This is a genomic window from Streptosporangium sp. NPDC020072, from assembly GCF_040631445.1.
Classification (GTDB): Bacteria; Actinomycetota; Actinomycetes; order Streptosporangiales; family Streptosporangiaceae; genus Streptosporangium.
Map to the genome: position 1 here is coordinate 112913 of NZ_JBEYAB010000014.1, position 112775 is coordinate 225687.

The window sequence follows — 112775 nt, forward strand, 5'->3', positions numbered from 1 at the left end:
TGGCGACCTCCGGCACCTGCGCCCCGGGGTGGGACATCAGGTACGGCACCAGCGCCAGCAGCCTGGGCAACCGGTCGGCCGTGCTCATACTGCGCTCCCCCTGCTCGTTCGTGTGTCCCCGCCCGTCACGCCAGGGCTCCCTTCAGGCGGCGGATCACGGCCTCCCTGGCGTCCGGCGGACCGGTCACCTCGGCGTCCGCGGCGAAGCCCGCCACCCACCCGGCGAGCCGCTCGGTGTCGGTGAACTCGACGTCCAGCTCGTCCCACCCGCCGGTGCCCTGCCGTACGGCCTTGGCCACCTGGCGCAGCCCCTGGCAGGTGCCCTCGCGGACCCGGATGAGGGCGGTGCGCTCCCTGACCGTCATCTCGTCGCGGTAGCCGACCATCGAGGTGATGTCGACGCCCTCGGGGACCACGACGGCGCCGGGGCGGCCGACCGGTACGACGGGGCCGTTGATCCGGCTGAGCCGGAACACCCGTGCCGCGTCACGGTCGCGGTCGTGGCCGACGACGTACCAGCGGCCACGGCGGCTGACCACTCCCCACGGCTCGACCGTCCTGGTCAGCACGCTCTCGCTGGCCGCGGCCCGATAGGGGAAGCGGACCGCGCGCCGGTCGCGCACGGCCTCCCACAGCGCGGGGAAGGCCGGGTCCCGTGTGTCGACGCGCAGTTCGAGCGCCCCGCCGAGCATCCCGTCCGCCTCGTCGGTCTCCACTCCCCCCGCGCGCAGCTTCAGCAGCGCGCCGCTGGCGGCCTCGGCCAGGCTCGCGCGCTGCCACACCTGGGCGGCCAGACCGACCACGGCGGCCTCGTCGGGTTCGAGGGTGATCTCGGGCAGTTCGTAGGACTCCCTGACGATCCGGTAGCCGGGGTCCTCCTCCCAGGGGTCCTTCTGGACCTCGATCGGGATGCCGATCTCCCGCAGCTCGTTCTTGTCCCGCTCGAACATCCGCTGGAAGGCCTCGTCGTTGGCGGCGTCGTAGCCCGGCACCGCCTGGCGGATGTGCTCGGCGCTGAGCGGCCGCCTCGTGGCCAGCAGGCAGATCACAAGGTTCAGCAACCGCTCGGTCTTCCGGCGCGACATCCGGCCTCCTTCCCTGTTCACATGACTCTACGTCCAGGTGGCGCTACTCTTCCCCGGTGATCAGATGGCGCAGGGGCGAGGTCGCGCGTGTCCGGCGAGAGTGGTCGGGGGCGATGGAGATCGAGGTCTCCACCGAGGAGGGGGTCGTCCGCGCGCTGGCCTATCCCGCCCTGGTCGGGCGTCCTGAGCCGGGCGACACGGTCCTCCTCAACACGACCGCGCTCGCGATGGGTCTCGGTACGGGAGGTTACGCCATGGTGGTGGCTCTCCCGAACAGATTGCCGAAAGATCCACAGGGTCCCGGCCACCTGGTGAAGGCACGCTACACCCCCTTGCAGGCCACCGTGCTCGGCGCGGACGAGCAGGACTCGCCCTTCCACGAGGCGCTCCGCGAGGCCGACTCGCTGGACGGCATGCCGGTCGTGGTCGCCGACCTGCACTCGGCGCTGCCCGCGATCCTCTGCGGCCTCTACGGTTCCCGCCCCGGCGGGGCCCGGGTCGCCTACGTGATGCTCGACGGCGGCGCGCTGCCCGCCTGGTTCTCCATGTCCTGCGCCAGGCTCAGAGAGATCGGCTGGCTCGACGGGGTGGTCACGGTCGGCCAGGCGTTCGGCGGCGACGTGGAGGCCGTGACGCTGCACACGGGCCTGCTCGCGGCCCGCCACGTCATGGGCGCCGACGTGGCGGTCGTCACCCAGGGCCCCGGCAACCTGGGCACCGGCACCCGCTGGGGCTTCTCCGGCGTCTCGGCGGGCGAGGCGGTCAACGCGGCCTCCGTGCTGGACGGCAGGCCGGTCGCGGCGCTGCGGGTCAGCGAGGGCGACCTGCGTAAGCGCCACATCGGGGTCTCCCACCACTCACTGACCGCCTACGGCAGGGTCGCCCTCGCCCCCGCCCAGGTGGTGGTGCCCGAGTTGCCCGGCGACTTCGGCAGCCGGGTCGCCGAGCAGTGCGCGCCGCTGGCCGTACGGCACGAACTGGTCGGGGTCTCGGTCGAGGGGCTTTACGAGGCCCTCGCGGACTGCCCGGTCAGGCTGTCGACGATGGGCCGCGGGCTTGACGAGGACCTGGCCTACTTCCTGACCTCGGCGGCGGCGGGACGCCACGCGGCCTCGCTGCTCTCGTAGAACTGCTTGAAGGTGAAGGCCTCCGGCGTGGGGCCCTGCGCCTTGAGCAGGTCGAGGCGTTCCATGCCCTCCTCCAGCGTGGGCACGTGCCCGCGCGGAATCCACCACATCACCGAGTACGGCTCCGCGACGCGCTGGAACCACTCTCTGCGTCGCTGCAGGAAGCCCAGGTGGGCGCTGCGGTAGACGAAGTCCCACAGGCTGTCCCTGTCTTCCCACACGGAGAAGTTGATCAGCAGGTGGTCACCGTAGTCGTGATGGACGACGTCCTGAGGCCCGTCTCCTCCCTTGAGCCGCCACACATAGCCGGGGGCCTCCTCTGCGAGACGGTTGACGGGGTCGAGGGCCGCGACGAAGTCGGCGATCTCGGGGGATTCGAGGGGCGCGCGCAGATGACCGACGTTGAGCTGGGCGAGATGCATGCTCGTCAGCAAACCATCCACCGCCCTTCTATGTCAATCTTCATTGTTTTTAGAAAAGGCGACGCAGCACTCCCCAGGACGGGGGTCCAGCCTGGCCGTACGGTCCTCCTCTCCCAGGGCGTCGAGCAGCCCCCGGCACAGCGCCAGGTTCATCGAGCACACCAGCAGCGGCTGCTCCTGCGACAACACGTGGAAGGGACAGTTGCGCAACCGCAGCGCGCCGTTCTCCTCGTAGGGTTCGTATCCTCGTCCGCGCAGCGCCCCGGTCAGGTCCTCGCCCCGTTCCGCCAGCTCCGCGCCCGCCCGCCGCGCGACCTCGTCGGCCACCTCGTCCCCGCCGAGGCGGTCGACCGCCTCGGCCAGCATCGACGCCATGGAGCGGTAGTCCCTGGCCGGGACGCTGACCTGCCACTCCCCTCGCGCCCTGCGGTAGACCTTCGCCGGACGGCCGCTTCCCGGCCCCGTCCTGTCGGTCAGGCGCTTGAAACCCGCCTCCAGCAGGCCGGCCTCGACCAGCTTGTCGAGGTGGAAGGCCGCCAGGGTCCGTTGCACCCCGACCGCCTCCGCGGTCTCGTTGCGCCCCGCCTCACGCCCCAGGGAGGCCACATACTCGTAGACGGCCCGCCTCACGGGATCGTGCAGGGCCGCGACCGTGCCGAGGTCATCGCTGCTCACAGCCGGGATTCTAGGCGGTGTTCCTTTTGCGCCGCCTGGCGGCGTCGCGGGGCTTGGGCGCCGGCACTCCTCACGCACGGCACCGGTACCAGTGACGCGAAGGACCCGGCCACGCGGGTGCGTGACCGGGTCCCTTGAGCGCTCAAGCGGGTCAGTAGGCCTTGAGGACGTCCACCAGGAAGACCAGCGTGTCGGTCCCCTTGATCTTGTCGCCGGAGCCCTCCTTGCCGTAACCCAGGTCCGGCGGGATGCTCAGCAGCACCCGGCTGCCGACCGGGACGCCGACCAGGCCCTGGTCCCAGCCCTTGATGACCCGGCCGGTGCCGATCTGGAACATGATCGGCGCGCCACCGCGCGACCAACTGCTGTCGAACTCCAGATCGGAACCCCAGATCTTGCCGACGTACTGGACCAGGATCGACTGGCCCGACTTGACCTCGGGACCGGTGCCCTTGATCACGGTCTTGGCGACCAGTTCCTTGGGGGCCTTCTCGTCGGTCTTGGTGGTCAGCTTGGGCGCGGCCTCCCCACCGGGGTTCTCGACCTTGATCCCCTTGAGGGTGGGGTCGGTCGCCTCGCCCTGGGCGGCCTTGCCCGCGGGGACGTCGATCACGTCGACCACGAAGACCTGCGACTGGCCCGCGGGCGCCTGGGCCTGCTGTTCCTTGGGCAGCGCGTCCTTGCCGACGACCGACAGGAACCTGCCTCCGCCCTTGGTCTCGGCGAAGCCCTTGCGCAGGATCTCAGGGATCTGCTCGTTGAGGGTGATCAGCTGCGGACCACCCTCGTCGTAGGTCGAGCCGACCAGCTTGTTCTGCTTGCCGTCCCAGGTGAAGACGGTGAGGTTGGCCACCACGCTGGCACCGTCCTTCGCGGGGGTGCCGACGGTTCCGGGCGTGAGCACCCGGTAGGAGGAGGCCTCCGTGACCTTCGCCGGGAACTCGACGGTCGGTTTGGTGTTCACCGCCCCGGTGACCTTCAGCTCGGGCGCCGTCCCGGCGGAGGTGGTGGCCTGTGCCCCCGACCCCCCTTCGGAGCCACAGGCGGCGGCGAACAACAGTGGCACTGCGGCCAGTACGGCCAGGCTGCGGCGGCGCATGAATATCCTTCTGAAAGACGTCAGGTTTGCGTCACACTACCCGTCAACACATACGGGCGTGCTAAGACCGCCGATGACCTTACCGAAGCATGACCGTCACATGCCCGCGATCAACTTGTCCACCCTTTCGTCCACGCTACGGAAGGGGTCCTTGCACAGCACCGTGCGCTGTGCCTGGTCGTTGAGCTTCAGGTGGACCCAGTCGACGGTGAAGTCGCGCCGCTTCTCCTGCGCCCTGCGGATGAACTCCCCGCGCAGCTTCGCCCTGGTGGTCTGCGGCGGCACCGACTTGGCCTCGAAGATCTTCAGGTCGGAGGCGACCCGTTCGACCGCGCCGCGCTTCTGCAGCAGGTAGAACAGGCCCCGGCGCCGGTGCACGTCGTGGTAGGCGAGGTCGAGCTGGGCGACCCTGGGGCTGGACAGCGGCAGGTCGTACTTCCTGCGGTAGCGCTCGATCAGCTGGTACTTGGTGACCCAGTCGATCTCCCTGGAGACCAGGTCCAGGTTTCCCGTCTCGACCGCGGTGAGCGTCCGCTCCCACAGCTCCAGCACCCGCTCGCTGATCTTGTCACCGCCCCTGCGGTCGACGAAGTCACGCGCCTTGGCGAGGTACTCCTGCTGGATCTCCAGCGAGGACGCCTCCCTGCCGTTGGCCAGGCGCACCCGCCGCCGCCCGGTCATGTCGTGGGAGACCTCCCTGATGGCCCGGATCGGGTTCTCCAGCGAAAGGTCGCGCATCACGGTGCCCGCCTCGATCATGCGCAGCACCAGGTCGGTCGCGCCGACCTTGAGCAGCATCGTCGTCTCGCTCATGTTGGAGTCGCCGACGATGACGTGCAGGCGGCGGAAGCGCTCGGCGTCCGCGTGCGGCTCGTCACGGGTGTTGATGATCGGCCGGGAACGGGTCGTCGCGCTGGAGACGCCCTCCCAGATGTGCTCGGCCCGCTGGGAGACGCAGTAGACCGCGCCACGCGGGGTCTGCAGCACCTTGCCCGCGCCGCAGATGATCTGCCGGGTGACCAGGAAGGGAATGAGCACGTCCGCCAGGCGGCCGAACTCCCCGTGCCTGCCGACCAGGTAGTTCTCGTGGCAGCCGTAGGAGTTGCCGGCCGAGTCGGTGTTGTTCTTGAACAGGTAGATGTCCCCGGCGATGCCCTCCTCGCGCAGCCGCTTCTCCGCGTCGACGAGCAGGCCCTCCAGGATGCGCTCACCCGCCTTGTCGTGGGTGACGAGCTCCACGACGTTGTCGCACTCGGGGGTTGCGTACTCCGGGTGGCTGCCGACATCGAGGTAGAGGCGCGCGCCGTTGCGCAGGAAGACGTTGCTCGACCGGCCCCAGGAGACGACTCTGCGGAATAGGTAACGCGCGACCTCGTCGGGCGACAGCCGCCGCTGTCCCCTGAACGTGCAGGTGACGCCGTACTCGTTCTCAAGCCCGAAGATGCGACGGTCCATTGCCTCACACTATTCGCCGAACCCCTCCTGCGGGAGGGATCAGTGGGGTTTTCGGTCGTATGGCTTATGCCCCCGGCGGGGATCGGCTAAGCGTGAGCGGGGCTCACGCCCGGTGAGGCGGGCGCGAGCCGTACGGAGATGATGGGGGCGCCGGTGCGGAGGGCCGCCCCGCACCCGGCTCAGGGGGTGTAGATCTCCTGGACCTTGACGATCTGTCCCCGGTACACGGTGATCAGCGAGGGGCGGGTGCTCTTCGCCCTGGTCAGCAGGGCCTTCCTGGAGCACCGCTTGGCGCCCAGGCCCCCCTTGTCGACGGTGGTCCCGGTCATCTTCGCCGAGCAGCCGAAGGCGCTCAGGAAGACGACGTTTTTGGCGACAGGTGAGGCGTAGGCGGTCACATCCCCCTCGGGCGGACCGACGAAGTATCCCTCGGTGTACTTGTCCCTCTTCCACTTGATCGGCTTGTACTCCACCTGGGTACGTCCGACGTGGGTGATCCAGCCGCGCAGGATGCCGTCCTTACGGGAGCTGATGTGCTTGGTGAAGTCGTGGCCCGGATCGCTCTGGAAGGTGGTCCCGAAGATCTTCGGCTTGGGGAAGTTCGGAATCGCCGCGGCCTCGGCGGGGATCGCGCCGCCCAGGGCGACGGAGAGGGCGGCGGCCACGGCCAGCATGGAGCGTTTCATGCCCGTTACGACGACCACCGTGTGGGCCGGGTTCGCCGGGCGGACAGTGATCCACATCACAGCGGAGCGCCGTGCCCCACACGGGACACGGCGCTCTCACCACAGCCGGGACGGCCCGTCAGCCGTTGGAGCCGGTGTCGATGTCGCCCTCGGGCGCGGTCGGCGGCAGATTGGAGGCCTGCGCCGTACCGGACTCCGCCTCGGACGCGGCGTCCTGGGGCCCTCCCTCGGCGAGCGCCTGCTCCAGACGCGGACCGTTCAGGCGCAGGAACTTGCGGTGCGGCCGGTTGCGGTCGAGCACCGCGACCTCGAGCTGACCGGCCGGAGGACGCTCGCCGCCCGGCTCGGTGAGCGCGAACAGCGCCGCCTCAAGGGCCTCGGCCAGCGGCATGCCCTCGCGGTAGCGCTCCTTGAGCCTGCCCGCGACCGCCTCCGCCTGGCCGCCCATCGCCACCAGGCCGGTCTCGTCGAAGACCGAGCCGTCGAAGGTGAGGCGGTAGATGTGGTCCTCCTCCGCGCTGTCACCGACCTCGGCGACCACGATCTCGACCTCGAAGGGCTTGGGCGACTCGGTGAAGATCTGGCCGAGGTTCTGCGCGTAGAGGTTGGCCAGTCCGCGCGCGGTGACGTCGTCCCTGGCGTAGTTGTAGCCGTTGATGTCGGCGTAACGGATGCCGCCGAGGCGCAGAGCCTCGAACTCGTTGTAGCGGCCGACCGCGGCGAACCCGATCTTGTCGTAGATCTCGCTGATCTTGTGCAGGGCCCGGGAGGGGTTGGGGGCGACGAACAGGATGCCGTGCTCGTACTGCAGGACGACGACGCTGCGGCCTCGCGCGATCCCCTTACGCGCGTAGTCCGCCTTGTCCCGCATCTGCTGCTCGGGCGAGACATATCCAAAGGGTATGGACACCTGGGGTGATCCTCTCGTGTTAGCGCAGCGGGGCGACGGGGCCGTCGGGGGAGCTCATGCGCCCTTCGAGGACTGTCTGGACGTGGGCGCCGACCTCCTCGTCGGACAGACGGCGGAAGCCGTCGGCGGTGATCTGCGCTACGACGGGCCAGATCTTGCGGGTGACGTCGGGGCCGCCGGTCGCCGAGTCGTCGTCGGCCGCGTCGTACAGCGCGTTGACGAGCGCCCGCACGACCTCCTCCGGCGAGGAGTTCTCCCGGTAGAGCTTCTTCAGCGAACCACGCGCGAAGATCGATCCCGAGCCGATCGCGTGGTGCTGGTGCTGCTCGTACGGCCCGCCGCCGACGTCGTATCCGAAGATCCGTCCGCCGTCGATCTCCGGGTCGTAGGCGGCGAACAACGGCACGACGGCCAGGCCCTGCATCGCCATGCCGAGGTTGCCGCGGATCATCGTGGCCAGGCGGTTGGCCTTCCCGGCGACGGAGAGCGTCCTGCCCTCCATCTTCTCGTAGTGCTCCAGCTCGACCCGGTAGAGGCGGGCCATCTCAAGGCCGGTGCTGGCCGCCCCGGCGATGCCCATGCACGAGAAGTCGTCGGTGCGGAACACCTTCTCCATGTCCCGCTGGGAGATGATGTTCCCCGAGGTCGCCCTGCGGTCACCGGCCATCACCACACCGCCCGCGCAGGTCGCGGCGACGATCGTGGTCGCATGCGGGACGTGGTCTCCTACCGGGGCCGCCAGGGTCTCGTTTCTGCCGGGCAACAAGTCCGGCGCGTAGGAGCCGACGAACTCGGTGAACGAGGAAATGCCGCTGTTCGTGAAGATGTGATTCACCATGCCGGCGGGCAGGTCCCTGTGCGATCCCACGCGACTCCCTCCAAAGGTGCGGTCCTATAAGGCCCGACCTTACTCATCTTGTCGTGCTGCATGCACTTCCCTGGATCAGCTCAGCGCGAACCCTCTCCGGGAGCGTCTTCGAATCTTTACATCCGCGCGGGCGCCGCGCTCCGCGCCCACGCGCGGGGGTCTCCTGCCCGGCTCTCCGCACGGACGGCAGGGCCCTTCGGGCGGCCGGAGAACCCAGAAAAAAGGGGACGGGTGGCTGTTTCGTCTCACCCGTCCGCCCGCGCCGGTCCGCGCCGTCAGGGCGCGGCGGGACCGGCGACGGCCGATCGGCCTGTCGTCGCGCGGCCCGGCCGTACCCTGAGCCGGTCCGCCTCTCGTCTTCCCACGTTCACCAACGCCGTCGAACCACCCGGGGGGCCGGTGCCGCCGCGCGCGGCCTCACCCCGCTCTGCCCCGGGCCCGTCTGACTTCCCCTCTCGTCTCCGGACGCTCACCCCGGAGGCGCCGATCCCGGGCTCTCACCCGCGAAGCCGCCGCCTCCGGACTTCCGCCTCCGGACCGCGGACGCGGACGACCGGCTACTGGCCGCCCTTCTGGACGTAGGACCTGACGAACTCCTCCGCGTTCTCCTCAAGCACCTCGTCGATCTCGTCGAGAATGGCGTCGACGTCGTCGGAGAGCTTCTCGTGGCGGTCCTGGACGTCGGTGGAGTCGGCCTGCGCGGTCTCCTCGACCTCCTTGTCGGTCCGCCCGGTCTGCTTCTGGCCTCCGGTGTCCTTGCTAGCCATCTGTGGCACCTCCACATGGGGGACGTCGTTGTCCCATATCTTCCCCGAACCGGCGGACATTTCGCGTGGATCGTCCTCGATCTTTACGAGGACCGCGAACTCCCCGGACTCGCCCCAAGACAACCCTCCCGAAGCCTCCGGCGGCAAATCCCACTTGACTAGATAGCTACTCTATCCAATGATGGGCCGACATCGGCCTTCCAGAAGGAGCCCAATGCCCCCCGAGACGCTGAGCACCGCCGGAGTGCTCCTGATCACCGTGCCCACCATCGCCTTCGGCGGGCTCATGCTGCTGACGCACATCATGCGCAACGTCCCCGGCTACCTCGACAACCCCGTACGGCAGAACCTGTGGCGAGCCGGGCACGCCCACGCCGGCGTCCTGGTCCTGTTCTCGCTCGTCGCGCTGTTCTACATCGACCAGACCCACTGGGGAGAGGGCCTCCAGAGGCTGACCAGGCTCCTGATCGTCTCGTCACCGATCCTGATGCCGCTCGGCTTCTTCCTGTCGGTCGTACGCCCGTCGGACACCAAGCCGAACAAGCTGATCTGGCTCACGGTCCTCGGCGGCGTGTTCCTCGCCGCGGGCACGTTGCTGCTCGGCATCGGCCTGATCTGAGGCCGCTCCGGCGAGTCAGGACCGTTCCGAGTAGGCCAACCCGGTGTAAAACTGCGATCATTGGACCGTGAGCACCATCGTCGCCAGCCGTTACAAGCTTCACTCCCCCGTAGGCCGGGGTGCGACGGGCGTGGTATGGCGCGCCTACGACCTGTTACTCGAACGGAAGGTGGCGCTCAAGGAGATCGCCCTGCCACCGGGTCCGGCCGCGGCCGAGCAGCGGCGGCGGGTGGTGCGCGAGGCCCGGATGGCCGCCAGGCTCAGCCATCGGGGCATCGTGACGGTCCACAACCTGGCCGAGGAGGCCGAACGGCTCTGGATCGTCATGGAGTTCCTCGAAGCCCTCACCCTGCACGACACGCTCGTCCAGGCGGGGCCGCTCCCGGTCGACCTGGTGGCGGGGATGGGCCGCAGGCTGCTCGACGCGCTGCGGCACGCGCACGACGGCGGCGTGATCCACCGTGACATCAAGCCCGCCAACATCATGCTGACGGGCGATCGGGTGGTGCTCGCGGACTTCGGCTTCGCCGCCCCCGAGGGCACCGCGGGCAACTCGATGCGCGGCACTCCGGCCTTCATCGCCCCGGAGACCCTGCACGGCCGGGGCGGCACCCGCGAGGCGGACATGTGGTCCTTCGGGGCGACCCTCTACATGGCCGTCGAGGGCAGGACCCCGTTCAGGACGGTCAACTCGATGCCCGCGCTGGTCGAGGCGCTGCGCGAGCCCGCGCGGGCCCCGCAGCGGGCGGGCGCGCTCGAACCCGTCCTGCGCGGGCTGCTGCGCAAGGACCCCAGGGCGCGCCTGAGCGCCGAGCAGACCTCGGCCATGCTGGCCAAGGTCCGCTGCTTCAGCGCCGCCTGAACCGTTTTCCGTCGTCCGCCATGGGACCCGCCCTGCGCGGGTCCCATGGCGTCGTGCTTTCCGGAGCCGACGCCTTTACTATGTAGATCAGATACAGGCCTCGACGAACCGGGTGGCCAGCCGGGGGGTGCCCGCCCAGTGCAGGTGGAGATAGGAGGCCACGACCGGGCCGGAGGCGAACCCGTCCGCCCCTCCCCTCCAGCGGAACAGCGGCCTTCCCGGCGCGGGGTCGACGGCGGTGCGGTGGAACTCGTGCCCCCGGTAGCGCTCCCCCGCCCGGGTCAGCACCGAGTCCTCGACCGCGACCGCGTCGCGGTAGCCCAGGGTGAGGGTCCCCGTCATCCTGGCCTCCAGGTCGAAGACCCCGCACATGGGTCTGCCGTCCAGCCGCCTGGCGAGATACAGCAGGCCGGCGCACTCGGCGGAGATCGGCCCGCCGAACGCGGCGACCTCCCTGCGCAGCGGCTCGTTCGCCGACAGCTCGGCGGCGTAGACCTCGGGGAAGCCCCCTCCGATGACGACGCCGCCCGTCCCCTCGGGCAGGGCCTCGTCCGCCAGCGGGTCGAAGGGGACGACCTCGGCCCCCGCCGCCGCCAGCAGCTCCGCCTGCTCGGTGTACCCGAAGGTGAACGCCTGCCCTGCGGCGACCGCGACTCTCTTGGTCGCCGGTACGGCGGGCCCCGGGCTCCACGGCCGCGCGGACAGGGCGGGGGCGGTGCGGGCGAGCCGCAGCAGTTCCTCCAGGTCGCACGAGGCGGCGACCAGGTCGGCGACGGCGTCCATGGCACCGGCCGCCTGCGTGGCGCGTTCGGCCGCGGGGACCAGGCCGAGATGGCGGGAGGGGGTGGTCACGAGGTCGCTGCGGTGGATCGCGCCGAGCACCGGGACGCCGCTCTCGGCCAGGACCGCGCGGCACAACTCCTCGTGCCTGGCGGAGCCGACCCGGTTGAGGATCACCCCGCCGAGGCGAATCCGGGTGTCGTAGGAGGCGAAACCGTGCACGAGCGCCGCGACCGACCGGCTCTGCCTGGCCGCGTCGACCACCAGGACGACCGGGGCCTGCAGCAGCCTGGCGACGTGCGCGGTCGAGGCGAACTCGCTCGTGCCCGCCCCGTCGTACAGGCCCATCACCCCCTCGACCACCGCCAGGTCGGCCCCGGCGGCGCCGTGCAGGAACAGCGGGGCGATCAGTTCCTCACCGACGAGCCACGGGTCGAGGTTGCGTCCGGGACGGCCGGTGGCCAGGGCGTGGTAGCCCGGGTCGATGTAGTCGGGCCCCACCTTGTGCGGGGAGACCCGGGTGCCTCTCCGGGTGAGCGCGGCCATCAGCCCGGTCGCGACCGTGGTCTTCCCCGCACCGGACGCGGGGGCCGCGATCACCAGCCGGGCTACCATTCGATGCCCTTCTGCCCCTTCTGCCCGGCGTCCATGGGGTGCTTGACCTTGCCCATCTCCGTCACCAGATCGGCGGCGGCGACCAGGCGGGGGTCGGCGTCCCGCCCGGTGACGACGACGTGCTGGCCGTCGGGGCGGGAGGTGAGCGTGGCGACGACCTCGTCGACGTCGATCCAGCCCCACTTCATCGGATAGGTGAACTCGTCGAGGACGTACAGCCGGAAGGTCCGCGCGGCCAGGTCACGCTTGATCTGCTCCCAGCCCTCCCTGGCGTCCGCGGCGTGGTCCTCCTCGGCGCCCGGCCGCTGGATCCAGGACCACCCCTCCCCCATCTTGTGCCAGGACACCGTGCCGCCCTCACCGGACTCACCCAGCACCCGTAGCGCCCGCTCCTCGCCGATGCGCCACTTGGCGGACTTGACGAACTGGAACACGCCGATCGGCCAGCCCTGGTTCCAGGCCCGCAACGCCAGGCCGAAGGCCGCGGTCGACTTGCCCTTGCCCGGCCCGGTGTGGACGATCAGCAACGGCCGGGTGCGGCGCTGCCTGGTGGTCAGCCCGTCGTCGGGCACGCTGACCGGTTTCCCCTGGGGCATCGTCATCAGCCTTTCGTTCTCGTACGGCTCGCGGGAGCGGTTCTCACGCGGCGGCCCGCCTGTCACGGACCACTCCGGCGAGGTCGGTGAGGTCGTCGAGGCGCACGGCCCGCGCGCCCATCCGCCGGGCCAGGGACGCGGCCAGCCCGAGGCGGATGTGCCCCGTCTCGCAGTCGACCACGACCGTGGCGACCCCGGCCAGCAGCGCCGCCGCCCTGTGGGCCTCCTCGACGGTGCCGGAGGTCGCCCGCCCGTCGGTCACCAGGACCAGCAGCGGGCGCCGGGACGGGTCACGCAGGCGCTCGACCCGCAGGACCTCGGCCGCGCGCAGCAGCCCCGCCGCCAGCGGGGTTCGCCCACCGGTCGGCAGCTCGCGCAGCCGGGCGGCCCCCGCCTCGACCGAGGAGGTCGGCGGCAGCACCAAGTCGGCGCGGGTGCCCCGGAAGGTGACCAGGCCTACCTTGTCACGGCGCTGGTAGGCGTCGAGAAGCAGGCCGAGCACGGCGCCCTTGACCGCGCGCATGCGCCGCCTGGCCGCCATGGATCCGCTGGCGTCCACGACGAACAGCACCAGGTTGCCCTCCCTGCCCTCGCGCGCGGCCTCTCTGAGGTCCTCGCGCCGCAGCAGCAGGCCGGGCCCGCTCCTGCCCCGTCCCACCTGGTACGGCGCGGCGGCCTCGACGGTCGCCCGCAGGTGCAGTGAGGCGGGCCGTCCCCCCGGGACCCTGGCCCCGGTCACCCTGCCCAGCGGGGTCGCGGCCCTGGACCTGCGGCCTGGGGCCCCGGCGCCGAGACCGGGCACGGTGAACAGCCTGGCGCGCCTCGCGGGGTCGGCCTCGGCGACCCGGTCGTCTCCCGTCCGCCCGGTCGCGGCGTCTCCCCCGGCGGGCGCGGGGACGCCCTCCCGGCTCGCCGGCTCCGTCCCCGGGACGTCCTCGCCGGAACCGCCGGGGCCGCTCCCCGGGTTGTCCGGGCCTCCTCCTGGACCGCCCTCGGGACCGCCCTCGGGGCCGTCGCCGGGGTCGTCCGGCTCCTCCGGGTCCTCGGGCGTCTGGTCGAGGAGTTCGTCCAGCCTGGCCTCGTCCAGGCCCGGCGCGTCGAAGGGGTCGCGGCGGCGGCGGTGCGGGAGGGCGAGTCTGGCGGCCTCGCGGACGTCCTCGGCCGTCACGGTCGTCCCGCCCCGCCACGCGGCGTGCGCGATGGCCGCCCGCGCGGTGACCAGGTCGGCCCGCAGGCCGTCGACCTCGAAGGCGGCGCAGACCGTGGCGATGCTCCGCAGCGCGGAGTCCGGCAGGGTGACCTCGGCGACCCTGGCCCTGGCTTCGGCGACACGCGTGGCCAGCTCCCGTTCCCGCGCCTGCCACGAGGCGGCGAAGACGACCGGGTCGGCCTCGAAGGCCAGGCGCCGCCGGACCACCTCGGCCCGCTGGGACACCTCCCGCGACGCCCTGACCTCCACGGTCAGCCCGAACCTGTCGAGGAGCTGGGGGCGTAGCTCCCCCTCCTCCGGGTTCATGGTCCCCACCAGCAGGAACCTGGCGGCGTGCCGTACCGAGACGCCCTCGCGTTCGACGTAACAGGTGCCGAGCGCGGCGGCGTCGAGCAGCAGGTCCACCAGGTGGTCGTGCAGGAGGTTGACCTCGTCGACGTAGAGGACGCCCCGGTGCGCGTCGGCGAGCAGTCCGGGCTCGAAGGCCTTCACCCCCTCGGTGAGCGCCCGTTCCAGGTCAAGCGAGCCCGCGAGGCGATCCTCTGAGGCGCCGACCGGCAGCTCGACGAGCCTGGCGGGCCGTACGGTGCCGGGGGCGGCCTCGTGCGGGCCGTCCGGGCAGCCGGGGTCCGGGGCGGCGGGGTCACAGGAGAAGCGGCAGCCACGCACCACCTCGACGGGCGGGAGCAGCGCCGCGAGCGCCCGCACGATCGTGGACTTGGCCGTGCCCTTCTCCCCTCTGACCAGGACTCCGCCGACACCGGGGGAGACGGCGTTCAGGATCAGGGCGAGCTTGAGGTCCTCCGACCCCACGATCGCGGTGAAGGGATAGCGCGGGTCGCGCACCTTGACTGCCTCCTCGGCTCTCGTCATACGGGGTAACTCAGCCGCCAGCGTCCGCCCCGCCCGGTGAGCGTCACCAGGGCGAGGGGCGCGACGTCGACGCGCCAGAAGGCATGGGCCGGGGCGCCGAGGGCGTGCACGACCGCGGCCCTGACCACCGGGGCGTGGGTGACGGCGACCGTCCGCCCCGGGCCGAGGACCGCGAGCCAGGCCGCGACCCGGCCGACGAGTCCGGTGATCGGCTCCCCGCCGTGGGGGGCCGCCGCCGGGTCGGTGAGCCAGGCCGCGAGTCCTTCGGGATCGGCCGCCTCGACCTCGGCCAGCGTCATGCCGCGCCAGCGCCCGTAGTCGCAGTCGGCGAGCGACGGCTCCGGCCCGGCACGCAGGCCGAGCGCCTCGGCCGTCTGCGCGCAACGCAGCTCGGCTCCGCGGACGGCCCGGCCCGGACCGATCCGCGGGGCCAGCGCCCGGGCGCGGCGCAGGCCGTTCCCGTCGAGCGGCTCGTCTCCGGGAAAGGCCGCCCGTGCCGTCGCCCGTGTCGAGGCGTGACAGACCAGCAGCAGGCGCGCGACCCCCGAGGGGGCCGTCACGCCGGGCTGCGCCTGCGCGCGGCGAAGGCGAACAGGGCTCCTACGCCCAGCCAGAACACCGCCTGTGTCCCGAGGGAGGCCAGACGGAAGTCCCACAGGAGACCGGCGGGGAACCCCTCGGGCACCTCGTCGATCCCGGGCAGCAGGGTCCAGGCCGCCGCGACCGGCACCAGCAGCGCCGCGCCGCCCGCGAGCCAGCGCGGCCACGCCTCCTCGGAGGAGACGTAGCGGTGCGCGGCCGCCGCGGCGCCGACGGAGAGGATGCCGATGGCGACGGCGACCAGGTAGAGCACCGTGCGCTGGTTGATCGTCTCCGGGTCACCGACGGCCGGTGGGTTGGCGGGATATTTCACGAAAGGGATAAGGACGATCGCGACAAACGCCGCCGCCGCGAGGGAGACCGCCAGCAGCGGTTCCGATCTCGGGCCGACCCGGCCGCGCACCCCCGCGTACACGAGGGCGAACAGGCCCCCGAGAGCCAGGCCGTACAGGGCCAGGGCGAGGAAGAGGCCGAAGCGCTGGCCGTTCCTGCTGACCGGCGCCTCCTCCCCGTGGGAGTGGGCGGGCTCGGCCGCCTCGTGACTGTGGGCACCGGTGCCGGAGGAGGCCGCCGCGGCCTCCTCCAGCGCGATGGCCCGCTCGACGCGGGGCTCGCCCACGGTGTAGGCGAACACCCCGGCGAGCAGTCCTGCGAGAAGGCCGACGAGCATGCCTCTGACGATGAGTTTGGTGATCACGTGTGGCTCGGTGCGCTCAGTGGCAGGGAACACCGAGCAGGTGACGCCCGTCGTGCATGAGTTCGTGCAGGTAGTTACCGGCCTGCGAGATCGCGCCCTGGTCGAAGGCGACCAGGTAGGCGAGGAGCAGCAGCACCGGTACGGCGAGAAGCCAGCGGGTGAGCGAACCGAGCGGGATGGGCTTGACCGGCGGAGCAGAGATCTGGCTCACGGCCACCTCCTTCAGGGGATTGACGCGCCCCTTTTCGTAGGTCGGTGGCGGCCGAGTGACCTGGCTCCCCGCCCTCTCGGGCCGGTTACAGTGGCGCGACCGCACCGGAATCTCACCGGATTTCCCTCGCACCGCCACAAAACACCCGGAATGTATACCGGTTCACAGCGTCCGTCAATCCATGCGATAGCGGACACAAAGCTATAAACCGTGCGGGCGGGAGCACCCGCCCGCACGGGAGGTCACTGATCGCCGGTGAGAGCGGTGACCAGGTCGGCGGCGGTGCGACAGCGGTCGAACAGCTCTCCGACATGGGCCTTCGTACCGCGCAGCGGCTCCATGGTCGGAACGCGCTGCAGGGACTCCCTGCCCGGGATGTCGAAGATGACCGAGTCCCAGGACGCGGCGGCGACCGACTCGCTGAACTGGCTCAGGCAACGACCCCTGAAGTAGGCCCGCGTGTCGCTCGGCGGCGCCTCGATGGCCCGCCGTACCTCGTCCTCGGTCACCAGGCGCTGCATCCTGCCCCGGGCGACCAGCCGGTTGTACAGGCCGCGCTCGGGGCGGATGTCGGAGTACTGCAGGTCCACCAGCTGCAGTCGCGGGTGGGACCAGGCCAGGCCGTCACGGGTACGGTAGCCCTCCAGCAGTTCGAGCTTGGCCACCCAGTCGAGCTCCCGCGACAGCTGCATCGGGTCCTCGGCCAGACGGGTCAGGACGGACTCCCAGCGGTCGAGGACGTCCTTGGTGATCTCGTCGACGCCGTTCCCGCTGCGCTCCTCGGCGTACTTGCGGGCCAGCTCCAGATACTCCATCTGCAGCTGCACCGCGGTGAGCCTGCGGCCGTCGCGCATCGCGATCTCGTACTTCAGCGTGGGGTCGTGGGAGACCGCGCGCAGCGCCTGGACCGGGTTGTCGACCGCGAGGTCACGGGTGAAGTAGCCGTCCTCGATCATGGCGAGGACCAGCGCGGTCGAGCCCAGCTTCAGGTAGGTCGAGATCTCCGACATGTTGGCGTCGCCGATGATGACGTGCAGCCTGCGGTACTTCTCCGGGTCGGCGTGCGGCTCGTCCCTGGTGTTGATGATCGGCCGCTTGAGCGTGGTTTCCAGGCCGACCTCGACCTCGAAGAAGTCGGCCCGCTGACTGATCTGGAAGCCCTCGCCCCGGGAGTCCTGGCCGATGCCGACCCTGCCGGCACCGACGACGACCTGCCGGGAGACGAAGAACGGGGTCAGATACCTGACGATGTCGGCGAACGGCGTGGCGCGCCGCATCAGGTAGTTCTCGTGGCAGCCGTAGGAGGCGCCCTTGTTGTCGGTGTTGTTCTTGTAGAGCTGGATCGGAGCGTTGGCGGGGACGGCCGAGGCGCGCGTCGCGGCGTCGTGCATGACGCGCTCCCCCGCCTTGTCCCAGATCACCGCGGCTCGTGGATTGGTGCATTCGGGAGTCGAGTATTCGGGATGGGCGTGATCCACGTACAGCCGGGCCCCGTTGGTGAGGATCACGTTGGCCAGGCCCAGATCCTCGTCCGTGAGCTGGCTCTGGTCGGCCACCTCCCTGGACAGGTCGAAGCCCCGGGCGTCGCGCAGAGGGTTCTCCTCCTCGAAGTCCCAGCGTGCCCGCCTGGCCCTGGCCGCCGAGGCCGCCAGATAGGCGTTCACCACCTGGGAGGAGGTCACCATCGCGTTGGCCCCCGGCTGTCCGGGCACGGAGATGCCGTATTCGGTCTCGATGCCCATCACCCGCCGTACCGTCATGCGCACCCTCTGTTCATCCAGGACGACTACTCCGCCGTATATATCCCCGACCCTAGACCCTTCACTATCCCCGGTGACCAGACAGTTATGGCACAGAGGCCTTTTCTGAGGCGTTTTCTCCCGGGGCCCCCGGAGCGGGAACCGCTCCCCCGCCGGGACCGCGTCCGTGCCTCCCCTGTGGTACGGCCGCCCGCCGCCGCCTGGCCTTGACGAACTCCTGGATGGGCCGCTCGACGAGCCGGTGTACCAGGTAGGACAGCACCAGCGTGACCAGCACGGTGACCGCGACGGTCAGCCAGGGCGCGAGCGTGTCGCGCAGGACGGGCACGAGCACGGCGGCGACCGTCGAGTGGAACAGGTAGAGGGGGTAGGTCAGCGCGCCGAGCACGACCAGCCCGCGCCAGCGCAGCCAGCCGAGGGCGCCCAGCGCCACCAGCGCCATGAGCACGTAGAAGATCACGACGGTCACGACGACCGCCCAGCCGGGCACCGGCATCGCGGCGTAGCCCACCGCGTCGATGCGGCCCTCGACCCTGGCCAGGGCCGCGTAGACCGCCAGCCCGCCGCTGAGCCCGGCCACGCACCACAGCACCGGCCTGGGGCCGTGCTTGGTCATGAGGAAGAAGGCCATGCCGCCGACGAAGTACGCCGCGTACTTCGGCATCACGATCAGCTGTACCCACTCGTTCTCGTTGCCGGTGAAGATCCCGGCCGCCAGCAGCCACACACCCATGAAGACCAGGCAGCGGGTGAATGTCACCCCGACGATCACCAGGATCGAGATCAGCAGGTAAAAGCGAAGCTCGGCCCAGAGCGACCAGTAGACGCCGTTGGCGTCGGTCAGGCCGAAGGCGCGCTGGAACATGGTCAGGTTGACCAGGTAGTCGCGCAGGCCGAGCTTGGGGTCCAGGGCGGTGGCCGCGCCCAGGCCGTAGACGGCCGCGACGACGCCCACGCTGATCCAGTAGGCGGGAAAGAGCCGCACCAGGCGTGACAGGGCGAAGGCGCCCAGCCCCCGCCCCCAGACGCTCATCAGGATCACGAAGCCGCTGATCATGAAGAACAGCTCGACGCCGAGGATGCCCAGGCCCGCCGGGGTGGCCGTCTCCGGGAACAACTTCGCCGGACGCTCCCCCCAGACCGAGGCGAAGGCGATGAGGTAGTGGAAGGCGACGACCCCGACGGCGGCGAGGAAACGCAGGAGGTCGAGTTCGGCGAGGCGGCCGGTTCCCTTTGCGGCCGTGCCGGTCATGTGCCCGCCGGGGCGAAGTGTTCACGCACGCCACTTGGACGGTGTTTCGATCAACCGGGTTCCCTCGGCCCGGATCTTGTTCCCGCTGTTTTCCGTGACCCGCCTTCCGGGCCTCGCGGCGGTTTTCCGAGGGCCCGTGGAGGGGACACGCGAAGGCGGCGCGCGCCCTCGGAGGGCACGCGCCGCCTTGGTCGTGCTTCTACAGGTACTGACCGGTGTTGGCGACCGTGTCGATGGACCGGCCCGCCTCGGTGCCCTGCTTGCCCGTCACGAGGGTGCGGATGTAGACGATCCGCTCGCCCTTCTTCCCGGAGATGCGGGCCCAGTCGTCGGGGTTGGTGGTGTTGGGCAGGTCCTCGTTCTCGGAGAACTCGTCCACGCAGGCCGCCAGCAGGTGCTGGATCCGCAGCCCCTTCTGCCCGGTGTCCAGGAACTGCTTGATGGCCATCTTCTTGCCGCGGTCCACGATGTTCTGGATCATCGCGCCGGAGTTGAAGTCCTTGAAGTACAGGACCTCCTTGTCACCGTTGGCGTAGGTCACCTCAAGGAAGCGGTTCTCCTCGCTCTCGGCGTACATCCGCTCGACCACCCGCTGGATCATCGCCGAGATCGTGCCGCCACGGCTTTCACCGTGCTCGGCAAGGTCGTCGGTGTGCAGCGGAAGGTCCTCGATGAGGTACTTCGAGAAGATGTCCCTGGCCGCCTCGGCGTCCGGCCGCTCGATCTTGATCTTGACGTCCAGACGGCCGGGCCGCAGGATCGCCGGGTCGATCATGTCCTCACGGTTGGAGGCGCCGATGACGATGACGTTCTCCAGGCCCTCGACACCGTCGATCTCGGACAGCAGCTGGGGAACGATGGTGTTCTCGACGTCGGAGGAGACGCCGGAGCCACGGGTCCTGAAGATCGAGTCCATCTCGTCGAAGAACACGATCACCGGGGTGCCCTCGGAGGCCTTCTCCCTGGCGCGCTGGAAGACCAGGCGGATGTGCCGCTCGGTCTCGCCGACGTACTTGTTGAGAAGCTCGGGACCCTTGATGTTGAGGAAGAAGCTCTTGCCCGACTGGCCGGTCTTCTCCGCGACCTGCTTGGCCAGGGAGTTGGCCACCGCCTTGGCGATGAGCGTCTTGCCGCATCCGGGCGGGCCGTACAGCAGCACGCCCTTCGGGGGACGGAGCTTGTGCTCGCGGAAGAGGTCGGCGTGCAGGTAGGGGAGCTCGATGGCGTCCCTGATCTGCTCGATCTGCCGCATGAGCCCGCCGATCTCCTCGTAGGAGATGTCGGGCACCTCCTCCAGGACGAGTTCCTCGACCTCGGACTTGGGAATGCGCTCGTAGACGTAACCGGAGCGCGGCTCAAGCAGCAGCGAGTCGCCCGCGCGGATCGGCTGGTCGAGCAGCGACTCGGCCAGTCTCACCACCCGCTCCTCGTCGGCGTGCGAGATCACCAGCGCGCGCTGGCCGTCCTCAAGGAGCTCCTTGAGCATGACGATCTCGCCGACCTCCTCGTATCCGAGGGCCTCGACGACGTTGAGCGCCTCGTTGAGCATGACCTCCTGGCCACGCTTCAGCGAGTCGACGTCCACCGCTGGACTGACGTTCACTCGAAGTTTGCGACCGCCGGTGAAGACCTCCACCGTGCCGTCTTCCCTGGACTCAAGGAACACGCCGAAGCCGGAGGGCGGCTGCGCCAACCGGTCGACTTCCTCCTTGAGCGCGACGATCTGGTCCCTGGCCTCCTTGAGGGTGGCCACGAGCCGCTCGTTCTGGCCGGTTACGGCCGCGAGGTTCGCCTGTGCTTCATGGAGACGCTCTTCGAGAATCCTGGCCTGCCGGGGAGACTCCGTCAGCTTCCGACGTAGCGTGGTGATCTCCTCCTGCAGGAAGGAGACCTGTGCTGTGAGGTCGGCGACCTCCCGTTCGCGCTGCGCGGCACGAGCCTCGGCGTCGTCGCGAGCTGCCACGGCGTCACCTCCTTCCCAGTCGAGACCGACTACTCAAAACCCTACCCATCTGGGGGCTGTCCCTTACCTGGCCGAGCAGTGTTCGTATGCCTACATTAAGTAGGCACTTAACAATCCCTTATGGTGCGTTTAGTCCTTGGAGCATAAGAACACGGAGTTCTGTTCCCGCGTCACTCTCCGGCGCACCCTCGTGGCTGAATCGTCATCAACTGGTGGAAGAGGTGGACTCTTCGCCATATGCCCCCTTTGCTGGACGCCTGCGACGCGGTGGTGGGGTCACCCCGTCCGCCATGCGACGCGCGGTGACGAGAAACCCGGTGTGCCCGACCATCCTGTGGTCCGGCCGTACGGCGAGGCCCTCGACATGCCAGTCGCGAACCAGGGTCTCCCACGCATGAGGCTCGGTGAAACTCCCGTGTTCGCGGAGAGTTTCCACCGTGCGGGACAATTGGGTGGTTGTCGCCACATAACAGCAGATGACACCACCCGGAGTGAGGGCCTTGGCCGCGGCGTCGACGCACTCCCACGGCGCGAGCATGTCCAGGATGATCCGGTCGACGTCGCTCTCGTCGAGCGCGTCCACGAAGTCACCGACGACCAGGCGCCACTGGTCCATCGGGCCGCCGTAGAACTTCTCCACGTTCTTGGTGGCGACCTCGGCGAAGTCCTCACGCCGCTCGTAGGAGGTGACCCGGCCCTCGGAGCCGACCGCGCGCAGCAGGAAGCAGGTCAGCGCGCCCGAGCCGACCCCCGCCTCGACGACACGCGCGCCGGGGAAGATGTCGGCCATGGCGACGATCTGCGCCGAGTCCTTGGGGTAGATGACCGCGGCGCCACGCGGCATGGACAGCGTGTAGTCCTGGAGCAGGTGCCGGAACGCGAGATACTGGGTGCCGCCGGACGAACGCACCACCGACCCCTCGGGCCGGCCGATCAGGTCGCTGTGCGGGATGCCGCCCTTGTGCGTGTGGAAGACCCCGTCTTCCTTCAGCGTCACCGTGTGACGCTTGTTCTTGGGATCGGTGAGCTGAACCTGATCCCCGGCCTGAAACGGCCCATGCCTGCGAAAACCCATGCCCGCAAGGTTATCGGCGCCCGGCCGCCACCCGTCCCGCCGGCGAGGACCCGATGAAGGCCCGATGAAGGCCTCGACGCACGCCGGAGAGCGTGATCGGACCGAAATGATTGGTCCCCCTTCATGGGGAACTGATAGCACTTGGGGATGCTCCCACAAGACGTGATCCTTTCCCGGGACGTCGTCCTGCGCCCACCGGCCGAGACCGACGTCGAGTCGATCGCCCGCGCCTGCGACGACCCCCGGATCAGCCGTTTCCTGCCGACCCTGCCGGTGCCGTACACCCGTGACGACGCGTTCGCCTACCTGAGGGCGGCCGAGCGGTCCTGGCGGGACGGCGGCGCCTCCTTCACCATCGCCGACACCGAGACGGACGAGTGGATGGGCAACATCGGCCTCAGGCCGCTCGACGCGCGCGGCAACGGCGAGGTGGGCTACCTGGTCGCTCCGTGGGCGCAGGGGCGGGGGGTCGCGACGGCGGCCACCAGGGCGCTCACCGAATGGGCCTTCGCCCTCGGGGTGCGGCGGCTCGAACTGCTGACCGATGTCGAGAACCTGGCCAGCCAGCGGGTCGCGCTCGCCGCGGGCTTCCAGCGCGAGGGCGTCAGGCGCTCGGCCGAGGCCCGCAGGGACGGCGGCAGGAGCGACCTGATCGCCTTCGCCCGCCTGTACGGCGAGTCCGGCGAACGCGTCCAGCCCTTCCTGCCCGCCCTGCCGGGCGGTTCCCTGTCCGACGGCGTGGTACGGCTGAGGCCCCTGGGCCCCCAGGATGTCGCCGACCACCACGCGCTGGAGAACCTGCCCGACGTCGTGCGCTACAGCGTCCCCCCGGAGGGGCCGGACATGGCCAGGGTCGAGAAACTGTGCCGGGAGGCGGGGGCGCACTGGCTGGCGGGCGAACGCGTCGAGCTGACCATCAGAGAGGCCGCGACGGACGCCTTCGCCGGGCACATCCAGCTGACCTCGATCGTCCCGGTGCTCGGCCAGGCGATGACCGGCTACAGCCTGCTGCCCGCCTTCCGCGGCAGGGGGTTCACCGCGCGGGCGGTGAACCTGCTCGTCGAGTGGGCCTTCGAGCACACCCCGCTGACCAGGGTCGTCGCGGGCACCGCCCCCGACAACCACGCCTCGCACCGGGTGCTTGAGCGCGCGGGCTTCACCAGGGAGGGCCTGGTGCACGGCCTGCTGCCCGGCCCTGACGGCACCCGCCTGGACGACCTGCAGTGGTACAGGCTGCGAGGGTAGGACCGGCCCCTTCAGTCGAGCAGCGCGTGCAGGCGGTCCGCGACCCCCCTGGCGGTCGGCCGCGCGGCCATGTCCCCGATGCAGGCCCGGACGAGGTCGGCCAGCTCCGGCTCCAGATCGCCGCTGACCGACGGCGGCGTCGTGCTGACCCTGCGCAGGGTCAGCAGCGGGTCGTGGACGGGCAGCTCGCCGTACAGGCCGGTGCGGGTCATCGACCAGTGCAGCGTTGCTCCGAGCGACCACACGTCTCCCTCGGGAGAGGGGTCACCGCCCCGCAGCAGCGCGGGGTCGGTGAACTCGGCCGACCCGATGCCGCCCATCCCGGTCACCGTCGCGCCGGGCGCGAACACCTGCGACAGGCCCAGGTCCGACAGCTTGCCCCCGGTCTCGGTGAGCAGCACGTTGCCCGGATGGACGTCCCGGTGCAGGATGCCCCCCTCGTGCAGCGCCTGGACGGCCTGGGCCGCGCACGCGACCGAACGCAGGACCCGCTCCCGCGAGGGCGTCCCGGCGGGCAGTCTCAGCGAGCCCTCGGGTAAGTACTCCATCGAGTAGTAGAAGACCCCACCCTGCTGCCCCGCGTCGTAGAGCGTCACGAGGTACGGCGAGCGCACCGTGGCGAAGGCCTTCAGCTCCCTGGTCGCCCGCCGGAAGGCGTCCTTGCCGGTGCCGCCGACCACCTTCACCGCCACCAGGTCGGCCTCGACCGGCAGCCGCCGTGGTCTCCTCGCCAGGTAGAACTCGCCATGGTTGCCCGTTCCCAGCGGGCGGACGAACTCGTAGTCGGCGATACCCTCCACCGGCGTTCCCTTCGACGTGCCCCGCGACGCTCGCGATGATCTATTAAGACGGTAACGTCGCCTTGGTCACTCTCGGGGCTTTTCATTACTTTCATTACTTACGGGGAAGCGTGTCCCAGTGTTCCACGTTGATTTGCTGCTGCTCGACCTCGTGATCGTCCTCATCTCCGCGCGATTATTGGGGGCCGTGGCCCGGCGGCTCGGCCAGCCACCGGTCGTCGGGGAGATCGTGGCCGGCATTCTTCTCGGCCCGACCCTGCTCGGGCCGCTTCTCGGCGACCGGCTGTTCGGCGACGGGATGATGCCCCCGCTGCGCGCCCTGGCCGACGTCGGGCTCGTGCTGTTCATGTTCGTCGTCGGCATGGAACTCGACCAGAAGCTGGTCAGGGGCCGGGGCAGGACCGCGGTGACCGTGGCGCTCGGCTCGACGCTCGTGCCGTTCGTGCTCGGCTGCGCGCTGGCGCTCGGCATCGCGGGCGACCACGTCGACGGGGCCAGGACGCTGCCGTTCGTGCTGTTCATGGGCGCGGCGATGTCGGCGACGGCCTTCCCCGTGCTGGCCAGGATCATCACCGACCGGGGGATGCAGCGCTCCACGGTCGGCGGCCTCTCGCTGGCCTCCGCCGCGGTGATCGACGTGCTCGCCTGGACCGCGCTCGCCGTCGTGGCGGGCCTCGCGGGCGCCGGCGGGAGCGCCGGTGGAGGCGTCAGCGAGGGCGCGGACCAGTGGCGGGTCGCGCTGGCCCTGCCGTACGGGCTGCTGATGTTCCTGGTCGTCCGGCCGCTGCTGGCCCGCCTGGTGCCCGCCAGGCAGCGGGCGGGCAGGCTGACCCCTGGGCTGCTCTCCCTGGTACTCATCGGCCTGCTGGCCTCCTCCTGGGCCACCGAGTGGATGCATGTGCACTTCATCTTCGGAGCGTTCGTCTTCGGCGCCGTGATGCCCCGTGAGGGCGCGGAACGGCTCAACCACGAGATCCTGGAGCGCCTCGAACAGCTCGCCGTGCTCCTGCTGCTGCCGATGTTCTTCGTCGTGGCGGGGCTCGACGTCAACCTCCGCACGCTCGACCTGTCCAGCCTGGGGACTCTGGCCGCGATCCTGGTGGTCGCGATCGGCGGCAAGCTGCTCGGCTCCTACGCCGCGGCCCGTACACGGCTTCCCGGACGGCAGGCGCTGGCGATCGCCACGCTTCTCAACACCCGTGGGCTCACCGAACTCGTCATCCTGTCCGTCGGGCTGCAGAAGGGCGTCCTCGACGAGGAGCTGTACTCGCTGATGGTGGTGATGGCGTTGCTGACCACGGCGATGACGGAGCCGCTGCTGCGCAGGGTCTACCCCGGGCGGCGGGTCGCGCGCGACATCGAGCAGGCCGGACGCGAGGCCCTCGGCACGCGCGCCGCCACCCGCGTGCTGGTCGTCGTACCCGGCTCCCCCGCCGAGCAGGTCCCGCTGGCGGAGCTGGCGGCCCTCCTGGCCCGCTCCGCCGCGCCCGCCGAGGTGATCCTCGCCCATCTGCGGCCCTATCCCGGCGGCCGGCTCGAACTCGGCGGGGGCCTGTCGTCGGAGCTGGCCGAGCTGACCGAGACGCTCCACGAGCTTGAGGTCCTCGCGGACGCCGTGCGCGCGCACGGCCCCGAGGTGAGGGTGGTGAGCCGCTTCAGCGCCTCCGTCGGCGCCGAGCTCGCCGAGCTGGCCGTGGAGGCCGCTCCGGGCCTCGTCGTGCTGCCCCGGGGAACCCCCGGGCACGCCGCGATCCGCGACGGGGTCGCCTGCCCCGTGGTGACGGTGGCCTCACCCGGTCCGCCGGGCCCGCCGCCCGCCGGGCCGGTCGCGGTGCCTCATGGGCAGGCCGGCGAGGACACCGTCCGCGTGGCGCTCACCCTGGCCTTGGCCTGCGGGCGCCCGCTGGTCGTCGAGGGCGGCGGCAGGGCCCCGGCCCTCGTCAGGCGGCTGGCCCGGCTCGGGGTCGAGGTGACCGGCGGCCCGGTGCCCGGGGACGCCCTGACCGTGGCCGGGGACGGCGCCGGGCAGGCCACGGGGCCGGCGGCGCATCTGCTGGTCCGGGCCGAGCGGGACGCCGACCCGGTGGACTGGCCCGCGCTCGTCTCCGCGCTGCGCCGGACCCCTGCGGAAAGCCCTGTCGAGGTCTCCGTACGGAGCTGAGCGCGGCCCGCGCCGGTCCTCAGCGGTTACGGTGCGACTCGTAACGCATCGTGCGTGAGACGCCGATCCGCACGGTCGTGCCCGGCAGGATGGCGACCGGCTCGTTCGGCGGGATGTCGTAGAAGTTGGGGTCGCCCGGCGGCTGGATCTGGGTGCCGTTGACCGAACCCAGATCGACCAGGTTGACGTCCCAGCCGTCCAGCGCGACCCGCAGGTGACGGCGCGAGACCGACCCGTCGGGGCTGGTGACCTTCGCGGGACGCACCGACCCGTCGGCGACCTCGGGGGCCCGCTCGGGGTCACGGCCGACCAGGTAGTCACTGTCGAGGCGGAGCGTCATGCCGTCGTCGAGCAGGAGCACGCCGAGCGGCGGGCGCGGTCCCTTGTAGGGGACGAGCGTGCGCTGGACCAGCGCGATGCCGCAGACCGCGCAGTACGGCACGCGCGGGTCGTTGAAGTGGTCGTTCTTGCAGTCGACCCCGTAGACCAGCGGGCGGGACTCGGCCTGCTGGTCCGCGGGCGCCGGGGAGAGCGGGGACTCCGCCGTGCCCTGGAGACCTCCCGGCGTCAGCAGCTCGTACTCGAAGGGCTGGTCGCGGATGTCGGGGACGGGCTCCGGCTCCTCGTGCTGGGCCATGGCGGGAATCTGCGGCCCCGGATCGGAGTGCCATCCCTGGGGAGCGGACTGGTGCGCGGGCGGGCCGGAGGCGTAGTGGTCCGGGGAGCCCATCGGATAGGGAGCGGGCGGCCCCGGGGGCATCGGGGACACCGCGGGCTCAGGGGAGGCGGGGGGCGGTGACGCCGCCTCGGGCACGGACCAGTCCACCGACGGCTGGGACCGCGCGGGCTCGGCCCACTCGGCGGGTGCCGGGACCGGCGGGGGCGCCGCCTGAGCTCCCGTTGAGGGCATCGGCTCCACGGCGGACGCGGCCCGCGGGAGGGCCTCGGCCACCGGCTCACGGCGCGGGACCCCTACGGGCTCCTGCCCGGGCTCGGCGGGGTCGCACAGGACGCCGCCCGCGGTGACCACACCGCTGTCCAGCCGGGTCAGCGGATGCGCCTGCCCCGCCTCGGGAAGGCGCAGCTCGACCCGGGTGACCGGGCCGGGCACCAGCCGGTCGGACCAGGTGAGGGCGTCGCGCCCGGCGAGCTGCACCTCACCGCCCTGACCGGTGACCGAGGCGAACGCCGGGCCGCTGACCAGCACGGCCACCCCGGAGGCCACCGGACCGGCGACGGCGCACGCCACGGGTTCGCCCATCACGACCGCGAGCACCTGGGCGACGCGGCGGGCCAGGGCCCGGCCGTCGCCGCCGGAGGCCGCCGTCTCCCTGAGCGCGCCCAGAAGGTCCTCGACGACGGGCTCAGCCGCGTCACACACCAGCAGCAGGCCCCCCACATGGGCGACCAGCCCGTTGCCTGGAAGTGGACGCACCACTCCGAAGCCCTCGTCGGTCACAGAACTCTCCCTCCCGGAAACGCCACCCGATGAACGGAACCCGCATCGGCCCGTCCGTCACCAGCCGCACCCAGCCCGGACGGTTGTGCGCGTCCGGAACACGGCAGGTGGGACCGGGTCAATCAAATCAACCGCATCGGACCGTAGCAAAAAGTACAGCAGAAGACCTTCAGGAACGAGGGCCGGCGAACCCGGACGGCGCCTCTCCCCCGGGAACCGCGGGACGGGCCCGTACCGTACCGTCTAGACCCCGCTGAACACACGGTTCACGTCGGAGGTCGCCAGCACCCCGAAGATCTCACCGCCGCGCTCGACCAGGAGGTACTCCCCGGCGGGGCTCTCACGCATGGCGTCGATCAGGGCCTCTCCCGTCAGGTCCGCGGCCAGCACCAGCGACGGTTCGAGGTTGCGCGCCAGCGAGCCCGCGCTCACCCAGGGGCGGCGGTTCTCCGGGGTCGCCTCGACCGCGACCTCGTTGACGATCCCGGTCGGGCGGCCGTCGTGGTCGACGACGACCATCGCCCCCGCCTGCGCCTCGGTGGCCCGGCGCAGCGCCTCGGCCAGCGGCACGTCCGCGGTCACCGGGATGGCGCGCCTGGCCAGGGCCCGGGCGTTGACCTGCGGGATGCGGGCGCGCACCCGGGCGCTGCGCAGCGACTGGGTGGCGCCGAGCCAGATGAAGGAGGCCAGCAGGATCGACCAGATGAGCATGCTGGTGTTCGGCGCCTGCCCGCTGATCAGCGCGAGGCCGACCGGCACCGCGACCAGGAGCACGGCCAGCGCCCGGCCGACCCAGGCGGCGGTCGCGGTACCCGAGCCTGAGCTCTTGGTGAGCTTCCACACCCCGGCGCGGAGCATGCGGCCGCCGTCCAGGGGCAGGCCGGGCAGGAGGTTGAACACCCCGACGATCAGGTTCGCCAGCCACAGCTGGAAGACCAGGACGCCCGCGACCGTGCCGGGGTCGATGACCCGGTAGGCCAGGAACCCGATGACCGCCAGGCCCAGGGACAGCAGCGGCCCGGCGAAGGCCACCATGAACTCCCTGCCGGGGGTCTCCGGCTCACGCTCGATCTCCGAGACGCCGCCGAGCAGGTAGAGGGTGATGCGGCGGACCGGCAGGCCGTACATCCTGGCGACCACGCAGTGGGCCAGCTCGTGCAGGAGCACCGAGACGTACAGCAGCACCGCGAAGACGAAGGAGACGACGTAGGTCATCGGGACGTCCAGCTCGGGCAGCTGGGCGCTCACCGACCCCTGGAAGGTGAAGGTGATGAACGCCGCGACGATGAACCAGGTCGGCGAGACGTAGACGGGGATGCCGAAGGGCCGTCCCATCCGCAGTCCTGGCTTGTCCTGGCGCGGGCTGTCGCTGCTCACCGCTGGCTCACCGTTCCTCGCTCACATCGTCTTCAGGCCTCGATGCTACGCGCCATCGGGCCACCCGCAGCCGCCCGCGGCCAACCTGGTCCTCCCGAGACCCCTCCGAGATCTCCCCGAGACCTCCCACCCGTGAGGCCCCCGGAAGGACCTGTGAGGTCCGCGTGGGGTTCCGCGAGCCGTCCCGAACTGTCGCCACCGTGACCTACAGTGCGGACATGCCACCGACCGAGCCCACGATCATCGGAGCGTTGTCGCCGTCCCGGGCGGGCGACTTCATGACATGTCCGTTGCTCTACCGTTTCCGGGTGATCGACCGGCTGCCCGAGCCGCCGTCACCCGCCGCGGTGCGCGGCACGATGGTCCACTCGGTGCTCGAACGCCTCTACGACCTGCCGGCCGCAGAACGCACCCGGGCCGCGGCGCTCGACCTGCTCGAACCGCAGTGGCGCAGGCTGCTGGCCGCCGAGCCGTCCTACGAGGACATGTTCACCGACGAGGCGGAGCTGGCCGCGTGGCTCTCCCAGGCGGCCGTCATGGTCGAGCGCTACTTCACCCTTGAGGACCCGACCCTCCTCGAACCCGCCGAGAGGGAGCTCTACATCGAGGCGACGCTGGACAACGGCCTGGTGCTACGGGGTTACATCGACAGGCTCGACGTCGCGCCGACCGGGGAGGTCCGGGTCGTCGACTACAAGACCGGCAGCGCGCCCGGCCCCGCCTTCGAGGCCAAGGCGCTGTTCCAGATGAGGTTCTACGCGCTGGCGCTGTGGCGGCTGCACGGCTCGGTGCCGCGCGTGCTGCAGCTGATGTACCTCGGCGGCCAGGGAGAGGTCCTGCGCTACGCCCCCGACGAGGCCGACCTGCTGGCGACGGAGCGCAAGGTGCGGGCGTTGTGGACGGCCATCGAGCGGGCCATGGAGACCGGCGAGTGGCCGCCGCGACCGAGCCGCCTGTGCGACTGGTGCAACTACCAGGAGCTGTGCCCGCAGTTCGGCGGCACTCCCCCGCCGCTGCCCGAGCGGCAGCCCGGCGACACCGTGCGCAGCACGAGAAGACGTCCTGCCAGGGCCGCGACCGACGAACTCTGAGCACCTCCGCAGCACCTCGGCAGCACCTCCGAGGCGTTCCGCGTCATCCGTGGGTATGAGTGCGATATCCACCCGCAGCAGGGCGGCGGCGGAGACTGGGCGCCTAAATTGATTGTGTGCGCAACCCCTCCGGCGTCCTGCGGGCCTGGCTCAACGACCGTCCACTGGTCCCCGACACGGCTCTCGCGGTGGCGCTCGCGGGGGTCGCCGTGCTCCTCCTGCGCGCCGTCCCGCCCCGCGAGGGGACGCAGGAGGGCCTCGTCGCCGCGCTGGCCGTGGCCTGGTGCCTGTCCCTGGTGCTGCGCCGCCGCGCGCCCTTCTCCATGCTGCTGACGACCTGCCTGGCGGGGATCGCCCTGGCGACGCTGGGCGTCGACGGGCTGCCGCTGTGGCCCGCGGTGCTGCTGCTGGTCTACACGGTCGCCGCCCACCGCGGCCTGGCGCTGAGCCTGTGCGCGCTGGTGTGGAGCCTGGTGTGCCACTTCGTCACGACGGTTCCCGGCGGCACGCTCGGCGACTGGGGCGTCCACCTGCCGGTCACGGTCCTCACCGTCACCATGTGGCTCACCGGCCGGAGCGTACGGCTGCGCAGGGCGTACCTGGAGGAGCTGCGCGACCGGGCCCGGCGCACCGAACGGGCCAGGGAGGCCGACACCAGGGCGGCCAGGGCGGAGGAACGCTCCCGCATCGCCAGGGAGCTGCACGACGTGGTCGCCCACCACGTCAGCGTGATGACCGTCCAGGCCTCCGCGGCGCGCCGGGTGCTGGCGACCAACCCGGAGGGGGCGCGGGAGGCCCTGTCCGCGATCGAGGAGATGGGCCGCACCGCGATGGCGGAGATGCGCAACATCGTGGGTGTGCTCAGGACCGACGCCTCCCCCGCCGAACGCAACCCGCAGCCCGGGGTCGCCGAGATCCCCGCGCTGGTCGACCAGATGCGGGAGGCGGGCCTGCGCGCGCAGCTGTGGGTCGAGGGCACCCCGGGGACGCTGCCGCCCGGGGTCGACCTGGCCGCCTACCGGCTGGTCCAGGAGGCGCTGACCAACAGCCTGCGGCACGCGGGTCCCACGGCCCGCGCCTGGGTGACGGTACGGCACGAGCACGGCCAGCTGGCCGTCGAGGTCGAGGACGACGGCCGGGGCCTCGACGGCGACGCCGTCCCCGGGGAGGGCAGCGGCCACGGCCTCGTCGGCATCCGTGAGCGTGTGGCCCTCTATGGTGGAGTCCTGAGGATCGGCCCGCGCCCAGAGGGCGGGTTCGAGGTCAATGCCCGGTTCCCCCTCAAGGACGTGTGATGACGATCAGAGTGCTGCTGGTGGACGACCAGCCACTGCTGCGCACCGGCTTCCGTCTCATCCTGGAGGCCGAGCCCGACGTCACCGTGGTCGGCGAGGCCGGGGACGGCAAGGCCGCCCAGGACCAGTCGCGGGCTCTGCTGCCCGACGTGGTGCTGATGGACATCAGGATGCCCGGGGTCGACGGCATCGAGGCGACCAGGAGGATCGTCCGGGAGGCGACCGGTGGGGCGCACGTTCCCAGGGTGCTGGTGCTGACGACCTTCGACCTCGACGAGTACATCGTGGAGGCGCTGCGCGCCGGGGCCAGCGGCTTCCTGCTCAAGGACGTCCCGCCCGACGAGCTGGTGCAGGCCATCCGGGTGGTCGCCGCGGGAGACGCCATCGTCGCGCCGAGCGTCACGCGCAGGCTGCTCGACCGTTTCGGAGCGCGGCTGCCCTCGGCCTACCAGCAGTCGACTCCGGCCCGTCTGGACCGGCTGACCGAGCGGGAGCTCGAAGTGCTGAAGCTCATCGCCAGAGGCATGTCGAACGCGGAGATCGCCGCCGAGCTGGTGGTCAGCGAGACCACGGTCAAGACCCACGTCGGCAACGTGCTCACCAAACTCGGCCTGCGCGACCGCGTCCAGGCCGTCGTCCTGGCCTACGAGACCGGCCTGATCACTCCGGGCGCCATTCCCTAGCCCCGAGTGCCCGCAGGACGCCGGCCAGCACAGGGCGGGTGTCCGCGCGCCGCCAGGCCAGGGCGGTGGCGCACCTGGGACCGCCGGTGAGGGGGACGAAGACCACTCCGGCACGGGCGTAGTGCTCGTCGGTCCCCTCAGAGAGCAGGGCGACGCCCCGTCCCGCCGCGACCAGCTCCAGGGTCTCCTCGATCGCGTCCGAGCCGACCTCCCCCGCCACGTCCGTCACCCCGACCGCCTCAGGACGGCGAAAGGCCCGCCAGACCTCGTCCCGGCTGCGCGGCACCACCCAGACGCGGCCCGCCAGCTCGGCCGGCCCCGCGGTGGCGAGCCCGGCGAGAGGGTCTCCGACGGGTACGGCCACGGCACGCCGGTCGGTGCCCAGGAGCAGGGTCTCCAGGGCGTCACCCGCCTCCAGCGGCGGCCACACCACGGCCAGGTCGCTGGCCCCGGTCAGCAGGCCACAGGACGGGTCGTCGAAGTCGAACCGGCGCAGCCGTACCTCTCCGCCGCGGGCGCGGCGCACGACGGCGAGCAGCCGGGAGGTCAGCGGGCCCGCCGCCTCACCCATGAAGCCGACCGTCAGCTCCGGGGTCTCCCCCGCCAGCAGCGCCTCGAAGTCGTCGGCGGCGCTCACCACGGCCACCGCGTGGGCCAGCAGCCGGTGGCCCAGCTCGGTCGGCCGTACGCCGTCGCGGTCACGGACCAGCAGCGGCCGTCCCACGGCGGTCTCCAGGCGTCTGACGGCGGCGCTCACCGTGGGCTGGCTGACGCCGAGCCGGGTGGCCGCCCCGCCGAACGAGCCCTCCCTGACGACGGCCACGAAGGCCCGTACCGCGGGCAGCGTAACCTCCATCCCGCAACGATAGCCTCCGGCTATGGGCATAGCCGGAGGCTGTTGAACAGGACGGGGGTCCTTCGCCGAGGATCGGCACATGAGACGACGAACGGGCACGCCCCCTCCCGGACGACGGGGCGGCCTCCGGGAGGACCTCGGGCTCGCGCTGGGCGCGGCGGGCGGGGCCGCCGTCTACTCGGCGGTGTTCGGCGCGGCGGCGGTCGAGCGAGGCTGGTCCGTCTGGGAGGCGGTGCTGGCCAGCGTGGCGGTGCACGCGGGCGGGAGCCAGATCGTCGGGCTGGCCGCGCTGGACGACGTGGGAACGCGGGCTCCGGCGGTCCCGGGAACCACGGCGGCCATCTCAGCGGCCGTTTCAGTGGGCGCCGCGGTGGCCACGGCGTCGCTGGTCAACCTGCGGCTGACCGCCTTCGGCCTGGCGCTCGGCGACGTCTTCCCGACCCGGTGGGGGCGCGCGCTCGCCGCGCACCTGGTCTCCGACGAGTCGGTGGCCGCGGCGGTGACGCGTGAGTCCCCCCGCGCGCGCAGGCGGACCTTCCTCGTCGTCGGGTCGGTGCTCTTCACGGGCTGGGTGGCCGGGACCGTCGTGGGCGCGACGCTGGGGGCCGCGCTGCCCGACGGGGCCCGGCAGGCCGTCGACGGCGCCGCGGTCGCGGCCTTCGCGGCGCTGCTGGCCCCGTTGCTGCGCACCCGTGCCGATCTGGCCGTCGCGGCGGGCGCCGCGGCGACGGCGCTGGTGTCCTCGTGGTGGCTGCCCGCGGGCCTGCCGGTCGCGCTCGCGGCGCTGGCCGTACTGCCGGGGGCGGTGAGACGGGCGTGAGCGTCGTGCTGTTCGTGACGGGGCTGGCGGTGACGACCTACCTGCTGCGGCTGGCCGGTGTGAGCGCGGCGGCCTCGGGACGCGTGGGCGGCCCGGGATTCGGCGCGGCGGCCGCGGCGCTGCCGGTGGCCCTGCTGGCCGCCGTGGTGACCGTCCAGGCGGCGCCCGGCGGCGCTCCCTCGGTCCGGTTGGCCGTCGCCGCCACGGTGGCCGGGCTGTGCGCCCGCCGTACCGGGTTCCTGCCCGCCGTGCTGCTGGGCACCCTCGCCGGGGCCCTGCTCCCCTGAACGCCGGCCGCCCCGTACGGCGGGGCCGTACGGGGCGGGAGGTCCGGATGCCTCGGCGCCCCGGCGCGTCGGCGCCTCAGGCGGAGACCGTCTCGGCCGGGGTCGCCCGGCCTGTCTCCGGGGCGTTCTCCGGGAAGTGGCAGGCCACCTGGTGCCGGGGGGCCAGCTCGACCAGCGGCGGCTCGACCGTCTTGCACACCTCCTGCGCCTTCCAGCAGCGGGTGTGGAAGCGGCAGGCGGGCGGCGGGTTGAGCGGGCTGGGCACGTCGCCCTGGAGCCGGATGCGCTCGCGGTCGTTACGCCTGGCCGGGTCGGGGATCGGCACCGCCGACATCAGGGCGTTGGTGTACGGGTGCATCGGCGTGTCGTACAGGGACTTGCGGTCGGCCAGCTCGACGATCTTGCCGAGGTACATGACCGCGACCCGGTCGCTGATGTGCCGGATGACCGACAGGTCGTGCGCGACGATGACGTAGGTCAGGTCCAGCTCGTCCTGCAGGTCCTCCAGGAGGTTGACCACCTGGGCCTGGATCGACACGTCCAGCGCGGAGACCGGCTCGTCGGCGATGATGAGCTTGGGCTTGAGCGCGAGTGTGCGGGCGATGCCGATGCGCTGGCGCTGGCCGCCGGAGAACTCGTGCGGATAGCGGTTGTAGTGCTCCGGGTTGAGGCCGACCAGTTCGAGGATGTCCTGGACCGCCTTCTTCGTACCCTGCTCGGTCTCGATCCCCTGGATGCGGAAGGGGGCGCCCACGATGGCGCCGACCGTGTGCCTGGGGTTGAGCGAGGAGTAGGGGTCCTGGAAGATCATCTGCATGTCCCGGCGGAGCGGGCGGATCCGCGACGCCGACATGTGGGTGATGTCGTGACCCTCGAAGTGGATCTTCCCACCGGTCGGTTCGAGCAGCCGGGTGATCAGCCTGCCGGTGGTGCTCTTGCCACAGCCGGACTCACCGACCAGGCCGAGCGTCTCCCCCTTGCGGACGTCGAAGGAGACCCCGTCGACGGCCTTGACCGCGCCGACCTGGCGGCGCAGCAGCCCCTTGGTCACCGGGAAGTGCTTCTGGAGCCCCTGGACGGACAGCAGGACCTCGGCCTCGTTCTTGTGGTCCTCGTGCGAGGTCACGCGCCCTCTCCCGTCACTCGCGGGCATACGGTGTGCCCACCGGCTCGCTGGCTACGCTCGCTCACGTGCTCTCCATCATCGGCTTGATCTCGTTGTCCCAGATGGACCGCCGCTCCGCGCGGGGCATGTGGCAGCGGACCAGGTGACCGCCCTCGGTCTCCAGCAGTTCGGGCACCTGTGTGGTGGACTTGCCCTCGGTACGGCCCGCGTAGGCGCACCGGGGGTTGAAGGCACAACCGCTCGGGACGTTGATCAGGGAGGGCGGCGTGCCCTTGATCGGGAGCAGGCGCTCGGTCCGGTCACGGTCCAGGCGGGGCATCGACCCCAGCAGGCCCCAGGTGTAGGGGTGCTCCGGCCGGTAGAAGATGTCCTCCGCGGAGCCGTACTCGACGCACTTGCCGCCGTACATCACCAGGATGTCGTCCGACAGCTCGGCCACCACGCCGAGGTCGTGGGTGATGATGATCAGCGCGGAGTTGAACTCGCGCTGCAGGTCGGTCATGAGGTCCAGGATCTGCGCCTGGACGGTCACGTCGAGGGCCGTGGTCGGCTCGTCGGCGATCAGCAGCTCGGGGTCGCAGGAGAGCGCCATGGCGATCATCGCGCGCTGGCGCATGCCACCGGAGAACTGGTGGGGAAAGTCGTCGACCCTCCTGTCGGGCTGCGGGATGCCCACCCGGCCGAGCATGTCGATCGCGTGCTTGCGCGCGACGGCCTTGCTGACCTTGTTGTGGATCCGGTAGGCCTCGACGATCTGGGCGCCGACGGAGTAGAAGGGATGCATCGACGACAGCGGATCCTGGAAGATCATCGCCATCTTCTTGCCGCGCAGCGTCCGCACGTGGTCGGCGCTGGCGCTGACGAGCTCCTCGCCGTCGAGCCAGATCTCACCGGAGATCTTCGCGCTGCCGCCCTTGTGCAGGCCGAGGATGCCCAGGCTCGTCACGCTCTTGCCTGAGCCGGACTCGCCCACGATGCCCAGGGTCTTGCCCCGGTCGAGCTTGTACGACAGGCCGTCGACGGACTTGACCAGGCCGTCCTCGGTCGGGAAGTGAATGCGCAGGTCGCGCAGTTCGAGGAAGGACTCGGGTGGCTGAGTCGTCATGAGAGCCTCACCCTCGGGTCGACCACCGCGTACAGGATGTCCACGATGAGGTTGGCCAGGACGATGAAGAACGCCGCGAACAGGGTCACCCCCAGCACGACCGGCAGGTCGTTGCCGCGGATCGCGTCGATCACCAGCTTGCCGACTCCCTGGATGGAGAAGGTGCTCTCGGTGAGCACCGCACCGCCCAGCAGCAGCCCGAGGTCGAGACCGAAGATGGTGAGGATGGGGGTCAGCGTGGCGCGCAGGGCGTGCTTGGTGACGACCGTGCGCTCCCTGAGCCCCTTGGCGCGGGCGGTGCGGATGTAGTCCTCACCCATCGTCTCCAGCATGCCCGCCCTGGTGAGCCGTGCGTACAGGGCGGCGTAGAGGAAGGCCAGGGTGATCCAGGGCAGCACGAGCGCCTGGAACCACATGACCGGGTCCTGGGTGATCGGGGTGTAGCTGCCGCCGCCGGGGAAGATCCCGAGCGTGTAGGCGAACACCGACAGGGAGACCAGGCCGGTGAAGTAGATCGGCAACGACACTCCGGCCAGGGCGATCGTCATGGCCGCTCTGTCCAGTGCGGTGCCGCGTTTCAGCGCGGAGATGACACCGATGCTGACACCGGTGACGAGCCACAGGACGGCGGCGCCGAGGGCCAGCGAGAGCGTCGCGGGCAACCGGTCGAGCAGCGTCGGCCAGACCGGCTGGTTGTTGTTGAACGAGAAGCCGAAGCAGGGCGCGGGGCACTCGGCCTTCTTGGGGCCGAGGGAGTAATCCTCACCGGCGACGATGCCCTTGACGAAACGCCCGTACTGCACGAGCAGCGGGTCGTCCAGGTGCAGCCGCTTGACGGCTCCCTGGATCGCCTCGGGTGTGGCGTCCCTTCCCACGTAACGCGACGCCATGCCCTCAGGGGTCTGTCCCAGGGCGCGCGGGATGAGGAAGAAGATCGCGAAAGTGGCCATGCTGACGACGGCGAGCATCAGCACGGCGGCGATCACGCGGCGGACGATGAAAGCGACCACGATCGTTCGGCCGGGATGCCCGGGAGGGTCACTCCCGGGCATCGTCAGGCCTTCACCTGCCTTTGGCTAGCTAGAGAAGGACTACTGCTTGACACCCAGCCACGTGTAGTCGTACATGCCCCAGGCGGGGTGCACGTACGCGTTGGTGAGGCTGGCGGGACGGAAGATCAGCGTCTTCTCGTAGACGAAGGACATGAACGCGGCCGACTCCATGACCTTCTGGTCGACCTGGGCCCAGATCTCGTTGCGGGCGGCGGCGTCGGAGGTCTGGACGCCCTTGTCGAGCAGCTCGTTGATCGACTTGTCGTCGAGCTCCATCATGTTGTAGTTGCCGGAGGGCTTGATGGCCCGGCCGTCGACGATCTGCGACAGGAAGCCGAAGCCGGACGGCCAGTCGGAGCCCCAGCCGGCGATCATGATGCCCAGGTTGTTCTTGTGCACGAAGTCCGGCTTGCCGGCGTACTGCGCGCTCCAGTCACCCGAGGGGTACTTCTTGATCGTGAGCTTGATGCCGACCCGGTCGAGGGAGGCCTGCATCGCCTCGGCGACCTGGACCTCCTTGGTCCGGTCACCGCGGACCGCGATGTTGGTCGAGAAGCCGTCCGGGTGACCGCAGGCCGCCAGGGCCTCCTTGGCCTTGGCCAGGTCGCCCTTGTGGTCGGCGCCGTTCGGGTAGAGGTCGAACGGCTTGTAGCCGACCGTGGTCGGGGTCATCGCGGTGGTGCCGATGTCACCGCCGAGCGGGCCACCCCACGGCGCCTGGGTGGCGACCTTGTCGGTGGCGTACTGCACGGCCTTGCGGCACTCGACGTTGTCGAACGGCGCGACCTTGGTGGACATCATCGCGTAGCGGTTGAAGGGCGTGAACGGGTTGTCCGTCGAGTCCTTCAGCTGCGGGTTGCTGACGACCTTCGCGCGGCCGGCGGGCTGCAGACCGGTGCCGCCCAGGTCGACCTGGATCTGCCCGGCGATCAGGCGGTTGTCGATGTCCTCGGCGTTCTGCTTGTACTGCACCTCGATGCGGTCAGGCAGCTGCTTGCGGGTGGTGTCGGTCGCCTGGTCCCAGTTCTCGTTCCTGACGAGGTTGAGCTGCTTGCCGACCTCGTAGCTCTCGAACTTGTAGGGACCGGTGGAGGCGACGGCCTTCTCGTAGTCGACACCGGTGTCCTTGGCCTGCGGCACCGGGGCGGACTGCGGGTTGGCGACCAGGAAGTCGAACTCGGAGAAGGGCGCCTTGAGCTTGAAGACGACCGTGTAGTCGTCGGGGGTCTCGATGCCCTTGAAGTCGTCGAGGTTCTTGTCCTTGTAGGGACCCTTGTAGTCGCCGGCGTCGAGGTACTGCGCGAAGTACTTCGGACCGTCGGTGAGCTCCGCGGTGAAGTTGCTGCGGGCGATGGCGTACTTGACGTCCGCGGCCTTGACCTCGGTGCCGTCGTCGTACTTGATGCCCTTCTTCAGCTTGTAGGTCCACGTCTTGCCGTCGGCGCTGACCTCGCCGGGGGCCTCGGCCAGGTCGGGGACCAGCTTCAGGCCCTCGGGACCGGGCTTGGCCGCGTAGGTCATCAGGGGGCGGGCGTAGAGCCGGGTGAAGTTCCAGTTCCAGGCGTAGTAGGTGTTGCCCGGGTCGGCGGAGTCCGGCTCGTCGGTCAGCGCGAACTTGAGCGTGCCGCCCTTGGCGTCCGACGGGTTGACGACCTTGGTGTAGCCGTCGTTGTGCTTGGCGGCCGAGGCGTTACCGGTGCCCGTCGAGCCGTTGTTCGCGGGGGACGTGTTGCCACCGCCACCGGCTGTGCCGCCACAGGCGGCGAGCCCCATCGTCAGCACGGTGCCCAGCGCCGCGAGCGCCAGGACGTTGGTCTTCCTCATCGTGGTGGTACACCCCTTGTCATGAGTGACAGTGATATGGAGAAACGGTCGTGTTCCGCTATCGGGCGCGCGGGTCGAGGGCGTCCCTGAGCCCGTCGCCCAGCAGGTTGAAGGCCATGACGGTGATGAAGATCGCGAGGCCCGGAACGATCATGAAGTGCGGGGCGATCTGGTAGTAGTCCACCGCCCGGGTGAGCATGCCGCCCCACGAGGCCTGCGGTTCGTTCACGCCCACTCCGAGGAAGGACAGCGCGGCCTCGAAGAGGATGTTCGTGGGGATGAGCAGCGTCGCGTACACCAGGATCGGCGCCACGAGGTTCGGCAGCATCTCGCGGAAGATGATGTAGCCGTTGCCCGCGCCGAGCGAACGCGCGGCGTCCACGAACTCCCGCTCACGCAGCGACAGCGTCTGACCACGCACGATACGCGCGATGTACGGCCAGCTGAAGAAACCGATGATGAACACGATCACGGCGATCCGCAGGCCGTTGCCGGTCAGGCCGAGCGCCGAGTCGGGCAGCGCGCCCACGATGGCGATGGCGAACAGCAGCAGCGGGAAGGCCAGGAAGATGTCCATCAGGCGGCTGATCAGCGTGTCGACCCAGCCCCCGAAGAAGCCGGCCAGCACACCCATCAGCGAGCCGATCACCACCGACATCAGGGTGGCGAGGAAGGCGACCAGCAGCGAGATCTGGGCACCCGACAGGACCCTGGCGAACAGGTCGCGCCCGTTGACCGGTTCGAGGCCGAACGGATGCTCCAGGCTGATGCCGCCCCAGGCGCCGCTGGGGGCGCTGGTGAGCGGGTCGATCAGGTCGTTGTTCGGAATGTTCGGGTTGTCACCGAACAGCGCGATCAGGCCCCCGAAGGGACGTTCGGCGAAGATGGCGACCAAGGTCAGGAAGGCCACGATGAAGGCGCCGATGATCGCCGCCTTGTCGCGCTTGAGGCGAATCCACGCGATCCGCCCGAGCGAACGGCCTTCGATGGCCTTTCCGCCCGCCCCTTCGAGAACGGCCTCGGGCTGGGCCTCCATGGCCTGCCCGGAGACATCGAGCGGTGCGGTCATACCAGTGGCCCCCTGGGTCCCAGACGACATTGTCCTATTACGCGTGCCCGGGTCGGGTAGCGCGCCTGAAGTCTATGGGCCGTTTGACGGTCCCGTGACGCAGAATCTATGGGCTGATCTGCGCTGACTAGTCCCCTGGCACACCATGTGGCTCAACTGTGATTCATGCGAAATTCATTTGTTTTGATCTTGAAGCGAATGTCCAGAAGCCGTTCGGCTTGTGTCTCAGATTTGTGACATTGCACCCAAGGGGTGACGCTGGGTCATCCGATCCCGCGGCGCTTGAGAATGGCCTCGATATCCGAGAAGTCGTCGTCGGCGGCGGGCGAGGCCCCCCGGGCGCCGGGCTTGGCACCGGTCTGGGCGCCCGGCTTCGCTCCGGCCTGGGGCTGGCGCCGCGGCAGGGGCTGGGTGGCCGGGGACCCGGCGGTGACCCCCGGCGCGGCGGGGGCGGCGGAGGCCGCGGGAGCCGCGGCCGCCTTGGGGGCGGCACGGCGGCGCAGCACGCCGGACACCAGGAACAGCAGCGCGGAAAGCCCCGTGACGGCGACCCCGGACCACACGATGGGGTTGAAGACCAGGCCGGTGAGGAAGCCGGCGATGGCCGTACCCGCCTGCCAGAGCGCGGGCAGCGCACCGGTGAGGTAGGCCGCCATGGGCAGCAGCGACCAGGCCGCCCCTCTCAGTCCCGCGGCCGCGCCTCTGCGGCGCAGCGCCAGGAAGCTCAGCACCAGCCCCACCCCGGTGACCCCGGCGCACAGCGGCAACCACGCGATCTGACCGTACGACAACATGCGGACCGCCCCTCAAAGTCGGCTTACCCGATCCATCCTGGCATGTCGTGCGAGGACCGTTCCTCCTCCCAGCGGAGGGAACGTCCCCTAGGGGGCCGCCGGGGCTCTCTCAGGGAAGAGTCCGGGTGGGTCACAGGCTCGCGGCGGACAGCTCCCGCAGCGTCTCGACGCCGACCTCGCGCAGCGAGCCGACGACCAGGCGCCCGGGGGCCTGCGGGACGGGCAGCACGCTGGGCACGGCCACGACCCGGCAGCCCGCCGCGGTGGCGGAGGTCACACCGTTCGGGGAGTCCTCAAGCACGACGCAGCGGGCCGGGCCGACCCCGAGCAGGCTCGCGGCCAGCAGGTAGGGCTCGGGGTCCGGCTTGGTCCTCGTCACGTCGTCCCCGGTGACGACCCGGTCGAAGTTGTGCCTGCCGATGCCGTCGAGACAGGCCTCGGCGATGGGCCTGAGCGAGGAGGTGACCAGCGCGGTCGGCAGCCCCGCCCGCCGTACGGCCGCCAGCAGCTCGGCGGCGCCCGGCATCATCTCGACCCCCTCGGCGAGCCTGGAGGTCATGCCCTCCAGCATCCAGGCCGCCACGTCCGCGGGGTCCGCGCCGGAGCCGGAGGCCTTCAGCATGTAGGCGACGGTCGAGGGCATCGAACCGCCGACCAGGTTCTCCTGGTCGGTCGGCCTCCAGTCGCCGCCGAGCCGTTCCATCACCTCGCTCTCGACCTGGAACCAGATCTTCTCGCTGTCGACGAGCAGACCGTCCATGTCGAAGAGAACCGCGTCCATACCCTGAAAACCCCTTACACGTCAGACGTTGAAATACTTGGCCTCAGGGTGGTGGACGACCAGCGCGGACGTCGACTGCTCCGGATGGAGCTGGAACTCCTCCGACAGGCTCACCCCGATCCTGGCCGGGTCGATCAGCTGGGTCAGCTGGACCTGGTCCTCCAGGTTGGGACAGGCTGGGTAGCCGAAGGAGTAACGGCACCCGGTGATGTTGACCTTCAGCATGTCCTCAAGCGACTCGTCACCACCGATGCCGAGCTCCGCGCGGACCCGGGCGTGCCAGTACTCGGCCAGCGCCTCGGTGAGCTGCACCGACAGGCCGTGCAGCTCCAGGTAGTCGCGGTAGGCGTCCTTGGCGAACAGCTCGGCCGTCGCCTCGGAGATCCGGCCGCCCATGGTGACGATCTGGAAGGCGACCACATCCGTCTCGCCGGACTCCCTGGACCTGAAGAAGTCCGACAGGCACAGGTGCCGGTCACGGCGCTGGCGCGGGAAGGTGAACCTGGTGCGCTCCCCGCCCGCCTCGTCCAGGACGATCAGCGCGTCCCCCTCGCTGACGCAGGGGAAGTAGCCGTAGGCGACGGCCGCCTCAAGCAGGCCCTCGGTCTGCATCCGCTCCAGCCACATGCGCAGGCGGGGCCTGCCCTCTGTCTCGACCAGTTCCTCGTAGGAGGGGCCCTCCCCGCCCCGCGCGGCCTTCAGGCCCCACTGGCCCATGAAGGTCGCGCGCTCGTCGAGGAAGGCGGCGTAGTCGGCGAGCGGGATGCCCTTGACGACGCGCTCACCGTGGAAGGGCGCCCTCGGCACGGGGTTGTCCGCGGCCACGTCCGAGCGGGCGGGCAGCTCCTCCTCCGGCGTCCTGACCAGTCTCGCCCCGGTCCTGACCCGCCGTTCGCGCAGCTCGGGCAGCCTGGCGCCCTCCTCACCGCGCTTGACCGCCATGAAGGCGTCCATCAGACGCAGCCCCTCGAAGGCGTCACGGGCGTAGCGGACCTCGCCCTGGAAGAGCTCGGCGAGATCCTGCTCGACGTAGGCGCGGGTGAGCGCGGCGCCGCCGAGCAGCACGGGATAGCGCTCGGCGATGCCCCTGGAGTTCATCTCCTCCAGGTTCTCCTTCATGACGACCGTGGACTTGACCAGCAGGCCGGACATGCCGATCACGTCGGCGCCCTTGTCCTCGGCCGCCTCAAGAATCACCGAGACCGGCTGTTTGATGCCGAGGTTGACGACCTCGTAGCCGTTGTTGGACAGGATGATGTCGACCAGGTTCTTGCCGATGTCGTGCACGTCGCCCTTGACGGTGGCCAGCACGATGCGGCCCTTGCTCTCGCCCTCGACCCGCTCCATGTGGGGTTCGAGGTAGGCGACGGAGCTCTTCATCACCTCGGCCGACTGGAGCACGAACGGCAGTTGCATCTGGCCGGAGCCGAACAGCTCGCCGACGGTCTTCATGCCGTCGAGCAGCACGTCGTTGACGATCTCCAGGGCCGGGCGCAGGGCCAGGGCCTCGTCGAGGTCGGTTTCGAGCCCCTTGCGCTCACCGTCGACGATACGGCGCCTGAGCCGCTCCCACAGCGGCAGGGCGAGCAGCTCGGCGGCCCTGTCGGCCTTGACCGAGGCGGCGTCCACCCCCTCGAACAGCTCCATGAACCGCTGCAGCGGGTCGTAGCCCTCCCTGCGCCTGTCGTAGACCATGTCCAGGGCGACCTGGCGCTGCTCGTCGGGGATGCGTGACATCGGCAGGATCTTGGAGGCGTGCGCGATGGCCGCGTCGAGGCCCGCGTTGACGCACTCGTTGAGGAAGACGCTGTTGAGGACCACCCGCGCGGCCGGGTTGAGGCCGAAGGAGATGTTGGACAGGCCGAGCACGGTCTGCACGCCGGGGTACAGCCGCTTGAGCTCCCTGATCGCCTCGATGGTCTCGACGCCGTCGCGCCTGGTCTCCTCCTGGCCGGTCGCGATGGGGAAGGTGAGGGTGTCGACGACGATGTCCTCGATTCGCATCCCCCAGTCCCGGCGCAGGTCGTCGATGATCCTGGAGGCGATCCTGACCTTGTCGGCCGCGGTGCGGGCCTGGCCCTGCTCGTCGATGGTCATGACGGTCACCGCGGCGCCGTGCTCGCGGACCAGCCGCATGATCCTGTGGAAGCGCGAGTCCGGGCCGTCGCCGTCCTCGTAGTTGACCGAGTTGACGATCACGCGCCCGCCGAGCATCTCCAGTCCCGCCTCGATCACGGCGGGCTCCGTCGAGTCGAGCACGATCGGCAGCGTCGAGGCCGTGGCCAGCCGGAAGGCCAGCTCCCGCATGTCGCCGGCGCCGTCACGGCCGACGTAGTCGACGCACAGGTCCAGCATGTGGGCGCCGTCTCGGGCCTGCGCCCTGGCGATCTCGACGCACTCCTCCCAGTCGCCCGCGAGCATCGCCTCGCGGAAGGCCTTTGAGCCGTTGGCGTTGGTGCGCTCACCGATGGCCAGGTAGGAGGTCTCCTGGCGGAAGGGGACGCTCTGGTAGAGCGAGGAGGCGCCCGGCTCGGGACGGGGACGGCGGGCGGGCACCTCGTGGCCGCGCACCCGCTCGACCACCTGGCGCAGATGCTCGGGCGTGGTGCCGCAGCAGCCGCCGACCAGGGACAGGCCGTAGTCGCGGACGAAGGTCTCGTGGGCGGAGGCCAGTTCCTCCGGCGAGAGCGGATAGTAGGCGCCGTCCGAGGTCAGCACGGGCAGGCCCGCGTTCGGCATGCAGGACAGGCGCACCCGCGCGTGGTTGGCCAGATGGCGCAGGTGCTCGCTCATCTCGGCCGGGCCGGTGGCGCAGTTGAGCCCGATGACGTCGACGCCGAGGGGCTCGACGGCGGTGAGCGCGGCTCCGATCTCGGAGCCGAGCAGCATCGCGCCGTTGGTCTCGATCGTCACCTGGGCGATGATCGGCACGTCCCTGCCCCCGTCGGCCACGGCCCGCTTCGCCCCGACGACGGCCGCCTTGACCTGGAGCAGGTCCTGGCAGGTCTCGACGATGAGGGCGTCGGCCCCTCCGGAGATCAGACCGGCCGCGTTGTCGTAGTAGGCGTCGCGCAGCACGCCGTACGGCCGATGCCCCAGGGTGGGCAGCTTGGTGCCGGGCCCGATGGATCCGAGCACGTATCGGGGACGGCCGGGCGCCGACCAGTGGTCCGCGGCCTGCCTGGCGACCCTGGCCCCGGCCTCCGAGTATTCGAAGACGCGTTCCTGGATGTCGTACTCGCCCAGCGCGGCCAGGTTGGCGCCGAAGGTGTTGGTCTCGACGCAGTCGACGCCGACCTCGAAGTAGGCGTCGTGCACGGCGCGGACGATGTCGGGGCGGGTGACGTTGAGGACCTCGTTGCAGCCCTCGTGCCCCTCGAAGTCGTCGAGGGTGATCTCGTGGGCCTGGAGCATCGTCCCCATGGCCCCGTCGGCGACCATCACCCGCTCGGCCAGAGCCTCACGGAAAGACGGGGTGCTCGTCATGGGACAAGACTACTGGGGCCCCTGCGACCGTCACCGCCCCGCCGTACGGCACCGCGGCGGGCAGGACGGGGCGAACGTGCCGTGGCCGTCCTGATCATGCGCACCCCTGGGAAGGTGACGTAAAGGCCCCCTCACAGCATAGGCTTAGCGGGATAGACAGTACGGCGAGGAAACCAGGAGGAGGCCGCGCGTGATCGAACTCGAAGGTCTACCCGAGCTCGTCGACCCGGTGCTGATCGCCGCGTTCGAGGGGTGGAACGACGCGGGCGAGGCTTCGAGCGGAGTGATCGCACACCTTGAGGAGGAGTGGAAGGCCACCCCGTTGGTCTCCTTCGATCCGGAGGAGTACTACGACTTCCAGGTGACGCGCCCCATCGTGGAGATGGGTGAGGGCCTGACCAGGTCCATCACGTGGCCGACGACCAAGCTGTCCTTCGCCCGTCCTCCCGGCGCCGACCGCGACGTGGTGCTGGTGCGCGGCATCGAGCCGAACATGCGCTGGCGCTCGTTCTGCGAGGAGATCGTCGTGATCTGCCGCGAACTGGGCGTCGAGCTGGCCGTACTGCTCGGCGCGCTTCTCAACGACTCCCCGCACACCCGGCCCGTGCCGATCGTCGGCTCGGCGACCGACGAGGGGCTGGCCAGGGCGATCAACCTGGAACTGAACCGCTACGAGGGGCCGACCGGCATCGTCGGCGTGCTCCAGCACGCGCTCGGCACCGCCGGGGTGCACGCGGTCTCACTGTGGGCCTCGGTGCCGCACTACGTGGCGCAGCCGCCCAACCCCAAGGCAACCATGGCGCTGCTCAGCCGGATGGAGGACCTCCTCGACATCCCGATGCCGATGGGCGCCCTGGCGGAGGAGTCGCGGGCCTGGGAGCACGGGGTGGACGAGCTGGCCTCACAGGACAGCGAGGTGGCCGACTACGTCAAGGAGCTTGAGGAGCGCAAGGACGCCGCCGAGCTGCCCGAGGCGAGCGGCGACGCCATCGCCGCGGAGTTCGAACGCTATCTCCGGCGCAGAGATCGCGACGGCGATGGCTGAGACGCCCGCGACATAGTTATAATTGTTTACTCCTTTCTCCACTGATTTAGAGTGATAATCGGTGACCATCCGGGTCTTCCTTCGGGTCGCACCGGGTTGGGAAACCGGTTCACGACGTTTGGACGACCAGGAGAAACACCGTTCTGTAAACACCGGTGAACGGGCCCGTCACCGCGCCGAACATTGTCCACGTGACAGCGCACGTTAGGGCGATCATGGCCACTCCACAGCTCGATCCGCACCAGAAGGCACAGGAGGCGCGACGCCGTGTCCTCGAGATGGCCGTGATCATGAAACGCGAGGACGGTGAGAACGTCCCCTCCTACCCTCAGGTGCGGGGCACGACCCCCGGGCAGGCGGTCGACATGTTCCTCGCCCTGTTGCAGGACCGGCTTCCGGTCTGGGTGCGCATTCTCGACGACCTCATGTATCTCGTCGGAAAAGGGCGGGTGAACGACAACCTGCTGCCCATCGCGAGGGCGGGCATCGACTACTACCTGGAGGTCCAGGCCGCGGCGCTGCCCGCCTTCACCTCCCCCTCGGTCACCGTCCGCTTCCGTGAGGCGATGCGTGACAGCGAGATGGGCCCCATGTCCGAGGTCGTCCCCCTGGCCGAGTACCTCGCGGCCGAGCAGCGGATAGGCCGGATCTCGGCGGACGCGGACCCGCTGGCCAGCGCCCGGCTGCTGCTGGCCGGGTGTTTCCGCCACGCCTACTACGAGATGTTCGTCGGCACCGGTTTCCTGCCGTCGCGGGACGACAGCGCCGAGGAGATCATCCGCGAGCTGCGCCTGGAGCGCGCCCCCGGTGAGGACCCCGCCGGCGGCACCCCGCCGGAGTGAGCCCGCGCACCGGCCGGAAGGCCGGTGCGCACCCTTCGCCCATACGGCCAAGCGGCCCCCACGGGGGTTGGCCGGAGGCGACAATGGGAATCGTGTGCCTGTCCGCCCGCCGACCCGGGGAGTGCGCGTGACCGTCCAGCCGATCCGACTGTTCGCAGACCCGGTGCTCAGGACCGCGTCCGAGCCGGTGACCGACTTCGACCGCGAGCTGCGCGGCCTGGTCAAGTCGCTCCAGGCGACGTTGCGCGCGGGCTCGGGCCGAGCCGGTCTGGCCGCCCCGCAGATCGGCGTCTCGCTGCGGGTCCTCGTCTACGAGCTCGACGGCAGGTCCGGGCATCTGGTCAATCCGCGCATCGAGGCGTCAGAGCGCAGAATCGTGGCCGATGAGGCGTGCCTGTCGGCGCCCGGCCTCTGGTGGCCGCTGGAACGCTCCTACATGGTCACGGCCCGTGGCCGCGACATGTTCGGCAAGCCCGTGACCGTCCGCGCCCTGGGGACCCTCGCCCGGGTCCTGCAGCACGAGGCCGACCACCTCGACGGCGTCCTGTTCGTCGACCGGCTCCCCGAGGAGGAGCAGGAACGGTTCTTCGCCGCCAACTCGTGACTTGTCAGACGGTAACCCCTCTGATAAGGTCGCCCGGTTGCAGTCGTAGTTCTCAGCAAGCCTTATCATCTCAAGTGCTCAATGAGGTCCGCCGACGGCGGGCTTTCCGGTTTCTCCCGATGGTTTCGTGGGTGCAGGCGAGGCCCGCAACGCAGCCCCGAACCGCCGGCTTGGCGGTCCGGTGAGGCTCCCGACGAGGAGAAGTGGGTTTTGTCCGAAGGTACCGTCAAGTGGTTCAACGCCGAAAAGGGTTTCGGATTCATCGCGCCGGATGACGGCAGCGCCGACGTTTTCGTGCACTACTCGGCCATCGACTCCAGGGGCTACCGCTCCCTGGAGGAGAACCAGCGGGTCAGCTTCGTCATCACGCAGGGCCAGAAGGGTCTGCAGGCCGAGCAGGTCCGGATCGTCTGACCCTGACCTCAGGTCTCCCGCCGGAGCACCGGATTGCCTTCCGGTCGCACGTCCCGGCCTCGGGCCCGTGCCGCTCTCCGCGGCACGGGCCTGCGCGTTCTCAGAGTTCGACGCCGAGCAACGCGTCGGTGATGCCCTTGACGAGCCCGGGCGCCTGCGGATCGGTGCCGCCGTCCGCCAGCGCCCGCTCCGCCCAGCCGTCGATCAGCGCCAGCGCCCCCGGGGCGTCCAGGTCGTCGGCGACCCTGGCCCTGACCTCCTCAAGCAGGTCACGCGCCTGGGGACCGGTCTGCAGCCCGGTCGCCGAGCGCCAGCGGGCCAGCCGTACCTCCGCGGAGGCCAGCTGGTCGGGGGTCCACTCCCAGTCGGCGCGGTAGTGGTGGGCCAGCAGCGCCAGCCGGATGGCCATCGGGTCGGCCTGCCTGCGGAGCTTGGAGACGAAGACCAGGTTGCCCTTGGACTTCGACATCTTCTCGCCGTCGAGGGCGACCATTCCCGCGTGGACGTACGCCTTGGCGAAGGGCCACTCCCCGCAGGCCACATGGCCTTCGTGGGCGCCGCACTCGTGGTGCGGGAAGATCAGGTCGGAGCCGCCGCCCGCGACGTCGAACCCGCTGCCCAGGTTGGCCAGCGCGATGGCGGTGCACTCGATGTGCCAGCCCGGCCTGCCCCTGCCGAGGAGTGAGGACCAGGACGGCTCACCGGGACGCTCGGCGCGCCACAGCAGCCAGTCGAGCGGGTGTTTCTTGCCCGCCCTGTCCGGGTCGCCGCCGCGCTCGCGGGACAGGGTGAGCATCAGCTCCTCCGGATATCCGGAGACGGCGCCGAACTTGGGCGCCGCCGCGACGTCGAAGTAGACGTCACCGTCGAGCTCGTAGGTCGCGCCCTTGTCGCGCAGGCGCTCGATCAGCTCGGCGACCTGGTCGACGACCTCGGTCACCCCGACGTACTCGCGCGGCGGGAGGATCCGCAGCGCCTCCATGTCGGTCCTGAAGAGCTCGATCTCACGCTCGGCCAGCTCACGCCAGTCGACGCCGGTCAGCTCCGCCCGCTCAAGCAGCGGGTCGTCGACGTCGGTGGCGTTCTGGGTGTAGTGGACCTCGTGACCGGCGTCCCGCCAGGCGCGGTTGACCAGGTCGAAGGCGAGGTAGGTGTTGGCGTGCCCGAGGTGGGTCGCGTCGTACGGCGTGATGCCGCAGACGTACATCCGCGCCGTCGGGCCCGGCCTGGTGGGGCCGGTCTCCCCGGAGGCGGTGTCGAACAACCGCAACGGGACACCGGCACCGGGAAGCCGAGGGACCTTCGGCGCAGACCACGATCTCATGTGATGAGCCTATCCAGCAGACAGACCGTCCCGGTCAGGCAGGGACGGTGGGTGGTACAGGGGCACTTTCTCAACCTCGGCGACCCCGTGGATCATTCCGGCAGGACGCGGCGGAAGGCCGCCGGGTCCCGCGGATCGCCGGTGAAGTCGTAGCGGACGCCCTCGGCGGACAGCCCGAGCAGGGAGACCGACAGCGAGCCGAAGACGCGTCCGTCGGGCAGCTCATGCCGGACGATCATGGCCCGGGGATCGTCCCTGGCCAGGCCCGCACCGGTGGCGGCCTCCCGCCACTCCCGCCAGGGGCCGCCGAGGGTGTCCGGCCTGGTCGCCTTGGCGAACAGCGGGCGGAAGAAGGCGACCCGCTCGTTCTCCTCACCGCGCTCCCAGCCGCTGTTGACGATCATGTGCGTTCCTCCGGGGAGCTCCTCGTCCCACAGCCCGGTCCCGTCCCAGTGCCACAGCCGGACTCCGCTCCGGTCGGCCAGGACCAGGTGGAAGGGGTCGTAGCCCGCGGGGTCGAGGCCCGTGAGACCGCCCTCGGCCGCGGCCGTCAGCGGCAGCCCCCCACGCGAGATCCTGCCCTCCTGCGGGGCGGGCACGCCCTGCCCGTTGACCAGCGCGGCGATCCTGCCCTCCGCCGGATGCACGGCGAGCCAGGTCCCGCCCGCGAGCAGGTCGCGTCCGCCGAACAGGCCCGGCCAGTGCGGCCCCGGGGGCGACCACGGCCGGTCGACGAACTCGTCTCGCACTCCGACCATGATCAGGGGAACGTCGGCGCCGGGATCGACGCTGACCACAACCGTGCACATGCCCGGCAGGCTACGCCCCCGCCGCCGGACGGGCCGGACCGGGGTCCCTCGGATCAGGGCCTCGGATCAAGAACCTCAGATCGGGGGCCAGGGAATGGCGGGCCAGTCCTGGGAGGGCAGGGGGTGCAGGCCGGTGTCGAGGAGCCTGCGAACCCGTTCGCCCGTCGCCTGGACCTCGGCGGGGGTCAGCAGCTCGCGCAGCCGGCGGCCGAGACCTCCCTGTTCCAGGTCACGTTCGAGACGGGCCAGGACGTTCACGGCCTCGCGCGACAGCGGCTTGCCACGCCACTGCCACAGCACGGTGCGCAGCTTGTTCTCCGTGGCGAAGCAGACCCCGTGGTCGACGCCGTGGACGTGCCCCCCGGGCAGCGGAAGCAGGTGGCCGCCCTTGCGGTCGGCGTTGTTGACGACGGCGTCGAAGACCGCCATCCGCCGCAGGGAGGGCTGGCGGCTGCGGATGAGGACCATCAGGTCGGCGTCGGGGTCGGCGTCGATCCACATCTGGCACATTCCCGGGCCGAACGGGCCGTCACGGTAGACCGTCGGCGGGACGATCCGCCAGCCGGTGGCCGCGGAGACCTCGAAGGCGGCCACCTCGCGGGCGGCGAGAGTGCCGTCGGGAAAGTCCCACAGCGGGCGTTCTCCACGCACCGGCTTGTACACGCAGGCGGCGGACAGGCCGCCGAGCCGGACCGAACAGTAGAGCGTCATGTTGCTCGCCTCGACCAGACGGCCCTCGACCTCCAGGTGCCCGTCGCGGAGCAGACGCAGAGCGGTCTCGTCGTCCAGTCCCGCCATGGGAGCCGCGCTCAGCGTGAACTCGCCCTCGGCACTCATTCGCCTCCTTCTGCCTGTGAAGCGCTCCTACCCCGGTAACCGTTGAGACGCACGCAAATATGCCCATCCGCGTCGAGAGGCTGGCCGCACAACGGACACGGTGGGCGTCCTGCGGCGACCAGGGCCATGGCGCGCCTGGTGAAGGCCCTGGCGGCGGCGGGACTGATGTGCACGCGCAGCACCGCGGGCTCCGACAGCGGGGAGGGCTCGAAGTCCTCCTCGTCCTCCGCGACGGCCTCCTGCGCCTCGATGACCACCTGGGCGGTCTCCGCGTCCCAGGCCAGGGCCATGGCGCCCACCCTGAAGTCCTCGCTGATGGGCACGTCGAGCGGGTCGTTGTCCGTCAGCGCGGCGGGGGCGGCGGCGGGCACCTGGGCCCCTCCGCGCCGCAACACCTCGTCGAGCAGCTCGTCCAGCCGGTCGGCCAGCGCGGCGACCTGGAACTTCTCCAGCCCGACCGTGGTCAGCCGGCCCTGCCCGCGGGCCTGCAGGAAGAACGCTCGCGATCCCGGTTGCCCCACGGCACCGGCCACGAATCTCTCAGGTGGGTCGTAGTCGAAGACCGGCATAGCCCTGACCTTACGTGGTCCCGGCACCGCCGCCGACCGCGGCGTCGCTCTCGGTGAGGTTTTGTCCCCCGTCCTTCTCCCCCGCTCCGTCCTGGGTTTCCTCTGGCGGGCGCAGCCCGGCGACCTCTCCGCCCAGGTCGTTGAGCCTGAGCACGAAGGGGCGCAGGGGGGTGTAGCGGATCGCGGTGAGTGAGGCGGGGTCGGCGGTTATCCGCTGGAACTGGTCAAGGTGCAGGCCCATCGCGTCCGCCACGATGGCCTTGATCACGTCTCCGTGGCTGCAGACGAGATAGACCCCCTTCGGGCCGAGCCGCTCGTTCCACTCCCTGACGGCGCTCACCGCCCGGTGCTGTACGGCGGCCAGCGACTCCCCGCCGGGGAAGGTCACGGCGCTCGGATGGGTCTGCACGACCCGCCACAGGGGCTCCTTGGCCAGCTCGGCGATCGGGCGGCCGGTCCAGTCTCCGTAGCGGCACTCCCCGAACCGCTCGTCGGTCACCACCTCGGTCTCCCGCCCGGCCGCCACGGCTCCGGCCGTCTCCTGGCAGCGTTCCAGCGGGCTGGAGACGATCGCGTCCAGCTCCAGCGGGCCCAGCCGTACGGCCAGAGCCTCGGCCTGGGCCCGGCCCGCGTCACTGAGGTGGAGTCCTGGCGTCCAGCCCGCCAGCACGGGACCGGTGAGGGGGGTCAGGCCGTGTCTGGCCAGCAACAGGGTCGTCACGCGGGCAAGTCTTGCAGGCCTCGCTCCACTACTTTTAACCGGCCGGGCGGTACCCTGGCCGGATCATGGAGCAGCGCTATGTGGGCCGGAGCGGCCTGTCGGTGTCCCGCCTCGGACTCGGGACGATGACATGGGGACGCGACACCGGCGCGGAGGAGGCCACGGCGCAGCTCCGGACGTTCGCCGATGCCGGGGGCACCCTCATCGACACCGCGGACGTCTACTCGGGCGGCGAGGCGGAGCGGCTGCTCGGGCGGATGATGCGGGACTCGGTGCCCCGTTCCGAGCTGGTGATCTCGACCAAGGCCGTGCTCACCCCGGCCGGGCACAGGCCGCGCGACGCCTCAAGAAGGCACCTGATCGCGGCCATCGACGCCTCCCTCGGTCGCCTCGGGATCAACGAGGTCGACCTGTGGCAGCTGCACGCCTTCGACCAGGAGGTGCCGCTTGAGGAGACCCTGGCCGCGGTGGACGCCATCGTGTCCTCGGGCAGGGCGGCCTACGCGGGTGTCTGCGGCTACACGGGCTGGCAGCTCGCGGCGGCGGCCGTCAGCCAGCGGGCGGTCCCCGGGCGGACGCCGATCGTCGCGGCCCAGGTCGAGTACTCGCTGCTGGCGCGGGAGGCCGAGCGTGAGCTGGTCCCGGCGGCCGAGCACGTCGGCGCGGGGGTACTGGCCTGGTCGCCCCTGGGCAGGGGGGTCCTCACCGGCAAGTACCGCACCGGCATCCCCGCCGACTCCCGGGCCGCGACCCCGCACTTCGCCGACTTCGTCACGCCGTACCTGGACGAGAGGTGCCGGCGGGTCGTGGAGTCGGTGACGACCGCGGCCGAGGGGCTGGGGGTCTCGCCGCTGTCGGTCGCCCTGTCCTGGGTGCGGGACCAGCCGGGGGTCGCGGCGGCGATCGTCGGCGCCAGGACCTGTGCCCAGCTGACCGGGGTGCTCCAGTCGGAGGACCTCGTCCTGCCGGTGGAGATCAGAGAGGCTCTTGACGACGTCTCGGCGGACTGAGGAACTCGGAACGAGGAAAGCGAGCCCGAACAGAACGAGAATCCATCTCGCGTATCACTACTCGATACCGAATGGCAACTTTACGTGGAAAACCCTGGCCTCCCCACAAAACTGTCAATGGTGACAGGAGGGGCACTCAGGTGTCAGCGACGTTCCGTCACCGATGCACAAGGGGGACAATTGCGAACCGCGATCTCCGTCGGCGCCCTGGCGCTGACACTCGGCGGCGTACTGCTCGCCGTCGCACCCGCCCCCGTGAGCGCCGTCACCCAGGCGGGTGACTGTGAGGGCGGCGGGCTTCTCGGCGGGGTGACCGGCGGTCTGTGCGAGGCGGTCGGCGTCCTGGGCAACACCGTGAGTGCCACCGCGAACGACACCGTTAGTGACACTGTGAGTGACGCTGTGGGCGGCACCCTGCTCGGCGGCGTCGTCGTGGACGACACCGTGAACGTCACCATGAGCACCACCGCGGGCACCACTGTGAGCGACACGGCGGGGGGCCCGCCGGACGACACCATGAGCGCCGCTCCGGGCGGCGCCATGAGCAGTGCCACGAGCGGCCCCGCGAACGGACCGGCCGGCGGCCCCTCCCCCGGTGTGGAGGGCTACGGCTACGGACAGAACGCGGAAACCCCACCGCATACCGAAAAAGCCGGAAAGAGCAAGAAAGACGATAACGCCAAAAAAGGCGATAAAATCGGAAAGGCGCAGAGCGGGGCCGACGTGCTGGACGCGGAGAGCGTTCTGGACCAGCCCCAGCCGTCCGTCCTTCCCGAGACCGTCCCCGAGATCCTCGTGACCCCCTGGGGCGAGGACACCGCGGACGTCCAGGACGTCCCCGACATCCAGGATCCGGCGGACAACGACGTCCTGCCGTCCCAGAACCCGGGCGGCGCCTGTTCCCCGCTGTCCGACTCTCCCGGATGTGCGGGCACCTCGGCGAACCCGGCCCACAAGACGACACCGTCCCCGCACGCCTCCCCGAGCCCCCGGCCCTCCCACGCCGGCGGCACCGTGCCCGCGGAGGAGGCCACGCGGCGGCAGGCGGGCGAGCAGGCGCGTCCTCCGCAGACCCGCAGGCGCGTGGCGGAGACCGACGGGGGCGGCGAACGCGGCGGCAGGCGTGGGGAGGCCACCGGCTCCGAGACCCCGCCGCCCACGGTCGACGCCGAGGCGCCCCGGCTCGAACTGCTGTGGCCCGCGGGCCCGGTCATGCGCAGGTTCCAGCGGGCCGTCACACCGACCAAGACACCGGACCCGCTGGGCACGGCGTTCACCGCCGTGCTGCTGCTCGCGGCGATCCTCGCCGTCCGCCTGCTGTACGTCAGGCGGATCGGCGAGAAGTCCATCCCGCTTGAGCCGCTGCGGATGAAGCGGCACAGGACGGCCTGAGCCGCCGGTCAGCCGATCGCGTGCACGCCGCCGTCGACGTGGACGATCTCCCCGGTCGTCGCGGGGAACCAGTCGGAGATCAGTGCCAGGCAGGCCTTGGCCGCGGGCACGGTGTCGCGCAGGTCCCAGCCGAGCGGTGCCTTCTCCGGCCAGCTGTCCTCGAACTCGGCGAAGCCCGGGATGCTCTTGGCGGCCATCGTGCGCAGCGGCCCCGCGGCCACCAGGTTGACCCGGATGTTGTGCTTGCCCAGGTCACGGGCCAGATAGCGGGAGCAGGACTCAAGCCCGGCCTTGGCCACGCCCATCCAGTCGTAGACCGGCCAGGCCTTGCTGGCGTCGAAGTCGAGCCCGACGACCGCGCCCCCCTCCTTCATCAGCGGCAGGCAGGCCACGGCGAGGGACTTGAACGAGTAGGTCGAGACGTGCACCGCGGTGGCCACGTCCTCCCACGAGGTGTTCAGGAAGTTTCCGCCGAGGCAGCTCTGCGGGGCGAAGCCGATGGAGTGCACCACGCCGTCGAGGCCGTCGAGGTGCTCGCCGACCCGGTCGGCCAGCGAGTCGAGGTGCTCGGTGTTCTGCACGTCCAGCTCGATCACCGGCGGCGTCTCGGGCAGCCGCTTGGCGATGCGCTCGACCAGGCTGAGCCTGCCGAAGCCGGTCAGCACGACCTGTGCGCCCTCCAGCTGGGCCAGCTTGGCGACGGAGAACGCGATGGAGGCCTCGGTCAGGACACCGGTGACCAGGATGCGCTTGCCTTCGAGAATTCCCATTGTCAGTGCCCCATTCCCAGGCCGCCGTCCACGGGGATCACGGCCCCGGTGATGTAGGCGGCGTCCTCGCTCGCCAGGAACCCGACCACGCGCGCGATCTCCTCGGTGCTCGCGTAGCGTCCCAGCGGGATGTTCTTACGGATCTGCTCCTGGTAGGCCTCTTCGAGCTCGGCCGTCATGTCGGTCTCGACGAACCCGGGCGAGACCACGTTGACCGTGATGCCGCGCGAGCCCAGCTCTCTGGCCACCGACCTGGCGAAGCCGATCAGCCCGGCCTTCGAGGCGGCGTAGTTGCTCTGGCCGGCCGAGCCGAGCATGGCGACCACCGAGGAGATGAGCACGATCCTGCCGCGCTTGAGCCTGAGCATGCCGCGCGTGGCTCGCTTGGCGACCCGGTAGGCGCCGGTCAGGTTGGCGTCGATGACGTCGGTGAAGGTCTCCTCCTTCATCGTCGGCAGCAACGTGTCCTTGGTGATGCCCGCGTTCGCGACGAGCACCTCGACCGGGCCGTGCTCGGCCTCGATCTTCCCGAACGCCGCGTCGACGTCGGCCATGCTGGTCACATCGCAGCGCACGCCGAACAGACCCTCCGGGGGCTGCCCTGAGCGATAGGTCACGGCGACGGAGTCACCGGCCCTGGCGAATTCGCGGGCGATCGCGAGGCCTATGCCGCGATTGCCGCCGGTTACGAGAACAGATCGAGCCATGCACCCGACGCTAGCGGCTACCCGGCGGTAAACCTCTTGTCCGTGAGGGACAAGATCACAGGGTTAGGATCGTTGACATGCGCCAGATCGATCCCGATTTCCTCGCCCTGCCGATGAGGCGACTGGCGGACGCGGCTCTGCAGCGCGCCCGCGACCTCGGCGCCGAGCATGCCGACTTCCGGTTCGAGCGCGTCCGCGCGGAGACACTCAACCTGTCCGACGCGCTGCCCGAGGGGTCCTCCGACGCCGACGACCTCGGCTACGCCGTACGGGTCGTCAAGAACGGCACCTGGGGGTTCGCGGCCGGTGTCGAGCTCACCGCGGAGGCGGCCGCGCGGGTCGCGGAGCAGGCCGTCGAGGTGGCCGTGGTCTGCGCGCCGGTCAACCGCGAGCCGGTCGAACTGGCCCCCGAGCCGGTCCACTCGGAGGTCACCTGGGTCTCCTCCTACGACGTCGACCCGTTCGAGGTGCCGATGCGCGACAAGGTCGCCCTGCTGGCGGCCTGGTCGGAGGGGCTGCTGCGAGACCCGCGGGTCGATCACGTACAGGCCTCGCTGATGCAGGTCAAGGAGCAGAAGTTCTACGCCGACACGGCGGGCGCCTCGATCACGCAGCAGCGGGTGCGCGTGCACCCCCAGCTTGAGGCGACACGGACCCAGGACGGCAGGTTCGAGTCGATGCGCACGCTCGCCCCCCCGGTCGGTCGCGGCTACGAGTACCTCACCGGCACCGGCTGGGACTTCCCCGGCGAGCTGGCCCGCATCCCCGAGCACCTCGCGGAGAAACTCGCCGCCCCCTCCGTCGAGGCCGGGCGCTACGACCTGGTGATCGACCCGTCGAACCTGTGGCTGACGATCCACGAGTCGGTCGGGCACGCCACCGAGCTCGACCGGGCCCTGGGCTACGAGGCGGCCTACGCCGGGACCAGCTTCGCCACCTTCGACCAGCTCGGCACCCTGGTGTACGGCTCGCGGGCGATGAACGTCGTCGGTGACCGCACCGCCGAGCACGGCCTGGCCACGATCGGGTACGACGACGAAGGTGTGGCGGCCAGGCGGTTCGACATCGTCTCGGACGGCGTCCTGACCGGTTTCCAGCTCGACCGCAGGATGGCGCTGCTGAAGGGGCTCGGCTCCTCCAACGGCTGCGCGTTCGCCGACTCCCCCGGCCATCCCCCGATCCAGCGCATGGCCAACGTCTCGCTGCTGCCCGCCCCCGAGGGCCCCTCGACCGAGGAGCTCATCTCCGGGGTCGAACGCGGCATCTACGTGGTCGGTGACAAAAGCTGGTCGATCGACATGCAACGATATAACTTTCAGTTCACCGCGCAACGGTTCTACCGGATCGAGAACGGCAGGCTCGCCGGCCAGGTTCGCGACGTCGCCTACCAGGCGACGACCACCGACTTCTGGCGGTCGATGGCGGCCGTCGGCGGACCGCAGACCTACGTGCTGGGCGGCGCGTTCAACTGTGGCAAGGGCCAGCCCGGCCAGGTGGCCCCGGTCAGCCACGGCTGCCCCACGGCGCTCTTCCGGGATGTGCGCGTCCTGAATACCCTGCGGGAGAGTGGCACGTGAGCCGGTGGGGAGACGGGTGCGCCCTCCCTGGCCCGGGCCTGGAGAGCACGCCCACGAGCGGGCAACCGACGAACACCGCACGCCGGGGGACGCCCCTGCGGACCACCGGGCAAGGAGTGGGATGAGTCCCCAGGAAATCATCGAGAGGGCACTGGAGTTGTCCACGGCCGACGAGACCGTCGTGATCGTGGACGAGACCTCAAGCGCCAACCTGCGGTTCGCGGGCAACACGCTCACGACCAACGGCGTGACCCGCTCGTCGCAGCTCACCGTGATCTCGGTCGCGGGACGGGGGGTCGGCGTGGTCTCGCGGGCGGCGGCCCGCCCCGAGCAGCTCGCCGACATCGTCGCGGCGGCCGACCACGCGGCCGAGGACGCCAGGCCGTCCGAGGACGCCAGGCCGCTGGCCGAGGGCGCCCAGTCGGCCGACTGGCAGGAGGCGGCCGAGCCGACCTCCATCGGGGTCTTCGGCGCGTTCGCCCCGGCGCTCGGCGAGACGTTCGCCGCCGCCGAGTCGGGCGGGCGCAGGCTGTACGGCTTCGCCGAGCACCTCGTCACCACCACCTTCGTCGGCACCTCGGCGGGCACCAGGCTCCGCCACACGCAGCCGACGGGGCGCCTGGAGCTGAACGCCAAGTCTCCGGACATGCGGCGCTCGGCCTGGGCGGGTGTGGCGACCCCGGACTTCTCCGACGTCGACGTGGCGGCGCTCGACGCCTCGCTGGCCACACGCCTCGAATGGGCCAGGAGGCGGATCGACCTGCCCGCGGGCCGCTACGAGACACTGCTTCCGCCCTCGGCCGTCGCCGATCTGATGATCTACCTGTACTGGACGGCCGGGGCCAGGGACGCGATGGAGGGCCGCACGGTCTTCTCCAGGCCCGGTGGCGGCACCCGTGTCGGGGACACGCTCTGCCCGCTGCCCGTCCGCCTGGGCAGCGACCCCGCGGCGCCCGGCGTCGAGTCCGCCCCCTTCGTGGTGGCGCACTCCTCGAACAGGCAGAGTTCGGTCTTCGACAACGGGCTGCCGCTGGCGCCCACCGACTGGATCTCGGACGGCAGGCTGGCGAACCTGCTGCAGACCAGGCACTCGGCGGAGCTGACCGGCCTGCCCGTGACCCCGGCGACGGACAACCTGATCATGACGGGTCCCGGGGACGGCCGTTCACTCGACGAGATGGTGGCCTCGACCGGCCGGGGCCTGCTGCTGACGTGCCTGTGGTACATCCGCGAGGTCGACCCGCAGAGCCTGTTGCTGACCGGCCTGACCCGCGACGGCGTCTACCTGGTCGAGAACGGTGAGGTCGTGGGTGAGGTGAACAACTTCCGCTTCAACGAGAGCCCGGTCGGCCTGCTCGGCCGCCTCACCGAGGTCGGTGCCGCCGAGCGGACGCTGCCCCGTGAGTGGAGCGACTACTTCACCCGCGCCGTCATGCCCGCGGTGCGGGTCCCCGACTTCAACATGTCGACGGTCAGTCAGGCCAGCTGAGCCCTCCGCGGCGCCCGCGGACCGTCCCTCACGGACGTCCCCGGGCGCCGCGCGGCCTCAGGCGTCGTCCTCCAGGCGGAAGCCCACCTTCAGGCCGACCTGGAAGTGCCCGATCTCGCCGTCCACGATGTGCCCCCTGACCTCGGTCACCTCGAACCAGTCGAGGTGACGCAGGGTCTGCGCGGCCCTCCGGACGCCGTTGCGCACGGCCGCCTCGATGCTCTCCCCCGACGTGCCCACGATCTCGGTCACCCGGTACGTACGATCCGTCATCGTGTCCTCCTTGCCCGAAGGCCCCGGAGACCCCCGTAGGCCCCTGGAGGCCAGGGTCGCACGCGCTTTCCCGCCCGCCGGAGGCGAGGTCTAGGTTGGAGATGTGAGGAAATGGCACAGGCGCCGACAGGTCCACCAGGTGACCGACGCGCAGCCCTCCCTGAGCGAGGACATCGGCAGGCGCGAGAGGAACTACCTCATCAAGATGGGGATCCGGCTGCTCTGCCTCATCCTCGCCTTCACCGTGCCCGCCCCGCTGCCCGTGAGGCTGCTGCTCTTCGCCGGCGCGATCTTTTTACCGTATGTTGCCGTGATCGGGGCCAACGCACCACGTCGCGAGGCGGAAAGTGGCTTCGGCATTACGGATGACAGCCAGAACGAGATCCCACGCCACCGACGCGAGATCGGGTCGTGACTAACTCTTGACGCATCTCAGGGGTTGGAGGTGTACGCTTTAAGCAAGTGCCCTGGTCCCCCGTCGGGGCACTGGTGCCGGCGTTCCGGGCCCCCGTCGGAACGCCGATGAAGCGACGCCGGGTGGTTTGCCCCCGTAACCACCCGGCGTCGCCCTTTTCTCCGGAATCTCAGTCTCCGGTCTTTCTCTCCCATTCCTGAGCGAGTTCGATCAGCCGCTTGAGCGTGTCGTCGCCCGCGGTTCCCGCCCCCTGGGCCAGGCCCAGCAGGTAGGCCGTCAGCGGGGCGGCCGGGCGTGCCACCCCGTGGGCGACCTCCTTCGTCAGGTCGAGCACCGCGTCCCTGTCGACCCGCGCCGGATCGACGCCCAGTTCCCGGCAGACCAGCTCGGTCCACTCCTCCAGCACGTTCATCGCTCGCTCCTCGTCGACGGCCTTGTCGGCGTTCTCCGCCGCGTCCGGCTCACCGCCTCCGGCACGCAGCAGATCATCCGGTGTGTCGCAATCGAACCACGGTTTCCCGGGAAGGCGGAGCCCGACGGGCCCGAGCGGGCCGAGCAGTCCGTGCAGCGACCGTCCCTCGTAGCCGTCCAGTGCCCGGGTGAGCTCCGCCGTACGCCAGACTCCGGCGAGCCACTGCTGTCTGTCCTCCTCGTCGAGGAGCACCGCCCCTGCGGCCCCCTCGGCGGCGGCGAACAGCGCCGAGACGTGCCCGGCCGTCAGGAACGGCAGGTCGGCGGCGAGCAGGGCGACCCAGGGGGCGGTCACGGCGGTCATCCCCGCCCGCAGCGCGGGGACGGGCCCCGCGCCCGGCGGGCGCTCGCGCAGGAAGACGGCCCCGGGCAGGCCGGAACGGGGGGAGCCGACGACGATCAGCCGCCGCGCGTCCGGTACGGCCGCCGCGACCCGCTCGACCAGTGGGCGTCCGCCGACGTGGAGGCCTGGTTTGTCCTGTCCGCCGAGCCTTCTCGCCATGCCGCCCGCCAGGATGCAGGCGTCGTGACGGACGCTCATCCCGCTCATCCGCCGATGGCGGACATCGGGCGGGACGGTTGCAGGAAGGACGGGTCGTCTATGCCGTGCCCGGCCTTCTTGACGCGCACCGCGGCCAGCCAGCGCTCGGCCAGTTCCTCGTCGCCCGCGCCCGCGCGCATCGCCGCACGCAGGTCGGACTCGTCCGTGGCGAACAGGCAGTTGCGGACCTGGCCGTCGGCGGTGAGCCGTACCCGGTCGCAGGAGCCGCAGAACGGGCGGGTGACCGAACCGATCACACCGACCCTGGCCGGTCCGCCGCCGACCAGGAAGAGCTCGGCCGGGGCGCTGCCGCGCTCTCCCGGGTCGGCCTCTGTCAGGTCGAAGCTCTCCCGCAGTCCCGCGAGGATCTCCTCGGCCGTGATCATGTCCTGCCTGCGCCAGCCGTGCTGGGCGTCCAGCGGCATCTGCTCGATGAAGCGCAGCTCGTAGCCCCGTTCCAGGCAGTGGCGCAGCAGCGAGGCGGCCTCGTGGTCGTTGACGCCGCGCATCAGCACGGAGTTGATCTTCACCGGGCGCAGGCCCGCGGCGTCGGCGGCGGCCAGGCCGTCGAGCACGTCGGGCAACCGGTCGCGGTGGGCGAGTCTCCTGAACGTCTCCCGGTCGAGGGTGTCGAGGGAGACGTTGACCCGGCTCAGGCCCGCCTCGGCCAGGGGGGCGGCCAGTCTGGCCAGGCCGATGCCGTTCGTGGTCAGGGAGACCTGGGGCGCGGGGCGCAGGGCCGAGGTACGGGCCACGATGTCGACCAGTTCGCGGCGCAGCAGCGGCTCACCGCCGGTGTAGCGGACCTCGGTGACGCCCAGCCGTTCCACGGCGACGGTCACCAGCCTGACGATCTCGTCGGCGGTCAGCAGCTCGGGTTTGGGCAGCCACTCCAGCCCCTCGGGGGGCATGCAGTAGGAGCAGCGCAGGTTGCAGCGGTCCGTGAGGGACACCCGCAGATCAGTCGCCACCCGGCCGAACGAGTCCCGCAGCACGGGGCGCCACCTCCTCACATCCGTCTGCTCCGGCAGGGGCCCAGCCTATGGCCGGTACCCGCCGGGACCTCCCACGGGTCTCCTCCTGGCGACAACATCACCATCGAAGGGTTGATTCCTCCATAGGAGGACATGTCCGGCTTCTGGGAGCGCTCTCATCTGCGCGATCAGAATTCCGGGGCGTCATGCAGGCCACAAGCACCTCCATAAATCACAGAAAAATTCAGGCGATTCATGGATATATGTCTAATTATCACATAACGCTTTGATGCCAAGGCCCCTGCACGCCGAGGAGACCCCGGGAACCGCGCCGATAATCCGTAGCGACGACCCCGGGATCACGAAAGGAGCCGGACCCACGTGAGACCGGTAGCGGACAACCGCCTGAGCGCGCTGATCCTCGCGGCACCCCTGCTCATGACCGCCCCCTGCCTGCCCCAGGGCGTGACCGGCCTTGCGTCAGGCCCGGCCGTCGCCCCCGTGAGAACCGCCGGGAACGCCCTATTCCCCGACCGCCGAACACCACCGGAAGGTAACGGAAGCGGATTTATGGAGAAAATCCCGGATCCGCCTTCCGGGTTTTCGATCGGGCCGATTCCGGAGAGAGTTCTTCACCCGTTTCCACATGCCGCGTTCCGGGCGGCCGGCGTGGACGCGGCCGGGCCGCGAAAGCCGTCCGAGAAGCCGCAGGAGTCCGGGGAGGACGCGATCCCCGCCGTCCCCTTCCTCGTCGGCTCCGGAGTGATCCTGCTGGCCGTCGCCCTGCTCTTCCGGGGGACGTTGCGGGCCGACCTGCGCGTGGAACGGAACCGGAGATCCCGTCTGGAACGTTCGAGGCGCCGGGCCGTCCCCCAGGAGGAGCACGGCCCGGAACCCGAGCCCGGCTCCCCCGCCTGAGCCGCCGGTCCCGGCTCCGTGTCCCGGCGGGTGAATCCGGCGAACGGTAAAATAAGTGGGATTTCCTTTCTGGGCTCGCCACACTGATCGACAGCCGGTCCAAGGAGATTCACACGATGCCGAACCAGCCCGCACCGAACCTGCTGTCGTGGGCCAGCGAGATCGACGAAGGCGCGATCATGCAGGCCGCACGCACCGCCCGTCTGCCGTTCGTCTCCGGCCACGTCGCTCTCATGCCAGACGCGCACGTCGGCATCGGGGCGACGGTCGGCTCGGTCATCCCCACCGAGAACGCCATCATCCCCGCCGCCGTCGGAGTGGACATCGGCTGCGGCATGGTGGCGACCGAGACGACGCTCACCGCCGCCGACCTGCCGGACACCCTCGCCGCGCTGATGCCGATGGTCGAGCACCGCATCCCGGCCGGGGTCGGCAAGGGGCACAGCGACCCGTCCATCGACCGGGCGCTCGACGACCTCGGCCTGCCGTACACGGACCTGAACCCCAGGCAGGAGAAGAAGGTCGCCGAGCAGTTCGGCACCCTCGGCTCGGGCAACCACTTCGTCGAGGTCTGCCTCGACGAGCGTGACCGGGTCTGGACGGTGCTCCACTCGGGGTCACGCGGCATCGGCAACCAGCTGGCCACGATGCACATCACGGGCGCCAAGCGGATGATGAGGAAGCAGGCCGTCGGTCTTGAGGACCCGGACCTGGCCTACCTCGTCCAGGACACCCCGGAGTTCACCGCCTACATCGAGGACATGCTGTGGTCCCAGCGCTACGCGATGGCCTCGCGGGCCCGGATGGACCGGGTGCTGGTCAACGCCCTGTTCCGGGTCGTCGGCGGCGGGCAGCGGGTCCGCACGATCAACTGCCACCACAACTTCACCCAGCGGGAGACCCACTACGGGAAGTCCCTGTGGATCACCCGTAAGGGCGCCATCAAGGCCGACACCGGCGACGAGGGCGTGATCCCGGGTTCGATGGGCACCCGTTCGTACATCGTCCGCGGCCTGGGGAACCCGGAGTCCTACACCTCCTGCTCGCACGGGGCGGGACGCCGGATGTCACGGACGAAGGCCAAGCGGGAGCTCTCGGCCGACTCGCTCGCCCAGGCGATGCGGGGCCGTACGTGGAACTCCGACAGGGCCGCCTCGCTGGTCGACGAGCACCCGGAGGCGTACAAGCCCATCGACCAGGTCATGGCCGACCAGAAGGACCTCGTCGAGGTCCGGCACACCCTGCGCCAGATCTTCAACTACAAGGGCTGATCGTACGGCGGGCGGGATCTTGCCCCGCCCGCCGTTCTTCTGCAAGATCGCAGTATGCGCGGTTGCCTCCGGCGGGACGCGGTTCAGGGCACGACGGTGATCGTGGTGGTCGTGGCGAGCAGGAGCAGGACGTCGAGCGCCGCGACGGCCACGGCTCCCGCGAAAGGGGCCTTCGGCGACCGGTTCGCCGCCAGCGGCCCGGCGCAGGCGAGCGCCACGGCGACGGCGAGCGCGGCCCACTCCCCGGGCCCGGGCGCCCCCGGCGGTCCCAGGACCAGCGTCACGGTCGCCAGCAGCAGGGGGACGGGGACAAGCGCGCGCACCCGCGCGGCGCCGAGCCGCTGCGGCCAGCCCCTGACCCCGGCCGCCAGGTCGTCCTGGATGTCGGGCAGCACGTTCGCCAGGTGCGCGCCGCAGCCCAGCAGGGCCGCGGCGAGGACCGCCCACCACGCGGGCCACGGCGCGCCGGGCAGCCCCAGCGTCACGAACGGCGGCAGGGAGCCGAACCCGACCGCGTACGGCAGCCACGAGAACACCGTCGCCTTGAGCCCCAGGTCGTACGCCCAGGCCGCGGCGACGCCCGTGAGGTGGACGCCCCCCGCGACGGGACCGAAGGCCAGGGAGAGCGGCACGCAGAGCGCCAGGGCCGTCCACGCCGCGGCCCACACCGTGCGCGCGGCGAGCAGGCCCTCCGCGACCGGCTTTCCCGTACGGCCCGCGGCGGTGTCCCTGGCCGCGTCGGCCGCGTCGTTGCACCAGCCGATCGACAGCTGGCCGGTCAGCACGGCGGCGGCCACCAGGGCGCATCCGGCCGCGTCGTGCCCGCAGACCAGGGCCAGCGCGCCCACCAGGACGGTGACGGCCGCGGTCGGCCCGGGATGGCAGGCGCGCGCCAGCGCGACGACCATCGTGAACCCGGTCCCCGGCCTGCCCGCCGTCCGCACCCGCCCCGCCCACCGGCTCGTCACAGAGTCGATGTTAGGCACACCCGCGGCGGGAAGAAGGCTTGCCACGGACACGGACGGGCAGAAGCCAGATGTCCGCACCCCCCTTTCCCACGAGGCCCGGGAGTGACCCTTTCATGACGCGAATCGCCGCCGTCCGCGGCGCGCTTCCGCCGAACCGCCACCCCCAGGCCGAGATCACCGACGCCATCGCGCGGCTGTGCCTGCCCGAGGGCGCCGACCGGCGGGTGCTCGACCGGTTACACGCGAGTGCCAGGGTCGGCTTCCGCCACCTGGCGCTGCCCCTGCACCGCTACGCCAAGCTCGACGGGTTCGGGGCGGCCAACGACGTCTTCGTCGAGTGCGCCGTGGAGCTGGGCACGGAGGCGGTCGGCGCCGCGCTCGACGCCGCGGGGCTCACCCCGGGGGACGTGGACATGATCATGTTCACCTCGGTGACCGGCCTGGCCGCGCCCTCGGTCGACGCCAGGCTGGCGGGCCGGTTGGGGTTACGTCCCGACGTCAAACGGGTGCCGATCTTCGGGCTCGGCTGCGTGGCGGGGGCGGCGGGGATCGCCCGGCTGCACGACTACCTGCGCGGCTGGCCCGGGCACGTGGCGGTGCTGCTCTCGGTCGAGCTGTGCTCGCTGACCCTGCAGCGCGGCGACTCCTCGGTCGCCAACCTGGTCGCGGGCGCGCTGTTCGGCGACGGCGCGGCGGCCGTGGTCGCCTGCGGCGCCGAACGGGCCGCCGCCCTGCCAGGAGGGGGTCCCACGGTCGTGGCGACCCGTGGCCACCTGTATCCCGACTCGGAACACGTCATGGGCTGGGACGTCGGCGACACCGGGTTCCAGGTGGTCCTCGACGCCGGCGTCCCCGACGTGGTGCGAACCTACCTGGCCGACGACGTGGACGGCTTCCTCGCCGACCATGGGCTGACCAGGGACGACATCACGGCCTGGGTGTGCCACCCGGGCGGCCCGAAGGTGCTCGACGCCGTCGCCGAGACGCTCGGGCTGCCGCAGGACGCGCTCGAACTCACCTGGCGCTCACTGGCCTCGGTCGGCAACCTGTCCTCCTCCTCGGTGCTGCACGTGCTGCGGGACACCCTCGCGCTTCGCCCGCCTCCCGCGGGGACTCCGGGGCTGCTCATCGCGATGGGCCCCGGTTTCTGCTCCGAACTCGTCCTGTTGCGCTGGTGACCCGTGGGGGGAACGGTGTCCTGGTATCTGTCGCTCGTCCTGCTCGTCGGCGTGGAGCGGCTGGCGGAGCTGGTGGTCGCCCGGCGCAACGCGCGCTGGAGCCTGGCCCGCGGGGGGATCGTCCACGGGCGCGGCCACTATCCGTGGATGGTCGCCCTGCACACCGGGTTGCTGGCCGGGTGCGCGCTGGAGGCCGGTCTGGCGGGACGGCCCTTCGTCCCCGCGCTCGGCTGGCCCATGCTCGCCCTGGTCGTCGCGGCACAGGGGCTGCGCTGGTGGTGCGTCACCACGCTGGGCAGGCAGTGGAACACCGAGGTGATCGTGGTCCCCGGCCTGTCCCCGGTGACGGGCGGGCCGTACCGGCTGCGGTGGCTGCGCCACCCCAACTACGTGGCGGTCGCCGCCGAGGGGGTGGCCCTTCCGCTGGTGCACGGCGCCTGGGTCACCGCGGTGACGTTCACGGTGCTGAACGCCGCGCTCATGGTGGTGCGGATCCGCTGTGAGGAGGCCGCCCTGGCCACGCTCTCCCCCGCGCCGTCCGCCGGGCGGGCCCCCGCGTGATCGACGTCCTGGTCGCCGGCGGGGGGCCCGCCGGTCTCGCCACCGCCATCCACGCGGCGCTGGCCGGGATGGAGGCCGTCGTGGTCGAGCCCCGGCCGGGCCCTGTCGACAAGGCGTGCGGTGAGGGGTTGATGCCCAGCGGCGCGGCGGCGCTGCTGGGGCTGGGCGTGCGGCCCGAGGGCAGGCCTCTGGCGGGAATCCGCTACGTGGACGGCGGCGACCGGGTCCAGGCCGAGTTCAGGAAGGGAAGCGGGCTCGGGGTGCGCCGCACCGCCCTGCACGACGCGCTGTCGCGGCGCGCCGCCGAGGTGGGCGTGCGGGTCGTACGCGGCAGGGTCGAGGAGGTACGGCAGCACCACGACCGCGTCGAGGCCGCGGGGCTGCGGGCCAGGTGGCTGGTGGCCGCCGACGGTCTGCACTCCCCGCTGCGCGCCATGCTCGGGCTCCGGCTTCCCGACACCCGCCCCCGCAGGTACGGCCTGCGGCGGCACTATCTCGTCGCCCCCTGGACGGACTTCGTCGAGGTGCACTGGGCCGACGAGTCCGAGGCCTACGTGACGCCGGTCGGCGACGACCTGGTCGGGGTGGCCGTGCTCAGCTCACGGCGGCGGGGCTACCAGGAACATCTGGCGGACTTCCCCGAGCTCGCGGCCAGGCTCACCGGACCGGCGGCGACCAGTGTGCGGGGGGCGGGGCCGTTGCGCCAGCGGGTGCGCCGCCGGGTCTCGGGGCGGGTGCTGCTGGTCGGCGACGCCGCGGGTTACATCGACGCCCTCACCGGTGAGGGGCTCTCCCTGGCGCTGTTGTCCGCGCGGGCGCTCGTCGGCTGCCTGCGGGCGGGGGACCCCGACTCCTACGAGGAGGCCTGGCTGCGCCTGTCGCGCAGGCACAGGCTGCTCACCGGGGCGCTGCTGGGGACCCGGCGGTACCGCGGGGCCGCGCGGCTGATCGTCCCGGCCGCCCGGCGGCTGCCCGTCCTGTTCGGGGCCGCGGTGCACGCGCTCTCGTGAGGGTCCCGGCGGTCGCGCCTACGGCGGGCGGCGGACCGCCCCGCGCGGGCGGGGCGGTCCTGGGCTCGCTCACCGGTCGGTCAGCGGAAGACCCTGACCCAGTCGCTGTCCTCGGACGGCGCCAGGCCCCTGGCGCCCTCGAAGACGACGCGCCAGGTGCCGGAGGTGTAGACGCGGACGTCCGTGGCGAAACGCCCGTCACGGCCGGTCTCGATCGCGTCGACGAACTCCCACTTGCTCCTGCCGCTCGCGCGGAAGAGCACCACGATCTTCTGCCAGCCGGCGGAGCCCGCCCACTGGGTCCTGCCGTTGTCGCAGGGGTTGTGGCGGGTGGCCAGGCCGGGACCGCGCTCGTGCGGGTTGCAGTCCTCACCGACCTGGAGCTGGCCGCTCAGCGTGATGCGCTGGAACCTGCGGGCCGGGTTGGGGTCGGCGTTGAAGCCGGCGATCCTGGTCTCGGTGTAGGCCCGGCTCCCGGCCTGCGCGGACACGGCCTGGGTGGTCGCGGCCTGCGCCGGTGCGGTGACCGCGAGCGCGGAGGCGCTCAGCGCCGCCGTGGCCAGGACGGTCGCGATGCGTCGCAGCATCTGGAACTTCCTTCCCCGTTGAAGGACGCGCCCCGCGGTGGGGCGCGCCTACCGTCAAAGACGCTTCAACATAAGGAAAAGTCACAGTAAATAGGAAATTAGCCACTCCAAATGGAATAACGATATGGCGATTTGTCCTATTAAATACACTTATGCGGTGGTCGGGTGGATGATGCTGCGTCTGCCCGCGTAGTGTCCCGTCCCGGCGAACAGGATGCGCCACTGGCCGTCCCTGATCCCCGGAACGTCCCTGGCGAAGCGGCCCTGCGCGTCGGTGGTCGCCGAGGCCACGCTCTGCCAGGGCTCCCCGGGCTCGCTCCGGTGCAGGATGCCCACCGGCTGGCCGGGGAAGGGGGCGTAGTCCAGGTAGCCCTGCGGGTCGACCCGGTTCAGGACACCGCGAACCCGCGCGCCCGTCTCCCCCGCGGCCACCCGCACCGCGCTGAACCTGGTCTCCCTGCGCAGCCTGAAGACGGTGTGCCCGGTGACGACCTCACCGCCGGCGCCCCTGGCGGTCACCGTGACGGTCCAGCGCCCCGTCGGGTACCAGCGGGTCAGACCCTTGTCGGGCACGAACCTCCAGATCTCCCACTCCGGCGCCGGGGCAGGCGCCGACGCCCCCTGACCGTCTGCGGTCCCGGTGACCCCGGTGTCCTCGGCGTCCTCCTGGATCGGCGGGGAGGCCGGCTCGTCGGCCGCGTCCGGGGCGCCCGGCTCGACCTCGATCGTCACCCCGTCCGGCCCCGCGACCCCGCCCGCGACCACCTCGATCACCACCCGCACCGATCCGGACGGCCCGACGACGGGCGCGCCCGGGGTCACGGTCACCGAGCGGATCACCGGTTCCCCGGCCACGCCCGCCCCGGCCGGGACGGGCGGGACGACGGTCGCCGCCGCCAGCAACGCGAAAAGGAATCTCATGACCCAGGACGCTAGGAACGGCGCGGTAATGGCCGGGGGACGGACACGCGCCCGTTGGGCAAAGGGACAGGCACGGGTCAGGACGCGTACAGGCCGTCGATCACCTCCGCGTACCTGGTGTGGATGATCCGGCGTCTGAGTTTCAGGCTCGGCGTGAGTTCCTGGCTCTCCGGCGTCCACTCGACCGGCAGCAGCCGCCAGCGCTTGACCTGCTGTACCCGGGCGAGCCGCCCGTTGGCCGCGGCGACCGCCCCGGCGACCTCGCGGAGGACCTCGGGGTGCTCGGCGAGGTCGGCCAGGCAGGTGAACCCGATGCCCCGCTCCTTCGCCCAGCCGGGAGCCGTCTCACCGTCGAGGGTGAGGATCGCCACCGGGTACGGCCTGCCGTCGCCGTAGGCCAGGGCCTGGCCGACGATGGGGTGTTCCCTGAGGAGGCCCTCGATGTTGGCCGGGGAGATGTTCTCGCCCCCCGAGGTGATGATGAGCTCCTTCTTGCGGTCGAGGATGCTGACGAAGCCGTCCTCGTCGACCACGCCGACGTCGCCGGTGTGCAGCCAGCCGTCCTCGTCCAGCAGTTCCGCGGTCTCCCCCGGCCGGTTGAGGTAGCCGACGGCGTTGGCCGGGCTGCGGGTGAGGATCTCCCCGTCCTCGGCGACGCGGATCTCCACCCCGGGCCCGGCCTGCCCGACCGTGCCGAGTTTGAAGCGGTCCTGGGCGTTGGCGGTGAACGCGCCCGTCGTCTCCGTCATGCCGTACACGTCCAGGACGCGCAGGCCGAGACCGGCGAAGAAGCGCTGGACCTCGCGCGGCATCGGCGCCGCGGCGGTGGCGAGCCAGCCCGCGTTGTCCAGGCCGATCAGCGAGCGCACGCCGGACAGCAGCGCGGCGTCGGCCCGCTCGTAGGCCTCGCGGACCCCGGGTGAGGGCGTGCGGCCGTACTGGCAGGCCTCGATGTGGGCGAGACCGGCGGCCATGGCCAGACGCGCCTGCTCGCGCCGATCCTGCGGCTGCATGGACAGCAGGGCCTGGAGCCTGGCCATCATCTTCTCCCACACGCGCGGCACGCCGAAGAAGAGCACCGGCCTGACCTGGCCGAGGATCGCGCCGAGCTGGGACATGTCGGTGCAGAAGTAGGTGTGGGAGAGCTTGAAGAGCGGCAGGTAGAGGCTGAGCACCCGCTCGGCGATGTGCGCGTAGGTCAGATAGGAGATCTGGGTGCCGCGTTCGGGCACCCGCGCCAGCCGGTCGGTGGCCACGACCTCGTAGAACACGTTGGCGTGGGTGAGCGGCACGCCCTTGGGGTCGCCGGTCGTGCCGGAGGTGTAGAGCACCGTCAGGACGTCGTCGGCGGTCACCGCGCGCCAGCGGGCCTCGACCTCGCCGGGTTCGGCGGCCAGCCGTTCGCGGCCCATGGACAGCAGGTCCTCCCAGGAGACGAAACGGTCGTCCCGGGGCGCGCCCTCCAGCATGACGATCCTGTGCAGCGCGGGCAGGTCCCCGAGGATCGGCTCCCATCTGGCCAGGTCGGCCGGACCGCCGAGCACCGCGATCCGCGCGCCCACGTCGGCCGCGACGAAGGCGACCTGCTCGGGGGCGAAGGTGGGGTAGACCGAGCACGAGACGCCGCCCGCGTGCACCGCGCCCAGGTCGGCCAGGACGTGCTCGCTGCGATTGACCATCATCAGGGCGACGGCCTCACCCCTGCGCAGCCCGAGGGCGGCGAAGCCCGCGGCGATCTCCAGCACCCTCCGCCTGGCCTCGCCGTAGGTCATGGTCGTCCACCCCTGCCCCGAGGGGTCGGAGTAGGCGGGGGCTCCCGCGTCCCGTTCGGCCGCCTCCCTCAACTGGGCGCAGACGGTACGGCCCGCGATCTCCCGCTCGATCGCGGCCCGTTCCTCAAGGACACCGGCCATCGAAGCGCCTCCTGGAAGTGCTCACTTGCCTTCGTGAGGCATGCATCGCATCACACGGGATACGGGGGGACAAGACCTTCGGCGTTAAGGGACCGACGACGCACGACCTTTCGGTCCGCCCTCGCCGGAATGAACACGCAGAGTTACAGTTCGATCACACACTGAGGTCGGAGGGCGCTATGACATCGGAGACAAAGGCGGAGGAGAAATCCTTCTTCGGGCATCCACGCGGCCTCGCCACGCTGTTCGGCACCGAGATGTGGGAGCGCTTCAGCTGGTACGGCCTGCGCGCGATCCTGGCCACCTTCATGGCCGCCTCCCCCGCCGTCGGCGGGCTGGGCATGGGCAAGGGGACCGCGCAGGCGCTCGTCGGCGTCTACGGCGCCCTGATCTATCTGGTGGCCCTGCCCGGCGGCTGGGTCGCCGACCGCGTCCTCGGTGCCCGCAGGGCGGTGCTGTGGGGCGGTCTGATCATCATGTTCGGGCACATCAGCATGGCGATACCGGCCAGGACGGGCCTCTTCGTGGCCCTCGGCCTGCTGCTCATCATCGCCGGGACCGGGCTGCTGAAGCCGAACATCTCCGCGATGGTCGGCAAGCTCTATCCGGAGGACGCCGACGCGCGCAGGGACGCGGGCTTCTCCCTGTTCTACCTCGGCATCAACCTGGGGGCCTTCGTCGCCCCCATCGTGGTCGGCTGGCTCGCCGACGGCGACCGCTGGCACCTGGGCTTCGGGGCGGCGACCGTCGGGATGGCCCTCGGCCTGGTCCAGTACGTGGCGGGCCGCTCCCGCCTCCGTGGCGCCGGCGACGAGCCCGGGCACCGGCTCACCTCCGCCGAGCACCGGCACTTCACCCTCGTCGCGCTCGGCTCGACGGCCGCGATCGTCGTGGCCCTGACGCTCTGGGTGCTCTCCGGGACCTTCAGCCTCGACGCCTTCGCGCTGGCGCTGACCGTGGTGATCGTGATCGTTCCGGTGGTCTACTTCGGCTACATCCTGCTGGGCAGTCACAACCTGACGCCGGAGGAGCGCGCCGGGATGCGGGCCTACATCTGGTTGTTCGCCGCCGCGGCCGTCTTCTGGATGATCTACGACCTGGCTCCGACCGTGCTGCTGTTCTTCGCCGCGGACCACACCGACCTCTCACTGTTCGGTGTGCGCATCACCGCCGCGGCGACGCAGTCGTTCAACCCGCTGTTCATCATGATCTTCGTACCGGTCTTCGCGGCGTTGTGGGTGAAGCTGGGCAACCGGGTCACGGCCCCGCAGAAGTTCGCCTTCGCGCTGGTCATGGTCGGCCTGAGCTTCGTGATCATGGCGGCGGCCTCCGCCCTGGCCGGGAACGGGAGGGTCTCGGTGTGGTGGCTGGTGGCGGTCTACCTCGTCCAGGTCTTCGGGGAGCTGGCGCTGAGCCCGGTCGGGCTCTCGGTCACCACCAAGCTCGCCCCCCAGGCGTTCAAGGGACAGATGCTCGGCGTCTGGTTCATCGCCGTCTCGGTCGGTGACGCGGTCGGCGGGCAGACGGGCAGGCTCAGGGAGCACATGTCCGATCCCGCCTACTTCCTCACGCTGGCGGCGATCGCGGTCGTGGCGGGCGTGCTGCTGTTCCTGTTCGTGCCGCGGCTGCGCGTCCTGATGCGGGAGCACGACCACGCGCCTTCCGGACACCAAGAAATATGATGTAAGACCCGTAGAGCCGGTCATGGGATGATTTATCAGTGAACCAATGGCTTGACCTCGTCGGAATCTTCGTCTTCGCTCTCTCAGGCGCACTCGTGGGCGTCCGCAGGCGACTGGACGTGGTCGGCATGGCCGTACTGGCGGAGATGACCGCGCTCGGCGGCGGCATCCTGCGTGACCTGATCCTCAACGTCCGGCCCGCTGCCTTCTCCAGCACCGGATACGTGCTCGCCCCGGTGATCGCGACGGCCATCGTGTTCTTCTGGCACCCGCACGTGGAGCGGGTGATGCCCGCCGTCAACGTGTTCGACGCGGCGGGCCTCGGCCTGTTCTCCGTGGTGGGCACGGAGAAGGCGCTGAGCTACGGCCTGAGCCCGCTGCACGCGACACTGCTCGGGGTCACCACCGGTGTCGGCGGCGGCGTGCTGCGCGACGTCCTGTCCGGGCAGATCCCCATCCTGCTCTACGACCGCCAGCTCTACGCGGTGCCCGCCCTGTTCTGCTCGGCGGTGATGGCCGTGCTCTACATCCTGGACCTGCACGGCTGGCCCGCCACGCTGGCCGCCGCCGTACTCGGGTTCGGGCTGCGCATCGCCGCGATGCGGCTGCGCTGGCGCGCCCCGCTCGCCCGGGGAGTCGCGCCGGAGTAGCCCGGTGAAAACCCTGGTCAAGTCGCGTTACACGGCGTACGGCCCGGGCATCGCGGCGGTAGGCGTCCAACTCACGGGAGGCCACCATGGCCAAGGGGAAGAAGACCGCGGGCCACGGGCGACGGCCCTGCACCGTCAATCTGCCGCTGGTCGGGACGGTGGCGGTGCCGCCACCCGAACGGCTGGCCTTCTACGCGGTGCTGGGGGTGCTCGGCGCCCTTGAGGTCATCGACTGGCCCGTCGCGATCGTCGTCGGGGCCGGTCACCTGCTCTCCGAGCAGCATCGCTCCGGCCTCCTGCAGGAGGCCGGAGAGGCGGCGGAGGCCGCCTGACGATCACAGGGCGGGGGTGAGCGGCGGAGCCGGGCGGGCGCCGTACGGGCCCCTGATCCTGGCCTCCGCGATGCGGGCCACTCCCTCGGTGACGACCTGCGGGGACTGGGTGAAGGGAAGCCGGAGCCTGCCTTCGAGCGTGCCGTCGACGCCGAACCAGGTGCCGGGGGCCAGCCGTACGCCCTGGCAGGCGGCGGCCTCGGCCAGCAGGCTGCCCGAGTGGTCGGGCAGCCTGATCCACAGCGAGCCGCCGCCCCTGGGCACGGTGTAGTCCCAGTCCGGCATGTGCTCGGCCAGCGCGGCCGTCAGGGCGGCCCGTGACGCGCCGAGGCTGCGGCGGCGTTCGGCCCTGGTCTCCTCGATGTCCTCGAAGAGCCTGGCCACGACGAGCTGCTCGAACAGGGAGCTCGCGATGTCGACCGAGGCGCGCAGGGCGGCCAGGCGGCGCACCATGGCGGCGCCCGTGCGGATCCAGCCGATGCGCAGGCCGCCCCACCACAGCTTGGAGGCCGATCCCAGGCTGATCACCCTGCCGTCGGTGTCGAAGGCGGCCAGCGGGGCGGTCCTGGGCACCTCGTCGATGTCCAGCTCGCTCCAGGTCTCGTCCACGATCAGCGTGGTGTCGTGCCTCCTGGCGGCGCTCACCAGCCCGGCCCGGGTGGCGTCGTCCATCAGGTGGCCGGTGGGATTGTGGAAGTCGGGGATGACGTAGGCCAGGCGGGCCCCTGACTGACGCATCGCGCTGGTGAGCAGGTCCAGGTGCCAGCCGTCGTCGGGGATGCCGACCGGGACGATCCTGGCGCCCCGCGCCCTGGCCAGGTCGATGGCGTGCGGATAGGTCGGCGAATCGAGCAGGAACGGGTCGCCCGGCGCGAGCAGCGCCATGGCCAGCAGGTGGAGGCCGTGCTGGGCGCCCGCGGTGATGAGGATCTGCTCCGGCCTGGTGGCCAGCCCCCGCGCGCAGTACCGGGCGGCGACGGCCTGGCGCAGCGGCGCGATCCCGACCGGGTCGTAGCCCATGCCCAGGGTGTAGCGCGGATAGCCCTCCCCCGCGGCGGCGATCGCGGCGGGCAGCGTCCTGGCCGCGGACGGCGCCGCGCAGTGCAGCGGCAGCAGCCCGTCGTCCTCTGCGGCGATCCAGGGGTTCTCCGCGCCGAGCGAGCCCGCGTCCGGCAGCGCCGTCCAGCTCCCCGCCCCCTGCCTGCTCTCCAGGTATCCCTGCTCGCGCAGCCGGTCGTAGGCGGAGGTCACGGTCGTACGGCTGACGCCCAGCGCCTCGGCGAGGTGCCGCTCCGCCGGGACCCGTACCCGCACGGGCAGCCGCCCGTCGAGGATCAGCGACCGCACGGTCGCGGCCAGGGTCCGGTAGTACGGCTTGGCGCCGGGGTCGATCGCCAGGAGGCGAGCGAGCTGGACGCCACTCAGATAGCGGTCCACCCGCCCCACTATAAGGCCACTTTTCGTGATTGGCCCTTTTGGGTGGCAGTAATGGCATGGACGATAAGTGCCATTATGAGCGAGGCAACACTTCCCACCCTCGGGTCGTTCCCCGGCCGCCTCCTGCGCCTGTACGCCGGACTGGCGCTCTACGGCGTCGGCATCGGCCTGCAGATCGAGTCACGGCTCGGCGGCAGCCCGTGGGACGTCTTCCACCAGGGCCTGTCCATCCATCTCGGCCTGTCCATCGGCACCTGGATCATCGTGGTCGGCGCGGCGGTGATGCTGCTGTGGATCCCCCTCAGACAGCGGCCCGGCATCGGCACCCTCAGCAACGTCCTGTTCCTCGGGCTGTTCGCCGACGCCGCGATGTGGCTGGCCCCCGAGCCGGGACCGCTGGCCCTGCGGTGGGTCTATCTGGTGCTCGGCGTCGTCGCGACCGGCGCGGCCACCGGGCTCTACATCGGCGCGGGCCTGGGCCCCGGACCGCGCGACGGCCTGATGACCGGCCTCAACCGCCTGGGCATGTCCATCCGTTCGGCCAGGACCCTCATCGAGGTGACGGTGCTGGCCGTCGGCTGGCTGCTCGGCGGGACCGTGGGCCTGGGAACCGTGGTCTTCGCCCTGGCGATCGGCCCGCTGAGCCAGTTCTTCATGCCGCTGATGCGCCCCAAGGACTGATCGGGACGCCGCGGAGGCGTTAGCGTCGAGCACATGCGGATCGAGGACTACGCCCTCATAGGCGACATGCAGTCGGCGGCACTGGTCGGCCGCAACGGCTCCATCGACTGGCTCTGCCTGCCCAAGTTCGACTCGCCCGCGTGCTTCGCGGCACTGCTCGGCGACAAGCACCACGGGCAGTGGTGGCTCGGTCCCGCCGGCGCCCGGCGGCCCGACGCCACCAGGCGTCGTTACAAGGGCGACTCCCTGGTGCTGGAGAGCGAGTGGGACACCCCGGGCGGCACGGTCCGCGTCACGGACTTCATGCCGACCAGGCACGTCAATCCCGACCTGGTCAGGATCGTCGAGGGTGTCTCCGGCACGGTCGAGATGGCCACCGAGATCCGCGTCCGCTTCGACTACGGCCGCATCGTGCCCTGGGTGCGCCGTACCGACGGGCTGCTGCAGGCCGTGGGCGGCCCCGACTCGGTGTGGCTGCACTCCCCGATCCCGCTGCAGGGCGGCGACTACGCCCACAAGGCGAGGTTCCAGGTCGCCGAGGGCGAACGCCTGGCCTTCGTCTTCACCTGGCATCCCTCCCACGAGGCCAGGCCCGTCGAGATCGACCCCTTCGAGCAGCTCACGCAGACCGAGCAGCTGTGGGAGGAGTGGCTCGGCCAGTGCGCCTACCAGGGTCCGTGGCGGGACGCCGTGGTCCGCTCGCTCATCACGCTCAAGGCGCTCACCTACGCCCCCACCGGCGGCATCGTCGCCGCCCCGACCACCTCGCTGCCCGAGGACCTCGGCGGGGTCCGCAACTGGGACTACCGCTACTGCTGGCTGCGCGACGCGACCATGACGCTTGAGGCCCTCATCGGCGCGGGCTACCTGGAGGAGGCCCGCTCCTGGCGGGCGTGGCTGCTGCGGGCCATCGCGGGCCGCGCCCAGGACCTGCAGATCATGTACAGCGTGACCGGAGAGCGCAGGCTGACCGAGCTCGAACTGTCCTGGCTGCCCGGCTACGAGGCCTCCCGCCCCGTCAGGATCGGCAACGACGCCGTCACCCAGCTCCAGCTCGACGTGTACGGCGAGGTGATGAACGCCCTGTATCTGTCGCGCGCCTCGGGCATGGAGCCCGACGACCGGGCGTGGACCATCCAGCGCGAGCTGCTCGGATACGTGGAGGCCCACTGGGACGAGCCCGACGAGGGACTGTGGGAGGTCAGGGGTCCGCGCAGGCACTTCACCCACTCCAAGGTGATGTGCTGGGTGGCCCTCGACCGGGCCGTCAAGCAGGTCGAGGAGTTCGGCAGGACGGGGCCGGTGGCGCGCTGGCGGGAGCTGCGCGACCGGATCCACGCCGAGGTGTGCCACAAGGCGTTCGACTCCGCGCGCGGCACCTTCACCCAGTCGTACGGCTCGGCGGAGCTCGACGCCTCCCTGCTGCTGATCCCCATGGTGGGTTTCCTGCCCCCCGAGGACCCCAGGGTGGTCGGCACCGTCGAGGCGATCCAGCGTGAGCTGATGGTCGACGGCTTCGTGCTGCGTTATCCGCTGGACGAGGACAACGACGTGGACGGCCTGCCGGGGGGTGAGGGCGCGTTCCTGGCGTGCAGCTTCTGGCTGGCCGAGGCGCTGGCGATGATCGGGCGCAAGGAGGAGGCCGTCGAGCTGTTCGAGCGCCTGCTGGCGCTGCGCAACGACGTCGGCCTGCTCTCCGAGGAGTACGACCCCCGCTACGGCCGCATGGTCGGCAACTTCCCGCAGGCCTTCAGCCACGTCCCGCTGATCCACACGGCCCGCGCGCTGAGCTGACCCCGCCCGCCGTACTCCCCGGGAGGGCGCTGACGAGCCGAAATGCGGCGGATCCGGAAGGCCAGAAAAGTCGTGAAAAAATTTTTCCCCTCGGGTGCAACTAAACACGGCCAAGGTCACTCTCACCTGTTGAACACCACCCGAAAGGAACAAACATGAGCGACTTCGCTACCTCCGACCTGGTCGACTACGACGGCGACGGCAGCGCCGACGCCCAGCTGATCGACACCGACGGCGACGGCTACGCCAACGAGGAGCGCTACGACACCGACGGTGACGGGGTGACCGACGTCGTCTACCTCGACAACGACGGTGACGGCTACATCGACGAGGCCCGGGTCGACTACGACGGCGACGGCGTCGCCGACTACACCCAGACCTCGGGCCCCTTCCCCACCGCCTGACCGCACGAGCAGCGTGAGCCCGTGTGTCCTCACGTGTGATCCCGTCGCGGACCACACGGGCGAATGACGAGGAAGACAACCGATGGAAGATCGACGCGCGCTCCTGCCCCTGATGCTCCTGCTGGCCTGCGCGGCACTGACCGCCTGCGGCCTCGTGGGAGGGGAGACGGGCGGGCAGACGCGGACCGTCGCCACGTCATCGGAGCCCGGCGAGCCGGGTGTCTCCCAAGGAGAGGCCGTACGGCCCCTGCGCAAGGGGCGGGGGGTGACGCCCGGCGAAACGGGGACGCCGGGCGGACCGTTCCCGCTCCCCCTCCCCCTGATGCTCGCGATCGGCGGCGGGGTCGCCGTGGCGGGCGCGGGAGGGCTCTACCTGTGGTCGCGCGGCCGGCGGACGGTCGCCGCCACACCGTCCCCGGCGCCGCCGTGGCAGACGGCTTCCCAGGCCCCTCAGACCCCCCAGGCCCCTCAGATGCCCCTGACCCCCCAGGCTCCCCCTGGGACGATGGCCGCCGAGGCGCCGCCGCACCCGTGGGCACCCGATCGTGACCCGCTGGCCGAGGCGCTCACCGAGGTGGCGGGCAGCGGGATCAGCCAGGCGCTCACCCAGCAGGTCGAGCGACTGTTCTCCGGAGGGCATCCGGGCAGGGAGACCCTGGTCGAGGCCTGCATCGGCTACCGGGACCAGATCGCCGAACGCCACCCCCGGCTGGCCGACACCCTGGGCGACGGCCTGAACCGGGCCGGGGTGCGGGAGATCGTCCCGGACGGGCAGCGGTTCGACCCACGCCTGCACGAGGCGTTCGGCTCCGAGCCGACCGACCGGCCCGAACTGCACGACACGGTGGCGGAGACCGTCAAGAGGGGGTACGCCGACGGCGGCCGGGTGATCCGCGTGCCGCAGGTCGCCGTCTACCGTCACCCGGCGCCCGGAGGCGAGGGTGTGGGGTGAGGCGCTCAGCCGTCGGCCAGGCCGGTCTGCAGCCGCCTCCTGGCACGGTGGATCCAGGCCCGGACCGTGTTCAGCGGCACCCCGAGCGAGAGCGCGACCTGCTCGTAGGTCAGTCCGCCCGCCCACAGCAGCAGCGCCTCCCGATGGGAGGCGGGCAGCCCCGTCAGCGCCCTGCGCAGGTCGGCCAGCCTGGCGACCGAGTCCTCGAAGGGGTCGGCGACCAGGAGTTCCTCGGCGACCTCGGCCATGAGCGCGTCCCGGGGAGGACGGCGCCTGATCACCGAGTGGGAGGCGTTGCGCGCGATGGCCAGCACCCAGGCCCTGAAGGGCGACCTGCCCTGAAAGGCCGGCAGGCCGCGCCAGGCCGCCAGGTGCGTGTCCTGGAGCGCGTCGAGGGCGTCGGCGCGGTTGCCGGTCAGGTGGTAGCAGACGCCGAAGGCCGGGCGCCGCGCCATCGACCACAGCTCGGCGAAGGCCCGCTCGTCACCCCCGCGGGCCGCCGCCACGAGCAGGCTCTCACCATCGGCGGCGTCCTCGGTCCTGTCCTCGACGGCCCCGCCCAGCGACACGCTCGTCATCGGTCACCCATCGTCCGGGAGCGGAAAATCAGCCAATGACATCACGTTCCGCGACCGCCCGGTATGTGGTGGTCCGCCATGATATTGGACCGTGATAATCCCCATTCCCGGTCGTCCCATCACGAGTCAGACGGCCTGACCGACCTGCGTCGACTCCCTCAGGGAGGGCCGGGAAACCGATACAGGAGGAGAACCTGCCCATGGTGCCGCGGACGTTCCCGCCCGCCCCCCGCCCACGGCCCGCATCCGGCGGTGACGCGTGACGGCGGGCCCCGCCGACCTGCTGCGCGACCTCTGCGACTCCACCTCGGCCAGGCTCGCCGGGCCCGAGCTGCGCGAGCGGATCGCCCAGGTGCGCGCGAGCCTCGACGCCCCGCTGCGGGTCGCGGTCGCGGGCGCGGTCAGCAGCGGCAAGTCGACCCTGGTCAACGCCCTTCTCGGGCTGCCCGTCGCCCCGGTCGACGCGGGCGAGTGCACCTTCGTCGTCACCCAGTACGAGTACGGCGAGGACGACGGACTCGTCACGATCGAGCTGAAGGACGGGGGCGTCGCCCACTCGCGGCTGCTGCCCGGCCACCGGCTGCCCTCGGACCTGGGGGTCGAGGTCGCCCGGATCAGGCGCCTTCGCGTCACGCTGGACCAGCCCTCCCTGCGCACGGTCACCATCGTCGACACCCCCGGCATGAACACGGTGACGGCGGCCAACGAACAGGCCGCCAGGAGCATGCTGTTCGGTTCCGGGGACGAGGACGACCGCGCCCAGGCGATGATCTACGTGCTGCGTTACGTCCAGAAGTTCGACGACACCACCCTCGCCGAGTTCCGCGGCCTCACCGGCGCCTGCGGGATGAGCTGCGTCAACACCCTGGCCGTGCTGGGCCAGGTCGACCGGCGCGGCGACGAGGACGACCCATGGCCCACCGCGCGCCGCCTGGCGGCCAAGGGCTACCAGGACCTGCGGACCTCCGTCTTCGACGTGGTCCCGGTGATCGGCCTGCTGGCCGAGACCGCGCGGGCGTGCCCGCCGGACGCCGAGGAGTTCGCGGCGCTGTCCGAACTGGCTCGGATGGACGAGGACGACCTGGAGGACTACCTCCTCGACCTGGAGGACTTCCGCACCGCTGCCGACCTTCCCGTCCCCGCCGAGGTACGGCACCGCCTGGTCGCGAAGCTGCACCGCTACGGCATCGTGACCGCGGTGCGCGCGCTGCGTGAGGGCGTCGCCGGGGACACCGGGGCACTCGCGGCGCACCTGCTGGAACGGTCGGGATACGCCTCCGCCGGGAAGGCCGCGACCGGCTCGGTCGCCGCGGGCATCGCCCACTTCGCCCGCCGCGCCGACCACCTGAAGGCCCTCGACGCCCTGACCAGGCTGCGCGCCCTCGCCCGCACCCCGGCGCTCGGCTCGGACCGCGTCACCCTGGACGCGCTCGCGGCCCAGCTCGACGAGAACAAGCCGATCGCCACCGCGCTCGGCGGCCTGCGGATCTTCGCCGCGGCCGAGGCGCTCGGCAGGGGCACGCTCGTCCTGAACGAGGAGATGACGGCGGAGCTGCTGCGCATGGCCCGCCACGACGACCCCGCCGAGCAGCTCGGCCTGGCCGCCGGGGCGCCGAAGCCGGAGATCGCCGCCGCGGCCACCGCCGCCTCGATGCGCTGGCGCACCCTGGCCATGATGAGCGAGGGCCGCACCGGCGGGCACCGGGCCAGGGATGTGCTGACCGTCCTTGAGGACGTCGTCGGCGCGGCGCTCACCGAGGACCGGGGCCCGGCCACCCCCACGGGGGCGGGCCCGCTGCCCCCTGTCTCCGTGGACCGGGCGGCGGCCGAGGCGCTGCGCTCGTCCCCGATGGTCCCCGCGGACGAGCGGCGCTCCGTCGAGCTGCTGCTGACCGGGACCGAACTGGCGCTCCAGCTCGGCGCGCCGCCCTCGGCCCCCCGCGCCGAACTGGCCGGCTACGCCGCCGCGCTGGCCGCCAGGTTCCGCGTGCTGACCCACAGACCCCTGCCCATCAGGCAGCGCAGGGCGGCTGAGACCCTCTGCGAGGCCTACGAGGCCGTCTGGGCGTGGTGCGACCGGCCGGACGGCCCCTCCGGCACCCCCTCACCGGCACGATCCCGACAGGAGAACGTCAGTTGACGACCCCCGACCAGGCGGGCCCGGTGGCCCGGCTGCTGCGTTACGCCAACGAGGTCCACGGCCTGGCAGGCCGGTGCGGCAGGCCGGACCTGGCCGAGGTGCTGGCCGCGAGCGCGGCCAGGTGGAAGGACGAGTGCACCGACATCGTGGTCGCGGGCGCGCAGAAACGCGGTAAGAGCCGCCTGCTCAACACCCTGGTCGGCCACCCCGACCTGCTGCCCGTCGACGCCGACGTCGCGACCAACTGCTTCCTCTCCCTGCGGCGCGGCCCCCGCCTCACCGCCGTCGTGCACCGCAACACCGACACCGGGCTCGTCGAGACCCCGATCACCGTTGAGTCGATCCCCGACTACGCCTCCATGCGCGGTGACGCGGGCAAGCGGCGCGACGTCGTCAGCGTGGACGTCACCCTGGACAACCCGCTGCTGGACGGCCTGCGGCTGCTCGACACCCCCGGGGTGGACAGCCTGACGGTCGGGCACAGGCAGGTGACCGTGGCCATGCTCCAGCGGGCCGACGCCCTGCTGTTCACGCTCAGCGCGCAGGACCAGCCGGTGCTCAGGCACGAGCTGGAGTTCCTCGCCGAGGCCGCCGAGCGGGTCCAGGCGATCGTGTTCGTGCTGACCAAGGTGGAGGACTCCACCAACTGGCACAGCCTGCAGGAGGAGAACAAGGCCCGGCTGAGGACCTTCGTCACCGAGGCGATCGCCGCCGACCCCGGCAGGACGACGACGCTGAGCCCGCTGCTGCGGGCGCCCTGGATTCCGGTGAGCTCGAAGCTCGCCGAGGCCGCCGCGGCGAAACGGCGGGAGGGACGCGCCGAACGGGCCGACGCGCTGCGGGCCCGCAGCGGCATGGACGTCCTGGAGCGGTACCTGCGCGGGTTCGCCGACGGCCGGGAGTCCGCGCGTGGCGCGACCGTGGTCGCCGCCGCGCTCTCCGCGCTGAACTCACTGGCGGCCGGGGCGCAGGACGACGTCGCCGCGGGCTCCGACGACGCCGGGGACGTCACCGCACGGCTCGCCGAGCTGGACGCGGAGCTGGCCGCCCTCGGGGAACTGACGGCCAAGCGCAGGGCGGGCGCCGTCGCCAACACCTTCCTCGGGCGTGAGGTCGGCGGGATCGTGGCCGCCCGGGTGGCCGAGATCCGCCAGCCGTACGAGAACGCGATCGCCACGCTGAAGAAGCAGGAGCAGATCGACAGGTACATGGCGGAGCTGCCGGAGAGCGTCCAGCGCTCACTTGAGGCCGTCTGGTCGCAGATCGTCTACGACGTGGAGAACCTGGCCAGGACCACGCTGGACGCCTTCGCCCGCGACCTGGGCCTCGACCCGGTCGAGCTGACCTCCGACAGGCGCGCGATGCCCAACCTGTCGCAGGTCCAGGTCAAGGGGGACCAGGCCGCGGACACGCCGGTCGACGTGGACATGGTGCGGGACGTGCTGCCCTCGATCTCGATGGCCGCCTCGTTCGGTGGCCTGGCCGCGGCCATGCTCGGCCCCGTCGGCTTCCTCCTGGTCGCCCCCGCCATCGGGGCCTCCATCTTCTTCGGGCGGCGCTCGCTGGAGAAGGTGCAGCGCAACCAGGCCGCGATCAGGGGGGCGCTGCGCGACCAGTTCTCCGTCGTCGCCAGGGAGATGACCCTCGACCTGGAGCGGATGGTCGCCACCTGGCGGGTCAGCGTCGAGCAGGCCGCCGACGACAACCTGATGCGAAGGCGCAAGGACCTTGAGAGCAGGCGGGCGGAGCTGAAGTCCGCCTCGGCCCGTTCGGCCGCCGACCGCCAGAGGTCGCGGCAGTCCGGCCAGGACCGCATCGCCGCGATCAACGCCCTCACCAGGCGCGGCCACGAGCTGCGTGAGGAGCTCGCCGCGGCGGTCGCCGCCCTGGGATCGGCCCCCTGACCGTCCTGTCCCCGTTCGCGCCCCGTGCCCCCGGCGACGTCCGCCGGGGGCACGGTCGTCTTCCTGGCGTCACAGCGGCAGGTGCACCAGGGCCGCCGGCTGGTCACGGGTGGCGCCGGTGGCGTCTCCCGGCCGGTGCAGGCACAACAGGCCGCTGGGGACCCGGACGACCGGCTCGAACAACCCCGGCGTGCGGTGTACCTCCCGCGCCCCCGAGGGGGTGACGTGCACGAGCCTGCTGCGACCGGCGTCCAGCATCGTCATCCAGATCGAGTCGCCGTCCACGACCAGCCTCGGCCGCTCCCAGCGGTTTCGGGAGGTCAGGTGACCGGCCAGGGTCGCCGACTGCTTGCCCATCAGGAACTCCAGCGTGTGCGAACGCTGGTTGAAGATCCCCACCGACCAGCCCCTGGCGGGACTCACCTGGTCGGCGCCGACCGCGTAGATCTGACCGCCCGCCGGGACCCAGCGCAGGGCGCCCGCCCTGGGGCGGGGCATGACGAGCTTGGTCCTGCCGTCGGCGGTGTCGGCCTCAAGACCGGCCGAGCTTGAGGTGAACCACCTGCCGTTGTGCAGGACGACCTGGTGCAGCCAGCTACGGCCGGGCTCCCGCACCGTCGGGCGCACGACACCGCCGGGGTCGATCAGGCACAGCACCTGCCAGGGCCTGAAGTCGTGGTGCCTGTTCTGGAACATCGGCTTGTTGCTGCTGAACTGCCCGAGCACCACCGTGCAGCCTGGCGCTCCGACGGAGGGCGCGGGGTCGTTGCCGCTGGGCCCCTCCTGGTCGACGAGCCGCCGCGACCGGTTGTCCTCGTTGAGGAACCACTGGGTGTACGGCCCCAGGTCGCGCGGCTGCGGCGCCTGGAACATGAAGCCCCCGCCCAGGTCGAACTCGACCACCGACAGCTGCCCCGTCTCCCCCCAGGGCAGGCCGACCGAGCTGTCCACCGGGACCGGCTGTCGTGGCTGGAAGAAGACCCAGGCGGTACGGCCGTGCGCGATCACGGTCGGGTTGCCCCACACCTGGAGCGGGTGGGTGCCGCGGATGGCCAGGTCGGGGGTGAGGACGCGCACCAGGGTCTGCGCGGGCCCGACCTGCTCGACCGCGGCGACGCCCTCACGTGAGACGTCCCACTCGACCAGCCTGCCGAAGCGCAGCTCACGGTCGTGCCTGCCCTCGACGCCGTCGAGCCTGCGCAGCAGGTGGCCGCTGTCGAAGGCCTGGTGGACGAAGACCCTGCCCGCCTCGGCGCGGGCCTCAAGCACACCGTCGAGCACCTTGGCCACGCCCGGGACGACCGGCCCGTCCTGCGCGCCCCGCTGCGGACCGTTCCCGGGGACGACCTTGTGGCCGCCGGTGTGACCGCCCTCCGGGCCGGTGAAGACCTGCCCGCCGCCGGTGACACCGAGGCGTGCAGAGGACTTGGCGGGCGCAGAGGGCTCGGCGCGGGCCGCCGGAACGCTCTGGGACTGTTCGGGGTCCCGCTGCTCGACCTTGAGCTTCCAGGCGAGCTGGGCGGCGCCGTACGCGACGACGATCTTCGGGTCGTCGTAGGTGCGCACCCGGTCGCCGAGCCTGTCGCGCACGGCCTCCTGGACCAGCGGCATCCGGCTGGCGCCGCCGGTCATGAACACCGCCGCCAGTTCGTCCTGCGTGATCCCGGCCCCGCGGATCGTCTCCTCCAGGATGTCGACCGTCTTGACGATCTCGGCCCCGATGAGGTCCTCCAGGTCGCTCCTGGCGATGTGCACGTCCTCGTTGATGCCGACCACGTAGTGGGAGGAGGTGTCGAACTTCGACAGCGCCTCCTTGGCCTCCCTGGCCATCTTGAGCAGGTCGGCGGCGTAGCTCACGTAGCGGCGTTCCGGGTTGCTGGTCACCTGCTGCCACCAGTCGGCGTCCAGGCGCTCGATCTGCGCCCCGAGGAAGGCGAAGATCTGTTCGTCGAACACCTCCCCGCCGATCTCGTCGCTGCCGCCGGGCTCGCCGACGACCTTGAAGTCGCTGCCGTCCGCGGTGAGCACGGCCGCGTCGAACGTGCCGCCGCCGAGGTCGTAGACGGCCAGGTGGGAGCCGTCGGCCCGTTTGGCGGTGGCGAAGTAGCGGGCCGAGGCGACGGGCTCGTCGACGAGCACGATCCGCACCCCGCGCACGACCTGCCTGGCCGCCTCAAGCAGTACGGCCTTGCGGTCCTCACCCCAGGCGACGGGGTGGGTCAGCGCGATGCAGTCGGGCGGGGCTCCGTCGAAACGCCGCCTGCCCTCGCTCACGAACAGTTCGAGCAGCGCCGCCATGGCGTCGGCGACGGCGACCGGCACCCCGCCGAGCAGCATCCGGCCCCGGCCGACGTAGCGCTTGGGGTTGCGCTCGACGCGTTCCGGACTGAGCGCGATGCCCCGCTGGGCGATCCGGCCCGCGACCAGCGTGCCGCGCTCGTCGAGCATGACGGCCGAGGGGATGCGCCGTTCCCCCTCGACCTCCAGGACGTCGAAGCGCCCTTCGGCGGCTATGACCCCGGCGGAGAAACTCGTCCCGAGATCGACGCCGAGGCACCACTGCGCCATTTGCCACTCCTCGTAGATGCGGACCCGGTCGTCCCACGTTCACAGGCCGCGGCCGATCGTGGCGGGCACGCCGGGGGCGGCCGGGGTGCGCGGGAGGCTCCTCGGGATGAGTGCGGGGCGGGAAGGCACCATCTTACGGTTCCCCGCGCTCTCACGGTGATCCCGTGGTGATCCCGTGGTGGCCTCCCGGGCCGTCTCAGCCTCCGGGGCCGCCCTCCGGGCGGGTGGCCAGGGAGGCGAGCACCCGCGCGAACGCCTTGGGCGGGGCCACGACCAGCCGGATCTGGCCGTCCTGGCTGACGAGGTCGGCCCTGATGAGGGTGAGCCTGCCCTCGTGCCACCAGTAGACCTGGGGGCTGAGCCCGTCGGCCCGCAGGTCGCACTCGCGCTGGGCGAACAGCCGCAGCCGTTCGATCGCACGGACGACCTCGATGCCCTCGACCGGGTGGACGATCATCTCCGAACGGCTCGGCAGCGCGACCAGCACCCCGTCGGCCGGCACCCGGAGGTAGTCACCCAGGCGACGCAGGTGGGCGGCGGCGCCGGCGGTCGCGCCGCTCAGCCGCAGCGCGGTGGCGCCGCCGAGGTCGATCGCGTCGGCCGACAGCCGCCCGTCGCCCGCCGCGTTGCCCACGGCCTCCTCCAGCGCCTGCGCGGCGGTGACCGGCCAGCAGCCGACCTCCTCGGGACGGAGCGGCCTGGCGGCCTCGCCGTGCCCGACGGTCAGCACCTCGACCAGGTCGGCGCTGAGGTGGCGGCCGACGACGGCGCCCGCCAGGTCGTCGGCGGGCTGGAGCCGGGTGCGCAGCAGCGGGCGGACCTGGTCCAGGTCGCAGGCGTCGAACGGCTCCCCGGCCGTGGCCAGGACGTGGGACAGGTGCTCGGAGACCAGCACCGGCCAGTCCTCGCGCGAGCGCCTGCGCGCCTCGGCCCGCAGTCCCGCCAGCCGTACCACGTGCCTGACCGTCCGCTCGCCGGAGTCCGACAGGGTCAGCGTCCCGCCGTCGGCGGAGAAGGCACAGGAGTAGCCGAGGGTGTCGGCGACCAGGGAGAGCAGGGAGTCGAGATCGACGTCCTCGACCGGCCGCGCGGCTCTCCTGGCCTGCCGGTCGCGACGCCGCCGGAACAGCCTCACACGCCCATCCCCTCTGCGCTCTCCTCCTAGGTCCGCACCTAGACTGCCTCCACGGGGGCGGTGTTTGAGCCGGTCAGAGAGCACGATTCTGCATCAATAGCACCAAGTGCCCCTAGCAGCACACTCAGCTGTGGTGTGCCGTGCCCCACGGGAAGGCCCGCGATGACCGGCACCCCGAGCGGCGCGAGCCGCTCCCGCAGCACCGGGTACGGATCGCCGCAGCGCTCCCAGGAGCCCAGGGCGAAGCCCGCGGCCCCGTCCAGCGCCCCCGACATGAGCAGCTGGGTGAGCATCCTGTCGATCCGGTAGGGCGCCTCGGTGACGTCCTCAAGCAACACGATCCTCCCCCGCGCCCGCAGCTCGTACGGCGTGCCGCACAGCGCCGCGAGCAGGCTGAGGTTCCCGCCGGTCACCGGCGCCTCGACCCGGCCCGGAACGATCACCCGATCTCCCTCGACGGGCGCGGGCGTGCCGAACAGGGCAGCGGCGAGATGTTCAAGCGTACGGGGTTCCGGCCCCTCCGGGTCACTGAGGGTCGCACAGGCGGGCATCGGCCCGAACCACGAGGCGACACCCAGCATGACGGCGAAGGCCCGGTGCAGCGCGGTGACGTCGCTCGAACCGGCCAGTGTCTTCGGCCCCGCGGCCCGCATGGCCTCCCAGTCGAGCAGGTCGAGCACCCTCGTCGCCCCGTAACCGCCCCTGGCGCAGAACACCGCGGCCACGTCCGGCTCGCACCAGGCCGCCTGCAGGTCGGCCGCCCGCGCGGCGTCCGTCCCCGCGAGGTAGCCCTCCCGGTCGAGCACGTGGGCTCCGGTGAAGACCTCCAGGCCGAGCTCCCGTAACAGCCGCACCCCGCGTGCCAGGCGTTCGGGGTCGGGAGGCCCGCAGGGCGCCACGACCGCGACCAGGTCACCGGGGCGGAGCCTGCGCGGGACGGTCACGTGATCACGCACAGGATCAGGCGCAGAATCGGGCACGGGATCGGGCGCGACCGGTTCGCTCACCCCCCAAACGGTGCCACACTGGGCTCACATATGCGACCTCCGACCCACATCCTCGTGGTCAACGGCATCAAGGTCCGCCAGCCGGTGTTCGTGCTCGCCGCCCCGCACTCCGGTTCGGATCTGCTTGCCCGGGCCCTCAAGCGCTCCCCCGGTTTCCACGTCACCATGGGACGCGCCTCGGTGACCCATGTCGTGTACGCCTTCGCCAGGCGGCCCTCCATCACCCGCAGGGGCATGGGCGCGACCCGGGTGCTGCGCGACGCCCTGGCCGAGTCGTGGCAGATCGTTCCCGGCGCCTGCCGGGAGTGCCCGGCCCCCTGCCGGGAGGCGGGCGGGGTGACCGGGGAGGGCCCGTGCGTGACCTCCGGCTCCGTCGCCCGGTTCGGCGACGCCAGTCCCGACCTGATCTACAGCGCCTCGGTGCTGCTGCAGGCGTTCCCCGACGCCAGGTTCGTCCAGCTCATCAGGGACGGCCGTGACGTGGCGGCCGACATGATGGCCGACCCCGCGGCGCTCTCGTGGTTCAGGCCCGCCATGCTGAGCGAGGAGACCGAGTTCCCCAACCCCTTCCTCGGCGTCAACTCGGGCGAGCACGGGGAGCGCTGGAAGGCCATGCCGACGGCGGGCAAGTGCGCGCTGCGCTGGCGCAGCGCCGTACGCCTGTCGGCCACGCTCCACCGGGAGCTGCCCCGCGAGCAGCTGCTGACCCTGCGCTACGAGGACCTGGCCGCCTCCCCCGCCGAGGCCGCCCAGGGGCTGTCCGACTTCCTGGGCACCCGGGTCTCCAAGGTCGCTCTGTACGGCAGGCACGCGCCACAGGTCGGCGTCTGGCACACCCGGCTGCGCGGTACGGACGCCGAGCTCGTCGGGAAGGTCGCCCGTGAGGAGCTGACCCGGCTCGGCTATCGCTGAGCCGTCACTCCCGCGGCCCCGAGGGGGAGCTGAACTGGGTGCGGTGGAGCTCCGCGTAGAGCCCTCCCCCGGCCAGCAGCTCCTCGTGCCGGCCCCGTTCCACGACGCGGCCGTCCTGGACGACCAGGATCTGGTCGGCCTCCCGGACGGTGGACAGCCGGTGGGCGATGACCAGCGAGGTCCGCCCGGCCAGCGCGGTCTTCAGGGCACGCTGCACCGCGGCCTCGGACTCGGAGTCCAGGTGCGCGGTCGCCTCGTCGAGCACGACCACCCTGGGTGCCTTGAGCAGCAGCCTGGCCAGCGCCAGGCGCTGTTTCTCCCCGCCGGACAACCGGTAGCCCCGGTCGCCGACGACGGTCTCCAGGCCCTCGGGCAGCGCCTCGACCAGGTCGGCGATCTGCGCGGCGCGCAGGGCCTCCCAGATCTCCTTTTCCGTCGCGTCCGGCCTGGCGTAGGAGAGGTTGGCCCCGATGGTGTCGTGGAAGAGGTGGGCGTCCTGCATGACGACGCCGACGCTCTCACGCAGGGAGGCGAAGCCGACGTCGCGGACGTCGAGGCCGTTGATCCTGACCGTGCCCTCGTCGGCGTCGTAGAGCCGGGAGACCAGGCTGGTGACGGTCGTCTTGCCCGCCCCCGAGGGACCGACGAGCGCGACCATCTCCCCGGCCCTCGCGGTGAAGGAGACCCCGCGCAGCACCTCCTGGCCGGGGGATGTCTCGGGACGGGCCACCGTCTCAAGTGAGGCGAGCGAGACCTCCGAGGCCGCGGGATAGCGGAAGCGGACGTTCTCGAACTCGACGGTCACGGGCCCCGGCGGGACGGCGACCGCGTCCGGCCGTTCGGCCACCATCGGCTTCAGGTCGAGCACCTCGAAGACCCGGTCGAAGCTGACCAGGGCGGTCATCACGTCGACGTGCACGTTGGACAGGCTGGTCAGCGGGCCGTACAGGCGCATCAGGAGGGCGGTGAGCGCGACGAGGGTGCCCAGCTCGAAGGCGCCGCCGACGGCCAGCACGCCGCCCACGCCGTAGACCAGGGCGGTGGCCAGCGCGGCGACCAGGCCGAGCGCGACCCGGAAGACCGTCCCGTACATGCCGACGACGACACCGACGTCACGCACCCGGCCGGCCCGGCGTCCGAAGGCGTCGGCCTCCTCCTGCGGTCTGCCGTACAGCTTGGCGACGGTGGCGCCCGCGACGTTGAACCGCTCGGTCATCATGGAGCTCATCTCGGCGTCGAGCTGCATCTGCTCGCGGGTGAGCCCCGACATCTTCCTGCCGACCCACCTCGCGGGCAGGAGGAAGAGCGGCAGCAGCACCAGCGCGACGAGCGTGATCTGCCAGGACAGCACCAGCATGGCGCCCAGGACGAGCACCAGCATGACCACGTTCGAGACGACGGAGGACAACGTGCTCGTCAGCGCCCGCTGCGCGCCGATCACGTCGCTGTTGAGCCTGGAGACCAGGGCCCCGGTCTGGGTGCGGGTGAAGAAGGCCACGGGCATGCGCTGCACGTGGTCGAAGACCTCGGTGCGCAGGTTGTAGATCAGGCCCTCGCCGATCCTGGCGGAGAACCAGCGCTGCGCCAGCGTCAGCGCGGCGTCGGCGACGGCCAGCGCCGCGATGACCCCCGCCAGGGTGACCACGACGCCGGAGCGGCCCGGGGTGATGCCGTCGTCGATGATGGCCTTCATCAGCAGCGGGTTGACGATCACGATGACGGACCCGGCCACGACCAGCGTGAGGAAGGCGAGGATGTGCCGGGTGAAGGGGCGCGCGTAGCCCGCGATGCGTCTGACCGTGCCCGGCGCGAGCCGCTCCTTGGTCACCGAGCTGTCACGCCGCAGGGAACGCATCGTCTGGGGGCCGAACCCCCCGCCCATCATCGTCATGTGGCCTCCTCCGCCGGTGCGAGCACCGTGGCGGGCCCTGGCATTCCCTCGTCAGCTCCCGGCGAACAACGCCCTGACCCGGGCGATCTGCTCCCGGCGCTCGGCGGCGCCCTGTTCCTTGAGCGTGCGCTCCCGTGCCCCCTGGAGCAGGCGTTTGGTCGCGGTCGCGGCGCCCCTGTCGACCGACAGCAGCGCGGCGGCCAGATCCCGTACGGCCCGCGTCAGCTCCTCCCCGGCGACGACCAGCTCGGCGAGGCCGAGGGCGGCCGCCTCCCGCGCCCCCACGGCACGGGCGGTGAGACAGATCTCAAGGGCTCTGGGCAGGCCGACCAGGTCGACCAGTGGCTTGGTGCCCGTCAGGTCGGGGACCAGCCCGAGGGCGGGCTCCCTCATGCACAGTGTGGCGTCTTCGGCCAGGATCCTCAGGTCACAGGCCAGGGCCAGCTGAAACCCGGCTCCGATCGCGTGGCCGTTCACGGCGGCGATGGAGACGATGTCCGGGCGGCGCAACCACAGGAATCCCCGCTGCGCCTGGGCTATCCGTTGTTCGAAGGTCGAGTCGTCGGCCGCCGCGAGAGTCGCGAGCGAACCCTGACCCGGGATGCCCTCGGGGTTGAGCAGACGCAGGTCGATGCCTGCCGAGAAGGACGGCCCCTCACCTCGGACCACGACGATCCTCACCTGCTGCGGCAGGGAGTCACCGATGCGAGCCAGCTCGGACCAGGTGGCGAACGTCTGTGCGTTACGCCTCTCCGGCCGGTCCAGCGTGATCGTCGCGATCTCGCCGTCCACCTCGAAGCGCAGACCGGCCTCCTCGTGAGAGACCTTCTCCGCGCTCCCCCCGATCGCCGCTTCCGCCATCGCCCGCTCCAGCTGTCGTTCGTACGTCTCGCCCGAGCCTATCGACTCTCTAGAAGGAGGTTCTACAGGCCCGAGCGGGACGTGTCAGCGGAGGACGAGCGGCTGCGGTCGCGCGTTTCCGAGGCGGGGTCAGCGCTTCGACTTACCTCGGGTGGCGCCGCCGCGCCCACGCAGAGTCACACCGGACTCGCTCAGGATGCGGTGGATGAAGCCGTATGACCTGCCGGTTGAAGCGGCCAGCGCCCGGATGCTCTCACCGGCGCTGTAGCGCTTCTTCAGATCGGCGGCCAGTTTTTCACGGTCGGCCCCGGTCACCCGGGTGCCCTTCTTGAGAGTCTCGGCCACGAGTACCTCCTGTAGTGCCAGACTTCCGCAGCGTTACTCACGCCATGATCAGTCATTTCTGCGAGATCGGCTACCTACTCCATGGGAAAAGATCCGTACCCGCTCAAATTAAGATCAGGCAAGTGCCACAAGATCGGAAAATTCCTCGCTCCAAGCGTCTTCAACTCCGTCTGGTAGCAAGATCACCCTATCGGGTCGGAGAGCCTCTACAGCCCCCTCATCATGCGTAACAAGGACAATCGCCCCAGAATAGGATCTTAGTGCAGAAAGAACCTGCTCCCTGCTGGCGGGGTCGAGGTTGTTCGTAGGCTCGTCGAGCAGCAGGACGTTGGCCGAGGAGAGCACCAGCGTGGCCAGGGCCAGCCGCGTCTTCTCCCCACCGGAGAGCACCCCCGCGGGCTTGTCCACGTCGTCCCCGGTGAACAGGAACGAGCCGAGGACCTTGCGCAGGTCGGAGTCCGCGAGCTCCCCGCCCGCCGAGCGCATGTTCTCCAGCACGCTCCTGTCCGGGTCGATCGTCTCGTGTTCCTGGGCGTAGTAGCCCAGTTTGAGCCCGTGGCCGGGCTTGACCTCGCCGGTGTCCGGCTCCTCCAGACCGCCCAGGATGCGCAGCAGCGTGGTCTTGCCCGCGCCGTTCAGGCCCAGGATGACGACCCTGCTGCCCCTGTCGACGGCCGCGGCGACGTCGGTGAAGACCTCAAGCGAGCCGTAGGACTTCGACAGGCCCTCCGCGCTGATCGGCGTACGGCCGCAGGGGGCGGGCTCGGGGAAGCGCAGCTTGGCGACCCTGTCACTGCGCCGCTCGGCCTCCAGGCCGGACAGCAGCCGCTCGGCGCGGCGCTGCATGTCCTGCGCGGCCTTGGCCTTCGTCGCCTTGGCCCGCATCTTGTCGGCCTGCGACATCAGCGCCGAGGCCTGCTTCTCCGCGTTGGCCCGCTCGCGCCTCCTGCGCTTCTCGTCGGTCTCCCGCTGGGTCAGATAGGCCTTCCAGCCGACGTTGTAGGTGTCGATCACCGCTCGGTTGGCGTCCAGGTGCAGGACCCGGTTTACCGTCGCTTCAAGAAGCCCGACGTCGTGGCTGATAATGATCAAACCACCTTGATGCGATCGCAAAAAATCACGAAGCCACCCGATTGAGTCTGCATCGAGGTGGTTTGTCGGCTCGTCAAGAAGGAGAGTCTCCGCTCCGGAGAACAGGATGCGGGCCAGCTCGACCCGCCTGCGCTGCCCTCCTGACAGTGTCTCCAGCGGCTGTCCGAGCACCCTGCCGGGCAGTCCCAGGCTGGAGGCGATCGAGGCCGCCTCCGACTCGGCGGAGTAGCCCCCAAGGACGTGCAGCCGGTCCTCAAGACGCCCGTAGGCGCGCACCGCGCGGTCCCTCGTGCGCCGGTCCTCCGAGGCCATGCCCTGCTCGGCCTCGCGCAGCTCGCGCAGGACCTCGTCGAGACCCCGCGCCGACAGGATCCGGTCGCGGGCCAGCACCTGCAGGTCACCGGTGCGCGGGTCCTGCGGCAGGTAGCCGACGGAGCCCGAGGTCGAGACCGTGCCCGCTGCGGGGAGGCCCTCACCGGCCAGCACCCTGGTCAAGGTGGTCTTGCCCGCGCCGTTTCGGCCCACCAGACCGATCTTGTCACCGGGGCCGACCCGGAACGAGGCCCCCTCGATGAGCAGCCGGGCCCCGGCGCGGAGTTCGATGTCAGAAGCTACGATCATGGTTGGAGAACACTCCCAGAATGGACGTACACGGGCTCACCTCACTGGCCGAACCCGCCGCCGCCCTGTGTCTCCCGGCTCCGGCCCGGCTGTCTCGCCTCATCGGGGGCGGCGTCAATCGGAAGTGCGCATACCGATCAGTGTACGGCGCACCCGAGCAGCCCTGGTCTCCCCGAAGCCGCCGGTCCGGCCGCCTCGACCTGCCCCGGCGGTCCCGCGCCGGATCGCTCAGCCGGGATCGGTGACCCTTATCCTGACGGCGCGGAACTCCGCCGGGGTCCCCGCGAGCACCACGAGCCGGGGGTCGGGCACCGTCAGGAACGGTCCCGTCTCCAGCGCGAAGACCGGCGCGAGCCTGCGGTCGGCGCGCAGCGCGTCGACCGCGCGCCTGTCGCCGCCGAGGATCACCGCCTCCAGCTCCGCCACGTGCGGCCCGAGGACGCGCAGCGCCACCTCGGCCGCCGCCTCGTGCGCCTGGCCCACCTGCTTCTCCCTGCGCCTGGCGAATCTCTGCTGGGACCACCCGCCCGCCGCGCTGCGGCCGTGGACCTGCCGCGACCCCACCTTGGAGGACAACAGCTCGTCGCCCTGGAAGACGCCCGCCGCGTGGCCGCCGAGCCGTACCAGCAGGACGCCGACCCGGCGCTCGGTGCGCGCGTGGGTGATGAGGCGCGCCAGCGGGCCACCGCCCGAGGTGGTCAGCGGCGGGAAGGGCACCTGACACTCCGCCGCGGCGCCGTCCGCACCCAGCAGCCGCACGACCTCCTCCCCGGCCGTCACCGAGGGCGGCCCGTGCCGCTCGGCGAAGCCGTCGATCCAGCGGCCGATGCGGGCCGGGCCGACGCTGACCCAGCGTCCGCCCCCCTTCGCCGGTCGTGACGTCATATGACGGGACACTACCGGCTCCTGTCCGGGCGAACCGCCTTCAACGAACGGCGAAATATCGGTGAACATCATTGAACGTCGCTTATGCGGTTGCTGACGATGGTCCATTCTCTGTACGTGTCGAGCAGAACACATCTCCTCCCGCCGGGCACCGCGACGGCCGCCACAGCGGCCACAGCGGGGCCCACAGCGGCGTCCGCCATGGACGCCACCCCGATCGTCGACCTCGACACCGGAGGCGTCATCGCCCTCCAGGCGCCTGGCGACGGTCACGGCAACCTCTCCTCCGCCGTCCGCACGGTCCTGCAGATCTCCAGGAGTGAGGCGCTGCTCCCCCTGGTGCTTCCGATCCCCTCCTCCGCGGTGATCGGCGGATCGGCCGCGCTGGCCCCGCTCCATGAGGCCCTGCGCACCGCGGGCCGCAGGCCGCGCGAGGTCATCCTGATGGTCAGGGGCGACTTCGCGCAGGTCGAACGCCAGTCCCTGATCACCGGGCTCGACGGGCTGCGCGCCATCGGCTACCTGATCGCGGTCGGCGACCTGGGCACCGCCCACATCCCGCTGGACCTGCTCACCGACGCGGCACCGTACCTCGCCGTGCTCTCCCCCGACCTGGTCGCCAAGATGCCCCGCGACCCACGTCGTGCGGCCCTGACCGAGTCGCTGGCCACGTTCTCCCGCGGGATCGGCGCCCATGTCCTGGCCCCCGGCGTGTCCGAGGAGGCCCAGCTGACCGCGCTGCGTTCCTGGGGGGTACGGCTGGCGCAGGGCCCGCTGCTGGTGCCCGGCCCTTCGGGGAGGGTCCACGTGCCCATCGCGGCCCCGCGCCAGGAGCCGTCGCAGGCGCTGCTGGGCCCCCGCGTCCAGGAGTTCCTGCTGCCCGCCATGACCCTGCCCGTCGAGGCGACCGCGGAGGACGTCGTCGAGGCCTTCGGCACCGACCCGTCCATCACCAGCGTGATCCTGGTGGACGAGTACCAGCGGCCGAAGGGCAGTCTCGACCGCAGCCGGTTCCTGCTGTCCATCGCCAGCCGCTTCGGCCACGCCCTGTACGGCAAGAAGCCCGCCCTACGCCTGGCGGACCCGCCTCGCAACGCCCCGAAGACCACCCCGGTGATCGCCGCCATGCAGGTCGCCGGACGCGACGCCGAGCGTGTCTACGACGATCTGGTCGTCGTGGACGAGTTCGGCCGATGCATGGGCATCGTCCGGGTGGCCGACCTGATCCGCCAGGTCGCCGCGCAGCGCTGACATCTTCACACCGTAGATCATCAGGCGAGCGCCTCGGCCCATCGGGCGGTGTCGGTGATCTGGACCAGCCCGGCGATCAGGCCGTCCCTGAGGCGCAGGTCGTGGACGAAGGCCGCCTCGTGCGCCCTGCCGGTCGCACGGGCGGTCCCCCGGTAGTGCCCGAACACCACGGCCCGCTCCGGCTCCGGCCAGACCTGTTCCTCGGCGTGGGGCACGCTGTCCAGGTGCGAGAAGACCACCGCCCAGCAGTCGCGGAGCATCGCCTCGGGGCCGGCGTGCGTGCCGCCGACCCCCAGCGGCATGCCCGCGCTCACGGTGCCCACGAACTCCGGATGGAGCGCGCCCAGGATCCCCTCGGGGTCGCGGGCGGCGAACCCCCGGTACAGACGGTCGACCGCGTTCACCTGAACCTCCAATAGTTCTAGAGAGTGCTATCTAGAATAGCAGTCTGGATACCTCATGGACGAGAAAGGACAGGGAAGCGGACTCCAGGCACTCGTCGCGAGCCAAAAATAGGGATATTGATCCACAAAAGGGATTTAAGGCGACATGACCAAGGGTCATCCAGAGAAACCGCCGAGCGGCTATGCCACTTAAATCACCGTATGCTACTACTTAGGGCAACCTAACTTGACGACCATCGGAGAGCGACCATGGCAGAGGGCAGACCGGCGCGTAAGACCATCCGTGGCCAGGTGAAACGGGTCGAGTGGATCACCCCGCACATGATCCGGGTGGTGCTCGGCGGCGACGGACTCGCGGGATTCGGCGCGGGCGCGTTCACCGACCACTACGTCAAACTCCTGTTCCCCCCACACGGGGTAACCTATTCCGCACCATTCGATCTGGAGCGGATTCAGGGCGAACTGCCCCGCGAGCAGTGGCCGACCACCCGGACCTACACCGTGCGCTCGTGGGATCCCGAGACGCTCGAACTGGCCATCGACTTCGTCCACCACGGCGACAGCGGCCTGGCCGGCCCATGGGCGGCGGCCGTACAGCCCGGCGAGGAGATCCACTTCTTCGGTCCCGGCGGCGGCTACGCCCCCGACCCCGAGGCGGACTGGCACCTGTTCGTCGGTGACGAGAGCGCGCTGCCCGCCATCGCCGCCTCCCTGGAGCGGCTGCCCTCCGGTGTCCCGGCCCACGTGTTCGTCGAGGTCGCGGGCCCGCAGGAGGAGCAGCGGCTGGACTCCCCCGGCGACACGAAGATCGTCTGGTTCCACCGGGGCGACGCCCCGGTCGGCGAGGCGCTGGTCACCGCGGTACGCGAACTGGACTTCCCCGAGGGAACCCCGCACGCCTTCGTCCACGGCGAGGCCGGCTTCGTCAGGACGCTGCGCCGTCACCTGCGGGCCGAGCGCGGCATTCCGCTGTCGCGGCTGTCCATCTCCGGCTACTGGCGCGTCGGCCGCGACGACGAGACCTGGCGCGCCGTCAAGCAGGACTGGAACCGGCAGATCGAGGAAGAGGAGGCCGCGACCCTGCCGTCCTGACGCGGGCGGGCCGACCCGAGCCACCCCTGCGCCTGGGCGCGCCGTACCGCCTCGATGCGGTCGCGGGCCCTGGGCCTTCCGGATGGCCGAGGACAGGTGATCACCGACCGTCCCCTCTGGCGGGTGCGGGCTCAGCGCGATGTCACCGACGGCCGAGCCGTCGGCCGCCGCGGCCAGGACGTCACGGCCAGGACGTCGCGCTCCCCGGGCGAGAGCGGATTGGGCTCGGCACTCGGCGCGGCGGCGGCCGGTCCCGGGCCGATGACCCGTTCACCCGCACGGACCCCGCGGATGGCGGCGGCGAGTTCACGGGCCGGGCCCTCCTTCACCGGGAAGGCCGCCGCGGGCGGCCGGGACGACCGAAGGTCGTCAGGATCACGATCCCGGGCAGGGCCGTGCGGACACCCGCCCCGGCGGTGATCCCGTCCCCTGATGCCGTTCACGGCGCGACACCGGGAGCGGGCCCGCCGACGGCGTCAGTGCCGGTGATCCGGCGTTGACGGTGACATCTGCCAGAAGGCCCGCACCTCGGACGAGGACGAGAGGAACCGGTTCAGACCCGGCAGGCGAAGATCGCGGTGACCAGGATGGCCTTGGCGCCGATCTCCCAGAGCTGGTCCATCACCTGCTGGTGCCCCTTGCGCGGCACCATGGCGCGGACCGCGACCCAGCCCTCCCGGTGCAGCGGGGAGACCGTGGGCCCTTCCATACCCGGGGTCAGGGCGATGGCCTCCTCGATGCGCTCGGCCCTGATGTCGTAGTCCATCATCACGTAGTCACGCGCCATCAGCACGCCCTGCAGCCTGCGGACGAGCTGCTGCACCCCGGGGCTCTCCCCGGCGCCGATCCGCTTGATCAGCACGGCCTCCGAGGTGGCGATCGGCTCGCCGAAGACCTCAAGGCCGATGTTGCGCAACGTGGTGCCGGTCTCGACGACGTCGGCGACCGCGTCGGCGACTCCCAGCCGGATCGCCGTCTCGACCGCGCCGTCCAGCTTGATCACCCGGGCGTCCACGCCCTGTTCGGCCAGGTAGGCGCCGAGCAGGCCGGAGTAGGAGGTCGCGACGCGCTTGCCCTTGAGGTCCGTGACCGTGGCGAAGGCGCCCGGGTTGGCCGCGAAGCGGAAGGTCGAGGCGCCGAAACCGAGCGGCATGATCTCCTCGACCTGCGCGCCCGAGTCGTGGAGCATGTCACGGCCCGTGATGCCGGCGTCGAGGGTGCCCTCGCCGACGTAGACGGCGATGTCCTTCGGACGCAGGAAGAACAGCTCGCAGGAGTTCTCCGGGTCGACGACCACGAGTTCCTTGCTGTCCTTGCGGGGACGGTATCCGGCTTCCTTGAGGATGGTCTGGGCGGCCTCGTTGAGGGCGCCCTTGTTGGGAACGGCGAGACGGAGCATGGTGGTGGCTTTCCTTGACGGATCTGCGGTCATGGGAACGTGAGCCGGGCGCACCGGCTCACAGATGCCTGTAGACCTCGTCCAGCCCGATCCCCTTGGCGAGCATGAGAACCTGCACGTGGTAGAGCAGCTGGGAGATCTCCTCAGCGGCCCGCTCGTTCGACTCGTGCTCGGCGGCCATCCAGCTCTCCGCGGCCTCCTCGACGACCTTCTTGCCGATGGCATGGACCCCGGCGTCCAGCGCGGCCACGGTGCCCGACCCCTCGGGGCGGGTCCGTGCCTTGTCTGACAGCTCGGCGTACAGCTCTTCGAAGGTCTTCATGGTCTCTCTCGGCGTCGTGGGATGTCGTTGCCAAGCCTAACGGCCCCGGGGACCACCACGGATGGGCGTCCACGCTCTGGACACGGCCGCGTCCCCTCCCACCCGGGCATATCACCGTGAAACGCCGGACGGGGCCGGTACGGCGTGTGCCGTACCGGCCCCGTCGGGGTGTCGTGGAAAGGTGCGGGACGCTCAGCGCCCGTGGTAGCCGCCGCGCCTGCCGCGGCTGTCGGGACGGCCGCCAGAACGGGACTCCCCGCCCCGGAACTCGCCGTTGCCGCCGCCGCTGCGGAACTCACCGCCACCGCTGCGGAAGCCGCCCTGGCGGTCACCGCGGAACGGCTCCCTGCGCTCACCACCGCGGTAACCCTCGCGGTCGCCGGTGGGGCGCTGCTCGGAGGACCTGAAGGGACGCTCCCCGCGGAAGGGGGGACGGTCGCCGCGGAACGGCTCCCTGCGCTCACCACCGCGGTAGCCGCCGCCGGTGCCGCGGCCCTCGGAACGACGCTCAGGGCGCTCAGTGCGGAAGTCGGAGTGCTCGGGACGCTCGGCGCGGAAGGGACGCTCGCCCCGCCCGCCTTCACCCGCGGAACGCTCGCGCGGCTGGTAGCCCTCGCCGCCGTGGCCGGGACGGTCACGGAAGCGCCGCGGGCCGCGTCCGCCGCCGAAGCCGCCGCGCCGCTCGCGCTGCTTGGCGACCGGAGCCGCAGGCTCCCAGACCGGGATCGACTCGCCGCTGGGCTGGCGAGCCCCCGCGACCTCCTCAAGGCGGGGGTGCCCCGGGGTGGCCTTGAGCCGGAACGGCTTGATACCCGCGCGGCGGGTCATCGCGTCGGTCGAGCGGCGCTCGTTGGGGAGCACCAGCGTCATGACGGTGCCCTTCTCCCCCGCGCGCGCCGTACGGCCGCCACGGTGCAGGTAGCTCTTGTGGTCCTGCGGCGGGTCCACGTGCAGCACCAGGCTGATGTTGTCGACGTGGATGCCCCGGGCCGCGACGTCGGTGCAGACCAGGACGTTGATCTCGCCTTCCTTGAACTCGGCGAGGATGCGGGTCCGCTGGTTCTGGCGCTTGCCGCCGTGCAGGCCTCCGGCCTTGACGCCGACCTGGGCGAGCTGCTTGCACAGGCGGTCGACCCCGTGCTGGGTGCGCACGAAGATGATGGTGCGGCCCTCACGGTTGGCGATCTCGGCGGTCACCGGGAACTTGTCGTCGCGGTGGACCTCCAGCACGTGGTGCTCCATGGTCTCGACCGAGGAGGCGGGCGGCGCCATCGAGTGGGTGATCGGGTCGGTGAGGAAGCGCCGCACCAGCTTGTCCACGTCACCGTCGAGGGTCGCCGAGAACAGCAGGCGCTGGCTGTCGGGGGGCGTCTGCTGCAGGATGGCGCTGACGACCGGGAAGAAGCCCAGGTCGCACATGTGGTCGGCCTCGTCCAGGATGGTCACCTGGACCTCGTCCAGGGTGCACTCACCCTGCTGGATCAGGTCGGTGAGGCGGCCGGGGGTCGCGACGACGACCTCGACGCCGCGGCGCAGCGCCTCGATCTGACGGCCCATGGACATGCCGCCGACGACGGTCTTCATCCGCAGCGACAGGCCACGGCCCAGCGGCTCAAGCGCGTCGGTGACCTGCATGGCCAGCTCGCGGGTCGGCACCAGGACGACCGCCAGCGGACGGCCGGGACGGGCCTTGCCTCCGGCGATGCGGGCCATCATGGGCAGGCCGAAGGCCAGCGTCTTGCCCGAACCGGTCTGGCCGCGCCCGAGGACGTCGTTGCCGGCGAGGATGTCGGGGATGGTGGCCCGCTGGATGGGGAAGGGGCTGTCGATGCCCTGACGGGAGAGCCCGTTCACCAGCGGCTTGGGCAGGCCGAGGAGGGTGAACTCGGACACCTCCGAGGGGGCCGCGGAGACCTCGGCGACCTCGGTGATTTCGGGCAGGGCAGCGTCAAGCATGGTCACGAAGATTCGTGCCTTTCGATAGAAGGACGGGGGCACGTCACTTCTGCGAAAGGACGAGCCTGGAACGCGTGGCCTGAGGCCACGCTCGATCTACGCCCACTGTGGGGGCGGTGGTGCGGCGCAAGTCGAGGCGCACCGCACGAGACGGGTGAATATTACCCGCACGCAGTCAAACCACGATCAAGCATACCCGGCGTTCGCAGTGCCGGGTCCGGCCGGGGCGTACGGCACGGGCCGACGCTTGTCCGTTACGAAGTCAACGCTCCGCCGCCGGGCCTTTCTTCCCGGCCCGGGCATTCTCTCACACATTCCGGTACGGCCCGCACCCGTTTTTCCGGGCGCGGGCCGTACCGGAACGCCGATCAGACGTTGAAACCGAGCATGCGCAGCTGCTCGCGCCCCTCGTCAGTGATCTTGTCGGGACCCCACGGGGGGAGCCAGACCCAGTTGATCTTCACGTCGGAGACCATGCCGTCCAGGGCGGAGTGCGCCTGGTCCTCGATGACGTCGGTCAGCGGGCAGGCCGCGCTGGTCAGCGTCATGTCGATGGTGGCGATCGGCGGTCCGCCGGCCTCGGTCTCGTCCAGGTTGATCCCGTAGATCAGGCCGAGATCGACGACGTTGATGCCGAGTTCGGGGTCGACCACGTCCTTGAGGGCCTCCATGACCTCGTCAAGGGTGGTCTCCCCGTCGTACGCCGAGGTCGGCGTCTCAACAGGCTTGCTCATTCACTACTCCTCACGACCGCGTCCTTGTAGGCCATCCAGGCGAGGAGCGCGCACTTGACCCGCGCGGGGAACTTGGCCACCCCGGCGAAGGCGACGGCGTCGCCGAGGACGTCCTCGTCTGCCTCGACCTGGCCCCTGCTCTGCATGAGCCGGGTGAACTCCTCCACGACGGAGAGGCTTTCCTCGACCGTCGACCCGGTGGCCAGCTCGTACAGCACCGAGGCCGCCGCCTGGCTGATCGAACACCCCTGGCCGTCGTAGGACACGTCCTCGACCTTGCCGCCGTCGCCCAGTTTCACGCGCATGGTGATCTCGTCGCCGCACGTCGGGTTCACATGGTGGACCTCGGTGTCGTACGGGTCTCGAAGTCCCCGCCCCTGGGGATGCTTGTAGTGCTCCAGGATCAGCTCCTGGTACATGGACTCGGCGATCATCTGGGCTGCTCCGGCATGGCTAGGCGAACACCTTCCGCACGTGGTGGAGGCCGCGGACCAGGGCGTCGATCTCGGCCGGGGTGTTGTAAAGATAGAAGGAGGCCCGCGTCGTCGCGGGAATCCCGAACCTCAGGTGCAGCGGACGGGCGCAGTGGTGCCCGACCCGCACGGCCACCCCGAAGTTGTCATCGAGGATCTGCCCGACGTCGTGCGGGTGAATCCCCTCAAGGGTGAAGGAGACGACCCCGCCGCGCTCGTCGAGGTTCCCCGGGCCGATCACCCTCAGCCCCTCGACCTCCTTCAGGGCCTCAAGCGCGTAGCCGGTGAGCTCGCGCTCATGCCGGGCCACGGCGTCCATCCCGATCGCCGTCAGGTAGTCGAGCGCCGCGCCCAGGCCGATGGCCTCGACGATGGGCGGGGTGCCCGCCTCGAACTTGTGCGGCGCGGGGGCGTAGGTCGAGTGGTCCATCCAGACCGCCTCGATCATCTCCCCGCCGCCCAGGAACGGAGGCATGGCGTCGAGCAGCTCACCACGCGCCCACAGCACACCGATGCCCGAGGGGCCGACGGCCTTGTGCCCGGTGAAGGCAAGGAAGTCGACGCCGAGCTCGGTGACGTCCACCGGCCGGTGGGGCACCGACTGGGAGGCGTCGAGCATCGTCAGCGCGCCGACCTCACGGGCCCTGGCGACCACCCGGTCGACCGGGTTGACCGTGCCGAGCACGTTGGACTGGTGCGCGACGGAGACGATCCTGGTGCGTTCGTTGACGAGCTCGTCCAGGTTGGACAGGTCGAGACGGCCCTCGTCGGTGACGGAGAACCACCGCAGCGTGACACCGGTGCGCCGCGCGAGCAGCTGCCAGGGCACGATGTTGGAGTGGTGCTCCATCTCGGAGATGACGATCTCGTCGCCGGGGCCGACCCGGAACCTGGGGTCGTCGCCGGCGGGGTTGCCGAAGGCGTAGGCGACCAGGTTGAGCGCCTCGGAGGCGTTCTTGGTGAAGACGATCTCGTCACGGCTCGGCGCTCCGACGAAGGCGGCCACCTTGTCGCGGGCCCCCTCGTAGGCCTCGGTCGACTCGGCGCCGAGCACGTGCATGGCGCGGCCGACGTTGGCGTAGTGCGTGGCCAGGTGCTCGCGCATGGTCTCGATGACCTGCGTCGGCTTCTGCGAGGAGTTGGCCGAGTCGAGGTAGACCAGCGGCCTGCCGCCGGGCAGCTCGCGGGAGAGAGCGGGGAAGTCCTTCCTCACCCTCTCCACGTCGAATCCGGTTTCCATCAGGCGGAGGCCTTCACGTAGGCCTCGTACCCCTCGGCCTCCAGCTTCTCGGCCAGCTCGGGACCGCCCTGCTCGACGATGCGGCCGCCCGCGAAGACGTGGACGAAGTCCGGCTTCACGTAGCGCAGGATGCGGGTGTAGTGGGTGATGAGCAGCACGCCGGTCTCACCGGAGGAGCGGAAACGGTTGATGCCCTCGGAGACCACCCGCAGCGCGTCGACGTCGAGGCCGGAGTCGGTCTCGTCGAGGACGGCGATCTTCGGCTTGAGCAGTTCGAGCTGGAGGATCTCGTGGCGCTTCTTCTCGCCGCCGGAGAAGCCCTCGTTCAGGTTGCGCTGGGCGAAGGCGGCGTCGATGGACAGCGCGTCCATTCCGGCCTTGAGGTCCTTGGCGAACTCGCGGAGCTTGGGGGCCTCGCCGCGCACCGAGGTGACCGCGGAGCGCAGGAAGTTGGAGACGCTGACGCCGGGGACCTCGACGGGGTACTGCATGGCCAGGAACAGGCCGGCGCGGGCGCGCTCGTCGACCGTCATGTCCAGCAGGTCGGCGCCGTCGAGCAGGACCTGCCCGCCGGTGACGGTGTACTTCGGGTGACCGGCGATCGCGTAGGCGAGCGTGGACTTGCCCGAACCGTTGGGGCCCATGATGGCGTGGGTCTCGCCCGCCCGCACGGTGAGGTTGACCCCGCGCAGGATCTCCTTGTCCTCGACCGCGACCTGCAGGTCACGGATCTCAAGGGTGGAACCCTGGTGGACTCGGCTCGAATCAGACACTGTTACGACTCCTTCGAGAGCGAGACGAGAACGTCATCGCCGTCGATCTTCACTTGGTAGACGGGGACGGGCTTTGAGGCGGGCGGGCCGGTGGGCTTGCCTGAGCGCAGGTCGAAGCACGAGCCGTGCAGCCAGCATTCGAGCGTGCCGTCGTAGACCTCGCCCTCGCTGAGCTTCACCTCCGCGTGGGAGCACACGTCGTGCAGGGCGTAGACCTCGGCTCCCCTGCGGACCAGGGCGACCGGTGTCTCCCCGACCTCGACGCCGATCACCCCGTCGTCGGGGATGTCGGTGATCTTGCAGACCTTCTCGAACGTCACTTCTCCAGCTCCGCCTCGACCTTGGCGAACACCCGCCGGCGCAGCTCGTCGAGCTCGATCTTCTCCAGGAGCTGCGCGAAGAAGCCCCTGATCACCAGGCGGCGGGCCTCCTCGAACGGGATGCCGCGGGCCTGGAGGTAGAAGATGTGCTCGTCGTCGAGACGCCCTGAGGCGCTGGCGTGACCGGCCCCCGCGACCTCTCCGGTGAGGATCTCCAGGTTCGGCACCGAGTCGGCGCGGGCGCCGTCGGTCAGCAGGAGGTTGCGGTTGAGCTCGTAGGTGTCGGTGCCCTCCGCCTCGACCCGGATGATCACGTCGCCGATCCAGACGGCGTGCGCGTCCTCACCCTGCAGCGCGCCCTTGTAGACGACGTTGCTCCTGCAGTTGGGCTTGGAGTGGTCGACCAGCAGGCGGTGTTCGAGGTGCTGGCCCGCGTCCACGAAGTACAGGCCGGTCAGTTCGGCGTCGCCGCCGGGCCCCTCGTAGGAGACCGAGGGCGAAAGCCGTACCAGGTCGCCGCCGAGGGTGACCACGAAGCTGCGGAAGGTCGCGTCCTTGGCGAGCAGGGCATGGTGGTGCGAGACGTGGACGGCGTCGTCGTCCCACTCCTGCAGGCTGACGACCTTGAGCGTGGCGCCCTCGCCGACGACGAACTCGACGTTGTCGGCGTAGACCGCGCTGCCCTGGTGCTCGATGACGACGACGGCCTCGGCCATCGGCTCCAGCCTGACCAGGGTGTGGCCGTAGGCCGGGCCGTCGCCCGAGCCGGTCACGGTGACGACGGTCGGGGCGGAGGCGACCGCCTCGCGCGGCACGGTGATGACGGTCGCCTTCTCGAAGGCGGCATAGGCCTGGGCGCTGACCCGGTCGGCGGGCACGTAGGCCCTGCCGAGCCGCTCGTCGTCACGGCCCACGGTCTCGACCGTGACCTCGGGGGCCGCCTCGATGCGGACCACGACTCCACCGGAGGCGGCGGCACCGGTGTGCAGGCCCTTCAGGCGAGACAGCGGGGTGAAGCGCCACTCCTCCTCACGGCCCGTCGGGACCGGGAAGTCCGCGACGTCGTAGGAGGCCTTCTCGTGGAGGGTCGACAGGGGTTTGGTTTCGAGACCCATCAGCCGACGGCTCCTTCCATCTGCAGCTCGATCAGGCGGTTCAGCTCAAGGGCGTACTCCATGGGGAGCTCGCGCGCGATCGGCTCGACGAAGCCGCGCACGATCATCGCCATGGCCTCGTCCTCGTCCAGACCGCGGCTCATGAGGTAGAAGAGCTGGTCGTCGGAGACCTTGGAGACCGTGGCCTCGTGTCCCATGGAGACGTCGTCCTCGCGCACGTCCACGTAGGGGTAGGTGTCGGAGCGGCTGATCTGGTCGACCAGCAGCGCGTCGCACTTGACCGTGCTGGCGCTGCCGTGCGCGCCCTCCTCGATCTGCACCAGACCGCGGTAGGAGGTACGGCCGCCGCCCCTGGCGACGGACTTGGAGATCACCGTCGAGCTGGTGTTGGGAGCCAGGTGCACCATCTTGGCGCCGGCGTCCTGGTGCTGGCCCTCACCGGCGAAGGCCACGCTCAGCGTCTCGCCCTTGGCGTGCTCGCCCATGAGGTAGACGGCCGGGTACTTCATCGTGACCTTGGAGCCGATGTTGCCGTCGATCCACTCCATGGTCGCGCCCTCGTAGGCGACGGCGCGCTTGGTGACCAGGTTGTAGACGTTGTTCGACCAGTTCTGGATGGTCGTGTAACGGCAGCGGGCGCCCTTCTTCACGATGATCTCCACGACCGCGCTGTGCAGCGAGTCGGAGGAGTAGATCGGCGCGGTACAGCCTTCCACGTAGTGGACGTAGGAGTTCTCGTCCACGACGATCAGGGTCCGCTCGAACTGACCCATGTTCTCGGTGTTGATCCGGAAGTAGGCCTGCAGCGGGATCTCGACGTTGACGTTCGGCGGCACGTAGATGAAGCTGCCACCGCTCCACACGGCCGTGTTCAGCGAGGCGAACTTGTTGTCGCCCACCGGGATCACGGTGCCGAAGTACTCCTTGAAGATCTCCTCGTGCTCCTTGAGGGCGGTGTCGGTGTCGACGAAGATGACACCCTTCTCCTCAAGGTCCTCACGGATCTTGTGATAGACGACCTCGGACTCGTACTGGGCGGCGACGCCGGCGATCAGGCGCTGCTTCTCCGCCTCGGGGATGCCGAGCTTGTCGTAGGTGTTCTTGATGTCCTCCGGAAGCTCCTCCCAGGAGGAGGCCTGCTTCTCGGTCGAACGCACGAAGTACTTGATGTTGTCGAAGTCGATCCCGCTGAGGTCGGAGCCCCAGTTGGGCATGGGCTTCCTGTCGAACAGCCGCAGGCCCTTCAGACGGAGGTCCAGCATCCACTCCGGCTCGCTCTTGAGCGCGGAGATGTTGCGGACGACCTCCTCGGACAGCCCACGGCGGGCCGCGGCCCCCGCGGTATCGGAGTCGGCCCAGCCGAACTTGTAATTCCCGAGGCCTTCCAGCTCCGGGCGGTCGGTGACAGTCACCTTCCGGTCTCCTTGCTCGTTTCGTCGATCACTTCATGGGTTGCCGGGGCGGTGCCCCGCGGGTCCGTCGCCGCGCCTGCCACGCGGCCGTCCCGGGCCCTGCCGTCCCCCCGGTGGGGACTCACGTGGGTGGTGCACACCCCGTCGCCGTGGGCGATGGTCGCCAGCCTCTGCACCGGGGTGCCGAGGATCTGCGCGAACGCCTCCGTCTCCGCCTCGCAGAGCTGAGGGAACTCGGCGGCGACGTGCGCCACCGGGCAGTGGTGCTGGCACAGCTGCTCGCCGCCGAGGCTCGCCTTGCTCGCCGAGGCGGCGTAGCCGTCCGCGGACAGGGCCTCGGCCAGGAAGCGCACCCGCTGGTCGGCGGGGACCTCGCGCAGCTCGTGGCGCAGGCGCCGGACCAGGCCCGCCACCTGTGACCTGGCGAACTCGGCGACGGCTCCCTCGCCCGCCCGCTCGGCCAGGAAGCGCAAGGCGTTTCCCGCGAGCCCGTCGTAGGCGTGCTCGAAGGCGCTGCGGCCCGCGTCGGTTATGGCGAACAGTTTCGCCGGCCGTCCTCGCCCGCGCTGGCCCCGGGGGCGTGCCGTACGGGGTTCGATCATCCCGTCGGCGAGCAGCGCGTCCAGATGGCGGCGGACGGCGGCGGGGGTGAGCCCGAGCCGTTCGCCGAGGGCGGGGGCGGTGATCGGTCCGCGTTCCAGGATGAGCCGGGCGACACGCGCACGCGTGCTGCGCTCGGCGGACACGCCGGAGAGCCGCGCGGGGGCGGCCTCTTCCGTGCCCGACATCTTGGTCACGTATTTCACAACATCAGTGTGCCGTAATTGCTTCCCCGCTTACAAACCGTCGTCCGGCTTGCGAAGAATGCGATTTATCACGCAGGTAAGGCTTACCTAAGCTGCGCAAACGTCATCCTGCGGCTTGCCCGGCCGCACGCCCACGGCAGGCGCTGGCGAGGAGGCACGGGCGGCGCCCACCGTCCCGGACCTCTCCAACGCCCGGGACTCCCAACCCGGGCCGGGGCCTCCCGATTCCCCGTCACGAGAAGTCTCGGCAAAGAAGTTTTTACCCGGCCGAGCCTCTCCGCGGGACCCGGCTCCGTGACGCCGTGGCGGCGGCGCCGTACGGCACCGTCACGTGTACGGCACGCCAGGTGTCCGGCGTCCTTGACACCCCGGATCGGGGACGGCCCGGACGACCGTCCCCCGGGCGGCAGGAGGGCGTGTCAGCGCGTGCGGCGCACGAGGTCACGGGGCCGGAGCTTCGGCGCGATCCTCCCCGGATCTCCGGCCGGGCGTGGCCGTGACGCCCCCGCGGGCGCCGCCGTGTTCCCCGGCTCAGGTCCGCCAGCGTGACCGCCCCGGTGAGTCCCTAAACTCGTGCCCATGGAATCCCCAGCCGTCGAGATCAGCGATCTGGTCAAGAGATACGGCCGCGCGACCGCGATCGACGGTCTCACGCTGAGCGCGGACCGTGGCGCGGTGACCGCGATCCTCGGCCCGAACGGCGCGGGCAAGACCTCGACCATCGAGATCTGCGAGGGGTTCCGCAGGGCCGACGGCGGCACGGTCCGGGTGCTCGGGCTCGACCCGTCCAGGCCGGAGCTGCGCGCCAGGGTCGGGGTGATGCCGCAGGCCGGAGGGGTGCCCCCGGCGGCGCGCTGCGGTGAGTGGCTGCGCCTGATGTCCCGTTTCCACGCCCGTCCGCTGGATCCCCCGGCGCTGCTGGAGCGGCTCGGCCTGTCCGAACACGTCCGCACGCCGTACCGCAGGATGTCGGGCGGCCAGCAGCAGCGCGTCTCGCTGGCCGCGGCCGTGATCGGCCGCCCCGAGCTGGTCTTCCTCGACGAGCCGACCGCGGGCCTCGACCCGCAGGCGCGGCACGCCTGCTGGGAGCTGGTCGGCGACCTGCGCGCCGCCGGGGTCTCCGTGGTGCTCACCACCCACCACATGGACGAGGCGGAGAAGCTCTCCGACCGGGTCGTGATCATCGACCGCGGCCGGGTCGTGGCCGACGGCACCCCCGCCTCGCTCACCGGTGCCGAACGGCAGCTGCGCTTCCGCGCCCGCCCCGGCCTCGCCCTGGACGAGCTGCTCACCGCGCTGCCCGCGGGCAGCGCGGCCAAGGAGTCGCCCTCCGGGCACTACATCATCGAGGGGCAGGTCGTGCCCGAGCTGCTGGCGACCGTGACGACCTGGTGCGCCGCGGAGGGGGTCACCGCGGACGATCTGAGCATCGAGCGCCGCACCCTGGAGGACGTCTTTCTCGAACTGACGGGACGTGAGCTGCGGTGACCCCTCCCGAGCACGGCCCGTGTCGGACCCGCAGGAGAACGCAGTGACCACCCTGGACCTCACCCCCGCCCCCGGCGCCGCGCCGCTGAGCCGGATGGTGCTCGCGCAGACCGGGGCGGAGATCAGAGCCACGCTCCGCAACGGGGAGCAGCTCCTGCTGACGCTGGTCATCCCGGTGCTGCTGCTCGTCGGCTTCTCCGCCGCCCCGCTGGTGAACGTCGGCGGCGGCTCCCGGGTCGACTTCGTCACCCCCGGGGTGCTCGCGCTGGCGGTGATGTCGACGGCCTTCACCGGGCAGGCCATCGCGACCGGCTTCGAGCGCAGGTACGGCGTGCTGAAGCGGCTGGGCGCCACCCCGCTGTCGCGGACCGGCCTGATGCTGGCCAAGACGCTCTCCGTCGTCGCCGTCGAGGCCCTCCAGATCGTGGTCCTGTGCCTGGTGGCCCTCGCCCTCGGCTGGCGTCCCACGGGTTCCCCGTTCGCCGCGCTGCTGCTGCTCCTGCTGGGCACCGCGGCCTTCAGCGGGCTCGGGCTGCTGATGGCGGGCACGCTGCGCGCCGAGGCGACGCTCGCCGGGGCCAATCTGGTCTACCTGGTCCTGCTCGGCTGCGGCGGGGTCGTCTTCCCGCTGTCGGTCTTCCCCGACTCGGTCGAGCCCGCGCTGCGGCTGCTGCCGATCAGCGCGCTGACCGGCGGGCTCCGCTCGGTCCTCACCTCGGGCGCCGGGCTGCCGCTGGGAGCGGTGCTCGTCCTGGCCGCGTGGGCCGCGCTGACCCTCGGTCTCGCATCCCGGACATTCCGCTGGGAGTGACCCACCGGATAGGTAAGGTGTGAACGCCTATGTGGTTCGTGACACGAGGAGTTCCATGACCGCCGAAGCCCTGCAGGGGCCCGCCGAGCCGTACAAGTCCGGCATGCCCAGGCCGGGGATGCTGCTGCGGTCCGCCTCCGACGCCATCCCGCCGTCCGGGCTGGTGCTGCTGGCGATCCTGTCCGTCCAGGTGGGAGCGGGTTTCGCCAAGAACCTGTTCGCCCAGCTCCCGCCGAGCGCGGTGGTCTTCCTGCGGATCGCGACGGGCGCGCTGATCATCGGCCTGGTCGCGCGGCCCAGGCTGCGGGGGCTCAGCCGCTCCGACCTCGGGATCGGGATCGGCTTCGGCGTGACGCTGGGCGTGATGAACCTGTCGTTCTACCAGGCGCTCGCCGAACTGCCCATGGGCATCGCGGTCGCGATCGAGTTCCTCGGCCCGCTCGGGGTCGCGGTGGCCGCCTCTCGCCGCCGTCTCGACCTGCTGTGGGTCGTCCTGGCGGGCTCCGGCGTGGTGCTGCTGGCGCCGTGGGGGACCTCCGGCTCGCGCATCGGCTGGGCGGGCATCGGGTTCGCCCTGATCGCGGCGGTCTGCTGGGCGGGCTACATCCTGCTGGCCGCCGCCGCGGGACGTCGTTTCCCCGGCGCGACCGGACTGTCCTTCGCGATGATCGTCTCGGTTCTGCTGGCCGCCCCCGCGGGGATCGCGGCGGGGGGCGCCGACCTGCTGCGTCCCGAGATACTGCTGATCGGGCTCGGGGTCGGCCTGCTGTCCTCGGTGATCCCGTACTCGATCGAGATGGAGGCGCTGCGCAGGATGCCGAAGCGGGTCTTCGGCATCCTGATGAGCCTGGAGCCCGCGGTCGCCGCGCTGGTCGGGCTGCTGGTGCTCGGTGAGGTGCTCCAGGCGCGTGAGTGGGCGGCCATCGGCTGCGTGGTCATCGCCAGTGTCGGCGCCACCCGGACCTCCAGGGGAACGCCGGGCTGAGCCGTCTATTCGGGCCCGGGTTTGGCCCAGATGCCCCTGACGTGCCGGATGTGCTCGTCCATCAGCCGTTCCGAGCCCTGGCTGTCGCCGGCCGCGAGCAGGTCCAGGAGCTGGAGGTGCTCACGGGCGGAACCGACCAGCGCGCCCCGGGCCGACAGGGCGGACAGGCCGTAGAGGCGGGCGCGCTTACGCAGGTCGCGCACCACGTCCACGAGGTGGGTGTTGCCCGCGAGTGCCAGCAGGTCCACGTGGAAACGGACGTCGGCGTCCACGTAGGCGAGCAGGTCACCACGCTCGGCCGCGTCGACGATCTCCTGGGCCACGGGCCGCAGCGCCTCGAAGCTCTCGGCCAGGCCCGTGTCGGCCAGCCTCGCGACCGTGGGCACCTCGATGAGTTTGCGGATCTCGGTGATCTCGTCCAGGTCGCGTTCCGACAGCTCGGTGACCCGGAAGCCCTTGTTGCGCACCGCCTCGACCAGGCCCTCCTTGGCCAGGTCGAGCATCGCCTCGCGCACCGGGGTCGCGGAGACCCCGAACTGGGCGGCCAGCACCGGCGCCGAGTAGACGACGCCGGGCCGCATCTCACCGGTGATCAGAGCGGCCCGTAACGCGTGGGCCACCTGCTCGCGCAGGCTCTGCCGCTCGCCCACGGCCGGCAGGTCGAGCCGGTCCTGCGCCGAAGGAGCCATTCCCG

Annotated in this window: 108 protein-coding genes and 1 riboswitch (1 of these 109 cut by a window edge); of the genes, 39 read left to right on the plus strand and 69 right to left on the minus strand. The window is 71.0% G+C overall.

Annotation, left to right across the window (positions count from 1 at the left end; all coding sequences use genetic code 11):
• Both ABZ470_RS30765 and ABZ470_RS30770 read right to left on the minus strand, forming a co-directional pair.
• A protein-coding gene (locus ABZ470_RS30765; RefSeq protein WP_352013076.1) for a WYL domain-containing protein crosses the window boundary here: on the minus strand, window positions 1-88 show its 5' portion. Its footprint begins 869 nt before the window's first position; only the first 88 of its 957 coding nucleotides appear in the window; the start codon lies at window positions 86-88; its stop codon lies beyond the left edge, outside the window.
• Between the two features lie 37 nt (window positions 89-125).
• Window positions 126-1085, minus strand: coding sequence for a WYL domain-containing protein (locus tag ABZ470_RS30770; RefSeq protein ID WP_352013077.1), 960 nt, complete (start codon window positions 1083-1085; stop codon window positions 126-128).
• Window positions 1086-1141: 56 nt separating this feature from the next.
• Between ABZ470_RS30770 and ABZ470_RS30775 the strand changes: the two genes are divergently transcribed.
• Window positions 1142-2212: a DUF3866 family protein gene (locus ABZ470_RS30775; protein ID WP_352013078.1), complete on the plus strand. Its 1071-nt coding sequence runs from the start codon at window positions 1142-1144 to the stop codon at window positions 2210-2212.
• Here the strand turns inward: ABZ470_RS30775 and ABZ470_RS30780 are convergent.
• From ABZ470_RS30780 to ABZ470_RS30815, 8 genes are all read right to left on the minus strand, one after another.
• On the minus strand, window positions 2158-2634 hold the full coding sequence (locus ABZ470_RS30780) for a DUF3291 domain-containing protein (protein WP_352013232.1): 477 nt from the start codon (window positions 2632-2634) through the stop codon (window positions 2158-2160). The genes ABZ470_RS30775 and ABZ470_RS30780 overlap by 55 nt on opposite strands.
• Before the next feature lie 33 nt (window positions 2635-2667).
• Window positions 2668-3309 carry a transcriptional regulator gene (locus tag ABZ470_RS30785; protein ID WP_362915833.1) on the minus strand — a complete coding sequence of 214 codons (642 nt, stop codon included), beginning with the start codon at window positions 3307-3309 and terminating at the stop codon, window positions 2668-2670.
• Between the two features lie 151 nt (window positions 3310-3460).
• Window positions 3461-4408, minus strand: coding sequence for an FKBP-type peptidyl-prolyl cis-trans isomerase (locus ABZ470_RS30790; RefSeq protein WP_352013080.1), 948 nt, complete (start codon window positions 4406-4408; stop codon window positions 3461-3463).
• 96 nt (window positions 4409-4504) lie between these two features.
• Window positions 4505-5863 carry a Pup--protein ligase gene (gene pafA, locus ABZ470_RS30795; protein ID WP_352013081.1) on the minus strand — a complete coding sequence of 453 codons (1359 nt, stop codon included), beginning with the start codon at window positions 5861-5863 and terminating at the stop codon, window positions 4505-4507.
• A gap of 179 nt (window positions 5864-6042) precedes the next feature.
• On the minus strand, window positions 6043-6549 hold the full coding sequence (locus ABZ470_RS30800; protein ID WP_362915835.1) for a hypothetical protein: 507 nt from the start codon (window positions 6547-6549) through the stop codon (window positions 6043-6045).
• Between the two features lie 118 nt (window positions 6550-6667).
• Window positions 6668-7459 (minus strand): proteasome subunit alpha, encoded by a 792-nt coding sequence (prcA, locus tag ABZ470_RS30805; RefSeq protein WP_362915837.1) that lies wholly within the window; start codon window positions 7457-7459, stop codon window positions 6668-6670.
• A gap of 19 nt (window positions 7460-7478) precedes the next feature.
• Window positions 7479-8297, minus strand: a complete 819-nt coding sequence (prcB, locus tag ABZ470_RS30810) for a proteasome subunit beta (protein WP_352013233.1) — start codon at window positions 8295-8297, stop codon at window positions 7479-7481.
• Between the two features lie 587 nt (window positions 8298-8884).
• Window positions 8885-9094 (minus strand): ubiquitin-like protein Pup, encoded by a 210-nt coding sequence (locus ABZ470_RS30815; protein ID WP_352013084.1) that lies wholly within the window; start codon window positions 9092-9094, stop codon window positions 8885-8887.
• Between the two features lie 214 nt (window positions 9095-9308).
• On the opposite strand from ABZ470_RS30815, the gene ABZ470_RS30820 reads away from it, so the two are divergent.
• Together ABZ470_RS30820 and ABZ470_RS30825 are read left to right on the plus strand one after the other, a co-directional pair.
• Window positions 9309-9713, plus strand: a complete 405-nt coding sequence (locus ABZ470_RS30820) for a hypothetical protein (protein ID WP_352013085.1) — start codon at window positions 9309-9311, stop codon at window positions 9711-9713.
• Between the two features lie 67 nt (window positions 9714-9780).
• The gene (locus ABZ470_RS30825; RefSeq protein ID WP_352013086.1) at window positions 9781-10575 is read left to right on the plus strand and encodes a serine/threonine-protein kinase; all 795 of its coding nucleotides are present in this window, start codon (window positions 9781-9783) and stop codon (window positions 10573-10575) included.
• An 87-nt stretch (window positions 10576-10662) separates the two neighbouring features.
• On the opposite strand, the gene ABZ470_RS30830 is transcribed toward ABZ470_RS30825, so the two are convergent.
• From ABZ470_RS30830 to ABZ470_RS30875, 10 genes are all read right to left on the minus strand, one after another.
• Window positions 10663-11970, minus strand: a complete 1308-nt coding sequence (locus ABZ470_RS30830) for a cobyrinate a,c-diamide synthase (protein WP_362915839.1) — start codon at window positions 11968-11970, stop codon at window positions 10663-10665.
• Window positions 11964-12566 (minus strand): cob(I)yrinic acid a,c-diamide adenosyltransferase, encoded by a 603-nt coding sequence (gene cobO, locus ABZ470_RS30835; protein WP_352013234.1) that lies wholly within the window; start codon window positions 12564-12566, stop codon window positions 11964-11966. Before cobO ends, ABZ470_RS30830 begins: the two co-directional genes overlap by 7 nt.
• A 43-nt stretch (window positions 12567-12609) precedes the next feature.
• Entirely contained in the window at window positions 12610-14649 is a 2040-nt protein-coding gene (locus tag ABZ470_RS30840; RefSeq protein WP_362915841.1) for a putative cobaltochelatase, read from the minus strand.
• Window positions 14646-15209, minus strand: coding sequence for a histidine phosphatase family protein (locus ABZ470_RS30845; RefSeq protein WP_352013089.1), 564 nt, complete (start codon window positions 15207-15209; stop codon window positions 14646-14648). The genes ABZ470_RS30840 and ABZ470_RS30845 overlap by 4 nt, the downstream gene beginning before the upstream one ends.
• A complete protein-coding gene (locus ABZ470_RS30850) occupies window positions 15206-15946 on the minus strand; it encodes a CbtA family protein (protein ID WP_362915843.1) in 741 nt (246 codons plus the stop codon). The genes ABZ470_RS30845 and ABZ470_RS30850 overlap by 4 nt, the downstream gene beginning before the upstream one ends.
• 16 nt (window positions 15947-15962) lie before the next feature.
• Window positions 15963-16157 carry a CbtB domain-containing protein gene (locus ABZ470_RS30855; RefSeq protein WP_352013091.1) on the minus strand — a complete coding sequence of 65 codons (195 nt, stop codon included), beginning with the start codon at window positions 16155-16157 and terminating at the stop codon, window positions 15963-15965.
• 31 nt (window positions 16158-16188) lie between these two features.
• Window positions 16189-16308: riboswitch (cobalamin riboswitch) on the minus strand.
• A 91-nt stretch (window positions 16309-16399) separates the two neighbouring features.
• On the minus strand, window positions 16400-17917 hold the full coding sequence (gene dop / locus ABZ470_RS30860; RefSeq protein WP_352013092.1) for a depupylase/deamidase Dop: 1518 nt from the start codon (window positions 17915-17917) through the stop codon (window positions 16400-16402).
• Between the two features lie 85 nt (window positions 17918-18002).
• On the minus strand, window positions 18003-19169 hold the full coding sequence (locus ABZ470_RS30865) for an acyltransferase (RefSeq protein WP_362915845.1): 1167 nt from the start codon (window positions 19167-19169) through the stop codon (window positions 18003-18005).
• 199 nt (window positions 19170-19368) lie between these two features.
• The gene (gene arc, locus ABZ470_RS30870; RefSeq protein ID WP_352013094.1) at window positions 19369-21132 is read right to left on the minus strand and encodes a proteasome ATPase; all 1764 of its coding nucleotides are present in this window, start codon (window positions 21130-21132) and stop codon (window positions 19369-19371) included.
• Window positions 21133-21337: 205 nt separating this feature from the next.
• Window positions 21338-22207 carry a tRNA (adenine-N1)-methyltransferase gene (locus ABZ470_RS30875; RefSeq protein ID WP_352013095.1) on the minus strand — a complete coding sequence of 290 codons (870 nt, stop codon included), beginning with the start codon at window positions 22205-22207 and terminating at the stop codon, window positions 21338-21340.
• A 162-nt stretch (window positions 22208-22369) separates the two neighbouring features.
• Between ABZ470_RS30875 and ABZ470_RS30880 the strand changes: the two genes are divergently transcribed.
• Window positions 22370-23452, plus strand: a complete 1083-nt coding sequence (locus tag ABZ470_RS30880) for a GNAT family N-acetyltransferase (RefSeq protein WP_362915847.1) — start codon at window positions 22370-22372, stop codon at window positions 23450-23452.
• 11 nt (window positions 23453-23463) lie between these two features.
• Here ABZ470_RS30880 and ABZ470_RS30885 read toward each other — a convergent pair whose 3' ends face one another.
• A complete protein-coding gene (locus tag ABZ470_RS30885) occupies window positions 23464-24252 on the minus strand; it encodes a protein kinase (RefSeq protein ID WP_362777444.1) in 789 nt (262 codons plus the stop codon).
• Window positions 24253-24370: 118 nt separating this feature from the next.
• On the opposite strand from ABZ470_RS30885, the gene ABZ470_RS30890 reads away from it, so the two are divergent.
• Window positions 24371-26413: a cation:proton antiporter gene (locus ABZ470_RS30890; protein ID WP_362915849.1), complete on the plus strand. Its 2043-nt coding sequence runs from the start codon at window positions 24371-24373 to the stop codon at window positions 26411-26413.
• 19 nt (window positions 26414-26432) lie between these two features.
• Here ABZ470_RS30890 and ABZ470_RS30895 read toward each other — a convergent pair whose 3' ends face one another.
• Complete coding sequence (locus tag ABZ470_RS30895; protein ID WP_362915851.1) at window positions 26433-27872, minus strand: FHA domain-containing protein; 1440 nt, start codon at window positions 27870-27872, stop codon at window positions 26433-26435.
• 243 nt (window positions 27873-28115) lie between these two features.
• A complete protein-coding gene (locus ABZ470_RS30900; RefSeq protein WP_352013235.1) occupies window positions 28116-29207 on the minus strand; it encodes a site-2 protease family protein in 1092 nt (363 codons plus the stop codon).
• A 260-nt stretch (window positions 29208-29467) separates the two neighbouring features.
• Here ABZ470_RS30900 and ABZ470_RS30905 point away from each other — a divergent pair, with 260 nt between their 5' ends.
• The 3 genes from ABZ470_RS30905 to ABZ470_RS30915 all read left to right on the plus strand — a co-directional run bounded on the left by ABZ470_RS30905 (window position 29468) and on the right by ABZ470_RS30915 (window position 32318).
• Complete coding sequence (locus ABZ470_RS30905; RefSeq protein WP_362777438.1) at window positions 29468-30340, plus strand: RecB family exonuclease; 873 nt, start codon at window positions 29468-29470, stop codon at window positions 30338-30340.
• 116 nt (window positions 30341-30456) lie between these two features.
• Window positions 30457-31635, plus strand: coding sequence for a sensor histidine kinase (locus ABZ470_RS30910; RefSeq protein ID WP_362915853.1), 1179 nt, complete (start codon window positions 30457-30459; stop codon window positions 31633-31635).
• Window positions 31635-32318 carry a response regulator transcription factor gene (locus ABZ470_RS30915; RefSeq protein WP_352013102.1) on the plus strand — a complete coding sequence of 228 codons (684 nt, stop codon included), beginning with the start codon at window positions 31635-31637 and terminating at the stop codon, window positions 32316-32318. The genes ABZ470_RS30910 and ABZ470_RS30915 overlap by 1 nt, the downstream gene beginning before the upstream one ends.
• On the opposite strand, the gene ABZ470_RS30920 is transcribed toward ABZ470_RS30915, so the two are convergent.
• On the minus strand, window positions 32296-33174 hold the full coding sequence (locus ABZ470_RS30920; protein WP_362915855.1) for a LysR family transcriptional regulator: 879 nt from the start codon (window positions 33172-33174) through the stop codon (window positions 32296-32298). The genes ABZ470_RS30915 and ABZ470_RS30920 overlap by 23 nt on opposite strands.
• Window positions 33175-33253: 79 nt before the next feature.
• Between ABZ470_RS30920 and ABZ470_RS30925 the strand changes: the two genes are divergently transcribed.
• Both ABZ470_RS30925 and ABZ470_RS30930 read left to right on the plus strand, forming a co-directional pair.
• The gene (locus ABZ470_RS30925) at window positions 33254-33994 is read left to right on the plus strand and encodes an AzlC family ABC transporter permease (RefSeq protein WP_362915857.1); all 741 of its coding nucleotides are present in this window, start codon (window positions 33254-33256) and stop codon (window positions 33992-33994) included.
• Window positions 33991-34281, plus strand: coding sequence for a hypothetical protein (locus ABZ470_RS30930; protein WP_352013105.1), 291 nt, complete (start codon window positions 33991-33993; stop codon window positions 34279-34281). The genes ABZ470_RS30925 and ABZ470_RS30930 overlap by 4 nt, the downstream gene beginning before the upstream one ends.
• A 76-nt stretch (window positions 34282-34357) precedes the next feature.
• Here the strand turns inward: ABZ470_RS30930 and ABZ470_RS30935 are convergent, their stop codons facing one another.
• The 8 genes from ABZ470_RS30935 to metH all read right to left on the minus strand — a co-directional run bounded on the left by ABZ470_RS30935 (window position 34358) and on the right by metH (window position 45518).
• Window positions 34358-35407 (minus strand): dipeptide ABC transporter ATP-binding protein, encoded by a 1050-nt coding sequence (locus tag ABZ470_RS30935; protein ID WP_352013106.1) that lies wholly within the window; start codon window positions 35405-35407, stop codon window positions 34358-34360.
• A gap of 61 nt (window positions 35408-35468) precedes the next feature.
• Window positions 35469-36512 carry an ABC transporter ATP-binding protein gene (locus ABZ470_RS30940; RefSeq protein WP_352013107.1) on the minus strand — a complete coding sequence of 348 codons (1044 nt, stop codon included), beginning with the start codon at window positions 36510-36512 and terminating at the stop codon, window positions 35469-35471.
• A complete protein-coding gene (locus tag ABZ470_RS30945) occupies window positions 36509-37522 on the minus strand; it encodes an ABC transporter permease (RefSeq protein ID WP_352013236.1) in 1014 nt (337 codons plus the stop codon). Before ABZ470_RS30945 ends, ABZ470_RS30940 begins: the two co-directional genes overlap by 4 nt.
• 81 nt (window positions 37523-37603) lie before the next feature.
• Window positions 37604-39388: an ABC transporter substrate-binding protein gene (locus ABZ470_RS30950; RefSeq protein WP_362915859.1), complete on the minus strand. Its 1785-nt coding sequence runs from the start codon at window positions 39386-39388 to the stop codon at window positions 37604-37606.
• 58 nt (window positions 39389-39446) lie between these two features.
• Window positions 39447-40457, minus strand: a complete 1011-nt coding sequence (locus tag ABZ470_RS30955; protein WP_352013109.1) for an ABC transporter permease — start codon at window positions 40455-40457, stop codon at window positions 39447-39449.
• Between the two features lie 263 nt (window positions 40458-40720).
• Window positions 40721-41251: a cellulose synthase gene (locus ABZ470_RS30960; protein WP_362777422.1), complete on the minus strand. Its 531-nt coding sequence runs from the start codon at window positions 41249-41251 to the stop codon at window positions 40721-40723.
• A 130-nt stretch (window positions 41252-41381) separates the two neighbouring features.
• Complete coding sequence (locus ABZ470_RS30965; RefSeq protein ID WP_362915861.1) at window positions 41382-42032, minus strand: HAD family phosphatase; 651 nt, start codon at window positions 42030-42032, stop codon at window positions 41382-41384.
• A gap of 21 nt (window positions 42033-42053) precedes the next feature.
• A complete protein-coding gene (gene metH / locus ABZ470_RS30970) occupies window positions 42054-45518 on the minus strand; it encodes a methionine synthase (protein ID WP_362915863.1) in 3465 nt (1154 codons plus the stop codon).
• Between the two features lie 190 nt (window positions 45519-45708).
• Between metH and ABZ470_RS30975 the strand changes: the two genes are divergently transcribed.
• The 4 genes from ABZ470_RS30975 to ABZ470_RS30990 all read left to right on the plus strand — a co-directional run bounded on the left by ABZ470_RS30975 (window position 45709) and on the right by ABZ470_RS30990 (window position 48423).
• Window positions 45709-46563, plus strand: coding sequence for a PAC2 family protein (locus ABZ470_RS30975; RefSeq protein WP_352013113.1), 855 nt, complete (start codon window positions 45709-45711; stop codon window positions 46561-46563).
• A 191-nt stretch (window positions 46564-46754) separates the two neighbouring features.
• A complete protein-coding gene (locus ABZ470_RS30980; RefSeq protein ID WP_352013114.1) occupies window positions 46755-47405 on the plus strand; it encodes a hypothetical protein in 651 nt (216 codons plus the stop codon).
• 127 nt (window positions 47406-47532) lie between these two features.
• On the plus strand, window positions 47533-48009 hold the full coding sequence (def, locus tag ABZ470_RS30985) for a peptide deformylase (protein WP_352013115.1): 477 nt from the start codon (window positions 47533-47535) through the stop codon (window positions 48007-48009).
• Between the two features lie 210 nt (window positions 48010-48219).
• Window positions 48220-48423, plus strand: coding sequence for a cold-shock protein (locus ABZ470_RS30990; protein WP_352013116.1), 204 nt, complete (start codon window positions 48220-48222; stop codon window positions 48421-48423).
• Window positions 48424-48523: 100 nt separating this feature from the next.
• Here the strand turns inward: ABZ470_RS30990 and mshC are convergent, their stop codons facing one another.
• From mshC to ABZ470_RS31015, 5 genes are all read right to left on the minus strand, one after another.
• Window positions 48524-49747 carry a cysteine--1-D-myo-inosityl 2-amino-2-deoxy-alpha-D-glucopyranoside ligase gene (gene mshC / locus ABZ470_RS30995; RefSeq protein ID WP_362915866.1) on the minus strand — a complete coding sequence of 408 codons (1224 nt, stop codon included), beginning with the start codon at window positions 49745-49747 and terminating at the stop codon, window positions 48524-48526.
• A 92-nt stretch (window positions 49748-49839) separates the two neighbouring features.
• Entirely contained in the window at window positions 49840-50556 is a 717-nt protein-coding gene (locus tag ABZ470_RS31000) for an NRDE family protein (protein WP_362777410.1), read from the minus strand.
• Window positions 50557-50631: 75 nt separating this feature from the next.
• Entirely contained in the window at window positions 50632-51393 is a 762-nt protein-coding gene (locus ABZ470_RS31005) for an SCO1664 family protein (RefSeq protein WP_352013119.1), read from the minus strand.
• A complete protein-coding gene (locus ABZ470_RS31010; RefSeq protein WP_352013120.1) occupies window positions 51390-51962 on the minus strand; it encodes a DUF3090 domain-containing protein in 573 nt (190 codons plus the stop codon). The genes ABZ470_RS31005 and ABZ470_RS31010 overlap by 4 nt, the downstream gene beginning before the upstream one ends.
• Window positions 51963-51972: 10 nt before the next feature.
• A complete protein-coding gene (locus ABZ470_RS31015; RefSeq protein ID WP_352013121.1) occupies window positions 51973-52683 on the minus strand; it encodes a histidine phosphatase family protein in 711 nt (236 codons plus the stop codon).
• Window positions 52684-52748: 65 nt separating this feature from the next.
• Between ABZ470_RS31015 and ABZ470_RS31020 the strand changes: the two genes are divergently transcribed.
• Both ABZ470_RS31020 and ABZ470_RS31025 read left to right on the plus strand, forming a co-directional pair.
• Complete coding sequence (locus ABZ470_RS31020) at window positions 52749-53693, plus strand: aldo/keto reductase (RefSeq protein ID WP_362915868.1); 945 nt, start codon at window positions 52749-52751, stop codon at window positions 53691-53693.
• 180 nt (window positions 53694-53873) lie between these two features.
• Window positions 53874-55085, plus strand: a complete 1212-nt coding sequence (locus tag ABZ470_RS31025) for a hypothetical protein (RefSeq protein WP_362915870.1) — start codon at window positions 53874-53876, stop codon at window positions 55083-55085.
• Window positions 55086-55093: 8 nt separating this feature from the next.
• Here ABZ470_RS31025 and fabI read toward each other — a convergent pair whose 3' ends face one another.
• Window positions 55094-55855, minus strand: coding sequence for an enoyl-ACP reductase FabI (gene fabI, locus ABZ470_RS31030; RefSeq protein ID WP_352013124.1), 762 nt, complete (start codon window positions 55853-55855; stop codon window positions 55094-55096).
• 2 nt (window positions 55856-55857) lie between these two features.
• A complete protein-coding gene (locus tag ABZ470_RS31035) occupies window positions 55858-56562 on the minus strand; it encodes a beta-ketoacyl-ACP reductase (RefSeq protein ID WP_352013125.1) in 705 nt (234 codons plus the stop codon).
• Window positions 56563-56639: 77 nt separating this feature from the next.
• Here ABZ470_RS31035 and ABZ470_RS31040 point away from each other — a divergent pair, with 77 nt between their 5' ends.
• Both ABZ470_RS31040 and ABZ470_RS31045 read left to right on the plus strand, forming a co-directional pair.
• Entirely contained in the window at window positions 56640-58139 is a 1500-nt protein-coding gene (locus ABZ470_RS31040; protein WP_362915872.1) for a TldD/PmbA family protein, read from the plus strand.
• 121 nt (window positions 58140-58260) lie between these two features.
• Entirely contained in the window at window positions 58261-59628 is a 1368-nt protein-coding gene (locus tag ABZ470_RS31045; RefSeq protein ID WP_362777403.1) for a metallopeptidase TldD-related protein, read from the plus strand.
• Between the two features lie 57 nt (window positions 59629-59685).
• Here ABZ470_RS31045 and ABZ470_RS31050 read toward each other — a convergent pair whose 3' ends face one another.
• Window positions 59686-59901 (minus strand): dodecin, encoded by a 216-nt coding sequence (locus ABZ470_RS31050; protein ID WP_352013128.1) that lies wholly within the window; start codon window positions 59899-59901, stop codon window positions 59686-59688.
• 139 nt (window positions 59902-60040) lie between these two features.
• Here ABZ470_RS31050 and ABZ470_RS31055 point away from each other — a divergent pair, with 139 nt between their 5' ends.
• The gene (locus ABZ470_RS31055) at window positions 60041-60316 is read left to right on the plus strand and encodes a DUF3099 domain-containing protein (protein WP_352013129.1); all 276 of its coding nucleotides are present in this window, start codon (window positions 60041-60043) and stop codon (window positions 60314-60316) included.
• 169 nt (window positions 60317-60485) lie between these two features.
• Here ABZ470_RS31055 and ABZ470_RS31060 read toward each other — a convergent pair whose 3' ends face one another.
• Together ABZ470_RS31060 and moaA are read right to left on the minus strand one after the other, a co-directional pair.
• Window positions 60486-61328, minus strand: coding sequence for an NTP transferase domain-containing protein (locus tag ABZ470_RS31060; RefSeq protein ID WP_362915874.1), 843 nt, complete (start codon window positions 61326-61328; stop codon window positions 60486-60488).
• A 5-nt stretch (window positions 61329-61333) separates the two neighbouring features.
• A complete protein-coding gene (gene moaA / locus ABZ470_RS31065) occupies window positions 61334-62323 on the minus strand; it encodes a GTP 3',8-cyclase MoaA (protein WP_352013131.1) in 990 nt (329 codons plus the stop codon).
• 648 nt (window positions 62324-62971) lie between these two features.
• Here moaA and ABZ470_RS31070 point away from each other — a divergent pair.
• Together ABZ470_RS31070 and ABZ470_RS31075 are read left to right on the plus strand one after the other, a co-directional pair.
• Window positions 62972-63220, plus strand: a complete 249-nt coding sequence (locus ABZ470_RS31070; RefSeq protein WP_362915876.1) for a hypothetical protein — start codon at window positions 62972-62974, stop codon at window positions 63218-63220.
• 116 nt (window positions 63221-63336) lie between these two features.
• Complete coding sequence (locus ABZ470_RS31075) at window positions 63337-64491, plus strand: RtcB family protein (protein WP_352013133.1); 1155 nt, start codon at window positions 63337-63339, stop codon at window positions 64489-64491.
• A gap of 83 nt (window positions 64492-64574) precedes the next feature.
• Here ABZ470_RS31075 and ABZ470_RS31080 read toward each other — a convergent pair whose 3' ends face one another.
• Complete coding sequence (locus ABZ470_RS31080) at window positions 64575-65459, minus strand: UbiA family prenyltransferase (protein WP_362915878.1); 885 nt, start codon at window positions 65457-65459, stop codon at window positions 64575-64577.
• 113 nt (window positions 65460-65572) lie between these two features.
• Here ABZ470_RS31080 and ABZ470_RS31085 point away from each other — a divergent pair, with 113 nt between their 5' ends.
• Genes ABZ470_RS31085 through ABZ470_RS31095 form a run of 3 tightly spaced genes read left to right on the plus strand, consistent with a single transcriptional unit; the run spans window position 65573 to window position 68208 of the window.
• A complete protein-coding gene (locus ABZ470_RS31085; RefSeq protein ID WP_352013135.1) occupies window positions 65573-66637 on the plus strand; it encodes a 3-oxoacyl-[acyl-carrier-protein] synthase III C-terminal domain-containing protein in 1065 nt (354 codons plus the stop codon).
• A gap of 15 nt (window positions 66638-66652) precedes the next feature.
• The gene (locus ABZ470_RS31090; RefSeq protein WP_362777390.1) at window positions 66653-67198 is read left to right on the plus strand and encodes an isoprenylcysteine carboxyl methyltransferase family protein; all 546 of its coding nucleotides are present in this window, start codon (window positions 66653-66655) and stop codon (window positions 67196-67198) included.
• Window positions 67195-68208, plus strand: coding sequence for an NAD(P)/FAD-dependent oxidoreductase (locus tag ABZ470_RS31095; protein WP_362915880.1), 1014 nt, complete (start codon window positions 67195-67197; stop codon window positions 68206-68208). Before ABZ470_RS31090 ends, ABZ470_RS31095 begins: the two co-directional genes overlap by 4 nt.
• An 80-nt stretch (window positions 68209-68288) precedes the next feature.
• On the opposite strand, the gene ABZ470_RS31100 is transcribed toward ABZ470_RS31095, so the two are convergent.
• The 3 genes from ABZ470_RS31100 to ABZ470_RS31110 all read right to left on the minus strand — a co-directional run bounded on the left by ABZ470_RS31100 (window position 68289) and on the right by ABZ470_RS31110 (window position 71629).
• Window positions 68289-68795 carry a hypothetical protein gene (locus ABZ470_RS31100; RefSeq protein ID WP_352013138.1) on the minus strand — a complete coding sequence of 169 codons (507 nt, stop codon included), beginning with the start codon at window positions 68793-68795 and terminating at the stop codon, window positions 68289-68291.
• A gap of 150 nt (window positions 68796-68945) precedes the next feature.
• Window positions 68946-69716, minus strand: a complete 771-nt coding sequence (locus ABZ470_RS31105) for a hypothetical protein (protein WP_362915882.1) — start codon at window positions 69714-69716, stop codon at window positions 68946-68948.
• A gap of 77 nt (window positions 69717-69793) precedes the next feature.
• A complete protein-coding gene (locus tag ABZ470_RS31110; protein ID WP_362915884.1) occupies window positions 69794-71629 on the minus strand; it encodes an AMP-dependent synthetase/ligase in 1836 nt (611 codons plus the stop codon).
• Between the two features lie 179 nt (window positions 71630-71808).
• Between ABZ470_RS31110 and ABZ470_RS31115 the strand changes: the two genes are divergently transcribed.
• The 3 genes from ABZ470_RS31115 to ABZ470_RS31125 all read left to right on the plus strand — a co-directional run bounded on the left by ABZ470_RS31115 (window position 71809) and on the right by ABZ470_RS31125 (window position 74293).
• Window positions 71809-73311, plus strand: coding sequence for an oligopeptide:H+ symporter (locus ABZ470_RS31115; protein ID WP_362915886.1), 1503 nt, complete (start codon window positions 71809-71811; stop codon window positions 73309-73311).
• 38 nt (window positions 73312-73349) lie between these two features.
• Window positions 73350-73961 carry a TRIC cation channel family protein gene (locus ABZ470_RS31120; RefSeq protein WP_352013142.1) on the plus strand — a complete coding sequence of 204 codons (612 nt, stop codon included), beginning with the start codon at window positions 73350-73352 and terminating at the stop codon, window positions 73959-73961.
• Window positions 73962-74047: 86 nt separating this feature from the next.
• A complete protein-coding gene (locus tag ABZ470_RS31125) occupies window positions 74048-74293 on the plus strand; it encodes a hypothetical protein (protein WP_362915888.1) in 246 nt (81 codons plus the stop codon).
• A gap of 3 nt (window positions 74294-74296) precedes the next feature.
• Here the strand turns inward: ABZ470_RS31125 and ABZ470_RS31130 are convergent, their stop codons facing one another.
• Entirely contained in the window at window positions 74297-75730 is a 1434-nt protein-coding gene (locus ABZ470_RS31130) for a PLP-dependent aminotransferase family protein (RefSeq protein ID WP_362915890.1), read from the minus strand.
• A gap of 75 nt (window positions 75731-75805) precedes the next feature.
• Here ABZ470_RS31130 and ABZ470_RS31135 point away from each other — a divergent pair, with 75 nt between their 5' ends.
• From ABZ470_RS31135 to grpE, 4 genes are all read left to right on the plus strand, one after another.
• Window positions 75806-76411 carry a hypothetical protein gene (locus ABZ470_RS31135; RefSeq protein WP_352013145.1) on the plus strand — a complete coding sequence of 202 codons (606 nt, stop codon included), beginning with the start codon at window positions 75806-75808 and terminating at the stop codon, window positions 76409-76411.
• A 33-nt stretch (window positions 76412-76444) separates the two neighbouring features.
• Entirely contained in the window at window positions 76445-78205 is a 1761-nt protein-coding gene (locus ABZ470_RS31140; RefSeq protein ID WP_352013146.1) for a glycoside hydrolase family 15 protein, read from the plus strand.
• Between the two features lie 155 nt (window positions 78206-78360).
• Window positions 78361-78609 carry a hypothetical protein gene (locus tag ABZ470_RS31145; protein WP_352013147.1) on the plus strand — a complete coding sequence of 83 codons (249 nt, stop codon included), beginning with the start codon at window positions 78361-78363 and terminating at the stop codon, window positions 78607-78609.
• Window positions 78610-78691: 82 nt separating this feature from the next.
• A complete protein-coding gene (gene grpE, locus ABZ470_RS31150; RefSeq protein WP_362915892.1) occupies window positions 78692-79561 on the plus strand; it encodes a nucleotide exchange factor GrpE in 870 nt (289 codons plus the stop codon).
• Between the two features lie 5 nt (window positions 79562-79566).
• Here grpE and ABZ470_RS31155 read toward each other — a convergent pair whose 3' ends face one another.
• Entirely contained in the window at window positions 79567-80139 is a 573-nt protein-coding gene (locus ABZ470_RS31155) for a sigma-70 family RNA polymerase sigma factor (protein ID WP_352013149.1), read from the minus strand.
• Window positions 80140-80398: 259 nt separating this feature from the next.
• Between ABZ470_RS31155 and ABZ470_RS31160 the strand changes: the two genes are divergently transcribed.
• Together ABZ470_RS31160 and ABZ470_RS31165 are read left to right on the plus strand one after the other, a co-directional pair.
• The gene (locus tag ABZ470_RS31160) at window positions 80399-82279 is read left to right on the plus strand and encodes a dynamin family protein (RefSeq protein WP_362915894.1); all 1881 of its coding nucleotides are present in this window, start codon (window positions 80399-80401) and stop codon (window positions 82277-82279) included.
• Window positions 82276-84183, plus strand: coding sequence for a dynamin family protein (locus tag ABZ470_RS31165; RefSeq protein WP_362915896.1), 1908 nt, complete (start codon window positions 82276-82278; stop codon window positions 84181-84183). Before ABZ470_RS31160 ends, ABZ470_RS31165 begins: the two co-directional genes overlap by 4 nt.
• Window positions 84184-84252: 69 nt before the next feature.
• Here ABZ470_RS31165 and ABZ470_RS31170 read toward each other — a convergent pair whose 3' ends face one another.
• From ABZ470_RS31170 to ABZ470_RS31180, 3 genes are all read right to left on the minus strand, one after another.
• Window positions 84253-86751: an Hsp70 family protein gene (locus ABZ470_RS31170; protein WP_362915898.1), complete on the minus strand. Its 2499-nt coding sequence runs from the start codon at window positions 86749-86751 to the stop codon at window positions 84253-84255.
• 196 nt (window positions 86752-86947) lie between these two features.
• Entirely contained in the window at window positions 86948-87886 is a 939-nt protein-coding gene (locus ABZ470_RS31175) for a hypothetical protein (RefSeq protein ID WP_362915900.1), read from the minus strand.
• Between the two features lie 38 nt (window positions 87887-87924).
• Window positions 87925-88842: an LD-carboxypeptidase gene (locus ABZ470_RS31180; protein ID WP_362915902.1), complete on the minus strand. Its 918-nt coding sequence runs from the start codon at window positions 88840-88842 to the stop codon at window positions 87925-87927.
• Window positions 88843-88923: 81 nt separating this feature from the next.
• Here ABZ470_RS31180 and ABZ470_RS31185 point away from each other — a divergent pair, with 81 nt between their 5' ends.
• Window positions 88924-89805 (plus strand): sulfotransferase, encoded by an 882-nt coding sequence (locus ABZ470_RS31185; RefSeq protein WP_352013155.1) that lies wholly within the window; start codon window positions 88924-88926, stop codon window positions 89803-89805.
• Window positions 89806-89809: 4 nt separating this feature from the next.
• Here the strand turns inward: ABZ470_RS31185 and ABZ470_RS31190 are convergent, their stop codons facing one another.
• The 5 genes from ABZ470_RS31190 to ABZ470_RS31210 form a co-directional block, all read right to left on the minus strand.
• A complete protein-coding gene (locus ABZ470_RS31190) occupies window positions 89810-91696 on the minus strand; it encodes an ABC transporter ATP-binding protein (RefSeq protein WP_362915904.1) in 1887 nt (628 codons plus the stop codon).
• Between the two features lie 51 nt (window positions 91697-91747).
• Complete coding sequence (locus tag ABZ470_RS31195; protein WP_352013157.1) at window positions 91748-92557, minus strand: enoyl-CoA hydratase/isomerase family protein; 810 nt, start codon at window positions 92555-92557, stop codon at window positions 91748-91750.
• A gap of 129 nt (window positions 92558-92686) precedes the next feature.
• Window positions 92687-92902, minus strand: coding sequence for a helix-turn-helix domain-containing protein (locus ABZ470_RS31200; RefSeq protein WP_030507271.1), 216 nt, complete (start codon window positions 92900-92902; stop codon window positions 92687-92689).
• 114 nt (window positions 92903-93016) lie between these two features.
• Entirely contained in the window at window positions 93017-94615 is a 1599-nt protein-coding gene (locus ABZ470_RS31205; protein ID WP_352013158.1) for an ABC-F family ATP-binding cassette domain-containing protein, read from the minus strand.
• Between the two features lie 228 nt (window positions 94616-94843).
• Entirely contained in the window at window positions 94844-95500 is a 657-nt protein-coding gene (locus ABZ470_RS31210) for an acVLRF1 family peptidyl-tRNA hydrolase (RefSeq protein WP_352013159.1), read from the minus strand.
• A 117-nt stretch (window positions 95501-95617) separates the two neighbouring features.
• Here ABZ470_RS31210 and ABZ470_RS31215 point away from each other — a divergent pair, with 117 nt between their 5' ends.
• Complete coding sequence (locus tag ABZ470_RS31215) at window positions 95618-96751, plus strand: EAL domain-containing protein (RefSeq protein ID WP_362915907.1); 1134 nt, start codon at window positions 95618-95620, stop codon at window positions 96749-96751.
• Window positions 96752-96771: 20 nt separating this feature from the next.
• Here the strand turns inward: ABZ470_RS31215 and ABZ470_RS31220 are convergent, their stop codons facing one another.
• Complete coding sequence (locus tag ABZ470_RS31220; RefSeq protein WP_352013161.1) at window positions 96772-97155, minus strand: nuclear transport factor 2 family protein; 384 nt, start codon at window positions 97153-97155, stop codon at window positions 96772-96774.
• A gap of 249 nt (window positions 97156-97404) precedes the next feature.
• Here ABZ470_RS31220 and ABZ470_RS31225 point away from each other — a divergent pair, with 249 nt between their 5' ends.
• Complete coding sequence (locus ABZ470_RS31225; RefSeq protein ID WP_362915908.1) at window positions 97405-98247, plus strand: siderophore-interacting protein; 843 nt, start codon at window positions 97405-97407, stop codon at window positions 98245-98247.
• A 553-nt stretch (window positions 98248-98800) separates the two neighbouring features.
• Here the strand turns inward: ABZ470_RS31225 and hisG are convergent.
• From hisG to ABZ470_RS31280, 11 genes are all read right to left on the minus strand, one after another.
• Window positions 98801-99646, minus strand: coding sequence for an ATP phosphoribosyltransferase (gene hisG, locus ABZ470_RS31230; RefSeq protein WP_352013164.1), 846 nt, complete (start codon window positions 99644-99646; stop codon window positions 98801-98803).
• A 58-nt stretch (window positions 99647-99704) separates the two neighbouring features.
• Window positions 99705-99968 carry a phosphoribosyl-ATP diphosphatase gene (locus ABZ470_RS31235; protein WP_352013165.1) on the minus strand — a complete coding sequence of 88 codons (264 nt, stop codon included), beginning with the start codon at window positions 99966-99968 and terminating at the stop codon, window positions 99705-99707.
• 192 nt (window positions 99969-100160) lie between these two features.
• Complete coding sequence (locus ABZ470_RS31240) at window positions 100161-101924, minus strand: DEAD/DEAH box helicase (RefSeq protein WP_362915910.1); 1764 nt, start codon at window positions 101922-101924, stop codon at window positions 100161-100163.
• 368 nt (window positions 101925-102292) lie between these two features.
• Entirely contained in the window at window positions 102293-102658 is a 366-nt protein-coding gene (locus ABZ470_RS31245) for a metal-sulfur cluster assembly factor (protein WP_352013167.1), read from the minus strand.
• Window positions 102655-103092, minus strand: coding sequence for a Fe-S cluster assembly sulfur transfer protein SufU (gene sufU / locus ABZ470_RS31250; RefSeq protein ID WP_352013168.1), 438 nt, complete (start codon window positions 103090-103092; stop codon window positions 102655-102657). Before sufU ends, ABZ470_RS31245 begins: the two co-directional genes overlap by 4 nt.
• A 19-nt stretch (window positions 103093-103111) precedes the next feature.
• Window positions 103112-104371 (minus strand): cysteine desulfurase, encoded by a 1260-nt coding sequence (locus tag ABZ470_RS31255; RefSeq protein ID WP_362777347.1) that lies wholly within the window; start codon window positions 104369-104371, stop codon window positions 103112-103114.
• Window positions 104371-105102 (minus strand): Fe-S cluster assembly ATPase SufC, encoded by a 732-nt coding sequence (sufC, locus tag ABZ470_RS31260; protein WP_352013237.1) that lies wholly within the window; start codon window positions 105100-105102, stop codon window positions 104371-104373. The genes ABZ470_RS31255 and sufC overlap by 1 nt, the downstream gene beginning before the upstream one ends.
• Before the next feature lie 44 nt (window positions 105103-105146).
• Window positions 105147-105464: a non-heme iron oxygenase ferredoxin subunit gene (locus tag ABZ470_RS31265; RefSeq protein ID WP_362915912.1), complete on the minus strand. Its 318-nt coding sequence runs from the start codon at window positions 105462-105464 to the stop codon at window positions 105147-105149.
• Window positions 105461-106579, minus strand: coding sequence for a Fe-S cluster assembly protein SufD (gene sufD / locus ABZ470_RS31270; protein WP_362915914.1), 1119 nt, complete (start codon window positions 106577-106579; stop codon window positions 105461-105463). The genes ABZ470_RS31265 and sufD overlap by 4 nt, the downstream gene beginning before the upstream one ends.
• Window positions 106579-107991 (minus strand): Fe-S cluster assembly protein SufB, encoded by a 1413-nt coding sequence (gene sufB / locus ABZ470_RS31275; protein WP_352013172.1) that lies wholly within the window; start codon window positions 107989-107991, stop codon window positions 106579-106581. The genes sufD and sufB overlap by 1 nt, the downstream gene beginning before the upstream one ends.
• On the minus strand, window positions 107988-108779 hold the full coding sequence (locus ABZ470_RS31280) for a helix-turn-helix domain-containing protein (RefSeq protein ID WP_352013238.1): 792 nt from the start codon (window positions 108777-108779) through the stop codon (window positions 107988-107990). The genes sufB and ABZ470_RS31280 overlap by 4 nt, the downstream gene beginning before the upstream one ends.
• 597 nt (window positions 108780-109376) lie before the next feature.
• On the opposite strand from ABZ470_RS31280, the gene ABZ470_RS31285 reads away from it, so the two are divergent.
• The 3 genes from ABZ470_RS31285 (at window position 109377) to ABZ470_RS31295 (ending at window position 112081) form a co-directional block, all read left to right on the plus strand.
• Window positions 109377-110285 (plus strand): ABC transporter ATP-binding protein, encoded by a 909-nt coding sequence (locus ABZ470_RS31285; protein ID WP_352013173.1) that lies wholly within the window; start codon window positions 109377-109379, stop codon window positions 110283-110285.
• A 94-nt stretch (window positions 110286-110379) separates the two neighbouring features.
• Entirely contained in the window at window positions 110380-111096 is a 717-nt protein-coding gene (locus tag ABZ470_RS31290; protein ID WP_362915978.1) for an ABC transporter permease, read from the plus strand.
• A gap of 55 nt (window positions 111097-111151) precedes the next feature.
• Window positions 111152-112081 carry an EamA family transporter gene (locus ABZ470_RS31295; protein ID WP_352013174.1) on the plus strand — a complete coding sequence of 310 codons (930 nt, stop codon included), beginning with the start codon at window positions 111152-111154 and terminating at the stop codon, window positions 112079-112081.
• A gap of 5 nt (window positions 112082-112086) precedes the next feature.
• On the opposite strand, the gene ABZ470_RS31300 is transcribed toward ABZ470_RS31295, so the two are convergent.
• The gene (locus tag ABZ470_RS31300) at window positions 112087-112770 is read right to left on the minus strand and encodes a GntR family transcriptional regulator (protein ID WP_362915916.1); all 684 of its coding nucleotides are present in this window, start codon (window positions 112768-112770) and stop codon (window positions 112087-112089) included.
• Window positions 112771-112775: the final 5 nt, after the last annotated feature.

Excerpts from the sequence above, each read along its gene's own strand:
- ABZ470_RS30770 (WP_352013077.1), bottom strand. The coding sequence starts at position 1,085 with ATGTCGCGCCGGAAGACCGAGCGGTTGCTGAACCTTGTGATCTGCCTG.
- ABZ470_RS30780 (WP_352013232.1), bottom strand. The coding sequence starts at position 2,634 with ATGCATCTCGCCCAGCTCAACGTCGGTCATCTGCGCGCGCCCCTCGAA.
- ABZ470_RS30790 (WP_352013080.1), bottom strand. The coding sequence starts at position 4,408 with ATGCGCCGCCGCAGCCTGGCCGTACTGGCCGCAGTGCCACTGTTGTTC.
- pafA (WP_352013081.1), bottom strand. The coding sequence starts at position 5,863 with ATGGACCGTCGCATCTTCGGGCTTGAGAACGAGTACGGCGTCACCTGC.
- ABZ470_RS30800 (WP_362915835.1), bottom strand. The coding sequence starts at position 6,549 with ATGAAACGCTCCATGCTGGCCGTGGCCGCCGCCCTCTCCGTCGCCCTG.
- prcB (WP_352013233.1), bottom strand. The coding sequence starts at position 8,297 with ATGGTGAATCACATCTTCACGAACAGCGGCATTTCCTCGTTCACCGAG.
- ABZ470_RS30815 (WP_352013084.1), bottom strand. The coding sequence starts at position 9,094 with ATGGCTAGCAAGGACACCGGAGGCCAGAAGCAGACCGGGCGGACCGAC.
- ABZ470_RS30820 (WP_352013085.1), top strand. The coding sequence starts at position 9,309 with ATGCCCCCCGAGACGCTGAGCACCGCCGGAGTGCTCCTGATCACCGTG.
- ABZ470_RS30830 (WP_362915839.1), bottom strand. The coding sequence starts at position 11,970 with ATGGTAGCCCGGCTGGTGATCGCGGCCCCCGCGTCCGGTGCGGGGAAG.
- cobO (WP_352013234.1), bottom strand. The coding sequence starts at position 12,566 with ATGCCCCAGGGGAAACCGGTCAGCGTGCCCGACGACGGGCTGACCACC.
- ABZ470_RS30840 (WP_362915841.1), bottom strand. The coding sequence starts at position 14,649 with ATGACGAGAGCCGAGGAGGCAGTCAAGGTGCGCGACCCGCGCTATCCC.
- dop (WP_352013092.1), bottom strand. The coding sequence starts at position 17,917 with ATGACGGTACGGCGGGTGATGGGCATCGAGACCGAATACGGCATCTCC.
- ABZ470_RS30865 (WP_362915845.1), bottom strand. The coding sequence starts at position 19,169 with ATGACCGGCACGGCCGCAAAGGGAACCGGCCGCCTCGCCGAACTCGAC.
- ABZ470_RS30875 (WP_352013095.1), bottom strand. The coding sequence starts at position 22,207 with ATGGGTTTTCGCAGGCATGGGCCGTTTCAGGCCGGGGATCAGGTTCAG.
- ABZ470_RS30900 (WP_352013235.1), bottom strand. The coding sequence starts at position 29,207 with ATGGGACGGCCCTTCGGCATCCCCGTCTACGTCTCGCCGACCTGGTTC.
- ABZ470_RS30905 (WP_362777438.1), top strand. The coding sequence starts at position 29,468 with ATGCCACCGACCGAGCCCACGATCATCGGAGCGTTGTCGCCGTCCCGG.
- ABZ470_RS30915 (WP_352013102.1), top strand. The coding sequence starts at position 31,635 with ATGACGATCAGAGTGCTGCTGGTGGACGACCAGCCACTGCTGCGCACC.
- ABZ470_RS30920 (WP_362915855.1), bottom strand. The coding sequence starts at position 33,174 with ATGGAGGTTACGCTGCCCGCGGTACGGGCCTTCGTGGCCGTCGTCAGG.
- ABZ470_RS30925 (WP_362915857.1), top strand. The coding sequence starts at position 33,254 with ATGAGACGACGAACGGGCACGCCCCCTCCCGGACGACGGGGCGGCCTC.
- ABZ470_RS30940 (WP_352013107.1), bottom strand. The coding sequence starts at position 36,512 with ATGACGACTCAGCCACCCGAGTCCTTCCTCGAACTGCGCGACCTGCGC.
- ABZ470_RS30950 (WP_362915859.1), bottom strand. The coding sequence starts at position 39,388 with ATGAGGAAGACCAACGTCCTGGCGCTCGCGGCGCTGGGCACCGTGCTG.
- ABZ470_RS30955 (WP_352013109.1), bottom strand. The coding sequence starts at position 40,457 with ATGACCGCACCGCTCGATGTCTCCGGGCAGGCCATGGAGGCCCAGCCC.
- ABZ470_RS30960 (WP_362777422.1), bottom strand. The coding sequence starts at position 41,251 with ATGTTGTCGTACGGTCAGATCGCGTGGTTGCCGCTGTGCGCCGGGGTC.
- ABZ470_RS30965 (WP_362915861.1), bottom strand. The coding sequence starts at position 42,032 with ATGGACGCGGTTCTCTTCGACATGGACGGTCTGCTCGTCGACAGCGAG.
- metH (WP_362915863.1), bottom strand. The coding sequence starts at position 45,518 with ATGACGAGCACCCCGTCTTTCCGTGAGGCTCTGGCCGAGCGGGTGATG.
- mshC (WP_362915866.1), bottom strand. The coding sequence starts at position 49,747 with ATGAGATCGTGGTCTGCGCCGAAGGTCCCTCGGCTTCCCGGTGCCGGT.
- ABZ470_RS31000 (WP_362777410.1), bottom strand. The coding sequence starts at position 50,556 with ATGTGCACGGTTGTGGTCAGCGTCGATCCCGGCGCCGACGTTCCCCTG.
- ABZ470_RS31005 (WP_352013119.1), bottom strand. The coding sequence starts at position 51,393 with ATGAGTGCCGAGGGCGAGTTCACGCTGAGCGCGGCTCCCATGGCGGGA.
- ABZ470_RS31010 (WP_352013120.1), bottom strand. The coding sequence starts at position 51,962 with ATGCCGGTCTTCGACTACGACCCACCTGAGAGATTCGTGGCCGGTGCC.
- ABZ470_RS31020 (WP_362915868.1), top strand. The coding sequence starts at position 52,749 with ATGGAGCAGCGCTATGTGGGCCGGAGCGGCCTGTCGGTGTCCCGCCTC.
- fabI (WP_352013124.1), bottom strand. The coding sequence starts at position 55,855 with ATGGGAATTCTCGAAGGCAAGCGCATCCTGGTCACCGGTGTCCTGACC.
- ABZ470_RS31035 (WP_352013125.1), bottom strand. The coding sequence starts at position 56,562 with ATGGCTCGATCTGTTCTCGTAACCGGCGGCAATCGCGGCATAGGCCTC.
- ABZ470_RS31040 (WP_362915872.1), top strand. The coding sequence starts at position 56,640 with ATGCGCCAGATCGATCCCGATTTCCTCGCCCTGCCGATGAGGCGACTG.
- ABZ470_RS31045 (WP_362777403.1), top strand. The coding sequence starts at position 58,261 with ATGAGTCCCCAGGAAATCATCGAGAGGGCACTGGAGTTGTCCACGGCC.
- ABZ470_RS31050 (WP_352013128.1), bottom strand. The coding sequence starts at position 59,901 with ATGACGGATCGTACGTACCGGGTGACCGAGATCGTGGGCACGTCGGGG.
- ABZ470_RS31060 (WP_362915874.1), bottom strand. The coding sequence starts at position 61,328 with ATGAGCGTCCGTCACGACGCCTGCATCCTGGCGGGCGGCATGGCGAGA.
- ABZ470_RS31075 (WP_352013133.1), top strand. The coding sequence starts at position 63,337 with ATGCCGAACCAGCCCGCACCGAACCTGCTGTCGTGGGCCAGCGAGATC.
- ABZ470_RS31085 (WP_352013135.1), top strand. The coding sequence starts at position 65,573 with ATGACGCGAATCGCCGCCGTCCGCGGCGCGCTTCCGCCGAACCGCCAC.
- ABZ470_RS31100 (WP_352013138.1), bottom strand. The coding sequence starts at position 68,795 with ATGCTGCGACGCATCGCGACCGTCCTGGCCACGGCGGCGCTGAGCGCC.
- ABZ470_RS31105 (WP_362915882.1), bottom strand. The coding sequence starts at position 69,716 with ATGAGATTCCTTTTCGCGTTGCTGGCGGCGGCGACCGTCGTCCCGCCC.
- ABZ470_RS31110 (WP_362915884.1), bottom strand. The coding sequence starts at position 71,629 with ATGGCCGGTGTCCTTGAGGAACGGGCCGCGATCGAGCGGGAGATCGCG.
- ABZ470_RS31115 (WP_362915886.1), top strand. The coding sequence starts at position 71,809 with ATGACATCGGAGACAAAGGCGGAGGAGAAATCCTTCTTCGGGCATCCA.
- ABZ470_RS31125 (WP_362915888.1), top strand. The coding sequence starts at position 74,048 with ATGGCCAAGGGGAAGAAGACCGCGGGCCACGGGCGACGGCCCTGCACC.
- ABZ470_RS31135 (WP_352013145.1), top strand. The coding sequence starts at position 75,806 with ATGAGCGAGGCAACACTTCCCACCCTCGGGTCGTTCCCCGGCCGCCTC.
- ABZ470_RS31140 (WP_352013146.1), top strand. The coding sequence starts at position 76,445 with ATGCGGATCGAGGACTACGCCCTCATAGGCGACATGCAGTCGGCGGCA.
- ABZ470_RS31145 (WP_352013147.1), top strand. The coding sequence starts at position 78,361 with ATGAGCGACTTCGCTACCTCCGACCTGGTCGACTACGACGGCGACGGC.
- grpE (WP_362915892.1), top strand. The coding sequence starts at position 78,692 with ATGGAAGATCGACGCGCGCTCCTGCCCCTGATGCTCCTGCTGGCCTGC.
- ABZ470_RS31155 (WP_352013149.1), bottom strand. The coding sequence starts at position 80,139 with ATGACGAGCGTGTCGCTGGGCGGGGCCGTCGAGGACAGGACCGAGGAC.
- ABZ470_RS31170 (WP_362915898.1), bottom strand. The coding sequence starts at position 86,751 with ATGGCGCAGTGGTGCCTCGGCGTCGATCTCGGGACGAGTTTCTCCGCC.
- ABZ470_RS31185 (WP_352013155.1), top strand. The coding sequence starts at position 88,924 with ATGCGACCTCCGACCCACATCCTCGTGGTCAACGGCATCAAGGTCCGC.
- ABZ470_RS31190 (WP_362915904.1), bottom strand. The coding sequence starts at position 91,696 with ATGACGATGATGGGCGGGGGGTTCGGCCCCCAGACGATGCGTTCCCTG.
- ABZ470_RS31195 (WP_352013157.1), bottom strand. The coding sequence starts at position 92,557 with ATGGCGGAAGCGGCGATCGGGGGGAGCGCGGAGAAGGTCTCTCACGAG.
- ABZ470_RS31205 (WP_352013158.1), bottom strand. The coding sequence starts at position 94,615 with ATGATCGTAGCTTCTGACATCGAACTCCGCGCCGGGGCCCGGCTGCTC.
- ABZ470_RS31210 (WP_352013159.1), bottom strand. The coding sequence starts at position 95,500 with ATGACGTCACGACCGGCGAAGGGGGGCGGACGCTGGGTCAGCGTCGGC.
- ABZ470_RS31225 (WP_362915908.1), top strand. The coding sequence starts at position 97,405 with ATGGCAGAGGGCAGACCGGCGCGTAAGACCATCCGTGGCCAGGTGAAA.
- hisG (WP_352013164.1), bottom strand. The coding sequence starts at position 99,646 with ATGCTCCGTCTCGCCGTTCCCAACAAGGGCGCCCTCAACGAGGCCGCC.
- ABZ470_RS31235 (WP_352013165.1), bottom strand. The coding sequence starts at position 99,968 with ATGAAGACCTTCGAAGAGCTGTACGCCGAGCTGTCAGACAAGGCACGG.
- ABZ470_RS31240 (WP_362915910.1), bottom strand. The coding sequence starts at position 101,924 with ATGCTTGACGCTGCCCTGCCCGAAATCACCGAGGTCGCCGAGGTCTCC.
- ABZ470_RS31245 (WP_352013167.1), bottom strand. The coding sequence starts at position 102,658 with ATGAGCAAGCCTGTTGAGACGCCGACCTCGGCGTACGACGGGGAGACC.
- sufU (WP_352013168.1), bottom strand. The coding sequence starts at position 103,092 with ATGATCGCCGAGTCCATGTACCAGGAGCTGATCCTGGAGCACTACAAG.
- ABZ470_RS31255 (WP_362777347.1), bottom strand. The coding sequence starts at position 104,371 with ATGGAAACCGGATTCGACGTGGAGAGGGTGAGGAAGGACTTCCCCGCT.
- sufD (WP_362915914.1), bottom strand. The coding sequence starts at position 106,579 with ATGGGTCTCGAAACCAAACCCCTGTCGACCCTCCACGAGAAGGCCTCC.
- ABZ470_RS31280 (WP_352013238.1), bottom strand. The coding sequence starts at position 108,779 with ATGTCGGGCACGGAAGAGGCCGCCCCCGCGCGGCTCTCCGGCGTGTCC.
- ABZ470_RS31285 (WP_352013173.1), top strand. The coding sequence starts at position 109,377 with ATGGAATCCCCAGCCGTCGAGATCAGCGATCTGGTCAAGAGATACGGC.
- ABZ470_RS31290 (WP_362915978.1), top strand. The coding sequence starts at position 110,380 with ATGGTGCTCGCGCAGACCGGGGCGGAGATCAGAGCCACGCTCCGCAAC.
- ABZ470_RS31295 (WP_352013174.1), top strand. The coding sequence starts at position 111,152 with ATGACCGCCGAAGCCCTGCAGGGGCCCGCCGAGCCGTACAAGTCCGGC.
- ABZ470_RS31300 (WP_362915916.1), bottom strand. The coding sequence starts at position 112,770 with ATGGCTCCTTCGGCGCAGGACCGGCTCGACCTGCCGGCCGTGGGCGAG.